This window comes from Streptomyces tanashiensis (assembly GCF_014648895.1).
GTDB classification, from domain to species: domain Bacteria; phylum Actinomycetota; class Actinomycetes; order Streptomycetales; family Streptomycetaceae; genus Streptomyces; species Streptomyces tanashiensis.
In genome coordinates, this window is record NZ_BMRZ01000008.1 from 168,908 (window position 1) to 284,250 (window position 115,343).

At 72.9% G+C, this 115,343-nt stretch carries 92 protein-coding genes, 1 tRNA gene and 2 pseudogenes (2 of these 95 running past the window's edge); 50 read left to right on the top strand and 45 right to left on the bottom strand.

The genetic code is table 11. The features are described 5' to 3' along the window. From IE237_RS23960 to IE237_RS23975, 4 genes are all read right to left on the bottom strand, one after another. Positions 1 to 1,118, bottom strand: the 5' portion of a protein-coding gene (locus tag IE237_RS23960; protein WP_370468253.1) for a family 2 encapsulin nanocompartment cargo protein terpene cyclase. Its footprint begins 451 nt before the window's first position; only the first 1,118 of its 1,569 coding nucleotides appear in the window; the start codon lies at positions 1,116 to 1,118; its stop codon lies off the left edge, out of view. 99 nt (positions 1,119 to 1,217) lie between these two features. After that, a complete protein-coding gene (locus IE237_RS23965; RefSeq protein ID WP_189804160.1) occupies positions 1,218 to 2,630 on the bottom strand; it encodes a family 2B encapsulin nanocompartment shell protein in 1,413 nt (470 codons plus the stop codon). Positions 2,631 to 2,923: 293 nt separating this feature from the next. Beyond that, a complete protein-coding gene (locus tag IE237_RS23970; RefSeq protein ID WP_189804161.1) occupies positions 2,924 to 3,271 on the bottom strand; it encodes a GNAT family N-acetyltransferase in 348 nt (115 codons plus the stop codon). Positions 3,272 to 3,321: 50 nt separating this feature from the next. Beyond that, positions 3,322 to 4,245, bottom strand: a complete 924-nt coding sequence (locus tag IE237_RS23975; protein WP_189804162.1) for a pirin family protein — start codon at positions 4,243 to 4,245, stop codon at positions 3,322 to 3,324. 117 nt (positions 4,246 to 4,362) lie between these two features. Between IE237_RS23975 and IE237_RS23980 the strand changes: the two genes are divergently transcribed. Beyond that, entirely contained in the window at positions 4,363 to 4,854 is a 492-nt protein-coding gene (locus tag IE237_RS23980; protein WP_189804163.1) for a carboxymuconolactone decarboxylase family protein, read from the top strand. Between the two features lie 72 nt (positions 4,855 to 4,926). Here the strand turns inward: IE237_RS23980 and IE237_RS23985 are convergent, their stop codons facing one another. From IE237_RS23985 to IE237_RS24000, 4 genes are all read right to left on the bottom strand, one after another. Then, a complete protein-coding gene (locus tag IE237_RS23985; RefSeq protein WP_189804164.1) occupies positions 4,927 to 5,232 on the bottom strand; it encodes a hypothetical protein in 306 nt (101 codons plus the stop codon). Positions 5,233 to 5,399: 167 nt separating this feature from the next. Further along, complete coding sequence (locus IE237_RS23990) at positions 5,400 to 7,577, bottom strand: TerD family protein (protein ID WP_189804165.1); 2,178 nt, start codon at positions 7,575 to 7,577, stop codon at positions 5,400 to 5,402. 96 nt (positions 7,578 to 7,673) lie between these two features. Next, a complete protein-coding gene (locus tag IE237_RS23995) occupies positions 7,674 to 8,468 on the bottom strand; it encodes a polysaccharide deacetylase family protein (RefSeq protein WP_189804166.1) in 795 nt (264 codons plus the stop codon). A gap of 184 nt (positions 8,469 to 8,652) precedes the next feature. Beyond that, positions 8,653 to 9,237, bottom strand: coding sequence for a type 1 glutamine amidotransferase domain-containing protein (locus IE237_RS24000; protein ID WP_229842853.1), 585 nt, complete (start codon positions 9,235 to 9,237; stop codon positions 8,653 to 8,655). A gap of 174 nt (positions 9,238 to 9,411) precedes the next feature. On the opposite strand from IE237_RS24000, the gene IE237_RS24005 reads away from it, so the two are divergent. After that, the gene (locus IE237_RS24005) at positions 9,412 to 9,567 is read left to right on the top strand and encodes a hydrophobic protein (RefSeq protein WP_189804168.1); all 156 of its coding nucleotides are present in this window, start codon (positions 9,412 to 9,414) and stop codon (positions 9,565 to 9,567) included. Between the two features lie 131 nt (positions 9,568 to 9,698). Here IE237_RS24005 and IE237_RS24010 read toward each other — a convergent pair whose 3' ends face one another. After that, positions 9,699 to 10,040, bottom strand: a complete 342-nt coding sequence (locus IE237_RS24010; protein ID WP_189804169.1) for a DUF3040 domain-containing protein — start codon at positions 10,038 to 10,040, stop codon at positions 9,699 to 9,701. 188 nt (positions 10,041 to 10,228) lie between these two features. Here IE237_RS24010 and IE237_RS24015 point away from each other — a divergent pair, with 188 nt between their 5' ends. The 7 genes from IE237_RS24015 to IE237_RS24045 all read left to right on the top strand — a co-directional run bounded on the left by IE237_RS24015 (position 10,229) and on the right by IE237_RS24045 (position 17,668). Next, positions 10,229 to 11,182, top strand: a complete 954-nt coding sequence (locus tag IE237_RS24015; protein ID WP_189804170.1) for a SigB/SigF/SigG family RNA polymerase sigma factor — start codon at positions 10,229 to 10,231, stop codon at positions 11,180 to 11,182. A gap of 5 nt (positions 11,183 to 11,187) precedes the next feature. Next, positions 11,188 to 11,577 carry an STAS domain-containing protein gene (locus IE237_RS24020; protein WP_189804276.1) on the top strand — a complete coding sequence of 130 codons (390 nt, stop codon included), beginning with the start codon at positions 11,188 to 11,190 and terminating at the stop codon, positions 11,575 to 11,577. Between the two features lie 85 nt (positions 11,578 to 11,662). After that, positions 11,663 to 12,088, top strand: coding sequence for an ATP-binding protein (locus tag IE237_RS24025; RefSeq protein ID WP_229842854.1), 426 nt, complete (start codon positions 11,663 to 11,665; stop codon positions 12,086 to 12,088). A gap of 190 nt (positions 12,089 to 12,278) precedes the next feature. Further along, positions 12,279 to 14,465, top strand: coding sequence for a catalase/peroxidase HPI (gene katG, locus IE237_RS24030; protein WP_189804171.1), 2,187 nt, complete (start codon positions 12,279 to 12,281; stop codon positions 14,463 to 14,465). Positions 14,466 to 14,596: 131 nt separating this feature from the next. Then, positions 14,597 to 15,415, top strand: a complete 819-nt coding sequence (locus IE237_RS24035) for an SDR family NAD(P)-dependent oxidoreductase (RefSeq protein WP_189804172.1) — start codon at positions 14,597 to 14,599, stop codon at positions 15,413 to 15,415. 139 nt (positions 15,416 to 15,554) lie between these two features. Then, the gene (locus IE237_RS24040) at positions 15,555 to 16,250 is read left to right on the top strand and encodes an alpha/beta hydrolase (RefSeq protein ID WP_189804173.1); all 696 of its coding nucleotides are present in this window, start codon (positions 15,555 to 15,557) and stop codon (positions 16,248 to 16,250) included. Positions 16,251 to 16,435: 185 nt separating this feature from the next. After that, complete coding sequence (locus tag IE237_RS24045) at positions 16,436 to 17,668, top strand: serine hydrolase domain-containing protein (protein ID WP_189804174.1); 1,233 nt, start codon at positions 16,436 to 16,438, stop codon at positions 17,666 to 17,668. 21 nt (positions 17,669 to 17,689) lie between these two features. Here the strand turns inward: IE237_RS24045 and IE237_RS24050 are convergent, their stop codons facing one another. Both IE237_RS24050 and IE237_RS24055 read right to left on the bottom strand, forming a co-directional pair. Further along, positions 17,690 to 18,190 (bottom strand): DUF3291 domain-containing protein, encoded by a 501-nt coding sequence (locus IE237_RS24050; RefSeq protein ID WP_189804175.1) that lies wholly within the window; start codon positions 18,188 to 18,190, stop codon positions 17,690 to 17,692. Positions 18,191 to 18,222: 32 nt separating this feature from the next. Next, positions 18,223 to 18,894 carry a helix-turn-helix transcriptional regulator gene (locus IE237_RS24055; RefSeq protein ID WP_189804176.1) on the bottom strand — a complete coding sequence of 224 codons (672 nt, stop codon included), beginning with the start codon at positions 18,892 to 18,894 and terminating at the stop codon, positions 18,223 to 18,225. A gap of 135 nt (positions 18,895 to 19,029) precedes the next feature. Here IE237_RS24055 and IE237_RS24060 point away from each other — a divergent pair, with 135 nt between their 5' ends. The 4 genes from IE237_RS24060 (at position 19,030) to IE237_RS24075 (ending at position 24,090) form a co-directional block, all read left to right on the top strand. Then, positions 19,030 to 19,689 carry a TetR/AcrR family transcriptional regulator gene (locus tag IE237_RS24060; protein WP_189804177.1) on the top strand — a complete coding sequence of 220 codons (660 nt, stop codon included), beginning with the start codon at positions 19,030 to 19,032 and terminating at the stop codon, positions 19,687 to 19,689. 83 nt (positions 19,690 to 19,772) lie between these two features. Continuing rightward, a complete protein-coding gene (locus IE237_RS24065) occupies positions 19,773 to 21,155 on the top strand; it encodes a GH1 family beta-glucosidase (RefSeq protein ID WP_189804178.1) in 1,383 nt (460 codons plus the stop codon). Positions 21,156 to 21,169: 14 nt separating this feature from the next. After that, entirely contained in the window at positions 21,170 to 22,444 is a 1,275-nt protein-coding gene (locus IE237_RS24070) for an MFS transporter (RefSeq protein ID WP_189804179.1), read from the top strand. A gap of 200 nt (positions 22,445 to 22,644) precedes the next feature. Continuing rightward, positions 22,645 to 24,090, top strand: a complete 1,446-nt coding sequence (locus IE237_RS24075; protein ID WP_189804180.1) for a purine-cytosine permease family protein — start codon at positions 22,645 to 22,647, stop codon at positions 24,088 to 24,090. Positions 24,091 to 24,097: 7 nt separating this feature from the next. Here IE237_RS24075 and IE237_RS24080 read toward each other — a convergent pair whose 3' ends face one another. Then, complete coding sequence (locus tag IE237_RS24080) at positions 24,098 to 24,664, bottom strand: HutD/Ves family protein (protein ID WP_189804181.1); 567 nt, start codon at positions 24,662 to 24,664, stop codon at positions 24,098 to 24,100. A gap of 319 nt (positions 24,665 to 24,983) precedes the next feature. Between IE237_RS24080 and IE237_RS24085 the strand changes: the two genes are divergently transcribed. Together IE237_RS24085 and IE237_RS24090 are read left to right on the top strand one after the other, a co-directional pair. Beyond that, complete coding sequence (locus IE237_RS24085; RefSeq protein WP_189804182.1) at positions 24,984 to 25,610, top strand: hypothetical protein; 627 nt, start codon at positions 24,984 to 24,986, stop codon at positions 25,608 to 25,610. A 111-nt stretch (positions 25,611 to 25,721) separates the two neighbouring features. Next, on the top strand, positions 25,722 to 26,444 hold the full coding sequence (locus tag IE237_RS24090; protein WP_370468254.1) for a class F sortase: 723 nt from the start codon (positions 25,722 to 25,724) through the stop codon (positions 26,442 to 26,444). A gap of 67 nt (positions 26,445 to 26,511) precedes the next feature. Here the strand turns inward: IE237_RS24090 and IE237_RS24095 are convergent, their stop codons facing one another. Beyond that, on the bottom strand, positions 26,512 to 26,985 hold the full coding sequence (locus IE237_RS24095; protein WP_189804279.1) for an ATP-binding protein: 474 nt from the start codon (positions 26,983 to 26,985) through the stop codon (positions 26,512 to 26,514). Positions 26,986 to 27,170: 185 nt separating this feature from the next. Here IE237_RS24095 and IE237_RS24100 point away from each other — a divergent pair, with 185 nt between their 5' ends. After that, a complete protein-coding gene (locus IE237_RS24100; RefSeq protein ID WP_229842855.1) occupies positions 27,171 to 29,843 on the top strand; it encodes a LuxR C-terminal-related transcriptional regulator in 2,673 nt (890 codons plus the stop codon). A 221-nt stretch (positions 29,844 to 30,064) separates the two neighbouring features. Continuing rightward, complete coding sequence (locus IE237_RS24105; RefSeq protein WP_189804183.1) at positions 30,065 to 31,093, top strand: 2-dehydropantoate 2-reductase; 1,029 nt, start codon at positions 30,065 to 30,067, stop codon at positions 31,091 to 31,093. A gap of 16 nt (positions 31,094 to 31,109) precedes the next feature. Here IE237_RS24105 and IE237_RS24110 read toward each other — a convergent pair whose 3' ends face one another. The 3 genes from IE237_RS24110 to IE237_RS24120 all read right to left on the bottom strand — a co-directional run bounded on the left by IE237_RS24110 (position 31,110) and on the right by IE237_RS24120 (position 33,603). Continuing rightward, the gene (locus tag IE237_RS24110) at positions 31,110 to 31,949 is read right to left on the bottom strand and encodes a dienelactone hydrolase family protein (RefSeq protein ID WP_189804184.1); all 840 of its coding nucleotides are present in this window, start codon (positions 31,947 to 31,949) and stop codon (positions 31,110 to 31,112) included. Positions 31,950 to 32,225: 276 nt separating this feature from the next. Beyond that, on the bottom strand, positions 32,226 to 32,627 hold the full coding sequence (locus tag IE237_RS24115; RefSeq protein ID WP_229842856.1) for a cupin domain-containing protein: 402 nt from the start codon (positions 32,625 to 32,627) through the stop codon (positions 32,226 to 32,228). A 193-nt stretch (positions 32,628 to 32,820) separates the two neighbouring features. Continuing rightward, positions 32,821 to 33,603: an ArsR/SmtB family transcription factor gene (locus IE237_RS24120; protein ID WP_189804186.1), complete on the bottom strand. Its 783-nt coding sequence runs from the start codon at positions 33,601 to 33,603 to the stop codon at positions 32,821 to 32,823. Between the two features lie 65 nt (positions 33,604 to 33,668). Here IE237_RS24120 and IE237_RS24125 point away from each other — a divergent pair, with 65 nt between their 5' ends. After that, positions 33,669 to 35,132 carry an MFS transporter gene (locus IE237_RS24125; protein ID WP_189804187.1) on the top strand — a complete coding sequence of 488 codons (1,464 nt, stop codon included), beginning with the start codon at positions 33,669 to 33,671 and terminating at the stop codon, positions 35,130 to 35,132. 291 nt (positions 35,133 to 35,423) lie between these two features. Then, the gene (locus tag IE237_RS24130) at positions 35,424 to 36,203 is read left to right on the top strand and encodes an IclR family transcriptional regulator (protein ID WP_189804188.1); all 780 of its coding nucleotides are present in this window, start codon (positions 35,424 to 35,426) and stop codon (positions 36,201 to 36,203) included. Positions 36,204 to 36,313: 110 nt separating this feature from the next. On the opposite strand, the gene IE237_RS24135 is transcribed toward IE237_RS24130, so the two are convergent. The 4 genes from IE237_RS24135 to leuC are packed head-to-tail and all read right to left on the bottom strand — an operon-like array spanning position 36,314 to position 39,958. Then, positions 36,314 to 37,318 (bottom strand): TauD/TfdA family dioxygenase, encoded by a 1,005-nt coding sequence (locus IE237_RS24135; RefSeq protein ID WP_189804189.1) that lies wholly within the window; start codon positions 37,316 to 37,318, stop codon positions 36,314 to 36,316. A 5-nt stretch (positions 37,319 to 37,323) separates the two neighbouring features. Further along, complete coding sequence (locus tag IE237_RS24140) at positions 37,324 to 37,944, bottom strand: cysteine hydrolase family protein (RefSeq protein WP_189804190.1); 621 nt, start codon at positions 37,942 to 37,944, stop codon at positions 37,324 to 37,326. After that, positions 37,941 to 38,540 carry a 3-isopropylmalate dehydratase small subunit gene (leuD, locus tag IE237_RS24145; RefSeq protein ID WP_189804280.1) on the bottom strand — a complete coding sequence of 200 codons (600 nt, stop codon included), beginning with the start codon at positions 38,538 to 38,540 and terminating at the stop codon, positions 37,941 to 37,943. The genes IE237_RS24140 and leuD overlap by 4 nt, the downstream gene beginning before the upstream one ends. A gap of 14 nt (positions 38,541 to 38,554) precedes the next feature. Next, entirely contained in the window at positions 38,555 to 39,958 is a 1,404-nt protein-coding gene (leuC, locus tag IE237_RS24150) for a 3-isopropylmalate dehydratase large subunit (RefSeq protein ID WP_189804191.1), read from the bottom strand. 215 nt (positions 39,959 to 40,173) lie between these two features. Between leuC and IE237_RS24155 the strand changes: the two genes are divergently transcribed. Then, the gene (locus tag IE237_RS24155; RefSeq protein ID WP_229842857.1) at positions 40,174 to 41,157 is read left to right on the top strand and encodes a 3-deoxy-7-phosphoheptulonate synthase; all 984 of its coding nucleotides are present in this window, start codon (positions 40,174 to 40,176) and stop codon (positions 41,155 to 41,157) included. A 119-nt stretch (positions 41,158 to 41,276) separates the two neighbouring features. Here the strand turns inward: IE237_RS24155 and dhaL are convergent, their stop codons facing one another. Beyond that, complete coding sequence (gene dhaL / locus IE237_RS24160; RefSeq protein WP_189804193.1) at positions 41,277 to 41,957, bottom strand: dihydroxyacetone kinase subunit DhaL; 681 nt, start codon at positions 41,955 to 41,957, stop codon at positions 41,277 to 41,279. Between the two features lie 291 nt (positions 41,958 to 42,248). On the opposite strand from dhaL, the gene IE237_RS24165 reads away from it, so the two are divergent. Continuing rightward, positions 42,249 to 42,980 (top strand): response regulator transcription factor, encoded by a 732-nt coding sequence (locus IE237_RS24165; protein ID WP_189804194.1) that lies wholly within the window; start codon positions 42,249 to 42,251, stop codon positions 42,978 to 42,980. Positions 42,981 to 43,020: 40 nt separating this feature from the next. Here IE237_RS24165 and IE237_RS24170 read toward each other — a convergent pair whose 3' ends face one another. Genes IE237_RS24170 through IE237_RS24185 form a run of 4 tightly spaced genes read right to left on the bottom strand, consistent with a single transcriptional unit; the run spans position 43,021 to position 48,183 of the window. Next, positions 43,021 to 44,205 (bottom strand): pyridoxal phosphate-dependent aminotransferase, encoded by a 1,185-nt coding sequence (locus tag IE237_RS24170; protein ID WP_189804195.1) that lies wholly within the window; start codon positions 44,203 to 44,205, stop codon positions 43,021 to 43,023. After that, entirely contained in the window at positions 44,202 to 46,136 is a 1,935-nt protein-coding gene (locus tag IE237_RS24175) for an FAD/NAD(P)-binding protein (protein WP_189804196.1), read from the bottom strand. Before IE237_RS24175 ends, IE237_RS24170 begins: the two co-directional genes overlap by 4 nt. Continuing rightward, entirely contained in the window at positions 46,133 to 46,999 is an 867-nt protein-coding gene (gene pheA / locus IE237_RS24180) for a prephenate dehydratase (protein WP_189804197.1), read from the bottom strand. Before pheA ends, IE237_RS24175 begins: the two co-directional genes overlap by 4 nt. Beyond that, the gene (locus IE237_RS24185) at positions 46,996 to 48,183 is read right to left on the bottom strand and encodes a LeuA family protein (protein WP_189804198.1); all 1,188 of its coding nucleotides are present in this window, start codon (positions 48,181 to 48,183) and stop codon (positions 46,996 to 46,998) included. Before IE237_RS24185 ends, pheA begins: the two co-directional genes overlap by 4 nt. Positions 48,184 to 48,509: 326 nt before the next feature. On the opposite strand from IE237_RS24185, the gene IE237_RS24190 reads away from it, so the two are divergent. Both IE237_RS24190 and IE237_RS24195 read left to right on the top strand, forming a co-directional pair. Beyond that, positions 48,510 to 48,812 (top strand): trypco2 family protein, encoded by a 303-nt coding sequence (locus IE237_RS24190; RefSeq protein WP_189804199.1) that lies wholly within the window; start codon positions 48,510 to 48,512, stop codon positions 48,810 to 48,812. Positions 48,813 to 48,860: 48 nt separating this feature from the next. Then, complete coding sequence (locus IE237_RS24195; protein ID WP_189804200.1) at positions 48,861 to 52,442, top strand: trypsin-like peptidase domain-containing protein; 3,582 nt, start codon at positions 48,861 to 48,863, stop codon at positions 52,440 to 52,442. Between the two features lie 57 nt (positions 52,443 to 52,499). Here the strand turns inward: IE237_RS24195 and IE237_RS24200 are convergent, their stop codons facing one another. Continuing rightward, on the bottom strand, positions 52,500 to 55,052 hold the full coding sequence (locus IE237_RS24200) for a galactose oxidase family protein (RefSeq protein ID WP_229842858.1): 2,553 nt from the start codon (positions 55,050 to 55,052) through the stop codon (positions 52,500 to 52,502). A 254-nt stretch (positions 55,053 to 55,306) separates the two neighbouring features. Beyond that, entirely contained in the window at positions 55,307 to 56,974 is a 1,668-nt protein-coding gene (locus IE237_RS24205) for a serine protease (protein WP_189804201.1), read from the bottom strand. A 359-nt stretch (positions 56,975 to 57,333) separates the two neighbouring features. Between IE237_RS24205 and IE237_RS24210 the strand changes: the two genes are divergently transcribed. The 6 genes from IE237_RS24210 (at position 57,334) to IE237_RS24235 (ending at position 63,142) form a co-directional block, all read left to right on the top strand. Further along, positions 57,334 to 57,954, top strand: coding sequence for a response regulator transcription factor (locus IE237_RS24210; RefSeq protein WP_189804202.1), 621 nt, complete (start codon positions 57,334 to 57,336; stop codon positions 57,952 to 57,954). A 101-nt stretch (positions 57,955 to 58,055) separates the two neighbouring features. Beyond that, positions 58,056 to 59,264 carry a hypothetical protein gene (locus IE237_RS24215; protein WP_189804203.1) on the top strand — a complete coding sequence of 403 codons (1,209 nt, stop codon included), beginning with the start codon at positions 58,056 to 58,058 and terminating at the stop codon, positions 59,262 to 59,264. A 45-nt stretch (positions 59,265 to 59,309) separates the two neighbouring features. Then, positions 59,310 to 59,546: a hypothetical protein gene (locus tag IE237_RS24220; RefSeq protein WP_189804204.1), complete on the top strand. Its 237-nt coding sequence runs from the start codon at positions 59,310 to 59,312 to the stop codon at positions 59,544 to 59,546. A gap of 31 nt (positions 59,547 to 59,577) precedes the next feature. Beyond that, positions 59,578 to 59,802 carry a hypothetical protein gene (locus tag IE237_RS24225; RefSeq protein WP_189804205.1) on the top strand — a complete coding sequence of 75 codons (225 nt, stop codon included), beginning with the start codon at positions 59,578 to 59,580 and terminating at the stop codon, positions 59,800 to 59,802. 47 nt (positions 59,803 to 59,849) lie between these two features. Further along, positions 59,850 to 61,136 carry a DUF6895 family protein gene (locus IE237_RS24230; RefSeq protein WP_189804206.1) on the top strand — a complete coding sequence of 429 codons (1,287 nt, stop codon included), beginning with the start codon at positions 59,850 to 59,852 and terminating at the stop codon, positions 61,134 to 61,136. A 41-nt stretch (positions 61,137 to 61,177) separates the two neighbouring features. Beyond that, positions 61,178 to 63,142, top strand: a complete 1,965-nt coding sequence (locus IE237_RS24235) for a S41 family peptidase (protein ID WP_189804207.1) — start codon at positions 61,178 to 61,180, stop codon at positions 63,140 to 63,142. Positions 63,143 to 63,286: 144 nt separating this feature from the next. Here the strand turns inward: IE237_RS24235 and IE237_RS24240 are convergent, their stop codons facing one another. The 3 genes from IE237_RS24240 to IE237_RS24250 all read right to left on the bottom strand — a co-directional run bounded on the left by IE237_RS24240 (position 63,287) and on the right by IE237_RS24250 (position 67,112). Continuing rightward, on the bottom strand, positions 63,287 to 64,546 hold the full coding sequence (locus tag IE237_RS24240) for an acyltransferase family protein (RefSeq protein ID WP_189804208.1): 1,260 nt from the start codon (positions 64,544 to 64,546) through the stop codon (positions 63,287 to 63,289). 2 nt (positions 64,547 to 64,548) lie between these two features. Continuing rightward, positions 64,549 to 66,624 carry a bifunctional polysaccharide deacetylase/glycosyltransferase family 2 protein gene (locus IE237_RS24245; RefSeq protein WP_189804282.1) on the bottom strand — a complete coding sequence of 692 codons (2,076 nt, stop codon included), beginning with the start codon at positions 66,622 to 66,624 and terminating at the stop codon, positions 64,549 to 64,551. A 233-nt stretch (positions 66,625 to 66,857) separates the two neighbouring features. Beyond that, entirely contained in the window at positions 66,858 to 67,112 is a 255-nt protein-coding gene (locus IE237_RS24250) for a hypothetical protein (protein WP_189804209.1), read from the bottom strand. Between the two features lie 330 nt (positions 67,113 to 67,442). Between IE237_RS24250 and IE237_RS24255 the strand changes: the two genes are divergently transcribed. Continuing rightward, positions 67,443 to 68,393 (top strand): glycoside hydrolase family 16 protein, encoded by a 951-nt coding sequence (locus tag IE237_RS24255; protein WP_189804210.1) that lies wholly within the window; start codon positions 67,443 to 67,445, stop codon positions 68,391 to 68,393. Between the two features lie 69 nt (positions 68,394 to 68,462). Here the strand turns inward: IE237_RS24255 and IE237_RS24260 are convergent, their stop codons facing one another. Continuing rightward, positions 68,463 to 69,122, bottom strand: coding sequence for a hypothetical protein (locus tag IE237_RS24260; protein WP_189804211.1), 660 nt, complete (start codon positions 69,120 to 69,122; stop codon positions 68,463 to 68,465). Between the two features lie 297 nt (positions 69,123 to 69,419). Here IE237_RS24260 and IE237_RS41800 point away from each other — a divergent pair, with 297 nt between their 5' ends. The 5 genes and pseudogenes from IE237_RS41800 (at position 69,420) to IE237_RS24280 (ending at position 75,131) form a co-directional block, all read left to right on the top strand. Continuing rightward, complete coding sequence (locus IE237_RS41800; RefSeq protein ID WP_440862295.1) at positions 69,420 to 69,797, top strand: hypothetical protein; 378 nt, start codon at positions 69,420 to 69,422, stop codon at positions 69,795 to 69,797. A gap of 101 nt (positions 69,798 to 69,898) precedes the next feature. Beyond that, positions 69,899 to 71,381 (top strand): annotated as a pseudogene (locus IE237_RS24265) (RHS repeat-associated core domain-containing protein); the annotation flags it as partial. Between the two features lie 96 nt (positions 71,382 to 71,477). Beyond that, entirely contained in the window at positions 71,478 to 71,774 is a 297-nt protein-coding gene (locus tag IE237_RS24270; RefSeq protein WP_189804290.1) for a hypothetical protein, read from the top strand. A 4-nt stretch (positions 71,775 to 71,778) separates the two neighbouring features. After that, entirely contained in the window at positions 71,779 to 72,042 is a 264-nt protein-coding gene (locus IE237_RS24275; protein WP_229842859.1) for a hypothetical protein, read from the top strand. A gap of 512 nt (positions 72,043 to 72,554) precedes the next feature. Continuing rightward, on the top strand, positions 72,555 to 75,131 hold the full coding sequence (locus IE237_RS24280; protein ID WP_189804213.1) for a SpoIIE family protein phosphatase: 2,577 nt from the start codon (positions 72,555 to 72,557) through the stop codon (positions 75,129 to 75,131). A gap of 262 nt (positions 75,132 to 75,393) precedes the next feature. Here the strand turns inward: IE237_RS24280 and IE237_RS24285 are convergent. Beyond that, positions 75,394 to 75,467, bottom strand: a tRNA-Pro gene (locus IE237_RS24285). 53 nt (positions 75,468 to 75,520) lie between these two features. Further along, a pseudogene (locus IE237_RS24290) lies at positions 75,521 to 78,300 on the bottom strand (AAA family ATPase). 89 nt (positions 78,301 to 78,389) lie between these two features. On the opposite strand from IE237_RS24290, the gene IE237_RS24295 reads away from it, so the two are divergent. Next, positions 78,390 to 78,953 carry a DUF309 domain-containing protein gene (locus IE237_RS24295; protein ID WP_189804214.1) on the top strand — a complete coding sequence of 188 codons (564 nt, stop codon included), beginning with the start codon at positions 78,390 to 78,392 and terminating at the stop codon, positions 78,951 to 78,953. Here the strand turns inward: IE237_RS24295 and IE237_RS24300 are convergent. Together IE237_RS24300 and IE237_RS24305 are read right to left on the bottom strand one after the other, a co-directional pair. Then, on the bottom strand, positions 78,930 to 79,304 hold the full coding sequence (locus tag IE237_RS24300) for a DUF488 domain-containing protein (RefSeq protein WP_189804215.1): 375 nt from the start codon (positions 79,302 to 79,304) through the stop codon (positions 78,930 to 78,932). The two genes, IE237_RS24295 and IE237_RS24300, sit on opposite strands and share 24 nt — an antisense overlap. A gap of 212 nt (positions 79,305 to 79,516) precedes the next feature. Further along, on the bottom strand, positions 79,517 to 80,119 hold the full coding sequence (locus IE237_RS24305; RefSeq protein WP_189804216.1) for a TetR/AcrR family transcriptional regulator: 603 nt from the start codon (positions 80,117 to 80,119) through the stop codon (positions 79,517 to 79,519). A gap of 201 nt (positions 80,120 to 80,320) precedes the next feature. Between IE237_RS24305 and IE237_RS24310 the strand changes: the two genes are divergently transcribed. The 7 genes from IE237_RS24310 to IE237_RS24340 all read left to right on the top strand — a co-directional run bounded on the left by IE237_RS24310 (position 80,321) and on the right by IE237_RS24340 (position 91,044). Continuing rightward, positions 80,321 to 81,175: a phosphatase PAP2 family protein gene (locus IE237_RS24310; protein ID WP_189804217.1), complete on the top strand. Its 855-nt coding sequence runs from the start codon at positions 80,321 to 80,323 to the stop codon at positions 81,173 to 81,175. After that, the gene (locus IE237_RS24315; protein ID WP_189804218.1) at positions 81,172 to 82,236 is read left to right on the top strand and encodes a DMT family transporter; all 1,065 of its coding nucleotides are present in this window, start codon (positions 81,172 to 81,174) and stop codon (positions 82,234 to 82,236) included. Before IE237_RS24310 ends, IE237_RS24315 begins: the two co-directional genes overlap by 4 nt. A 186-nt stretch (positions 82,237 to 82,422) precedes the next feature. Further along, a complete protein-coding gene (locus IE237_RS24320; RefSeq protein WP_189804219.1) occupies positions 82,423 to 83,433 on the top strand; it encodes an SPFH domain-containing protein in 1,011 nt (336 codons plus the stop codon). Beyond that, positions 83,430 to 84,329: an NAD(+)/NADH kinase gene (locus tag IE237_RS24325; RefSeq protein ID WP_189804220.1), complete on the top strand. Its 900-nt coding sequence runs from the start codon at positions 83,430 to 83,432 to the stop codon at positions 84,327 to 84,329. The genes IE237_RS24320 and IE237_RS24325 overlap by 4 nt, the downstream gene beginning before the upstream one ends. Before the next feature lie 270 nt (positions 84,330 to 84,599). Beyond that, positions 84,600 to 85,466: a GNAT family N-acetyltransferase gene (locus IE237_RS24330; RefSeq protein WP_189804221.1), complete on the top strand. Its 867-nt coding sequence runs from the start codon at positions 84,600 to 84,602 to the stop codon at positions 85,464 to 85,466. Between the two features lie 589 nt (positions 85,467 to 86,055). Beyond that, positions 86,056 to 87,858 carry a S8 family serine peptidase gene (locus IE237_RS24335; protein ID WP_189804222.1) on the top strand — a complete coding sequence of 601 codons (1,803 nt, stop codon included), beginning with the start codon at positions 86,056 to 86,058 and terminating at the stop codon, positions 87,856 to 87,858. A 189-nt stretch (positions 87,859 to 88,047) separates the two neighbouring features. Beyond that, complete coding sequence (locus tag IE237_RS24340) at positions 88,048 to 91,044, top strand: helix-turn-helix transcriptional regulator (RefSeq protein ID WP_229842860.1); 2,997 nt, start codon at positions 88,048 to 88,050, stop codon at positions 91,042 to 91,044. Between the two features lie 180 nt (positions 91,045 to 91,224). Here IE237_RS24340 and rox read toward each other — a convergent pair whose 3' ends face one another. Further along, positions 91,225 to 92,652, bottom strand: coding sequence for a rifampin monooxygenase (gene rox, locus IE237_RS24345; protein WP_189804224.1), 1,428 nt, complete (start codon positions 92,650 to 92,652; stop codon positions 91,225 to 91,227). A gap of 170 nt (positions 92,653 to 92,822) precedes the next feature. After that, positions 92,823 to 93,632, bottom strand: coding sequence for a caspase family protein (locus IE237_RS24350; protein WP_189804225.1), 810 nt, complete (start codon positions 93,630 to 93,632; stop codon positions 92,823 to 92,825). 74 nt (positions 93,633 to 93,706) lie between these two features. Between IE237_RS24350 and IE237_RS24355 the strand changes: the two genes are divergently transcribed. From IE237_RS24355 to IE237_RS24365, 3 genes are all read left to right on the top strand, one after another. After that, positions 93,707 to 94,600 carry a DNA/RNA non-specific endonuclease gene (locus tag IE237_RS24355; RefSeq protein ID WP_189804226.1) on the top strand — a complete coding sequence of 298 codons (894 nt, stop codon included), beginning with the start codon at positions 93,707 to 93,709 and terminating at the stop codon, positions 94,598 to 94,600. 167 nt (positions 94,601 to 94,767) lie between these two features. Next, positions 94,768 to 100,098, top strand: a complete 5,331-nt coding sequence (locus IE237_RS24360; protein ID WP_189804227.1) for a trypsin-like peptidase domain-containing protein — start codon at positions 94,768 to 94,770, stop codon at positions 100,096 to 100,098. Between the two features lie 6 nt (positions 100,099 to 100,104). After that, positions 100,105 to 101,178, top strand: a complete 1,074-nt coding sequence (locus IE237_RS24365; RefSeq protein ID WP_189804228.1) for a trypsin-like serine peptidase — start codon at positions 100,105 to 100,107, stop codon at positions 101,176 to 101,178. A 50-nt stretch (positions 101,179 to 101,228) separates the two neighbouring features. On the opposite strand, the gene IE237_RS24370 is transcribed toward IE237_RS24365, so the two are convergent. Beyond that, positions 101,229 to 101,888: a maltokinase N-terminal cap-like domain-containing protein gene (locus IE237_RS24370; protein ID WP_189804229.1), complete on the bottom strand. Its 660-nt coding sequence runs from the start codon at positions 101,886 to 101,888 to the stop codon at positions 101,229 to 101,231. Between the two features lie 132 nt (positions 101,889 to 102,020). Here IE237_RS24370 and IE237_RS24375 point away from each other — a divergent pair, with 132 nt between their 5' ends. Both IE237_RS24375 and IE237_RS24380 read left to right on the top strand, forming a co-directional pair. Then, a complete protein-coding gene (locus IE237_RS24375; protein WP_189804230.1) occupies positions 102,021 to 103,265 on the top strand; it encodes a serine hydrolase domain-containing protein in 1,245 nt (414 codons plus the stop codon). A 100-nt stretch (positions 103,266 to 103,365) separates the two neighbouring features. After that, positions 103,366 to 103,830, top strand: coding sequence for a GreA/GreB family elongation factor (locus IE237_RS24380; RefSeq protein WP_189804231.1), 465 nt, complete (start codon positions 103,366 to 103,368; stop codon positions 103,828 to 103,830). A gap of 63 nt (positions 103,831 to 103,893) precedes the next feature. On the opposite strand, the gene IE237_RS24385 is transcribed toward IE237_RS24380, so the two are convergent. Genes IE237_RS24385 through IE237_RS24395 form a run of 3 tightly spaced genes read right to left on the bottom strand, consistent with a single transcriptional unit; the run spans position 103,894 to position 106,334 of the window. Further along, the gene (locus IE237_RS24385; RefSeq protein WP_189804232.1) at positions 103,894 to 104,529 is read right to left on the bottom strand and encodes a DUF1345 domain-containing protein; all 636 of its coding nucleotides are present in this window, start codon (positions 104,527 to 104,529) and stop codon (positions 103,894 to 103,896) included. Positions 104,530 to 104,532: 3 nt separating this feature from the next. Further along, positions 104,533 to 105,348, bottom strand: coding sequence for a family 1 encapsulin nanocompartment shell protein (locus IE237_RS24390; RefSeq protein ID WP_189804233.1), 816 nt, complete (start codon positions 105,346 to 105,348; stop codon positions 104,533 to 104,535). Continuing rightward, positions 105,345 to 106,334, bottom strand: coding sequence for a Dyp-type peroxidase (locus IE237_RS24395; RefSeq protein ID WP_189804234.1), 990 nt, complete (start codon positions 106,332 to 106,334; stop codon positions 105,345 to 105,347). The genes IE237_RS24390 and IE237_RS24395 overlap by 4 nt, the downstream gene beginning before the upstream one ends. Positions 106,335 to 106,529: 195 nt before the next feature. Between IE237_RS24395 and IE237_RS24400 the strand changes: the two genes are divergently transcribed. Further along, a complete protein-coding gene (locus IE237_RS24400; protein ID WP_189804235.1) occupies positions 106,530 to 108,860 on the top strand; it encodes an FdhF/YdeP family oxidoreductase in 2,331 nt (776 codons plus the stop codon). A 7-nt stretch (positions 108,861 to 108,867) separates the two neighbouring features. Here IE237_RS24400 and IE237_RS24405 read toward each other — a convergent pair whose 3' ends face one another. From IE237_RS24405 to moaA, 4 genes are all read right to left on the bottom strand, one after another. Further along, entirely contained in the window at positions 108,868 to 110,610 is a 1,743-nt protein-coding gene (locus tag IE237_RS24405; protein WP_229842868.1) for an FUSC family protein, read from the bottom strand. 113 nt (positions 110,611 to 110,723) lie between these two features. Then, positions 110,724 to 111,167, bottom strand: a complete 444-nt coding sequence (locus IE237_RS24410; protein WP_189804236.1) for a molybdenum cofactor biosynthesis protein MoaE — start codon at positions 111,165 to 111,167, stop codon at positions 110,724 to 110,726. Between the two features lie 88 nt (positions 111,168 to 111,255). Continuing rightward, positions 111,256 to 112,500: a molybdopterin molybdotransferase MoeA gene (locus IE237_RS24415; protein WP_189804237.1), complete on the bottom strand. Its 1,245-nt coding sequence runs from the start codon at positions 112,498 to 112,500 to the stop codon at positions 111,256 to 111,258. A gap of 4 nt (positions 112,501 to 112,504) precedes the next feature. Then, positions 112,505 to 113,512: a GTP 3',8-cyclase MoaA gene (gene moaA, locus IE237_RS24420; protein WP_189804238.1), complete on the bottom strand. Its 1,008-nt coding sequence runs from the start codon at positions 113,510 to 113,512 to the stop codon at positions 112,505 to 112,507. Positions 113,513 to 113,721: 209 nt separating this feature from the next. Here moaA and IE237_RS24425 point away from each other — a divergent pair, with 209 nt between their 5' ends. Then, positions 113,722 to 115,343, top strand: partial view of an FdhF/YdeP family oxidoreductase gene (locus tag IE237_RS24425; RefSeq protein WP_189804239.1) — the 5' portion only. 715 nt of this gene lie beyond the right edge of the window; 1,622 of the gene's 2,337 nt are visible here — the first part of the coding sequence; it begins with the start codon at positions 113,722 to 113,724; its stop codon lies off the right edge, out of view.

Genomic DNA, 115,343 nt, shown 5'->3' on the forward strand with positions numbered 1-115,343 from the left:
GGCACGTGGTTCGTCTCGTCCCACGCGGCCTCGGCGAGGTAGCCCAGGTGCAGCCGGGCCATGTCGTGCCGGAACCGGTCGGCCTGGGAGGGGGTCGCCTGGCGGACGAGGTACTCCATGGCCGAGCGGTAGGCGCGGCGCGGCGCGTCCGCGTGGAGCGACTCCGCCCACGCGGGCTGGTACTCGGCCGTCGAGTACAGCGGGTCGAGGGCGGTGTGCGCGAGGAGGAGCCGTCCGCCCAGACCGACGGGCGAGCCTCCCAGGTCCTCGCAGTAGCAGTCGTCGACCGCGTTCTCGGCGACCATCAGCCGGGTGGCGACCATGAGGTGGTCGATGGTCGGGGCGTCCGGGTGACAGGCCACCATGTAGCGCCCGACCTGGAACCCGTCGAAGTCGCCCTCCCAGTCCTCGGGATAGAGCTGGACCTCGTCGAGCGCCCAGGACTTGATCCGGAGACCGACCTCCTCGACCCGCACCGGGTCGGGCTCCGGCACGGGGTGCCAGTAGAGGCCCGGGATGATCAGGGCGTCCGCCTGCGCCGCTAGTGGCTCCGCCCGGAGTGCCGGGGCTTCCGCGCGGGGGGCCAACGACAGCCCCGCCGTCCCCAGCCCCTGGGGCCCCCGCGGAACCCACCCGGGATCGGGCGCGATCCGCCGGGGCACGGCGGAGGCCGCTCCGGAGCTCCCGGCGAGGGCCTCGGCGAGGACGCCGACGGCCCCTCCGGCTCCGGCTCCGGCTCCGGCTCCGGCTCCGGCTCCGGCTCCGGCTCCGGCTCCGGCGGGAACGTCCACCGGAAGCCCGGCGGAAGGCCCTGCGGGGACGCGTACGGGAACGGTGGGCATGCCGGCGGAGGCTCCGGAGGAGATCCCGGCGGCAGGACCGGACGGGAGACCGGCGGCAGGGCCCGCCAGGAGACCGGCGGGTGGTCCGGAAGGGAGACCGGCAGGGGCCCCGGTCGGGGCTTCCGGGCCCGTCTCGGCCGGGACGGTCCGCGCTTCGGCGAGGCCCTGGGGGACGGCGTGGCCGTGGGCCGCGGCGTCGGCGAGGACGCGGGCGGCGAAAGAGGCCGCGGCGCCGGGCAGGCTGGACTGCAGAGGGGAAGGCCCGGGATCGGGCATCCGTGACTCCTTGGAGAGGTGGGTGGGCCGTCCCGGATTCCGGGCATGCCGGCCCGGCCCGGATGGTCCGGGTGGTGGTGGCCTGCGGTGGGGGAAGCCCTAGTCGCGACGGCGCGCGATCTGCACGTTCTCCAGGACGCCGAGCGCGTTCGGGACCAGGACGGCGGCGGAGTAGTACGTCGTGACGAGGTACGACATGATCGCCTGCTCGCTGATGCCCATGAACCGCACCGACAGGCCCGGCTCGTACTCCTCCGGGAGACCGGTCTGGCGCAGACCGATGACACCCTGGTTGTCCTCGCCGAGACGCATGGCGAGGATCGAGCTGGTGTTCTCCTTGCTGATGGGGATCTTGTTGCAGGGCAGGATCGGGACCCCGCGCCAGGCCGGGACCCGGTGACCGTCGAGCTCGACGGTGTCGGGGTAGAGCCCGGCCCTGTTCCATTCGCGCCCGATGGCGGCGATCGTCCTGGGGTGGGCGAGGAAGAGCTTGGTGCTGCGGCGGCGGCAGAGCAGCTCGTCGAGGTCGTCCGGGGTGGGCGGGCCGGAGTGCGGCTGGATCCGCTGCTTGAAGTCGGCGTTGGGGAGCAGCCCGAACTCCGGGTTGTTGATCAGCTCGTACTCCTGGCGCTCGCGCAGCGCCTCGATGGTGAGCCTGAGCTGCTCCTCCGTCTGGTTCATCGGCCCGTTGTAGAGGTCGGCGACCCTGGTGTGGACCTTCAGGACGGTCTGTGCGACGGAGAGTTCGTACTCGCGCGGCTTGAGCTCGTAGTCGACGAAGGCGCCGGGGATCGCGGCCTCGCCCTTGTGGCCGGCCGACATGGCGATCTCGGCCTCGCCGTGCTTGTTCTGCCGCTGGAGGGGCAGCGAGCTGAAGTCCTGGATGTGGGCCCGGAGGCTCGGCGCCGAGGCGAGGATGTTCGCGAAGTCGGCGCGGGAGAGGGTGAGCAGGGTGCCCGCGGTCTCGGCGGTCGCGGTGTAGTCCCAGCCGGCGTCGCCGTCCAGCAGGGCGTTCTCGCCGAAGCGGTCGCCGTCGGCGAGCACGGCGACGGCCACCTCGTCGCCGTACTTGCCGAGGGAGGTCTGGCTGACGCGGCCGTGGGCGATGAGGTGGATCTGCTCGGCGGGCGCGCCGCGCTGCACGAGCACCTCGCCGGCCCGGAAGTCGCGCTGGACGCACCGGTCGGCGAGCGCGTTCAGCACGCCGTCGTCCTCGAAGCCGCGCAGCAGGGCCAGTTCGCCGAGTTCGCGGGGGATGACACGGACGCGGGAGCCGTCCTGGACGAACTCGATGCGTCCGTCGCCGACGGTGTAGCTCAGCCGGCGGTTGACCCGGTAGGCGCCGCCCTTGGTCTCCACCCAGGGGAGCATCCGCAGCAGCCAGCGGGAGCTGATCTCCTGCATCTGCGGGGCGGACTTGGTGGTGGTGGCGAGGTTGCGGGCGGCCGCGGTGCTCAGACTGGACTGCCGGGGCGGGTCCAGCTGTACGTCCGGGCGGTCGTCAACGGTCATCGAGCGAGCTCTCTTTCGCAAAGGCGGCTATCGGCGCACAGGCACGCCGAAAACCGATGAAAGAAGATGAAGGGGGCGAAGATCCGGGAATCCGTCCAGATCCCGGGGAACACTAACGGCCGTCGCGCCCGCCTCGCTCGAAGAGTCCGAGGGCATTACCTCCATGCAGTGATCTTGCTCGAAACGATGTTTATCCAGGCGATCGGTGTGTTCCGGCCAACCGATCGGGTGCCGGCCAACGACGCGCGACGGGGACGCTTCCGCCTCCGCGCGCGCGTCGCACCGACCGGCCGTCAGCGCCCCAGCTGTCCGTCCAGCCACTGGCGCACCTCGGGGGTCACCGGGTCGGTGATGTCGGCGAACTCCTCGTGCTTCTTGAGGAACTTCGCGACGTAGGGGCAGACGGGGACGATGCGCATCCCGGAGGCGCGGACGTCGGTGAGGGCCGCTTCGACGAGTATCGCGGCCAGGCCCTGGCCCGCGTAGGCCTCGTCGACCTCGGTGTGGAAGAAGACGCGCCGGTCGTCCCGGTCTCGGTAGGCGGTCAGGCCCGCGCGCTCGCCGTCGACGAGGATCTCGTACCGGTGCCGGGAGTCCACCCGCCGGACGACGGGGGCGGGGGCGGTGGTCTGCTCGGTCATGGGGAGTGCCTTTCGTGTGAGAGGAGGTCGTGCACGGAGTACGCCGGGCGTCAGCGGTGTGCGGGGTTCCTGCGGGGAGCGATCCGGGCGTTGGGCAGGACGGGGGCGGGGAGGCGGTCGCCGGGGTAGCCCTCGACCGAGCCGAAGCGGTCGGAGGCCTTCTCCCATTCCTCGCGGGCCTCGGCGATCTCCTCGTGGCTGCGGCCGATGAAGTTCCACCACATGACGATCTCCTCCTCGAACGGGGTTCCGCCGAGGAGGACCGCGCGGGCGGGGGCGTCCGACTCGTTCGTCAGGGTCAGCGTCTCGGCCCCGGTGCCGGCGTAGCCCAGCTCGGCGGGGCGCAGGAGCGTGCCGGCCAGGCGGAGCTCCCCCGTGTCGACGAGCAGGCCGTGTTCGAAGGCGGGGTCCGTCCGGAGGGTGACGGTCGCGCCCGGGTCGACGAGGAGCTCGGCGCCGAGGAGCGGCGTGAAGGTCCGGACCGGGGAGGTGGAGCCGGCGAGGGAGCCGAGGAACACCCTGACGTCCGCGCCGTCGACGCGGACGGTACCGGGGGCGTAGTGCTGGAAGTCCCGGGCCGTGTCACGGTGTTCCCCGGGAAGGGCCACCCACAGCTGCACGCCGTGCAGGACGGTCGTGCGGGCGGTGGAGACCTCGGTGTGGCTGATGCCGTGGCCGCCCGTCATGAGGTTGAGCTCGCCGGGGCGTACGTACGCGTGGCTGCCCAGGCTGTCGCGGTGCTCGATCTCGCCGCTGAACAGCCAGCTCACGGTCTGCAGTCCGATGTGCGGGTGCGGCGCGACGTCCATGCCGCCGGACTCGGCGACGTCGTCGGGGCCGTAGTGGTCGGCGAAGCACCAGGCCCCGATCAGCGTCCGGGCCCGCTGCGGGAGCGTGCGCCGTACGGTCATCGCCCTCGGCCCGCCCAGCGGGACGTCCCGCGCGGTCAGTACCTCGATCTCCGTGACGCTCATCGCCGACCCCTCCATGAAAATAGTTCCATTTTCAACAATCATGGACGATGATAGCCCCTGCGACGGTGACACGCACGGTCGGCGGACGAGGTCACGGGCCTCGGGAAGGAGCGCACGGTGAGCGACACGGCAGGAGCCCCGGCGAACGGACGGGTCTACGTCGACAAGCAGAGCCCCAAGGCCTATCACGCGCTGGTCCAGACGGCCGACGCGGTGCGCGCGACGGCCGCCGAGGCGGGGCTCGACCGCCTCCTGGTGGAGCTCGTCAACCTCCGTGTGTCCCAGATCAACGGCTGCGCGTACTGCCTCGACGTGCACACCAGGGCCGCTCTGCGCGCCGGGGAGACGACCCGCCGCCTGGGCGTGCTCGCCGCCTGGCGCGACACCGGGCTCTTCACGGCGCGGGAGCGCGCCGCCCTGGCCCTCGCGGAGGCCACCACCGCCCCCGCCGACGCCCTCGCGCAGGAGCGTGCCTACGAGGCCGCGCGCGGCTCCCTGACCGACGACGAGATCTCGGCGGTCGTCTGGGTGGCGATCACGATCAACGCCTTCAACCGGGTCTCGATCCTGAGCAAGCACCCCGTACGGGAAGCGGCCCCCGTCCTCTGAGCCGGCGCCGGACACGGCGAAGGTCCGGTGCCGCCGGGGCACCGGACCTTCGCGTCGGGGTTGTCGGGTCGGTCAGGTGGAGATCTCCGGGAGCACCCCGGTGGCCGGCGCCGCCAGGTCGGTCAGCTGGCGCAGCTGCCCCAGCTCGTTCACCCGGCTCAGACCGTTCAGCTGGCCGGCGATGCCGGGGAACTGCCCGCGGGACTCCTCGGGGATGCCGGTCATGGTGAGGGCGTCGAGCTCGCTGACGGGGTTCACCTTGGGGCCGAGCGGTCCGGTGGCGTCGGCGGCGTCCGCGGCGGAGGCCGCGGACGCGCCGAGGCACGAGAAGGCGGCGGCGACGGCGAGGATCGAGGAGATGCGTCGTGTTGAGGTCACACCCTCACAACGGGCCCGCCTGCCGTGGGACACGGGCCGCCCCCGCTCTCACCGTCCGAACGGGGGTCCCGCGACCGGGCTGAGGGGCGAGGAGAGCGAAGAGACTATTTTCAAGGGGTTTTGAGAAGGAAGCCTCTCCATGGCCTCGCCCGGGACGACCGTAGCATTCAGGCGGGGATCAGGTCGCGCAGATTTTCGGGCGTGAGGACGCGCGAGCCCGGCGGCAGGTCGGCGGGCCGTTCCAGACCGATGTACGTGACGGGTCCGTCCGGCGGTGTCGAGCCGTCCCACCAGGTCGTCGTGGTGGCGTCGGAGGCCATCAGGTCGACGAGGTGGCGGACCGTCAGCGGGGTGCGGGCGAGCAGGCCGCGGAGCAGGACCGCGACCGACACCTGGTTCTCCTCGACCTGGTTCTCGGACGGGTTCCCCCTCAGGTACAGGTGCAGCCACCGCGCGCGCCAGCCGCCGTCCTCGCCGCGCTCGAACGCGAGCGGCAGCGCGACCCTGCCGGGCCCGCGCAGGTCGGACTTCATCCGGACCGTGCGCGGCTCGAAGGGGCGGCCCCGCTGCTCGGCCTCGCGCAGCATGAAGCCGAAGAACGACTCCTCGACCTCCTCGAAGTCCTCGCCGGAGTAGAGGTTCACCTGCGGCACGATGTAGCTGCCGCGGACCGCGCCGAGGCGCAGGTCGATGAATTCCGAGGCGCCGTCGGGCGCGTCGGTGATGTCGCCGGAGTGCCGGCCCTCGACGGAGGTGAGGGCCGTGTACGAGAGCCAGGTGACCGTCGCGTAGTCGGCGTCGAGGACCAGTGCCGACAGGTCGTAGTCGGTGGAGCGGGAGGTCTGCTTCCAGTAGGTGAAGAAGCGCAGCAGCTCGCCGTCGACGGGCGAGACGGAGCCGCGCGGCAGGACTCCGAGCCCCGCCGCGGTCGCCCGGCCGCTGAGCGGGAGCGCCACGTCCAGGACGGCGGGGTCCACGAGGAGGTGTCCCGGGGCGGGGAGCCGGCGCCCCGTCTCGGCGTCGAGGACGGCGCACAGCCGCTCGCGCACGGCGGGCGGCAGCGGCGGCCGGGTGTCGGCGGTGACCCAGGCGGCGCCGAACCGGTTGACGAACACCCGCCGGTCCCCCGGCTCCCCCGTGCGGTTCTGGACGTGCTCGCGCAGGGAGAGGAGCACGCGGCCGGAGACCTGGGGGACGGCGCGCTCGAACGCGGCCAGGACGGCATCGAGTTCCTTCGGCCCGTCCGCCGCGCACAGGAGCCGGTCCAGGGCGCGCAGCAGCCTGCCGGGGGCCGACGTCAGGAGTCCGGCGGCCCCGACGACGTCGTCCCGGCCGAGGAGTTCCTCGACGCGGCTGTCGAAGGAGGGGGCCTTCCGCTCGCCCCGGGCGACGGCGAACACCTCGGCGGCGTGCGGCCACCGCGGGTACTCGTGCGGGTGCAGCCGCTCGCCGAGCCGCTTCCACGCCTCGCGGTGCGCGGCGACGTCGGCGAGCTTCGCGGGGGCTTCGGCGACGACGGCGTCGAGGCCGCCGAGCAGCGCGCGGCGGACGGGCCGGGACAGCGCGCGGAACCGGGTCGGCTCGCGCAGGGTGACGTCGCCGTCGGAGAGGGCGCAGGCCAGGCGCAGGACGTCGGTGACCGTGTCCAGGAGGAGGTCCGCCCCGGCGTCGAGCCGGGCCCGGTTGACGACGGCGCGGTTCTCCCGGACCGGGATCGCCTCCGGCTGCGGCCCGTCGGCCCGGTGGGCGGCGAGCAGGGCCAGGTCGCGCAGGTGCTCGTCGCCGAGCGGGGTGGTGCTTCCGGCCAGGGACAGATAGAGGGCGGCGGTCTCCTCGTCGAGGGTGCCGCCGGGGTGCAGGACCGTCACGCGGTCACCGGCCGCGGCGATCAGTCCGTCCTGCGCGGCGAGCATCTCCTCGTACGTGTGGCGGTAGGTGCCGTACGAGGGGAGGGAGAGGAGGTCGAGCACGCCGGCGCGCAGCCGCTCGAGGACGCCGGGGCGCGCGGTGGCGTCGTCGAGGGCCTCGGCGACGCAGCGCGTCCAGAAGTCGACCGTGTCGGGCACGTTGGCCGGGAAGTCGATGAAGTAGACGTTGTGCCGGACGTGGTCGCCGACCGTCTCGCGGACGGTGTCGAGGGTGCGGGCGGCGACGGCGAGGACCGTCTCCTCCGGCAGCCGGGAGAGCTCTTCGAGCAGCCCGGCCGACAGCTTGAACCCGACCGACATCAGGGCGGCGTCGAACCGCCGCGCCGCGGCGTCTCCGCTCCCCTCGGCGGCGGAGGCCGCCGGGAGGGGAAGACGGTGGGTGTGCCGGACGACCAGACGTTCGAGAGCGTGGACCATTCCGGCATGCTGTCAGCCCCGCACGGCCCGGTGCATGCGGATTTCGGGCCGGGGGGGGCGGGCGGTCGGACGTCACGGGGAACCGGGGGACTGCGCTCAGGGGGCCGTGATGACCGGGAAGCTGAAGGCGTGTCCGTTCTCCTTGAGCCACGGCAGCACCTGCCGCAGGGCCTCGACGCTCTGGCTGCGGTCGCCGCCGCCGTCGTGGAAGAGGATCGTGGGCCCGTTGGACAGCTCGTTCTTGACGGTGTCGACGATGGCGGCCGTGCCCGGCTGCTCGAAGTCCTTCGTGTCCACGTTCCAGCCGAGGGGCCGCATCCCCGCGGCGGCGGCGATCTTGCGGCTGTCCGGGGTGAAGGCGCCGCCCGGAGCCCGGTAGTACTCGACCTTCGCTCCCCCGGCGGCCTTCTCGATCAGCCTCTTCGCGTCGAGGATCTGGCTCTTCTGGTACGCGACGGACTTCTTGTCCATCGTGGTGTCGTGGGTCATGGTGTGGTCGCAGAGCCGGTGCCCCTCCGCGACGACCCGCTTCACGAGGTCGGGGTGCTGCTCGGCCTGCGGCCCGATCATGCAGAACACGGCCTTGACGCCGTTCTGCTTGAGGATGTCGAGCATCTGCGGCGTCCATCGCGGGTCGGGCCCGTCGTCGATGGTGATGTTCACCGCCGTGCCGCCCGCCTCGGCGGCGTGCGCGATGCTCTCGGGCACCTTCCGCGGCGGTACCTTGGCCGGCGCCTGGGGCTTTCCGTCCGGCGCCTGCGAACTCGGCGCGTCCCCCATCTTCGCCGCGGCCTCACTGTCCATCAGCGCCGCGGCACCCCACACCGCCAGGCTCAGTCCGACCGCCGAAGCGACCACGGCTATGTGCGCGGTGTACTTGCCCTGCCCCATGGAATCCCCACTCCCCGTATGTTCCGACCATCTCCCTGGTGAGAGGACGGTACGAGGAGCTGCAAGGTTTCACCGAATCCCGACCAACTGCCGGAACGCACGGACGGCCGCGCGGGCCGCCACCCGCTGACTCCGGCTCAGCTCCCGGCGGGCGGCGCCGGTACGGAGCGAACGCCCCTCCCCCTCACTCCCGGTTCCCGCCGGCGCCGGCGCCGAGGGCGCGGACGATGGCCGCGGCGAAGGCGTCGAGGTCGCGCGGCCTGCGGGAGGTGATCAGGAGGTGGCCGCCGGAGGTGTCGACGACGACCTCCCGGTCCAGCCAGGTGCCTCCGGCGTTCTCCAGGTCGGGACGGATCGACGGGTACGAGGTCAGCTCGCGGTCCCTGGCGAGCCCGCTGTCGACGAGGAGCCACGGTCCGTGGCAGATCGCGGCGACCGGTTTGCCGGCCGCGGCGAAGGCCGACACGAGGCGTCGCGCGTCGGTGTCGGTCCGTAGCCGGTCGGCGTTCACGGTGCCGCCCGGCACGATCACGGCGTCGTACCCGTCCGCGGTCGCCTTCGCGAGGGTCGTGCCGGGCTGGACGACGGCGCCGGGACGGCGGTCGGAGACGAGGGTGTGCACGGCCTCGTCCTTCTGCGCGGCGATCGTGACCCGGGCCCCGTTCTCGCGCAGGGCGGCCACCGGCTTCCGCAGCTCGTCCTGCTCCGTGCCGTAGTTCGTCGTGAGGACGAGGACGCTCCGCCCGTCGAGCCTTCCGCCGGGTGACACGATGCGCTTCCTCTCGGTGTCGCGGCCCCCGTCACCTGTGCGCCTCACCCCATACGCGCGCCGCAAACCTCGTATCCCGCGCATGTTCTCCGGGGAAGGGGGCAACCGCGCTGGTACCGAGTTCCCGTGCCGACAACCGACCGGCCGGGCCCCGCAGGCAGCGGAGGTGCAGCCATGGTTCCCCTTCTCCTCGTACTCCTCGTGATTCTGGTGCTGTTCGGCGCGGGATTCGCCGTCGAAGTGCTCTGGTACGTCGCCATAGCCGTTCTCGTGCTGTGGCTGCTCGGCTTCCTGATGCGGAGCGGCAGCAGCCGCTGGTACCGGTGGTGAGCCGGGCCGCAGCCCGGCCCGTCAGAGCGCCGCACCGCCGCCCCGGACGCTGTCCGGGGCGGCGGTGCGGGGTTCCCGGGAACCGCGTTCCGGCATGTCCGGCGTATGGATCCGGGCCGGCGCCCGGTGCCTCACTCGTCCGTCCGTGATGCCTCCGCCCGGCGCCGCAGCCGACGGACGACCAGGAGCAGCATGCCGACGAGGGTCAGCACCCACACGATGCCGAACGCCCAGATCAGCCCCGGCGCCTCGGTGACGACCGCGAGGACGAGCAGGGCGAGCGTCGTGGCGCCGAGGACGGCGACACCGAGCGCGGGAAGGCGACGGCGGGCTCCGGAGACCGGGGGCGCGAACCGATGCGGGTCCGGTCGCATCGTGCGCAGCCGGCGCGCGAGCGACGCGTCCCGGTCCAGTTCTTCCTCGATCTCCGCCAGAACGCGCCGTTCGTGCGCCGAGAGCCGGGCTTCGTCCATCGCGGACACCTCCTCCCGATCACCACGGACCGACGCGAGCGCGTCGCATCCCTGCGGGTTCGCCCACCAATCGTGTCAAATTACTCCATAACGGGCATCCTCACTTCAGTACGACGTTCGACCGACGGACCGCGCCGCCGCCCCTTCAGCCGTGACGCAGGCTCCTCGCGACCGTCGAAGGAGCTCTCATGCCCACCGCCGGAAACCGCCCCGACCCCTCACCGACCACCACCGCCGCCGCCTGCCCGCGCCCCGGGACCGCCACCGTGGCGGGCACGGGTGCCTCCGGGGCCGCGACGCGCAGCAGGGCGCTGGACGGGCTTCCCGTGCCGGCCCGGCCGACCGCCGCCTCCACGGACGACGCCCGGACCCTGTCCGTGGCGCTGTTCGCACGGCTGCGGGCGCTGGAGGAGGGGACCCCGGAGTACGCGTACGTCCGCAACACGCTGGTGGAGCTCAACCTCAGCCTCGTCAAGTTCGCGGCCCGGAGGTTCAGGAACCGCGCCGAGCCCGCCGAGGACATCGTCCAGGTCGGCACGATCGGCCTGATCAAGGCGATCAACCGCTTCGACCCCGACCGCGCCGTCGACTTCTCCGCCTTCGCCCTCCCGACGATCGTCGGTGAGATGAAGCGCTTCTTCCGGGACACCAGCTGGGCCGTACGCGTTCCCCGCCGGCTGCAGGAGCTCCGTATCGACCTCGCGAAGGCGGCCGATTTCCTGGAGCAGGACCTCGGACGCCGGCCCAGCCGGGCGGAGCTGGCCGCGGAGCTGCACCTCACGGAGGAGGAGGTCGCCGAGGGCCAGCTCGCCGCCCACGGCTACGCGGCCCGGTCCCTGGACGTGCCCGCCGACGACGAGGACCCCGCCCCCGGCGTCGGTGCCCGCCACCTGGCGGACGCGGAGCCCTCGTACGAACTGATCGAGTCGCTGACGGCACTGCGGCCCCTGCTCGCCCGGCTCGACGACCGTGACCGGCGCATCCTGGAGCTCCGCTTCGGCGAGGAGCTCACGCAGGCGGACATAGGCGAACGGATCGGCCTCTCCCAGATGCACGTCTCACGGCTGCTCACGCACATCCTCGGCGAACTCAGGGACGGTCTCCTCCAGGACGACACCACGGGCGACGGCCCGGACGGGTGAGCACCATGGATGCCGGCGGCCGGACGGGCACACCGAGGGCGCCACGGGCGGACCGTCTCCGCGTGGAGATCCGCCCCGAGCGGAGCCCCGGCACCGTCGTCCTGACGCTCGACGGCGAGCTCGACCACGACACGGCCGAACCCCTCCGGAACGCGCTGGGGGAGAGTTCCGGGGCCGTCCGCGTCGTCGTGGACTGCTCGGGATTGCGGTTCTGCGACTCGACCGGGCAGAACGTCCTCCTGAAGGCACGGCTGCGGCTGCTCGCCGAGGGCGGGCGCGTGGACCTCGCCGGGCTGCGGCCGCCGGTGGACCGCATCTTCGAGGTCACCGGGGCGCTCCAGGTCTTCCGGGTGTACGAGGACGCGGACACCGCGCTCGGCGCCCCCGACCGCTAGCCGGTCGCCGGAACCGGCGCCCCGGGCGGTTCGCCGGGCCGGGGCGGGGCAGCCGCACCACATGACCAGTCCGCGGATGCGGCCCATGACCGACCGTACGCGCCGGTACGAGCTGGTGGCCGGCGACGGGGTGGTGCGGGAGTGCCGCGCGCACACGCGGCGGGCCCTGAGCGAGTGGTTCGGGCCCGCCGGCGATCCTGGAGAGGTCGCCGCCGAGGACGCGCTTCTGCTGGTGTCCGAGGTCGTCACCAACGCGCTCACGCACGGTGGCGTCCCCTACGAACTCCGGCTCGACCGCACCGACGGCCGGCTGTGGGTGCAGGTGAGCGACACGAGCGCGGTACGGCCCCGGCCCCACGGCCGGCACCACGCGGACCGCCCCTCCGGTCACGGCCTGTACCTCCTCGCGCGACTCTCGGCCGCCTGGGGGTGCCTTCCCCGGGGCGGCGGCAAGGCCGTCTGGTTCGAGGTGGAGGTGCCGGCCCGGCCCGCGCCCCGCCCCGGCCCGTGAGCGGAGAAAGGGTTCGGCCGCCCCGGCCACGTGCTCCGTTCGAGTGACCTGAATGGCTGGTCGGAGCGTGACTCTTTGTGATCATTTCCGTCCATTGGCGGGGATCTGCGTGTTCTCACGGCCGCGCGGTCCGCCGTGCGCCACCATGACGGACGCCGAAACCGTCACGATGAGCGGAAGAAGGACCCACGTGCCCGGCAGCGACAGCGAGAACCCGGCGATTCCCGCACCCACCCCCACCGAGACCCGGCCCAAGACCAACATGGACTGGTGGCCGAACCAGCTGGACCTCCAGGTCCTCCACCAGCACTCGCCCCTGTCCGACCCGATGGGCGAGGACTTCGACTACGCGGAGGAGTTCGCCGGCCTCGACGTCGACGCGCTCAAGCGGGACGTCATCGAGGTGATGACGAACTCCCAGGAGTGGTGGCCCGCCGACTACGGCCACTACGGGCCCCTCTTCATCCGGATGAGCTGGCACGCCGCGGGGACGTACCGCATCGCGGACGGCCGGGGCGGCGGCGGCCAGGGCGCCCAGCGCTTCGCCCCGCTCAACAGCTGGCCGGACAACGCGAGCCTCGACAAGGCGCGCCGGCTGCTGTGGCCGGTCAAGCAGAAGTACGGCCGGAAGATCTCCTGGGCCGATCTGCTGGTCTTCGCCGGCAACTGCGCCATGGAGTCCATGGGGTTCAGGACGTTCGGGTTCGGCTTCGGGCGCCCCGACATCTGGGAGCCCGAGGAGATCTTCTGGGGGGCCGAGGACACCTGGCTCGGGGACGAGCGCTACAGCGGCGACAGGGAGCTCACCGGTCCCTTCGGGGCCGTGCAGATGGGCCTGATCTACGTCAATCCGGAGGGCCCCAACGGCACCCCGGATCCGCTCGCCGCCGCACGGGACATCCGGGAGACGTTCGCGCGGATGGCGATGAACGACGAGGAGACCGTCGCGCTCATCGTCGGCGGCCACACCTTCGGCAAGTGCCACGGCGCGGTCGATCCGGAGTACGTCGGCCCGGAGCCCGAGGCCGCCCCCATGGAGCAGCAGGCGCTCGGCTGGCGGAACGCGTACGGCAGCGGCAAGGGCGCCGACACGATCACCAGCGGGCTCGAAGGGGCGTGGACCACCGAGCCCACGAAGTGGGACAACGGCTATCTCGACCATCTGTTCCGGTACGAGTGGGAGCTGACGACGAGCCCCGCCGGCGCCCAGCAGTGGACCCCCAAGGACGCGTCGGCCAAGGACACGGTGCCCGACGCGCACGATCCGTCGAAGCGGCACGCCCCGATGATGCTCACGACGGACCTCTCGCTGCGGCTGGACCCCGTCTACGCGCCGATCGCGAAGCGCTTCCACGAGAACCCGGACCAGCTCGCGGACGCGTTCGCCAAGGCCTGGTACAAGCTGCTGCACCGCGACATGGGCCCCCTCTCCCGCTACCTCGGCCCGTGGATCCCCGAGCCGCAGCTCTGGCAGGACCCCGTCCCCGCGGTCGACCACCCGCTGGTCGGGGAGGCGGACGTCACCGCCCTCAAGGCCAGGATCCTCGACTCGGGGCTCTCCCTCTCCCAGCTGGTCACCACCGCCTGGGCGTCGGCCGCGAGCTTCCGCGGCACCGACAAGCGCGGCGGGGCCAACGGGGCGCGGATCCGGCTCGCCCCGCAGAAGGACTGGGAGGTCAACGACCTGCCCGAGGTGGCGCGGACCGTCGCGACGCTGGAGGGGATCCGGGCGGACTTCGAGGGCTCGGCCGGCGGGGCGAGGATCTCGCTCGCCGACCTCATCGTCCTCGGCGGGTGCGCGGCCGTCGAGAAGGCCGCGAAGAACGCCGGGTACGAGCTCACGGTCCCGTTCGCTCCGGGGCGCACGGACGCCTCGCAGGAGCAGACCGACGTGGAGTCGTTCGCGGTGCTCGAACCGCGGGCGGACGGGTTCCGCAACTACCTCCGGGCGGGAGAGAAGCTGTCGCCGGAGACCCTGCTCCTCGACCGCGCCAACCTGCTGACGCTGACCGCGCCCGAGATGACGGCGCTCGTCGGCGGCATGCGGGTGCTCGGCACCGGGTTCGGGAAGGCGCCGCACGGGGTCTTCACCGCACGGCCGGAGTCGCTGACCAACGACTTCTTCGTCCAGCTCCTCGACATGGGCACGGAGTGGAAGGCGTCGACGTCCGACGAGAACGTCTTCGAGGGCCGCGACCGCGCGACGGGCGAGGTGCGGTGGACCGCCACCCCGGTCGACCTCGTCTTCGGCTCGCACTCCCAGCTGCGGGCCCTCGCCGAGGTGTACGCGTCCGCCGACGCGGGTGAGAAGTTCGCGCGTGACTTCGTGGCCGCGTGGGACAAGGTGATGAACCTCGACCGGTTCGACCTGCGCTGAGTCCGGCCCGTCGCGGGAGGCCCGGCCGGCCGGGCCTCCCGCGACGTCGCCGCGCTCCCGAGCCTGGTGGTGCCGACACCAGGTGCGGCACACACTGTCCGCGGCCGCCGACTGCTGACAGCGTGATCGCCATGACCCAGCACACCACTCTGATCACCGGCGTCACCCACGGCATGGGGCGCGCGCTCGCGCTCGACCTGGCGCCCCGCGGCGGCACCCTCCTCCTGCACGGCCGGAAGGCCGAACGGCTGGAGGCCGTGGCGGCCGAAGCCCGGGCCGCCGGCCCCGGCACCACGGTCCGTACGTATCTCGCCGACCTCTCCGACCTCGACCAGGTGCACGCGATGGCCGCGCGGATACGGGCCGCGGAGCCGCACCTCGACGGCCTCGTCCACAACGCGGTGGCCGGGGGCGGCTCTCGGCCGCTCGTCCGGGAGCTGAGCGGCCAGGGTCATGAACTCCGCTTCGCGGTCAACCACCTGGCTCCGTACGCGCTCACCCGTGCCCTGCTGCCGCTGCTCACCGCCTCGGCTCCGGCGCGGGTCGTCAACGTCGCCTCGATGGGGCAGGAGGCAGTCGATCTCGACGACGTGATGATGGAGCGCGACTACGAGGGCCTGCGCGCCTACTGCCGCAGCAAGCTGGCCATGATCATGGCGACCTTCGAGCTGGGCGCCGAACTGGCGGCCACCGGAGTCACGGTGAACGCCCTCCACCCGGCCCATCTGATGGACACGCCCGCCGTCCGCGCCTACGGCCTCACGCCCGTCACCACCACGGAGGAGGGCGTCCGCCCGACCGTGCGGCTGCTCCTGGACCCGGAGCTGGCCACGGTCACGGGCCGATACTTCGACCAGTTCACCGACGCGCGGGCCCACGACCAGGCGTACGACCGCGGGGTGCGCGAGCGCCTGATGAAGCTGACGCACGACCTGATCGGAACGGCGTGACGACCACGGTCGTACGGACGCGGGCGCGGCGCCGTCACCCCCTTGCACCGCGCACCGCGACGCGCCGCCCGCCGCACAGCAGACTCACTCTCAGTGATGCCCCTGAAGAGCCGAAGACGGATCGACACGGAAGAGAGCCATGAGCGAGAAGCCCACCATCGTCCTGGTCCACGGTTTCTGGGGCGGCGCCGCCCACTGGGCGAACGTCATCGTCGAGCTGAACAAGCGCGGCTACGACAGGATCCACGCCGTGGAGAACCCGCTCACCTCGCTCGCCGACGACGCCGAGCGCACCCGCAAGATGGTCAGGCAGGTCGACGGCCCCGTGGTCCTCGTGGGCCACTCGTACGGCGGCGCCGTCATCACCGAGGCGGGCGACCTCCCCCACGTCACCGCCCTCGTCTACATCGCGGCCTTCGCGCCCGACGCCGGGGAGAGCCCGGGCGGGATCACCGAGGAGAAGCCGCCCGCCGCCTTCGCGAACATCGCCCCCGACTCCGACGGCTACCTCTGGATCAAGCAGGACAAGTTCCACGAGAGCTTCGCCCAGGACCTCTCCCCCGACGCGGCGCTCGTCATGGCCGTCACCCAGAAGGCGCCGCTCGCCTCCGCCTTCGGCGACAAGGTCACCGCGCCGGCCTGGCGGAACAAGCCCGTCTGGTACCAGGTGTCCACCGAGGACCGCATGATCCACCCGGACAACGAGCGCCGCATGGCCGCGCGCATGAACCCGCGCAAGACCGTCGAACTCGACGCGAGCCACGCCTCCCTGGCCTCCCGCCCCGAGGACGTCGTCAACCTCATCGAGGACGCCGTGAACGGGACCGCGGACTGAACGGACCGCCCTCGCGGACCGGGCCGCCGCCGCGTTCCCGCGCGTCGGGGGCCCGGTTTGTCGCGTGGCGGCCCGGTCCGGTCGCGCGGCGGCCCGGTCCTGTCGCGCGGGCCTGACGGGTGATGTTCGCGCGGGTCGGCTCCGCGTCGGCCGCCGCGCGGGCGGCACCGGCGAATACTCCGGCCATGAGACCACCCCGTTCCACGCCCAGGGCGCGCCGTGCCGCGACCGCCGCCCTCGTCGCGCTCGTCACGCCGAGCGCCCCGGCCACGGCGGCCGGCACCCCGGCGGCCGACCCCGGTCACCGCCGGCCCTGCGTCGCCTCCCGGCTGCCCGACGGCGGCCCGGCCCGCGACATCCTGCGGATCGCCCAGCAGGCCAAGGCCGACATGGGCCTCGAGTCCGTGATCCTGCGGGTCACCGCCGACGGCCGCGAGATCGTCACCACCGCGCTCGGCGAGTCGATGACGGGCGTACCGGCGACGCCCGCCATGCATTTCCGGAACGGCAACATCGCCATCAGCTACATGGGCACCGCGCTGCTGCGCCTCGTCGACCAGGGCAGGGTCGGTCTCGACGACCCCGTCACCCGCTGGCTGCCCGGGCTCCAGGACGGCGACAGGATCACCCTGCGCATGCTGGCCGCCTCCACCACCGGTCTCGTCGACTACGTCCGCCTGCCCGAGTTCCAGCAGGCCGTCTCCGCCGACCCCTTCCGCCAGTGGACGGCCGAGGAGCTGGTGAGGCTCTCGACGAGCAAGGAGCGGTGGTACGAGCCGGGCACCAACTGGAGCTACTCGCACGCCAACTTCGTGCTGCTCGGCGCCGCTCTGGAGAAGATCACCGGGACCCGTCTGGACGTCCTGCTCCAGCGGGAGGTCCTCGGCCCGCTCCGCCTGCGCGAGACCCGGAACGGCTTCACCCCCGACATCCCCGAGCCCGTCCTGCACGCCTTCACCTCGGACCGGGGGACGTACGAGGAGTCCAGCTTCTGGAACCCCTCGTGGACCACCGCCCCCGGCGCCGTGGAGACCACCGACATCTGCGACCTGGCGAGCTCGGCCGCCGGCATCGGTTCGGGCCGGCTGCTCTCCCCGGCCGCGTACCGGGAGCTGCTGAACCCGGGGACCGTCGGCCTGGGCCACGCCACCGCGAGGTGCCCGGCGACGGTCTGCATCGCGCAGACCGAGGCCACCCACTACGGCATGGGCCTGCTCGTGCTGGGCGACTGGGTGTCCCAGCACCCGTTGTTCTTCGGGTACTCGGCGTCGCAGGCGTACCTGCCGTCGGAGCGCCTGTCCATCGCCGTCTCGACCACCAACGGCCCGGACGCCGCGGACGGCCACACGGCGCACGTGATCACCCAGCGCATCGCCGCCGCCCTGGCCCCGGGCCACCCCATCCCCGACTTCGGCTGAGCCCGGACGTCGGGGTCCGCGTCAGACCGCCGCCGGCTCCCCGTCCGGCGCGTGCCCGGCGGCCTCGGCGGCGGTGTGGGCGGACGCGAAGGTGAAGGCGCGGGGGGAGGGGCCGTGCGCCCGCAGGTGCGCGAGCCGTTCCACGGCCTCACCGACGGTCGGCACGTGCCCGGCGGGGACCCACCAGAGCACCAGGTGCGCCTCGACGTGCCGGTGGAACCAGTCACGGCGCTTCCGCATGACCTCCAGGTGCCCGCTGCGGTAGGCGAAGTCCCACAGGGCCTCCTGGGTCTCCCACACCGACAGGTTGACGATGACGTCGTCGCCCAGCGGGCGCAGGCCGGTGGCGTCGGCCTCCCCGTCCTCCACGAGCCGCCACACGAAGCCGGGGGCGGCGTCGGCGGCGTCGTTGACCGGATCGAGCATCTCGACGAACGGCGCCACGCGCGGGTCGTCGAGGGGGAAGCGGAGCTTGGCGACGTTGAGCTGCGCGAGGTGCGAAGCGGGCGTGGGTGTGGTCATGGCCTCATCCCAGCACGGGTCGCTTTTCTATGTCAATCATCGTTGTTTTTAGAAGCCTCGACGATCACGCAGCACTCCCCCGGCCGGGCGTCCAGGCGCGCACGGACGGGACCCTCCTCCCCCAGCAGCCCTTCCAGGAGGGCGAGGTTCATGCCGCAGACGAGCGGCGGGAAGCTCTCGGCGACGGCATGGAAGGGGCAGTTGCGCATCCGTACGACCGGACCGGCCCCCTCCTCGGCACCCTCCAGATACGGCTCGTAGCCCCGGGCCGCCAGCGTCTCCACGGCCTGGTCGAGGCCGCCGCAGGGCCCCGCCGAACCGCGCAGGGACTCGCCCCTGCGGCGCGCCGCCGCGCAGAGTCCCGCGTCGAGGCCGGCCAGCTCGGCGGCCTCGGCGAGCAGCTCGGCGGCGGTGCGGTAGTCGCGCGCGGGGAGCGACACCGAGCGCTCGCCCCGCGCCCGGGTGTACACCTTGGCGGGACGGCCGGCCCCGGGACCCGAGCGCCCGGAGAGCCGGCGGCTGCCGCTCTCGAGGAGTCCGGCGCCGGTCAGCTTGTCCAGATGGTGGGCGGCGAGCGTGCGCGCCACCCCGGTGGCCTCGGCGGCCTCGTTGCGGCCGACCTCGCGGCCTTGTGCCACCACATATTCGTACAGGCGGCGTCGTACAGGGTCCTGCAGCACCGCGATCGCGTCGATGTCCTCCACGCGCCCATTCTAGGAACAATGCCGATTGGCGATAGAAACGGGCGGCCCGTCCGGCAGCGGGCGTCACGCCCGACGGGGCCGGCTCCCGCGCACCCGGGTGTTACGTTCGCCCCTTCGGACGACCGGGAGCGTGTGGTGACAGAAGCGACGGAGCCGGAGCCGGGAGCGAAGCCGCGCGTGCGGAGGGAGCCTCGGCAGGCGCGCAGCCGGGCACGGGTCGAGGCCATCCTCGGCGCGGCCGACCGGCTTCTCTCCCAGGAGGGGTACGAGGCGCTGACGATGCGGCGGATCGCCGAGGACGCGGGCGTGCCGGTCGGCAGCATCTACCAGTTCTACCCGGACAAGGGCGCCGTGGTGGACGCGCTCGGCCGGCGATATCTGGAGGGTTTCGGAAGCGCCATCGACGAGCTCGTCGAGCGGGCCGTCGAGGGCGAACTGACCGATCTGGTGGGCACGATGGTCGACGTCTACTCCGAGTTGTTCCGGTCCCAGCCGGGCGGCATGGCGCTGTGGGCGGGGCGGCATCTCAGCCCCGAGCTGGCCCGGGCCGACGAGGCGAGCAACGCGCTCATCGCCGAGGGCCTGCGGCGCATCGTGGAGCACCTGACGGGCGGGCCCGGCGGTGAGCCGGTGCGCCGGGCGACGCGGATGGTGGTGTGGGCCGCCAACGCCGTGCTGCACGAGGTGTTCAAGGGCGACGGCGAGCCGGACCTGGAGACCGTGGACGAGCTCAAGCGGATGCTGGACTGCTACTGGGTGGACCTGCGCGGCCGGCTGGCCGCCGCCGAGGGGTGAATCCGCCGGGTCCGGACCGTAGAACGTGAACGAGTGTTCATGTTACGTTGCGGCCCACCTCGGACGGCGAGCAGCGAAGGCAGGTGCCCGTGACAACCAGCCCCATCGATCCCACCGCACTCCCCCGGCCTCCCCGGCTCCCGGCCGGCTTCGTCTGGGGCGCCTCGACCGCCGCGTACCAGATCGAGGGCGCGGCGGACGAGGACGGCAAGGGACCGTCGATCTGGGACACCTTCGTGCGGCGCCCCGGGGCCGTCCGGGACGGCCACACCGGCGACGTCGCCTGCGACCACTACCACCGGTTCGACGAGGACGTCGCGCTGATGCGTCGACTCGGGCTCGACGCGTACCGCTTCTCGGTCTCCTGGCCGCGCGTCCTGCCCACCGGTGCGGGCAAGGTCGAGCCGCGCGGCCTCGACTTCTACGACCGGCTGGTCGACGCGCTGCTCGGCGCCGGGATCGAGCCCACGCCCACCCTCTTCCACTGGGACCTGCCGCAGGCCCTGGAGGACGAGGGCGGGTGGCTGAACCGCGAGACCGCGCACCGGTTCGCCGAGTACGCGGCGGTGACGGCGGAGCGGCTCGGCGACCGGGTGAAGCGGTGGATCACCCTGAACGAGCCCTTCGTGCACATGTCCTTCGGCTACGCCTTCGGTGTCCACGCCCCCGGGCGCGCCCTGATGCTGGACGCGCTGCCCGTCGCACACCACCAGCTGCTCGGCCACGGCCTCGCGACCGCGGCGCTGCGGGCCGCGGTTCCGGACGGTCAGGTGCTGATCGCCAACAACTGCTCGCCCGTGCGCCTGCGCCCGGACGCCCGGTCGGAGGAGGACGCGGCGGCGGCCTCGGCCTACGACGCCCTGCACAACCGCCTCTTCAACGACCCGGTCCTCCTCGGGAGTTACCCCGACCTCTCGGCGTACGGCATGTCCGACCCGAGCTGGGGAGGCGTGGTGCGCGACGGCGATCTCGACGTCATCGCCGCGCCGCTGGACGGGCTCGGCCTCAACTACTACAACCCGACCTGGGTCACGGCCCCCGCCGATCCGGCCGCGGGGCTGCCCTTCGATCTGACCGAACCTCAGGAGGCGTACCGGCGCACCTCGTTCGACTGGCCGGTCGTCCCCGACGGGCTCACGGAGCTGCTCACCGGCCTCAAGGACCGCTACGGCGACGCCCTGCCCCCGGTGTGGATCACGGAGAGCGGCTGCTCGCAGCCCGCCGGGCCGGACGACCGGGAGCGCATCGACTACCTCGCCGGACACATCGCCGCGGTCGCGGACGCCGTCACCCGGGGCGTGGACGTGCGCGGCTACTTCACCTGGTCGCTGCTCGACAACTTCGAGTGGGCCGAGGGCTTCCACCAGCGCTTCGGCCTCGTCGAGGTCGACTTCGCCACCCGACGCCGCACCCCCCGGGCGAGCTTCGCGTGGTACCGCGACCTGATCGCCTCCCAGCAGCCCTGAGCGACGGAGTCATCATGGCCCACGCCCCCGCGGAGGACGCGGCGGCCGCGGCGGACGGCGCCGCCGTCCTCGCCGAGCCCACCGTCCCGGTCAAGGCCGGGTGGACCGCGAGCCTCTCGCTGGCCACCCTCGCCGTCTTCATGGCCTTCATGACGCCGATTCAGATCCTGCTGCCGCTCCAGCTGGAGCACATCGACCCGCAGGACAAGAACACGGCCCTGTCGCTCGTCACCGGCCTCGGCGCACTCGTCGCGGTCCTCGCCAATCCGCTCGCGGGTGCGTGGTCGGACCGGACCACGAGCCGGTTCGGCCGACGCCGGCCCTGGATCCTCGGCGGCGCCCTCGCCGGGGCGGCGGGCCTCGCGTTCACCGCGTCCCAGCACACCGTGGCGGGAGTCGCCGTCGGCTGGTGCCTCGCGCAGGCGGGGCTCAACGCGATGCTGGCCGGTGTCACCACCCCGATCGCCGACCGCGTGCCGCTCACCCAGCGCGCGGTGGTCTCCGGCTGGACAGGCCTCATGCAGTCCATCGGCCTGGTCCTCGGGGCGCTGATCACCACCCTCCTGGTCACCGGCGTCCGGTCCGGCTACGTCACGCTCGCCGTGCTCACCGTCGTCCTCGCCCTCCCCTTCGTCCTGCGCCAGACCGAGCCGGCCCTGCCCCGGGCGCTGCGCCCCGCCTTCGACGCCCGCGCCTTCGCCCGCTCGTTCTGGGTGAGTCCCCGGCGGCACCCCGACTTCGGCTGGGCCTGGCTCACCCGGTTCCTGATCAACCTCGGCAACGCCCTCGGCACCCTCTACCTGTTCTACTTCCTCGCCGACGCCGTCCACTACGGCGATCCCGGCACCGGCGTGCTGATCCTGACGGTGGTCTACACCCTCTGCGCCGCGCTCACGGCGATCCCGGTGGGGGTGCTGTCCGACCGCTCCGGACGCCGCAAGGGGTACGTCGTCCTCTGCTCGGTGGTGATGGGCGCCGCCGCGCTGCTGCTCGCGCTGCTCCACACCTGGCCGTCCGCCCTCGCCGCCGCGGCGGTCCTCGGCGCGGGCTACGGCGTCTACCTCGCCGTCGACCAGGCCCTGGTCACCCAGGTCCTGCCCGAGGCGGCCGACCGGGCCAAGGACCTCGGCGTCATCAACATCGCGAACTCCGGCCCCCAGGTCCTCGCCCCCGCCCTCGCCTCTCCGGTCATCGCCCACCTCGGCGGGTACACCGGCCTGTACGCCACCGCGGCCCTGGTCATCCTCGCCGGCGGTCTGCTCGTCCATCGCATCCGAGGTGTGGCCTGACCATCCGGGGTGCGACCCGGCCGTCCTCGGTGCCGCCCGGCGCGGACGCCCGGCACGGGAGGCGTCCCACTGACTGAAATTGTTCATTCAGAGTCTTGATCCCTGTTGGCCCCTATGCGAGATTCGGCGCACCGCAGCGCGGGCAGACGGCTGCGGTTCGTCCGGATACACAGGAATCGCTGCGGGGAGAGGTCTCCAACATGCCGGTCCAGCACACCCCCGGGGAACGACTCGCGATGGAGAGGCGCACCATCGAGGTCATTCCCGACGCCGAGCGGCACGGCACGCCGCGCAGTCAGTTCACGCTCTGGTTCGGCGCCAACATGCAGATCACCGCGATCGTCGACGGCGCGCTGTCCGTCGTCTTCGGCGCCGACGCGCTCTGGGCGATACCGGCCCTGCTGATCGGCAACGTCCTCGGCGGCATCGTAATGGCGCTGCACTCCGCGCAGGGCCCGCGGCTCGGCGTACCGCAGATGATCTCCAGCCGCGCGCAGTTCGGCGTCCACGGTGCGGTCCTGCCGCTGCTGCTCGTGATCCTCATGTACCTCGGCTTCGCCGCGACCGGCAGCGTGCTGGCCGGCCAGGCGCTGTCCGAGATGCTGCACATCGACGACGCGCGGGTCGGCATCCTCGTCTTCGGCGTACTGACCGCCGTGGTCGCCGTCACCGGCTACCGGCTCATCCACGCCGCCGGCCGCGTCGCCACCGTCGTCGGCGTGCTCGGCCTCGGCTATCTGCTGGTACGGGTGTTCACCCAGTACGACGTCGGCGCCCACGTCGGGAACAAGGGATTCGAGACGGCGACCTTCCTGCTCGCCGTGGGACTCGGCGCCGGATGGCAGCTGACCTTCGGCCCGTACGTCGCCGACTACTCGCGCTACCTGCCCCGCGACACCAGCACCCGCGCGACGTTCTGGTCCACGTTCGCCGGTTCCGTCATCGGCTCCCAGTGGGCCATGACCCTCGGGGCGCTCACGGCGGCCGTGGCGGGCAAGGCCTTCCTCACCGACCAGGTGGGCTTCCTCGGCGACCTGGCCGGACCCGCGGCCCTCGCCTTCCTCATCTACCTGGTGATCGTGGTCGGCAAGCTGACCGTCAACTGCCTCAACGCGTACGGCGGCTTCATGTCCATCCTGACGACCGTCACCGCCTTCGACGGCCGCTCACGGATCTCGGCCACCGCCCGCGCCGCCTACATCGTCGGCTTCACCGCGGTGTCGATCGGCATCGCGCTCGCCGCGAGCGCCGACTTCCTGAACAACTTCAAGAACTTCGTGCTCCTGATCCTGATGGTGTTCACCCCGTGGAGCGCGATCAACCTGGTCGACTACTACCTGGTCTCCCGCGAGCGGGTCGACATCCCCGCCCTGTACGACCCGGAGGGCCGCTACGGACGCTGGAACGTCACCGCGCTGACCTGTTACGTCGTGGGTGTCGCCGTACAGATCCCGTTCCTGGCCACCAAGCTGTACACCGGAGCGATCACCGAGAAGCTCGACGGCGCCGACATCTCGTGGATCGTCGGCCTGCTGGTCACCGCGGCCCTGTACTGGCTGTGGGTGCGGCGCACCGCCGACCCGCCCGCCGAGACCGTCCACCCGGCGGCCGGCGACGACGACCGCACGGCGGCGACGGTCGGCTGATCCGTACTCAGCTCACGGGCGGGACATCCGCCCACAGGGCGACGGCGTCGGGCGAGAGCGGTGCGAACGCTCCGCCCGGCGCCTCGTCACCCTCGTCCCACCACAGGCCCTGTCCGGCGGCCAGGGGGCTCTGCCCGGTCCCGGCCCGCCAGCGGCCGTCCAGGACGTAGAACACCCCGGCGTGGCCGCCGGGCGGCACGACGGGCCCGGTCACCCGGGCCACCCGGGCCGCCCGGCGGCCACGCCGCACCATGATGTTGAACGCCCGGCAGGCCCCGCCCCGCAGCTCGGCGGCGAGCTCCAGGTCGCCGGGGAACGCGAGGGGCTCCCCCGCGCGCGCCGTCCGGTCGAACAGCCCGGGGGCGCTCAGCCGCACACCGTCGCCCGCCACGAGGGTGAACGTCCGGTCGACCCCGGGGAACGCCGAGAACGGCCCGTCCCGGTCGATGTCGGCGACGCTCGCCCGCCACTCGAACTCCTCGCCGCCCACCGGCCACGAGACGATCTCCCTGGTGGCGCCCCCGCCGTTCCGCCACCGGCCCGCCACCAGGCTCTCGACGTCGAACTGGTGCATGCGGGCTCCCGTGCTGCGTGCGGTACGGCCGCGGATCACCCCCGACGGCGCATTCGAGGCCCCAGTGTGGCACGCCTGCGCACCTGCCGGACCGTCACCTTCCGCACGGTCGCGGTCACCCTCAGGAGTGATACATCGGGCGGTCGACGCGGCCACGAGGACGTGGGCAGAGGCGCGATACGGGGCCCGTTCGCACTGAGCCCGTATGCACCATCCCAAGTGGCAGGCGCTTCGGAGGCAGCTGACGGTGAGCCATGTCGCCGCGTATGAAGAGCCGACAGTGGGTCAGCTGACGCGGCGTACGGAAGGAAGTTCAGCGATGCGCTCTGCCCGCATTCTCTTCGCCGCGGCCGCCACCGCCGGCACCCTGGCGCTCGCCGCACCCGGCGCCTACGCGATCACCGCAGGCGACTGGGACGGCTCCTCCCAGAGCCAGGAAAGCGACCACGACAAGGGCGACAAGCCCGAGAAGGAGCACGACAAGGGCGGCTGGGAGAAGGAGCACGACAAGCCGAAGGGCGGCATGCACACCGGCTCCGGCGCCCTCTCCCTCATCGGCGGCGACGAGTGGTCGAAGGAGCAGGACAAGGGTGACAAGGGCGACAAGCCCGAGAAGGACCACGACAAGGGCGGCTGGGAGAAGGAGCACGACAAGCCCAAGGGCGGCATGCACACCGGCTCCGGCGCCCTCTCCCTCGTGAACGCCGACGACTGGACCAAGGACACGGAGAAGGACAAGCAGAAGGACTGGAGCAAGGACACCGAGAAGGACAAGTCGAAGGAAGACGGCGGCTACAAGCCGGAGAAGCCGAAGGGCGGCGTCCACACGGGCGGAGGCGGCCTCGCGAGCAGCACCACGAACGTGACCGGCGCGGCCCTGGTCGCCGGTGGAGTCGCCGGGTTCGTCCTGTACCGCCGCAGGAAGGCCGCCGGCGCGGCTGCGTGAGAAGAGCGGACGCAGGGGCCGCCTCCCGGACGGCGGCCCCCGCGTCCGGCCTCCCGCACCTCCGTACCCCACCCATCCCGGATCTTCCGCCCGAGTCCGAAGGAGCCCCTGGTGTCGACCCGACCGGATCCCGCTGAGGCGGGAGCCCCCCGGCGATTCCCGCGGTGGGTGGTCCCCGCCGTGTTCTGGACGCTGGTTCTCGCCGTGCTTCTGCTCGTCCTCCGTCCGGGGATGTCCGACCAGGACACGGAAGCGCCGGCCCGGCCCGCGGCCGCCGCCGAGTCCGGTCGCGCGGCCCCCGCCCCGTCGTCCCGCCCCGGCGCCTCGCGCCACGCCTCGCCGAGTGCCGCCCCGGCGGCCGGTCCGTCGATGCCGAGGTCGGCTCCCACCCGTCTGAGGATTCCCAGGATCGGAGTGGACGCGCCCTTCGTCGGTCTGAAGATCGGTTCGTCCGGTGCGCTCGACCCGCCCCCGGCGGACAACACGAACCTGGTGGGCTGGCAGGAGTCCGGCATCTCCCCCGGCGAACTGGGGACCTCGATCATCGCGGGCCACCTGGACACGGCCACCTCCCCCGCCGTCTTCGCCCGGCTCGACGAGCTCAAGGCCGGAGACACCTTCGAGGTGAGTCGCGCCGACGGCACCGAGGCCGTGTTCATGGTCGATTCGGTGGAGGAGTTCCAGAAGGACGACTTCCCGGATCAGCGGGTCTACGAGGACACCCCCAACGCGCTCGTCCGGCTCATCACGTGCGCGGGCCCCTACGACCGCAAGGCGAAGGACTACACCGAGAACCTCGTCGTCTTCGCCCACCTGGAGAAGCCCACCGACTGACCCGGAGCCGGTCCGGCGTCCGCGCCACGATCGCCCTCCGAGCCCAGGCCCGCCTCGGGTCCCCGGCTCAGAGGGCGATCGTGGCGCGCACCAGCGTTCCCTCTGCGGACCCCCGTACCGACGTGGCCGTGGCGTACGCCTCGACCAGCGCGAGGCCCCGGCCGAACGAGGCGTCCATGTCCACGTCCTCGCACCGCGGTGCCGTACGCGGCTGCCAGCGGCCTCCGTCACGGACCGAGACGGTCACGAAGGAGTCGTCCGCCTCGAACATCACCGCGAGATCGGGACTGCCGCTGTGCAGGACCACGTTGGTGGCCAGCTCCGTGACGATCACGGTGAGCGCTTCCTCCGCCGCCTCGGACAGCCGCCGCCGGCGGGCCACCGATCGCGCCAGACGGCGCAGGAGCGGCACGGAACACGGCGTCGCCGCCACCGCGCTCACGGCCAGCAGCCGCCTGGTGCGGGAAGGCGCCGGCGCGAGCTCGCGCCGCGGCGCCTCGACGGTTCCCCGGGGCGCACCGGCGGGGCTCGGACGGGTCATGCTTCTCACGCCGGACTCCTGCCTGCGCGGCCGATCGCGTCGGAAGCGGGCCCCGCCGACCCGACGGCCGTGGGGGCCTTACCGCACCCACGCTGCCCGCGGACCGGGGCACGCGGCAATCAGGGCAGACTGAGTACGGATACCCAAACAATTGGGCGAAGGTCCTGAAGACAGGGTGACGCGTCATGTCCGACACCGCCGGAACCGCGGACGAGGCCGAGGCCACGCTCCGCGGCAGGCTCAGGGCGGCGCTCTCGGCCGAAGCGCCCGGCCGCCCCCTGCTGGTCCTGGTCGAGGGCCCCGCGGGAACCGGCAAGAGCCGGCTGGTGGAACGGCTCCGGGAGGCGGCGCCCGACACGGCCCGCCGGGTGGCACTCGGCGAGCCCCTGCCCGCCGACCGGCCGGTTCTGCTGGTCGTCGAGGACGTGCACCGGGCGTCCGCCGAGCACGTCGCCGCGCTCCGGGCCCTGCTGGCCGACCCGCCCGCCCACCTGGTGTGCCTCCTCAGCTGCCGCCCGGAGGAGCTGCCCGTACCGGGGCTGATCCTCGGGCCGGACACGGAGTTCCCGGCGCGTCTCACGGTGGTACGGCACGTCGTCGGCCCCCTGGACCTCGCCGCCGTGCGCCGGAGGGCCGTGGACGCGCTCGGCGCGGACCGGTGTCCGGCCGGGCTCGCCGAGGCCCTGCACCACGCCTCCGGCGGTGTCGCCCAGACCGTCGCCGATCTGCTGGACCTGCTGACCGCCCGGGGCCCGGCCGCGGGCCAGCCGCGCCCCGCCGACGTGGCCGGGCTCGGCACGCCGCCCCGGCTCGCGGCCCTCACGCTGCGCCGCGTGGTCGCCGTGCCCGAGGAGCAGCGTGCGATCGTGCTCGCCGCCGCCGTCCTCGACGAGCCCGCGACCGCCGGGGAACTCGCCGCCGTCGCCGGGCTCGCCACGGCGCCGGGCCGGGACGCGCTGCTGACCGCCGTGCGGCGGGCCGCGCTCGACGTGCACGGCGAAGGCAGGTACGGCCTCTCCTCACCGCTCGCCGCCGACACCGTCCGGCGCTGGACGCCCGGCCCCGTCCTCGAACTGCTGCACCGGAGGGCCGCGCGCCTGCTGGCCACGCGCCAGCCGGTCCCCTGGGAACGACTCGCCGGTCACCGCCGTGCGTGCGGCGACGAACGCGGATGGCTCGTCGCCGTCGAGCGGGCCGCCCAGCGGTTCGAGGAGGACGGTGAGCAGCAGCGCGCCGCGCGCCTGCTCGAATCGGCGCTGGCGACCGGTCCGGTTCCCCGGCACGCCCGCCCCCGCCTCGCCACGCTCCTCGCCCGTTGCGCCGTGGTGGGTCTGCGGTCCGACCAGACGCACGACGTGCTGCGGCACATCGTGGCCGACGCCGGACTTCCGCCGGCCGTCCGGGGTGAGATCCGCCTGGACCTCGGTCTTCTGCTGTGCAACCAGATGGGCCAGGTCGTCGAGGGGAGGGCCGAGCTCGCGCGGGCGGTGGACGACCTCGCCGGCCGGCCGGTGCCGCTGGCCCGGGCGATGGCGGCACTCGCCATGCCGTACGGGCCGGACGCGCCGTTCGCCGAGAACATCGCCTGGATCGAGCGGGCCGTGAAGGTCGCCGACGCGTCGGGGGACCCCGTCATCCGGGCCGCCGTCGCCGCCAACCACGTGAGCGTCCTGCTGAACAGCGGCGACCCGGCCGCCTGGCCGCTGATCGACGGTCTTCCCCGGGACAGCGAGCTCGTCGGGTGCCGGCAGCACGCGGCCCGGGGACTGTGCAACGCCGCCGACGCGACGGTGTGGCTCGGCCACTACGAGCGGTCGCGCGACCTGCTGACCGAGGGAGTGGCCCTCGCGGCCCGCAGCGGCGCCGCGTACGCCGAGCAGACCGGACACGGCTGCACCCTCGTCCTGGACTGGGCGACCGGGCGCTGGCCGGGGCTCGCCGCCCGGGCCCGCACCTTCGTCGACGAGGCCGGCAACATGCCCTACCTCGTCGCCGACGCCCGGCTGGTCCTCGGCCTCCTGGCCCTCACCCGCGGTGAATGGGCCGACGCCGTCGACCATCTCACCGGGCCGGGCGCCGCCGACCTGGACAGCGGCCCGGTCCCCATCTCGGCGGCGGCCTCCGGCGCCCTGATCAGACTCGCGCTCGCCCACGAGGACGTCGACGCCGCCGCCTCCGAGGCCGCGGCGGCCTGGGACCGGCTGCGCACCAAGGGAATCTGGCCCTGGGCCGCCGAGCTGGCTCCCTGGGCGGTCGAGGCGACCGTACGCGCGGGAGCCACGGACACGGCCCGTGAGATGGCCGCCGAGTTCGCGGGCGGTCTGGACGGCAAGGACGCCCCGTCGGCCGCCGCCGCCCTCGCGTGGACCCACGCCGTCCTCGCCGAACGGACGGGGAGGACGGCCGAGGCCGAGGCCGCGTACGAGCGGAGCGCCGCCGCCTACACGGCCATCCGCCGGCCCTATCAGGCGGCCCTGACCCGCGTGGGCGCGGCCCGCTGCGCCCTCACGCAGGACGGCGACAGCGCCTCCGCCGTCGCGGTGCTCGCCGACTGCGCCACGGCCTTCGACACGCTCGGCGCCACCTGGGACGCCGCGCGCACCCGCTCCGAGCTGCGCCACCACCGTCCCGTCGCGGAGCCCCGCCCGCCCGGCCGTCCCCGGTACGGCGACCTGTTGTCCCCGCGTGAGGCGGAGGTCGCCGAACTCGCCGCCGCGGGGATGACCAACCGGGAGATCGCCGCCACGCTCCATCTGTCTCCGCGGACCGTCGAGCAGCACGTCGCCCGTGCCATCCAGAAGAGCGGCGCGCTCTCACGGCAGGGCCTCGGGCAGGCGCTCAAGGGGGCCGGGAATTGATTGCGTATCCGTGATGATCCCGTTCCGGACAGACCGGGAGCCCCTCTTCGCGCCATGATCGCTTCGGGCGGCGCCGCACTCACACCCCGTGCGGCGCCGCAACGGGCCTGCCACCCGCCGGGCCCCCGCAGCTGCCGCCCAAGAGGCGCGCCGTGCCCCTTGCTGCCCGCACCGATCCCGCCTACCTTCTGGTAACCCCTACGACCGGGAGCGATGCCGACATGCCTCACCCCACGGGAGACCGGAGGCTGCGGATCGCGGTGTTCGGCGCGGGCAGCATCGGCTGCTATCTCGGCGGCCACCTCGCGCAGCACGCCGACGTCACGCTGATCGGGCGGCCCTCCGTACTGGACGGGCTGCACGGAGGGGTGACGCTCAGCGGCGGAGGCCGCCCCGCGGTCCACCTCCCCCGGCAGCGGCTGACGCTCACGACGGAGCCGGACGCGGTGGCCGGCGCCGACTGCGTCCTGGTCACCGTGAAGTCCGCCGCCACGGTGACGGCCGGACGGGAACTGGCCGGACGGCTCCGCCCGGACGCCGTCGTCGTCAGCTTCCAGAACGGGCTGCACAACACCCGGCTGCTCCGGGACGAGCTCCCGGGCGTCACCGTGCTCGCGGGCATGGTGCCGTACAACGTCGCGCGGACCGCACCCGACACCTTCCACCAGGGCACGGGCGGGGCTCTGATGCTCGACGGCGGCGCCGCCTCGGCACCGCTCGTGGCCGCGCTGACCGCCGCCGGGCTGCCGGTCGAGCCGCGCGACGACATGCGCGAGGTGCAGCACGCGAAGCTGCTGATGAACCTCAACAACGCGGTGAACGCACTGTCCGGCCTGCCGCTGCGGGAACAGCTGGGCGCGCGCCCGTACCGGAGGTGTCTCGCACTGTGCCAGGAGGAGGCGCTGGCCGCCTTCGCCGCGGCGGGAGTGCGTCCGGCCCGGCTCGGCCCCGCACCGGCCCGTCTCATGCCACGGATCCTGCGCCTGCCCGACGGCCTGTTCCGCCGCGTCGCCGCCGCCGGCCTCCGGGTGGACGCCCAGGCGCGGTCCTCGATGTGGGACGACCTGGAGCAGGGGCGGGCCACGGAGGTCGACGGCCTCCAGGGCGAGGTCGTGGCCCTGGCGGAACGGCACGGTCTGACGGCACCCGTGAACGCACGGCTCGCGGCCCTGGTCCACGAGGCCGAACGCCCGGGCGGCCGCCGTTCCTGGTCCGGCCCGGAGCTGCTCGGCGCGCTGCGCCGGGCCTGAACCGACCGGCCCCGGTTCAGCCGGACGCGGGGGTCGCGGTCGGTTCGAGGAGGCGTCGCCGGAAGAGGTCGAGGACCTGGTCGAGCGCCTGGCGGGTGGGCTGGCCGGGTGCGTCGACGAGGTGCTCGGTCAGGACGGAGTGGGGCGGCAGCAGGCCGTCGGGGTTCGCCGAGTCGTCGTCGAGTTCCACGCCGACGAAGGCGTCCCCCAACTGCTCCCGGAGGTGGGCGAAGCGCGCTCCGGGGGCGAGGCGGTCGCCGCGGAAGCGCAGCCCGAGGACGGTCAGGCCCTCCTCGCAGCGCCGCCGGACGGTCCGCAGGTCGTCGGGTGAGATGTCGATCGAGCGGCGGTTGCGGTCGGTCACGGCCAGCGGGAGGGACGGCTGGCAGAGCACGGGCGCGAGGAGCCGGTCGTCCGTCGCCATGGCCAGGGCGAAACCGCCGGTCAGGCACATGCCCAGGGCCCCGACGCCCGGGCCGCCGCACCGTTCGTGCTCCTGGGCGGCCAGGGCGCGCAGCCACCCCACGACCGGGGAGGTGCGGCCGGCGGCGAGGAGGGTGAACTCCCGGCTGACGCACACCTGGGCGGCCGCGCGCAGGCCGGTCTTCGCGGCCCCCGCCCAGCCGTGCGCCTTCGGGTCGGGATCGCGCCCCGCGGTGCCGAACAGGTCGGGCAGGACGACGGTGCAGCCGATGTCCCGGACCTGACGCGCGAACCGGGCGACCTTCGGGGTGATGCCCGGGATCTCGGCCATGACGATCACGGCCGGACCGGTGCCGGAGCGCAGCACCCCGTGGGTGCGCCCCCCGTGCGTGAACCGTTCGTGGGTGAAATCCGGCAAGGCGTCGTCGGGCACGTGTCCTCCAGTTCCCGGAAGGGGATCGCCGTACGCGCGGGCATGCCGGCACCCGACACGTTACCCGCCGGTAGCTCCGCCCGCACCCCTTTCCCATGAGCGGCCGGAGGCGGCCCGGCCACCCCTGTTGATCGGAATTGTGACGTGCGTCTTGCAGTCGCATGACAGCCGCCTGCGATTGCTTCCCGTGGCGGAGACCGTGGGCCGGCAGAAGCAGCCGGGGTCCGTGCGCCCGGGCGACCGCGACGGACACCGCGGTCGCCCGGGCGGCCTCCCTCAGTTCTTCGGTACGACGGGGGCCTCGCGTATCCCGAGCAGCGTGCAGCCGGTCTCCGTGCTGATGCGGTGGACGCTGCCCGGCTCCTCGATCACCAGGTCGCCGACCCGGTAGCGGTCGCCGTTGTCGTTGAGCAGCTCTCCCTGGAGGACGAACATCAGCTCGTAGCCCAGGTGCTCGTGCAGATCCCCGTGGGCGCCCGGATCGAAGCGGATGAGCTGGGCCGTCGCGGGCCGGTCGTCGTCGGTCTCGTACAGGGCGTGGAGGGCGGTGCCGGTACGGCCCGGCTCCCGCCAGCGCCGCCATGCGGCGGAGTCCAGCGCCTCGGGGGACAGCAGGTCGCGCAGGACCGTCACGCTGCGCTGCGTACGGTTGCCGACGGGGTGCGGCGTCGTGGGCACGTCGGTGTTCTCCCTCTGCTTCTGCCGGTGCGCGCACGCGCGGACCGGTGTCGTGCGGTGGTTCCTCGGCCCGACCAGGTTCGCCGGAGGGAGGCGGCACGTCATCGCTCATCGGAGGAGACGGCGGGTCCCGCTCCTCCGGAGGAGTACGTCCATCGGCCGAGGTCCCGGCCCGCGGGCCGACGGGCCCGGGTCAGTCCGCCAGACGCAGCCCGAACGTGCCGGCCAGGCCGTCGGCGCCGTCCTCGGTCACATGGACGACCCGGGGGCTGGAGCCGTAGCGCAGCCAGCCCAGGGCGAAGAGCCGTGCGGTGAGTGCCGCGCCCACCGCGCCCGCGAGGTGGTGCCGCTGTTCGCTCCAGTCCACGCAGTAGCGGATCAGCGGCCGGCGGGCCGGCAGCCCGTCCAGGTCGAGGCCGAACCGGGCCAGCGTCTCCCGGCCGGTGTCGGTGAGGCGGTAGTCGACGTCGTGCCCGTATCCGGAGGCGCCGTCGCGCACCGACCGCCCGGGGTGGTGGGTGCCGTCGTGTCCTGCGAGCAGGCCGCCCGTGAGCAGGGACTCCAGCAGGGTCACCCCGAGTTGGCCGGCGAGGTGGTCGTAGCACGTGCGGGAACGGCGCAGGGCGCCGGCGGTGCTGCTCTCGCGCAGCGAGGTGACCGGGAGGGGCGGCGCGATGACGGCCAGCGCCTCCAGGGCGAGGCTGACGTCGGGGTTGGCCAGGCGGTAGTAGCGGCACCGGCCGACGCTCTCCATGTCGACCAGCCGCGCCTCGACGAGCTTGCCCAGATGGGCGCTCGCCGTCGCGGCGCTCACGCCCGCCTCGGCGGCGAGCACGCCGGCGGCCAGCGCGCGTCCGTCGCTGAGCGCCTTCAGCATCCGGGCGCGGGACGGATCGGCGATCAGATGCGCGGCCCTGGCGATGTCGGGCTGGTGGTGCACCTGGTCCCGGCGTCGACCGGTCGTCGTCCTTGCCATGCGGCAAGCGTACTCCGGCGACACTTCGACAGGCGACGAAGTGTTGCGCCCCGAGACTGGATCTCATGACCTCCACGGATCCCTCCCTCTCCCCGGCGCGCACCCCCGACGCGTCCGCCGCCCCGCCGCCGGGCCCCCCGCCCCTGTCGCTCCCGCCGCTCATCGCGCTGAGCCTCGGATACTTCCTGGTGATGCTCGACGTCACGGTGGTGAACGTCGCCGTGCCCGCCATCCAGGACTCGCTCGACGCCGGACCCTCGGACCTGCAGTGGATCGTCGACGGGTACAGCGCCTTCTTCGCCGGGCTGCTGCTGCTCGGCGGCGGACTCGGTGACCGCTTCGGGCACCGCACGCTGTTCCTCTCGGGTCTCGGGGTCTTCGCGGCCGCGTCGGTGGGCTGCGCGCTCGCGCCCTCGGCGGGGGTCCTGATCGCCGCCCGGCTGGCCCAGGGTGCCGGGGCCGCGCTGCTGGTGCCCGCGTCGTTCGCCCTGCTGCAGGCGGCCTATCCCGACCGGGCGCAGCGTGCCCGGGCGGTCGGCTACTGGGGTCTCGTCTCGGCCGTGGCCTTCGGTGCCGGGCCGGCGGTCGGCGGCCTGCTGGTCGCGGGGTTCGACTGGCGTGCGGTGTTCTGGGTGAACCTGCCCGTGGCCGCGGTGGCGGTGCTGCTGACCCTGCGTCACGTACCGGCCCCCGGCAGGCGGGCCCGGGCCGGCCGGATGGATCCGGCCGGTCTGGTGCTCGGCGTGCTCGGGCTGCTCGGCGTGGCCGGCGCGCTCAACGAGGCGGGGTCGGCGGGCTGGACCTCGCCGGAGGTGCTGGCCCTGTTCGCCGGGGGCGTCGTGTGCCTGGCCGCCTTCGTCGCCGTCGAACTGCGCCTGGAGAAGGGCTCGTCGGTGCGGCCCGACGGCAGGCGGCCCCTGCTGCCGCTGTCGCTCTTCCGCGAGGTGCGGCTCTCGGCGACGATCGTCATCGGCCTGCTGCTCAGCTTCGGCTACTACGGGCTGCTCTTCGTCGCCACGCTGTACTTCCAGCAGGAGCGTGAACTCAGCGCGCTGAGCACCGGGTTCGCCCTGCTGCCGTCGGTCTGCATGGGCTTCCTCGCGGCGCCGCTGTCGAGCCGGCTGACCGCGCGCACCGGTCCGTACGTCCCGATGGCCGGCGCGCTGCTGCTCGGGAGCGCCGGTTTCCTGGGCTGGCTCGCCGCCGGTCCCGACACCCCGTATGCGGTGCTGCTGTTCGCGCTCATGGCGACGGGTCTCGCGACGCCGGTCACCGTGGTGGCCTCCACCGTGGCCGTCATGGAGGCGAGTCCCACGGAGAAGGCGGGCACGGCGTCCGCGGTGTTCAACGTGTCCCGTCAGGTGGGCAGCGCGCTGGGGGTGGCCCTCTTCGGCACGCTCCTCGGCGCGACGGGCGGCCTGATCGGCGGGCTGCACACGTCGGCGGTCATCGCCGCGGTGGCGTTCCTGCTGGCCTCGGTACTGGCCGCGGTCACCGGGCGCCGGGCGGACGCCGCCCGCGCCGGGTGACACCGCGCCCGTCCCGTCGCCCCGGGCGGCGGGCCCCGACGCGTCCGGCACGGTCCGGCCGCCGACGGGCCCGCCGCCCGTTCTCGTGACCGTCCGCGCGCGCGGCCGGCGTATCGGCCCGGGCAGGGGTCCGGCGCGCGGATGATGATCTTTCCTCGGCAAGGATCTCCCCATCCGCGCCGCCAGGGCGTAGGCTGCGGCAGTCGATCGGGCAGCATCTCGGACAGGTCTCGGACGGATACCCGCGGGTATTCTGAACGGCGTTCCGCGATATCGAATGCGAGTGGAAACATGGTGCAGTCCGTTCAGCGTGCCGCACGCATCCTGAGGGAACTGTCGACACGCGGTCCCCGTCTGGGTGTCACCGAGCTCGCCGAGCGGATCGGCGTCTCCAAGCCGACCGTGCACGCACTGCTGCAGACCCTGGAGTCCGAGGGACTGGTGCGGCAGGAGAAGGGGACGAGCAAGTACCTCCTGGGCATGGCGCTCCTCAGCATGGGCAACGCCTACCTGGAGACTCAGGAGTTGCGGTCCCACTCGGTCGCCTGGGCGAACACCCTGGCCGAGCGCACCGGCGAGGCGGTGTGGGTCGCGGTGCTCGACGACGCCGGGCACATCCTCGTGGTGCACCACGCCTTCCGGCCCCAAAGCGGGGTGCAGATCCCGGACCTCGGCGCCAGCGTCCCGTGGAACACCTCCGCACTCGGGAAGGCCCTCGTGTCGTTCCTGCCCCAGCAGCGGCAGAAGGCGCTGCTGGAGGGCGGACTGGCCCGGCTGACCGGGAACAGCGTGGTCGACCCCGCCCTGCTGGCGGGCCAGTTGGAGGGGGCCCGGCAGACCGGTTACGCGCTGGAGGACCAGGAGAGCACCCTGGGCGAGGCCAGCATCGCGTCGCCGGTGTTCGACCGGTCGGGAGACGCGGCGGGCGCCATCGGCATCATCGGCCCCGTCGAGCGCCTTCTGTCCGAGCCGGACCGGCAGCGGCACGCCGTGGCCGTACGCGACGTGGCGACCCTGCTCTCCCGCGAGCTCGGGGCGGGCCGGGGCGTCGCCTGGCGCGTCACCGACTGACCCCCGGCCCCGCCCAGGGGCCGGAGGACGTCACGCAGCACGGGAAAGGGGCAGGTGCGCGGGAGCACCTCCCGCGCACCTGCCCCTCGGCCCCGGGGTCCGCCCTGCGGTCAGTCGCCGACCCGGCCGGCCACACCGTCCACCCAGCGGTCGGCGAAGCCGTCCGCGACGGCCTGGCTGCGCAGGGTGTACGTCTTCAGCAGCCAGCGCGAGCGGGACCGCTCGGGGTCGTTGACCTCGATCAGCTCGCGGCTGTGCAGCCCGTTCTGGTTGGCGAAGATCAGCAGGTCGCCCTCGAGGATGCGGTGCCGCTTCTTCTCCGCGCGGGTCAGCGCGTTCTTCAGCTCGATCAGGGCGTCCTTCGCCTCGCCCGGAGCGTCCGGCGCGACCGTGGTGTGCGTGTCCAGGTAGCGGATGCCGTAGTCGCCCTGGAAGATCGCGTGCTTCTCCGAGAGGGTCAGGCTGCTGTTGTTGTCCCGGGACACCACGTCGAAGGGGGTGACGAAGTGTGCCTCTCCCAGGATGCGCAGGGCGTCCTCGGGCAGCCCGGCGCGCAGGGTGCGGGCCTCGACGAGGCTCGTGCAGGTGTACTCCTCCACCGGGCAGCGCATCCCCAGCAGGCTGATGTAGTCGGCCCGCACCGGATGGGCGGTGCGGTCGTTGTGGTAGACGAGCTCGCCGTCGCTGTAACCGGTCTGCTTCCCGTGGTACCTGCTGATGGAGTACACGTCGGTGAAGAAGTCCCCGTTGAAGCGGGTCGCGTACGCCATCACGGGAGTACGGGTCAGCTGCGCGACGAGCTCCAGGAAGCCCTCGCCGACGAAGGTCCGCTTGCGGGCGTACTTGTCGGCCTGCGGATCGTCGTGCCCGAGCTCCGGAAGCTCCTTGTCCACCGGACAGTTGCGCAGCACGTGCGTGTCGGAGACGCCCTCCTCCCGGTCCCTCCGGATCCGTTCGGCGGCCCGGACCAGCGACTCGGGGACGTTGCCCTCCGTCGCCCTCCGTACGGCCGCGGAGAAGGCGTGGTAGTCGTCGTACGGCCGGGTCTCGACGGTCTCGAGAACCCCGTACAGTTCGTCCTTCTCCCGGTCGGTCATGAAGTGGAACGGCTGCATCGGCGTCACTCCCTCTCTTCGTTGTCGTTCTCACCGGCGGTCCCGGGCCGCCCCAACGCCGCGTCCACGGTGGTGACGTCGGCCGTGCGGCGCAGCACGGTCAGCGCCGCCTCGTGGAGTTCGGGGCTGGAGGTGGCGGTGGCGTCCTCCAGCACCTCCACGCGGAAGTCCAGGTCGTGGGCCTCGCGGGCGGTGGACAGGATGACGAGGTCCGTCGTCACGCCGGTCAGCAGCAGGGTGTCCACCCCGAGGGACCGCAGGATCAGTTCGAGGTGCGTTCCGCGGAACGGGCTGATCCGGCGCTTGGCGACGACCGGCTCACGCGGCTCGGGCTTGAGGGAGTCGTGGATCTCGGTCCCCCAGGTGCCCAGGATCAGCCGGTCGCCGTCGGCCGCCTCGGCGAACAGCGTCGACGCCGGCGACCAGTCCGCGAGCCCCGGGGAGAAGCCGACGACCACGTGGACCACCGGTATGCCGCGCTCGCGGGCGCGGTCGACGGCGCGGCGGGCGTGGCCGAGGACGCCTCTGCTCTCGATCTGGTCGAGGCAGACGTCGCTGTACTTCCCGTCGGGGTGGGCGACCTCGTTGATGAGGTCGAGCACCAGCAGGGCGGGTCGTCGGGTCATGCCGCGCTCCGTTTCGTCGTGGGCAGGAGCGGCCGGCGTCGCCGCTCGTGCGCGCTGATGTCCGCCTCGTGGCGCAGGGTGTCGCTGATGGTGTCCGCGCCGCGCAGCAGCCGGTCGCGCGCGCCCTCGTTGATCTGGAAGCTCTCGGTCCGGTCGGCGAACCGGACCTGCCGCAGCTCCAGGTCGACGGTGACCGGCGTGGTCGGATCGGCCTCGGCCAGCTCCCACAGCCGCTCCACGGCGTCCACCGGCAGGGCGACGGGCAGCAGGCCGCGCATGAGGGCGTTCTCGCGGAAGATGTCGCCGAAGCTGACGGCGATCACGGCGCGGAGGCCGGACTTCTGCAGGGCCCAGACGGCGGACTCCCGGGAGGAGCCGGTGGCGAACTCGTTGCCCGCGACGAGGATGGTGGCGCCCTGGTACTGGGGCAGGTTCGCCGGGAACGCCGGGTCGTCACGCCAGTCCCCGAACAGGCCGTTGCCGTGGCCGGTCGGGCTGAAGTAGGGGACGAAGCGGGCGGGGATGATCTGGTCGGTGTCGACGTTGCCGCGTCTGAGCGGCAGCGCCGTGCCGACGTGCACGGTGAACTGGTCCATGGCGGTGCGTGGCCTCACAGGTCGGTGGGTGCGGTGATCCGGCCGGTGACGGCACTGGCGGCGGCCACCGCCGGGGAGGCGATGTGGGTCCGCGCGCGCTTGCCCTGCCGGCCCTCGAAGTTGCGGTTGCTGGTGGACACGGCGCGCTGTCCGGGCCGCAGCCGGTCCTCGTTGAGGCCGCAGCACATGGAGCAGCCTGCGATGGGGCGGAAGTCCGCGCCGGCGCCGGTGAAGACCCGGTCGAGGCCCTCGTCCACGGCCTGCCGGTGCACGGCGGCCGAGCCGGGTACGACGAGCATGCGCACTCCGTCGGCGACCCGGCGGCCGCGCAGCACCTCGGCCGCGGCGCGCAGGTCCTCGATGCGCCCGTTGGTGCAGGAGCCCACGAAGACGGTGTCGATCCCGATGTCGGTCAGACGGCTGCCGGGCTCCAGGTCCATGTAGGCGAGGGCGCGTTCGGCCGCCGCGCGCTCGGCGGGGGTGGCGTGGTCGTCCGGGCTCGGCACGCGGGCGTCGAGGGGCAGGCTCTGCGCCGGGTTGGTTCCCCAGGAGACGTACGGCCGGACCGTCGAGGCGTCGAGGGTGACCTCCTTGTCGAACCGCGCGTCGGGGTCGGTGCGCAGGGAGGTCCAGTACGCGACCTCCGCCTCCCAGTCCGCGCCCCGGGGCATGCCGGGACGGGTGCGCAGATAGGCGAAGGTGGTGTCGTCGGGGGCGACGAGTCCCGCCTTGGAGCCGGCCTCCACCGACATGTTGCACAGGGTCATGCGTCCTTCCATCGAGAGTGCCTCGACGGCCGGACCCCGGTACTCGATGATGTGGCCCTGGCCGCCGCCCGTCCCGATGCGCGCGATCAGCGCCATCACCAGGTCCTTGGCCGTCACCCCGTCCGGGAGGGTCCCCGTGACGTCGACCGCCATGTCCTGCGGCCGGCGCGTCCACAGCGTCTGCGTGGCCAGGACGTGTTCCACCTGGCTGGTGCCGATGCCGAACGCGAGGGCGCCGAAGGCGCCCAGGGTGGTGGTGTGCGAGTCGCAGCACACGACCGTCATCCCCGGCCGGACCAGGCCCTGTTCCGGCCCGATGACGTGCACGATGCCGTGCCCCTCGTCACCGCGCCGGTGCATGGGGATCCCGAAGGCGCCGGAGTTGTCCCGGAGCAGGGCGGACTGGCGGCGGCCCGCGGGGTCGTCGAATCCGTCGAGGGGCGAGGTGGTGGGGACGTTGTGGTCCTCGGTGCCCACCGTCAGCTCGGGGCGCCGCACGGTGCGTCCGGCGGCCCGCAGGCCGTCGAACGCCGCCGGCGTGTTCACCTCGTGGAGCAGGTGGAGGTCGACGTAGAGGAGGTCGTCCCCCTCTGCCTCACCCCTGCGGACCGTGTGATCGGCCCAGACCTTCTGCGCAAGCGTTGAACCCATGGCCGCCATGCTGGTGGCGGGCGGTGCGGGCGGGCATCGGCCGATGGTGGAGGCCTCCTCCGCCGGCGCACGGCGCTCCTCCTTCGGTGCGACGGAGCCCCGGTTCCTCTGTGGGTGGATGACAGGGTCGCGCGGGGCCGATCAGGATGGGGACGCGTCTCTCACCCGCTCGGTCTGCCGGCATCGCCGGAGAAGAAGAGAACGGACACGGTGCAGTGAACGGACACGGTGAAGCGAAGCGGCCCCCCGCCGCCCGGCACCCGGGCCCGACGGGAGCATCACCCGCGTCCGCGGTCCGGCTTCCGTCCCCGGTCACCCGGGAGGAGACCGGGGAGCTGCGGCGCCTGCTGGCCCGGGCCGCCACCGGCGAGTACCAGGTGATCCAGGCCGGTGGCGACGGTACGGAGGCACCCGCGGCCGTCGCCCGTCGGACGGGGCTCCTCGACGCGCTGGCCGGGATCATACGGGCGAACACCGGCAGACCGGTGGTACGGATAGACGGCGCCGCCGTGCCGGAGTCCCGGGAACGGCCCACCGGGGCGGCGGTGTGGACGAGCCACGAGGCCCTGGTCCTCGGCCACGAACCGCCCCTGCTCCGGGACACGCCCACGGCCCGGCCCCTGCTGGCGTCCACCCATCTGCCGTGGCTCGGCGAACCCGCCGGCCGGCCCGACGGCCCGACCGCCCGGCTGCTCGCGCGGATTTCCAACCCCCTGGCCTGCGAGGTCGGCCCCCGCACCACGGCCACCGCGCTGCTGCGCCTGTGCCGTGTGCTGGATCCCGGCCGGGAGCCCGGCCGTCTCACCCTCGTCTCCCGCATGGGCGTCTCCCACGTGGGGTCGGCGCTCCCCCGTCTCGTGACGGCCGTGCGGCGGGCCGGGTATCCGGCCGCGTGGCTGTGCGACCCGATGGGCGGGAACACCTTCACCGCCCGCTCGGGCCACCGCACCCAGTTGGTGTCGATGGTGATCGAGGAGGTCGTGGCCTTCCAGCGGGCCGTCGTCGAGGCGGGCGGAGTGGCCGCGGGACTGCGTCTGGAGACCACTCCCGACGCGGTGACGGAATGCGCCTGGGGCTTCGCCGACGTGGACCGGGTGACCGAGCGCCCCGCCTCGCCGTGCGGGCCGCGGCTCAATCCCGCGCAGGCGTTCACCGTGGCCGGCGCGTGGGGGGCTCCTCCGCCGACGGCCGCGGGGTGACGAGCAATACGGGTCCGGGTCCGAGTCCGGGTCCGGGTCCGAGTCCGGGTCCGGGTCCGTCCGGGTCCGGGTCCGCGGGAGGCGGTCCCCGCCTCACGCTCCGGTGGACGCGCCGGGGTTCACACGCCGGGCAGGCACCCGATCCGCCCGTGGAAGAGCGCCGGCTCCGGGCCGTTCGTGATCTCCTCGGCGAGTGCCCTGAAGAGCATCTCGGTGGAGACGGCGCCCGGGTCCAGGTGGCCGATGCTGCGATAGCCGAGATACGAGGCACGGCCCTTGCGGGCCTGCATCGAGACCGTGGACCGGGCTCCCGCCGCGGCCGCTTCGGCGGCGGCTGCCGCGGCCTCGCCGAGGCTTCGGCCGTGCGCGCACGCCTCGCGGAACGCCGCCACGGCGGGCGTGTAGGCGTCGACCATGGTCTTGTCGCCCGGGGCCGCCGCGCCCAGACGGACGACGGCGGTGAGCCCCTCCTGCAGCGCGTCGCCGAGCCCGGTCAGTCCGGTCCGGCCGTCCGGAAGCGCGGCGCCCATCGCCTGGAAGGTGCTGCCGTACAACGCCCCGGCCGCTCCGCCCACATGGGTCCGGAGTAACCGCCCGGCCGCGTCCAGCAGTTCGCCCATGGTGCCCGACCTTCCGTCCCTCAGCAGCATGCGGTGGACGTGGGAGGTACCCCGGCGCATGTTGATGCCGTGGTCTCCGTCGCCGATCGCGGAATCGAGAGCGGTGAGCCTGTCCGCGTCCGCCTCGACCGCCCGCGCGAACCCCCGGAGCCACGCTACGGCCAGCGCGTTGTCCTGCATGCTTCCCCCTCCGCTGCAGCGGCACACGGAAGCCGACACCCGACGTCGGTGGCGGGTGGCCCCCGATGCCCGACCGTAGGTGTGGACTCTGTTGGGCGTCAACAAACGCCAGATCAAGGAAAGATCAAGCAGTCGCCTTGGAAACGGAGGGCCACGGGGAAGCCGAGCCGTGACGCTCAACCCTGCGGAACGCTCGAATTTCGCCAAAACGCTGTTCATCATTGATGAACAGCGTTCCCGAATCTAGGCTTCTACGACAGAGATCGAACAATCTGACGAAGGGCGTACCTCATGTCTCTGGAACGTGATCTCTTCGGCGAGGAACACGCCGGGGACGACACAGCCCGCGTGCTGGTCGCGGATCACGACCCCATCTCCCGTCACGTCCTGACCCGCGTCCTCGGCGCCTCGGCCCACCTCGACGTGGTGGGCGGCGTGAACAACCAGCAGCCGCTTCGGCAGTGGCCGCTCGACCGCGTCGACGTGACCGTCCTGGCGGTCACCCCCCGCGAGGACGCGACCGGCCTGATCCGCCAGCTGAGCCAGCGTCAGGTGCGGGTGCTGGTCGTCGGCACCGGGTGGACCCAGCGGCGCCTCGACGCCTGCTTCGCGGCCGGCGCCACGGGCTGTCTCGTGAAGAACATCAAGGTCGCCAAGATCGCCACGGCCATCCGTGCGGTGGCTTCCGGCCACACGGTGCTCTCGCCCGAGCTGCGCTCTCTGTACGCCCGCCGCACGGCCGCCGCGCCGGCCCCCGTCTCCGCCGCTTCCCAGGACCTCCTGCACACGCTCACCTCCCGCGAACAGGAGGTGCTGCGCAACCTCACCGAGGGGATGTCGACGGCCGAGACAGCGATCCGCCTCAGGGTGTCACCGGCCACCGTCAAGAGCCACATCTCCCACGCGCTGACCAAACTGGGCGCCCGCAACCGGCTGGAGGCCGTCCTGCTGTTCCAGCGGTCCGGTGCCGCCGAGAGCGATGCCGTGCCCGCCACCCCGCCCCGGACGGCCGAGATGGCCTGAGGGCCTCCGCAGCGGAGGAGGGCGGGGAGGCCGTCACCCGTCAGTTGCCCGCCCATTGGGCGGCCAGCCGCGACAACCGCTCCCCCGCCCCCCGCAACACCTCGCGGGAGGCGGCGAACGACAGCCGGACGTACCCCTCGCCGCCCGCCCCGAAGGCCGAGCCCGGGGCCACGGTGACCGCGGCCTCGTCGAGCAGCCGCTGCGCGAAGGCGGCCGACGACAGCCCCGTCCCCCGTACGTCCGCGAACGCGTAGAACGCGCCCTCGGGAGCGGCGCAGGTGACACCGGGCAGCGCGTCCAGAGCGGAGACCGTCATGTCCCGGCGCACGGTGTACTCCTTCAGCATCGCCGCGACATCGTCGGCCGTACCGGTCAGCGCCGCCACACCGCCGCGCTGCACGAAGGACGCGGCGCAGCTCACCGTGTGCTCCTGGACCTTGAGCGCCTGCGAGATCAGGGGTTCGGGCCCCGCCAGATAGCCGAGCCGCCAGCCCGTCATCGCGTACGCCTTGGAGAAGCCGTTGACCGTGAGCGTCCGCTCCGCCGCTCCGGGCAGGCTCGCCAGGCTGAGGTGGACGCGCCCGTCGTACACGATCTTCTCGTAGATCTCGTCCACGACGAGCACGAGGTCGTGCTCGACCGCGAACGCCACGATCTCCTCGGCCTCCTCGCGGTCCAGCACGTGTCCCGTCGGGTTGGCCGGAGTGTTGACGACCAACGCCCGGGTACGGTCCGTCACCAGGTCCTCCAGGACCCGCCGCGACAGCCGGAACCCGTCCTCGGCGCTGAGCTCGGCCGACACCGCGCGGGCGCCGAGCAGACCGGCCATCGCCGGGTAGCTGACCCATGCCGGCGTGGGCACGATGACCTCGTCGCCCGGGTCGAGCACGGTCATCAGCGCGGTGAACAAGGCCTGCTTGGCCGAGGGCGTGACGATGACGCCGGTGGCCGGATCCACGTGGACGCCGTTCTCGACGGCCAGCTTGTCCGCCACCGCCCGCAGGAGCTCGGGGACGCCCCGGCTCGGGGTGTAGTGGGTGTCGCCGCCCTCCAGCGCCGAGACGGCCTCCTCGACCACGACCCCCGGTGTCGGGAAGTCCGGCTCGCCGCCACTGAGGTCCAGCACCTCGACACCGCTGCGCCGCAGTCGCTGGACCGTCTCCAGCAGGGCCACGGTCGCGGACCGCTCCACCCGCGCGAACCTCTGTGCCACGCGCACGCTCATCCCGCCTTCCTCTCCGGCGATCGCTCGCCTCCCGCCTCCGCGCCCGAGCCGACCAGCTCGGGGGTGTGCTCCCGTGGCACGCCGGCCCGGGTCACCGGGCGCAGCGCGTGCGCCGCGATCGCGTCCGCGTCGTGGACGAAGTCGCTCCACAGACCCGGCCTGCTGCTGCCCACCTGCATGAACCACCTGGTGTGCTCGGTGGGGATGCCGAGGACGTACATGCCCTCGTCGACGCCTCCGTCACGGTCCACGGGATGGAACGGGCTGCGGGTCACGGCGACGCCGCCGGTGTCGTAGCCCGTGTCGCCGCCGCGGTTGACATAGCTCGTCCACATGCCCGACTCGCGCAGCCGCCTGGTGAGCGGGCTGAGGTCGCCGCGCAGGTCGGGGCTGGGGATCCGCGCGTCGACGAGCGTCGTGACCGGGACGGCGGAACCCGGGACCTGCGGTGACGAGACCACGTAGGTGCCCGCCTCGGGGTCGCCGTCGAAGCGGGTCCCCGGCCCGACGATGCGCAGCAGTCCGCGGTCCAGCAGGGCGAGCACCTGCCGGAGGCGCTCCTCCGGCGGTCCGGCCGCGAGGAACGAGGCCCTGGGCACGTACCGGCCGAGGAAGTCCTCCTTCTGCGAACGCCCGGTCAGCCCGGCGAAGTCGACGAGCTCGCGGATGACCCATCGGGTGTCGCGCATGACGTCCAGAGCGGCCTTGAGCGGAGAGTCGACATTGCCCTCGACGGCGTGCGCGAGGTCCCGCTCGACCTCCTCGCGCAGCGCGCGCTCGAAGTCCTCCGGCCCTGCGAACGTCCGGTGCGCGAAGGGCCGTGCGAGCGCGCCGATGTCGATCGGCGGCACGCCCCGCAGTCCCAGCCCCGCCGCGATGTCCGCGACGGCCGGCACACCCTGCTCGGACGCGCTCCGCACCCGGGTCCCGAACCGCTCCGCGCCCTCGTCGCCGAAGGCACGCCGCAGGGCCGTGCCGTAGTACACGAGCTCGATCTCGGCGGTCAGCCACGGGAGGACCTGGCTCTGGAAGTCGAGCGGGCCGTACGGGTGGTGGGACCGGATCCGTCCGGGCGTGAACAGCACCGGGCGGTAGGAGTACCGGGGAGGTTTCTGGTTGCGGCCCCGGGCCGGCAGCGGCATCCCGCTGCGGGAACCGGCCACGATCACCGGCTCGTCGCCGCTCGGGTGGTAGACGAGCCCGCCGTCCTCGCCCGGTGCGAAGCGGCCGCCCCGGCCGATGGTGAGGGCCGCCATCACGTCGTAGAAGGACAGACCGAGTCCGATCACGCCGACGCCGGAGCCCGGCGCGATCTCGTGCAGGGGCATGTCGGCCGCCGACTCGCCCTGGATGTAGCGGAGTTCCGGGTGTTGCCGGGCGAGGTCGGCGAGCTCGCCCTCCCGGCCGGTGAGCCGGTGCCTGGAGTGTCCGGTGGCGAGGACGACCCGGTCGACGTCCAGCCGTTCGCCGCCCGACAGGACGACCCGGTACCGGCCGTCGAGCCGTACGACCTCCTCGACGCGCTCCTCGATGCTCCGCAGCTGTACGCCGGGCGGCAGGGAGTCCTCCACCGCGGCGAGCACGGACCGCAGGTAGCGGCCGTACTGCCCGCGCGGCGCGTAGCTGTCCGGGCCGGGGTAGTCCCCGACGGACTCCCACCACTGGCCGAACGAGGGACCGGCCCCGGCCCGTGCCGGCCCGGCGTCGGGCTCGCCCGAGTACGCGGAGCACTGCCCCGCCACGGTGTTCATCAGGAACCAGTCGGGCTGGTCGGTCCGGTAGACCTGGCCGGCCCCCGGCTCCACCGCGTCGATCAGGAACAGGTGCACGTCCCGGGAGGCCGGCTGCTCCCCGAGGCGGGCGGCGAGCCGTTCGAGCACCATCATCCCTCTGGGCCCGCTGCCGATCACAGCGATGCGTGTCGCACTCATGCGGCCGCCCTCTCCCCCTCGACCTCGCGGTCGACGATGTACGGATAACTCCCGAGCAGGCTCAGCGAATCGACGCCCTGACGCATCGCGTCGACCGCCTCCGCCAGACCCGGGTAAGCGATGTGCTGGTCGACCTCGACCAGGAAGTGGTAGCGCCCCCGCGCGGTCTGCCGGGGCCAGGACTGGATCCAGGCGATGGACACCTGTCTCCGGCTCAACTCGCCGAGGACACCGGTGAGCACACCCGGTGCGGAACGGTCGGAGGTGATCAGCAGGGCGGTGCGGTCCCGGCCCGTGGGCGGCTCGTCTGGGCCGCTGCGGCGCAGCGACACGAAACGCGTCATGGCGTCGTGGCGTGCGCCGATGTCGTGGGCCAGCACCCTCAGCCCGTACCGCGCGGCGGCCTCCGGGGCCGCGATCGCCGCATCGGTGGCGGGCCCTCCTCCGGCCAGGGCCGCGGCGGCGGCCGCGGTCGAGTCGGCGACGACCGCGTCCGCGTGCGGCAGGTGCCGCGCCACCCACTGCCGGCACTGGCCGAGCGCGTGCGGATGGCTCACCACCCGCCGTACGTCGGCCAGTCGTGCGCCCTCGGCCGCCATCAGCGCGAAGGTGACCCCGATGGTCACCTGGGCGTCGATCCTGAGCCGGCCGGCGTGCGCGACGAGCTCCCCCAGCGTGGGCGGGACCACGCCGCTGACGGAGTTCTCCAGCGGAATCACCGCCCGGGCGAACCCGCCCGACCGCAGGGCCTCCACCGCCGCCGGGACGGTGGGGAAGGGAACGGTCTGCCGGGCGGAGGGCGCGAGCCGCCGGACCGCGGACTCGGTGAAGGTGCCCTCCGGGCCCAGATACGCGTACCTCATCGCGCGGCTGCCACCGCCAGGCGCGTGCCGAGCTCCTCGGCGAGCCGCTCCCGCACGACCGAGAGGTCCTCGCAGTCGCCCTGCTCCCGCTCGGCGATGTGGACACGGTAGAGCTCGTCGAGCTCGGCCTCGTCGACGTCCACGTCGAGCTGCTCGATGAGGTGGCGCAGCACGGTCCGCCCGGAGTGCCGGCCGATGAGCAGGGAGCGTTCGCGGCCGAACCGCGCGGGCTCGACGTACTCGTAGGTGCTCGGGTCGCTGAGCATGCCCTGCTGGTGGATGCCGGCCGCGGTGCCGAAGACGTACTTGCCGAAGAGGGGCTTGTTGCGGGGCTCCTCCAGGCGGATGATCTCGCGCAGCCGGTTGTACGCCGCGTACATGGCCTCCAGGCGGACGCCCGTGGTCATGCCGAGCAGTTCGGTCTTGTACGCGAGGACCGCGGCGACCTCCTCCAGCGAGGTGTTGCCGGCCCGCTCGCCGATGCCGCCGAGGGCGACCTGGATCTCGTCCGCGCCGGCGGCGAGTCCGGCCAGCGTGTTGGCGGTGGCGAGGCCGAAGTCGTTGTGGCAGTGGGTGGATACCTTGACGGGCGCGGGCGCCCACCGCCGGATCTTCCCGATGAGGGTGCCGAACTCCTCGGGGGTGTGGCAGCCCGTGGTGTCGGCCAGGATGATGCAGGTCGCGCCCGCGTCCACGGCCGCCTCGGTCAGCGCCCGCAGCAGGTCGTCCTCGCCGCGGCTGGCGTCCTCGATGCCCACGGCGATGTCGGTGACGCCCAGGGAGACGGCGAACTCGACCGTGTCCACGACCTCCCGCACCGCCGCGTGCCGGGTGATGCCGCGCTTGTGCGTCAGGTGGATCTGGCTGCCGGTGGCCACCATCTGCACCTGGTGGTTCTCGGTGCCGCCGGCCTCGACGGCGATCTCGACGTCCCGGCGCGTGGTGCGGGAGAACGTGGCGAACTTCGCTCCCGACACATGCCGGGCGATCAGCCGGGTCGCCTCGAAGTCGCTGGGCGAGGAGGCGGGAAAGCCCGCCTCCACGGTGTCCACGCCCAGACCCGCGATCAGCTGGGCGAGTTCGAGCTTCTGCTCGGGGTTCATCGCGTTGCCCGGCGCCTGTTCGCCGTCGCGGAGCGTGGTGTCGAAGACGGATATGCGACGGGGTGCTGCGTTCTCGTTCACTTCTCCCCCAAGGGCCTGGGATGCACTCGGACTCCTCAGCCGAACACTCACCGATCCTTGGGAACCGGCGGCCGCGCGTCATCCGCTGATGGAGGAGCACCCGGCGCCGCACCGCACACTCGGCATCACTCCCGCGCCTTTGGTGGAGCGGGGGTCCACCAAAGGCCGTAGCGCCGCGCCGCGTTGCGCGCGTCCGCGACCGCCTCCGCGACCGAGTAGATGATCTTCGAGCGACCCTCTAACATGAACACCTCATCCGGTCCGCCCGCACAGCTGTCGCCGCCCGCACGGCTGTGTCCGGGGGCCGGCAGGAACAGGGGGAGTTCATGGAGATCGGTCTGGCGGACACCATCAAGGCCCTGCGCGGTGAGCTGTCGAGGGCCATGGCGGACGGCGAGGGCCGGCCGGTCCGGCTCCGTGTGCAGTCCGTGAAGCTGGACGTGCAGGTCGCCGTGACGGCGTCGGCGGAGGCCGGCGGCGGGGTCAAGTTCTGGGTCCTGACCGCCGACGGGAAGGCGACCGAGGCCACGTCCACCACGCACACGGTCTCGTTGGAGCTGACGGCGGAGACGGCCGACGGCGGCTCGGTGCTCACGGATTCGGCGCGTGGGGCCCGGCTGGAGGACTGACGCCGTGAGTGAGTCGGCCGACTGCCGAGGATTCCGGGCGGGTCCGAGATGACCGACACGCAGCGGGGTCTGGAGCGGGTCGCCATGGTGGTCCGCCGGGACCCCGACGGCACCCCTCGTTTCGCGGCGACCGCTTTTCTGCTGGCTCCCCGGCTGGCCATCTGCGCCGGTCACGGTTTCACCCGGCCCGAAGCGGTCCACGAGGTGCGCCTCCCCGGGCAGTCCGGGCAGCGGGCCGGCGTCGAGAAGGTGCTCCGGCACCGCGACCCTGGGGTGGATCTCGCCCTGCTGGTCCTCGGCGACGGAGGCGACGCGATCCCGCCGGCCCGGTGGGGTGTCGTACCTCCGGCGGTGGGTTCCCTCCCGTTCGTCGCCGTCGGGTTCCCCGACTTCGCCTCCCGCGGGGAGGTGCCCACGACACGGCAGATGACCGGTTCGATCCTCCTGGGCTCCTTCCTCGGAAGCCACGAGATGGAGCTGTCGCTCGCCAGCCCCGCCCCCCGGCAGGCGGGCGGATCCCCCTGGCAGGGGGTGTCGGGGGCCGGTGTCCTCACCCGGGACGGCGTGCTGGTGGGCGTGTGCACGAGCCATCACGTCCCCGCCGGTGCCGCGAGCCTCACGGCGACCGGCTTCTCCCGGCTGACCGAGGACCCGGAGTTCGAGCGGCTGCTGGGCGCACACGGGGTGGAGCGGGTCCCGTCGGGCTCGATCATGCCCCCGACCGAGGGCTACGACCTCCGCCGCCGCGTACGCACCCACGCCGAGGTGGTGCGGGATCTGCGCGGACGACGCAACTACCTGGACCAGGAGCGGCTCCCCTTCGTCCACCCGGGGGCGGACCACGACTCCCATCCCGACAGGCTCTTCGCCCGGCTGGGCGCCGGCCGGCCTCGCGGGGTGCTGCTGGTCGGACCGGCCGGATCGGGCAAGACGAGGACGTGCTTCGAGGTGGCGCAGCGGGCCGACCGCGCCGGCTGGCACGTCCTGCACGTCCAGGCCGACAGCTCGGTGGACGTCGACGACGTGGCGGCGTCCGTCCTGACCGGCGGGCGCAGCCGGGTGCTGCTGGTCCTGGACTATCTGGACGCCTGCCCGCAGCTGGACCTGCAGGCCCTCGACGAGGTGCTGATTCCGGAGACCAGGAGGCGCGGCGTGACCGTGGTCTGCCTGGCGTCGGTGCGGCCGGGCTCACTGCACACGGTCCATCTCCGCGGCAGCGCGCGCGTACTCGACGACGTCTTCGTACGGGACGACTGGCCCCATCAGTCGGCGATCATCACGCAGGTCCTGCGGCACGCGGCGCCCGACGCCGTGCGCCATTGGGGGCTGGAGGAACTGTCCCGGCTGTGCGGGCGCCGTCCCGTCACCGCCCTGCTGATCGCCCGGGCGATCGAGGAGCAGGGGCTGGGGTGGCTCCCCCTCGAAGTGACGGCCTCGGTCCGCCCCGGTGAACTGCTGGCATGGCTCCGGGAAGGAATGCGGCGGGACGCGCTCGCGACGAGTCTCGACGCTCCGGCCTCCCCGCTGGACGTGGCGACTCCCGACGTCGGACAGCTCGCGTTCGCCGTGGCGGTGGCTTCCGCCCCGCAGCCCCGGCGCACCGTCGAACAGACCGTCGACTCCCTTCTGGCCGCCGCCGGGGACCAGGGCAGGCGCTACACCGGGCGCCACGTGGTCGACACGCTGATCTCCCTGGGATGGCTCGACGAGGCCGACGGACGGTTGGTGGTCGTCCACGACATCGTCACCGACGAACTGCTGCTGCAGTCGCTGATGCCCGCTCCGGGGTGGAGCGTCCATCAGCCCTCCGCCGGCCCCCTGCTCGCCGCGGTGGCGCGGAATCCCCGCACCTTCGCCGTGTTCACCGGCCATCTCCGGCGTCTCGCCGCCGACCTGACCTCTCAGGGCCCCGCCCACCGCACCGCCGCCCTGGAGCGGTTCTGCGGTGAATGGCTGGTCGCCCATGCCGACTCGTTGGGGCGGCTCCTGGAGGGCGCCGGCCAGGACGGGGAGCACGCACTGCTGGCACTGGTGACGAGCGAGCCCTGGCACCGCACCGCGCCTTCGGTGTGGAACGCGCTCGTGGCACCGTGGCTCGTCCGGGCCGAGGACGGGTTCGTGGCGCAGCCCTTCCTGAGCGCCGCCCTCCGGGGCTCGGACGAGCCCTCGGCCGCCCTGGTCGAGGCGTCCCTCGGCTGGCTCGCGCGCCGCGGCCGGCAGACCGATGCCGAACATCTCCTCCGCGCCCTGCTGGCCCTCCCGGGCCTCTCGGCGGAGGCCGAGGAGCTGATCGTCGAGAGCACGCTCCGGTGGGTGCCGTCCCGGCCCGACTGGCGCTACACGCCCACCCTGCTGAAGCGCCTGCTGTCGATGGACCACCCGCCCGCCCGGCTGGCCCGGGTGATACCCGTGGCTCTGAGGTGGCTGACGCACTTCCGCACCGGCGCGGTCGGCCCCGTGATCCGTACCCTGCTCCAGCGTGAGGACGTCGACGACTCCGTCCGCGAGGAAGCGGTCAGCCGGGGGTTCGCCTGGTTGCGCTCGGGCGTGAAGGACGGCACGGACGTGGGTCATTCCGTGTGTGCTCTGCTGGAGTCCGACCGCCTGCCGGAAGCCGCCGGCACCGCGCTGTTCCACCTCACGCTGGAATGGCTGGGGACGTCCCTCGGACACGCGAGCACGGGCCGCGTCCTGCGCACGATTCTGGCCGACGAACGCTGTCCGACGGAGCTGAGGCCCCGGGCGGCCGAGCTGGCGCGAGCGTGGCTCGCCCGGGGCTCCGCCGAGACGGAGAGCTCGAACCGTTCCCAGGTCGTGCGGGCCCTGCTCGTCCACGACGACGCGCAGGACGCGGCCCTCCCCCTGCTGAACCAGCTGGCCACACAGCCTGATGCCCCCTCCGTCCCGGCGGTACTGCACCAGCTGCTGCTGCACCGCGAGAACCTCAGCCCGGACCTGGTTCGAGCGACCGTCGAGCATGCCTTCGCCTGGCTGAGGAACCATCAGGACCCCGACGTCCTCGGCGCCCTCCTCGGCCCCCTTCTCCGCGTGCCCGAACTGACCGACCACCAACTGCGGACGGTGCTCGACCACGGGTTCGCCCATCTCCTGGCCCACCCGCACGACCATGCGGTGATGGCCCTGATGCTGAGTCAGCGCCATGGTCTGACCACCGCGCAGGCCCGGGCGGTCGCCGACGTCGGCCTGCGATGGCTGCCCTCCCACAGTGGCAAGGCGCAGCGGGCCGTACTGGCGGCGTTCCTCACCCGTCCGGAGCTGTCCGCCGCACAGGAACGCGCCGGCATCGACATCGCCCTGGAGCGCATGACCGCCGACACGTCGGCCAAGTCGCGTTCCATCCTCCGCGGCCTCCTGCGGCACCCCGCTCTCGACGCGCACCAGCGCTCCCGCGCCGTGGACTCCGCGCTGCGATGGCTCGACCTGCACCGGAGACTTGCCAAGGCATGCCCGGTCCTCGAAGACCTGCTCTCCCTTCCGTCGCTGCCCGCCGGCGAAAGGAAGCTCGTCGTCCGCATGGCCGAGGAGTGGCTGGACCAGCACGCGGACCATCCGTTCGCCGGCGGACTGCGCGGCGCCATGAGGTCGGGCACCGCCGGGTCCGAGGCCTGAAGGACGTCCGCCCCCGTGCCGGTGACCCGGCCGGGGGCGGACGCCGCTGCCGTCCCGTCAGGAGACGGTGATGAACCGCGCGGTGCTCGGCACGCCGTGGGCGTCCAGGGCGAAGAGCATGTACGTGCCCGGCAGGACCACGCCCTTGTCGGCCGGGATGGACACCGTGTACGTACCGTTCCCCGCGGCCGTGGACGCCAGCGGGACCCTCCGCTGGTCGTTGTCCGTGGAGTGGGTGGCGGCCGCGGCCCGCATCAGGACGAAGGAGGCCACCGCCCCCTGGGTGTCGACGGTGAGCGAGGTGCCGGCCGCCGCCCGGGGCGGCACGCCGCCGGTGATGGCGGGACGCGGCTTGGGCGAGCCGTCCGCGTTGAGCAGGTACGGCGGAGTGAACACCGCCCCGTCGGCATGGTTGGTGGCGCAGTCCCCGCAGAGGCCGCCGCCGCCGGAGAAGATCCTCCCGTCGGGCAGGAGGTTCGCCACGCTGTGGTAGTTGCGCGGAACGGCCATGCTGGCGAGCGGGGTGAAGCTGCCGGTCGCCGGGTCCCACAGCTCGGGGGTGAGCACGGACGTGGCGTCGCTGAACGGCACGGGGTACGACTGCCCGCCGAACACGGCGACCTTGCCGTCGGGCAGGACGACGCTGTTGCCGAAGGCGCGCGCGTGGCCCATGTCGCCCGTCCGGGCGGCCTGGACCTGGTCGCCGTCGATGCTCACGGTGTACGCGCGCCGGGTCGCGGGCGTCTTCTCGTACGCGGGCGAGCCGCCCAGGGTGAGCAGCTTGCCGATGTCGTACGCGACGGCGTTGCCGGTCATGGCGTCCTGGCTGTCGGCCCGGGTGCCGGCGGAGGTGATGCTCCCGACCCCGTCGGTGGTGATCCAGTTCATCTGCTTGCTGGGGCCGAGCTGGAGGACCTTGCCGCCCGAGGAGGCGTACAGCCACATGTGGTTGTCGGCGCGGTAGGCGCCGGCCGGGTCGGCCGTCAGGGCCGGGGCGGCGGGGACACCGGGGAGCCTGCGCCAGGTGCCGGTCTCCGGGGACCAGACCTCACCGGACTTGTCGCCGGTGGCTCCGCTCCACGAACCACCGAGGACGAACGCCTCGCCGGTGGAGATCAGGGTCATGGCCTGGTAGCCGCGGGCCATGTTCATGTTGCTGGTCGCCGACCAGGAATCGGTGGCCGGGTCGTAGATGCTCGCCTTCTCCGCGTTGCTGCCGCCGGTGACCAGGACCCGGCCGTCGGCGAGCATCGCTATGCCCGGGCAGAACATGTCGTGGCCGGTGTTGTCGATGCGGCGCTGGGTGACCTTGCCCGTCTTCAGGTCCAGGATCGCGGTCTGGGTGTAGCCGTTGCTGCCGCCGAAGCGGTCCATCGCGTACGCCGACCAGGCCAGGAGCTTGTCGCCCGGCAGGACGGCGGTGGCCACCGGCACCAGGGGGAAGCCGGTGATGCGCCCCCAGGAGCCGTGGGTGGCCGGGTCGGCCGGTCCGCTCAGGCGTATCTCGGCGGCGGAGGTCCAGGGCCCGCGGTCCCCGGCCTCGCGGGTCACGGTCAGGCGTATGTAGCGGGCGTTCGCGGTGCGGGTGAAGGTGGCGGTCTTGACGGTGTCGTCGTCGCGCCAGGTGCCCGTGGCGACCGCTGTGCCGAAGGTGGTGCCGTCGGTGCTGGTGGTGATGGTGTACGCGCCCGCGCGCCCGTTGATGCCGTCCTTGCGGGGCTGGTAGACGAGGGCGGAGACGGCCGCCGTGCGGTGCATGTCGACGGTGATGCTGTGCGGCAGCGGGGCCGCGGTCCCGGACCACCTGCTGTGCCAGAGGGTGGCGGAGTCTCCGTCGAGGACGTTGGCCGCGCGGCCGTTCTCCTTGGCCGTCTCCTCGTCGCTCGCCGCGGCCGTCCATCCGGTGCGGGGCAGGTCGACGGTGGCGGCCGGGGTCCCGGGGTCGCCGAGCAGGTTGAGCTCCGCGGCGGAGGTCCAGGGGCCGCGCCTGCCGGCTTCGGTGACGGCGGTGAGCCGGACGAACCGGGCGCCCTGAGGGGCGAATCCGAGGGTCTTGGCGCTGCCGTCGTCCGCGAGGGTGCCGGTGGCGACGGGACTGCCCCAGTTCCGGCCGTCGGTGCTCACGCTGATGCTGTACTCGCCGACGCGCCCGTTGACCCCGACGGCGCGGGGCTGGTAGACGAGCGCCGAGACCACCGTCGTGCGGTGCATGTCGAGGGTGATGCTGTGCGGCAGCGGGGCCGCGGTCCCGGACCACCTGCTGTGCCAGAGGGTGGCGGTGTCACCGTCGAGGACGTTGGCCGCGCGGCCGTTCTCCTTGGCCGTCTCCTCGTCGCTCGCCGCGACCGTCCATCCGGTCCGGTCGAGCACGGGAGCCGTCGGCTCCATGGCGTTCGCCGGGGCCACGCCGTGATGCGGCGACTGCTTGGCCGGCTGTTGGCCGAGGGACCCCGGCGTCGGCCGGGGTGTCGGACCGTGGCCGCCCGGCCCCGCGCTCGCCACTCCCAGCCAGGGGGTGAACCCGACGAGCAGCGAGCCCAGGGCGAGGGCTATGAGCAGGGGGGAGCGGCGCAATGCGCCGGCGAGGGCGCGCACGCGTCTGGGCAGCAATCGGACCTCCTGGGACAACCGTGGACCGCGGCGAACCCCTAGAACATAGGTCAGAGCGGGTCAACCCAACCGTCGAACAGACGACTTGATACCAACCCGAGCCCCCGCACGTGAAGCCGCCCCCTGCACGGGACCGGCGATGGTCGCCGAGAATGGTCCAGAGGCCGTGTCGGAGCCGTCCGACACGGCCTCTCCTGGTGCGCGCGCCCCAGGGCGTGGGGACCCTCGGCAGGACGGAGACCCCGTCGGTACCCTCAGCGCGCCCCGGTCGCGGCACGCGTGACGTACGCGTCGAGGTGGGTCTGGGTGAGGGTGTTGCCGTGCGCGTCCGTCAGCTCCGCGCGCAGCGACACCGCCTTGCCGGGCCCCGGCGTCGTCACCGTGATCCGTCCGCCGGTCACCGGCGCATGCGTCCAGGTGGCGCCCCGGTCCGTCGACACGGACACGGTCAGCGAGCGCACGCCCGACCGCCGGGCCGCGCCCTCCACCGTCACCGCCACCCGGCTCGTGGTGTGCGCCGGGGCGGTGCCGTCGAGCGCGAGGTCGGGGCCGAAGCGTACGGCGCTCAGCGGAAGGTCGGTGGCGGTGGCCGTCGCGGCGGAGGTGAAGGTCCACGCCGCCGTGACGCTCCCGCGCGACTGCGTCGCGCTCGCCGTCAGCCGGTAGGCGGCCCGCCCCGCCGGCACCGTGAACGAGGCGTGCCCCGGCTTCTCGCCACGTCGGGTCGCCACCAGCGTGCCGTTGCGGTGCAGCGTGACCGTCGACGCGGTGAACAGGGGCGAGGACGGCACGTGGCCGTCGCCGTCGGCGAGCAGCGGCACCGTCAGGTCCAGGGTGTCGCCGGTGCGCTGCGCGACGGGCCGTGCGCCGGGCGAGCAGTCCAGGGCCGGGCCGAAGACCGGGAGGTCGAAGGTGTGCACCGTGGTGGAGCCGGGCGTGAACGAGCGCCCGAGGACGAAGTAGTGGTTGGTGGGCCCCTCCTCTCCGGACGGCGAGCCGTACACGAGGTCCCAGGTGCCGCGCTCGGGCGTGAGGAGGAACGTCCCGGTGCCCCCCGGCGGCACGGCCAGCCCCAGCGCCGGGGAGGGGCCCGCCGACGGCGAGAACTCGACGAGGGCCGTTCCCGGGCCGGACGCGGGCACCCCGGGGCGCACCACCAGCGTGGCCAGCTCGGCCTGCGTCGGGTGCCGGACCAGACCGTTCAGCGCCCGCTCGCCCCGGAAGGCGTAGCCGAGGGCGCAGACGCCGCCCGGCCGGCTCCAGTACGAGTCCACCCAGGTCCGCACGGCCCCGCGCTCGGCGTCCGGCCCCAGGTGCGCCACGCGCAGGTCGAGCGACATCGTCATCAGGTTCGCCAACCCGGTGACCCCCTCGTAGGTCACCTCGGCGAACGCCCCGGCCTGCTCGAACCTGGCGTCGCCGACCGGCGGCCGGATGTCCACCGGGCGCGCGACCCGGGCGTCGAGCACGAGGGTCATGTCACGGTCGACGTCCAGCCGGGGCTGCACGAGCCAGTCGTTCCCCCAGGTCCCCTCCCCCACCGGCCTGGTGGCGAGGGCGGAGTCGAGCAGGTATCGCCCGGCGGGCACCTGGACGGTGACGGTGCTGGGCAGGTTCTTCAGCTCCCGCCCGCTGCCGGCGTCGGGCCCGGACAGCGCGGTCAGCAGGGTGCGGTAGTCGGTGGTCGGCGCGCCGTCGCGGCCCAGGTGGACGAGGGTCAGCGCGTACGTGCCGGAGACGCCGCGCGTCCGCTCCCCGACGGGCGCGGCGTGGGCCGTGGCGGCCGGGAGGCAGACCGCGGCGGTGCCGGCGGCCGTCGCGGCACCGAGCCCGCGCAGCACGGACCGGCGCGACGCCGTCCGGGCGGGGACGGACGGAACGGAAAGGAAGGACGAGAGAGAGTGCTTCGAGAAGACGTTCATGATCAGCACTGGACCGACGGGCCCCCGCGTTCCCGTGAGCCGCGTCACATCCCCTTCGCGTCACCGAGGTGGCGGTCGCCGGCCCGCCAGGGGCGCGCACCGGCAGGAGGGGCGGAAGGCGTGGCCCGGCCGGGGACGCGCACGCTCTCTCACCATTTGAATCGCCAATGCCCTTTACGGGCAGCGAACTTAGCCGTCGCCCTCACCTTCTTCGCCCTGCCCTGACCGACTTGCAGCGGTGACATCCGCGCGTAGGATGATTCAGGTCCGTGCCCCAAAGAACCTCCGCCGCCACCTGCGCGCATCCGATGGGTCGAGGCGCGGAATCCAACCGCTCTGCATTCACCTCTGAAGGTCCCATGGACACCGAACTCAGGCACGTAGCGGTTGTCGGTGACTGCCCGATGATGCGCCACGGGCTCTGTCACCTGATCGACTCGGTGGAGGATCTTTCACTCGTCGCTTCCTGCGCATCGATCAGCGATTTCGACATTTCCACGACCCCAGCCGAAATCGTGATCCTCGACCTGCGGCTCCCCATGCGGGAACTGGCCGGCATCGTGTCCGGGCGGCTCGGCAGTGACCGATGCGCGGTGGTCGTCATCTCGGACCCCGTGCAGATCGACATCGCATCGATCGTCCGAGCCGGCGTGCGCGGCTGTCTGAGCAGGCGGGCGGACGAATCCGAGACCGTGGCCGCCCTCCGCGTGATCGGCTCCGGCGGCACCTTCGTCTCCCCCGATCTGACCTCGTATCTGCTGGTGGACGCCGGTCTCCTCACAGACCGGGAACGTCAGGTCCTGGAGCTGGTGGCCAAAGGCGAGCGAGACAGGGACATCGCCCTCCTGCTGGGCGTCAGCGAGAACACCGTCCACTCGCACCTGGACCGGCTGCGCAACAAGACAGGATGCCGCCGCCGAGCCGACCTCACCCGATTCGCGCTCCAGCAGGGGTTGACGTACAGGTCCACCGTGCCGTGAGTGGGTGGAAACACCCACACAAATAGGGGAACATTTCACTCTTGTCCGCCCTGAGGCCGATCAGGACAATGAATCCGGGGACGGAAATCTTGTGAGGCACCATGTCCGGAACAGACCCGTTGAGCGGCTTTACCGCACTCGGCGACAGACTGGAAGCCGCGTGGCGTTTCCGTGACTACTCCGAGGATGCGTTTCCCGGGATCTGCGCGGAAGAACTGGACCGCACGACAGCCCTCGACGGGTTCGATCCATTCGAATTCGCGGCAGAGGCAGCGTGCACGCCGGAACTACCACGCCAGGAGGACATCCGCGCCGAATTCGGCCAGCCCCCGCTCACGGTGTACCGGACGGACCGCTTCTACATCACCCTGCTGTACTGGCAGACATCGACGACGTCCGTCCACGAGCACGGATTCCAGGGCGCCTTCCGGGTGGCGTCGGGAGCGAGCCTGCACAGCGCATGGCGATTCGATCGAACGTCCGAGGTGTCGCGCCATCTGCTCATCGGCGAGGTCGAACGTACCTCCTCGGAACTTCTGACAGTCGGGGATGTCCGCCCGATCCGCCCGGGAGCCGCGGGGGCACACGCCCTCTTCCACCTCGATCACCCGTCGGTGACGCTCGTCGCGCGTACCCATGCCGATCCGCGAGCGCAGCCCCAGTACGAGTACCACCCGCCGTCACTGGCGGTCGACCCGTTCTTCGTCGACCCGACCATGAGCCGACGCATCCAGTTGCTCCGCCTGCTCCGGCGGGACGAACAGCGATACCGGCAGTGCATGTGCGCGTCGCTGGAGACGGCAGACCTGCTCTCCGCTGTCACGCTCATGTTCGAGGCCTGCCGCACGAACGTCGACGACGCGTTCATGAGCGACCTCCTCGCCGTGGTGGCCCGTCAGTACCCGGCGGCCGGCGAGCCGCTGAGGAGCGCCTGCAGGGAAGCGGTACACGAACTCCAGCTCACCGCGCTCCGGCAACGTGTACTGGACCCGGGTGCGCGCCTCGTCCTCGCTCTTGTCCTCAACGACCTGGACCGCGAGACCTCGTTGAGGCTCTTCGGCCGACGGCGCCCGGGAGACCCTGTCGCCGCGATGGCGGACGCGATCGGCACGCTGCTGTCGGAAGGCGAGGGGATCCACGTGGTGGAGCCCATACCCGAGATCCTTCGCAGCCTGCTACGGGGAGAGGCCGCGAACGACGCGCCGGAACCGTCCGCCGGTGGCTTCGAAGCCGCATCGGTCCGGACCATATCCGCTGTACTGGCCGGTTCGCCCTTGATCAGGAAGCTGCTGAGACCGGCGACGGTCTGAGCAGCTCGGACGAGGGAGAGCGCGGCAATTCGGAGGGAGTGTCACATGCCATCGGTGCCCGGAAAGGAAGACCTGGGGAGTGTTCTCGAATCGCTCTCCCAGAGCAAACTGCTCAATCTCGAGGACTCGGTGCGGAAGGACCTGACACCCGAGGTGCTCAAGGCAGCCTCGGAGGACGGGACAGCCGTCTTCTGCGGCACCAGCTTCATGCTGGTCCTACGGCCGCAGGTACCCGGGGGTCCTCACCCCCAGGTCTTCGTCGGCGGCCTCCCGGAGAAGTGAAGGACCGACCAGCGATCAGAAGGGAAACGTCATGCCCACACCAGACGCAGGCACGCCGGCACCGGATGCACCCCAGAAGAAGGACCTGGAGAGCATCATGAACGAACTCGCCGACAGCAAACTCCTCAACCTTGAGGCCTCGGTTCGCGACACCCTCCCGTCCGACTTCCTCCGGTCTGCCTCGGACGACGACGGGGTTCTCGTGGTGAACAACAACTACTTCCTGGTGGTCAAGCCCATTCCCCCGCTCAAGTAGTGGTTCGTACCGTCATCCATGCCTCTCGTCTTCATCTGGGGACTGCCGTGACCGCCTTCTGCCAGGATCCGCCCGCAAGCGATGCCCGTCTGTTCGCAGCGGACCTGAGTGCCCGGATCCACGGAGTGCTCTCGTTCGCCACAGGGCACCTGCGCGAGCTGGATCGGTATGCGGCGTTCTGGCACGACCGGAGCGACGAGCTTGTCCGCAAGCAGGACAAGCTCGTCGCCGAGACGGTGATGCTCCTACTGGTGTCGAAGCGCGCAGGCCTCGCGGACGACGACTCCTGGCAGGAGCTCGTGACGCATTGTGCGCGGTGGTGCCGAAGCGACCGCGTCAGATACTCGCTCGCCAGACACCCCAAGGCGGTCACCAGCTTGGGCACCGGACATCTGCTGCTGTCCGCCCTCGGGTACCCGGACGAACCCCTGGACAAGATCGTTGCCGGGGCACTGGACACGGGACAGGTCGAGCCGCACGAGCGTGTTCCGTTTCGCCAGTTGGAACAGCACTGGCTGGCATGGCAGGTGCCACCCGACAAATTCGAAAGGCCCGTATGCGGTTCACTTCCCCCCTGGGACCCGAGGATGTCGATCCTCGCCGTGGACCACCTCGGCATCTATGCCGGCCGGGAGGACTGTTACGCACTCACCCACACACTGATGTACGCCACCGACTTCGGAAAGCGGCAGCTCACCGGAATCGACCCGGTCGCGGTCAGATCAGCCGTCGCGTCAGCGATCTGCTTCGCCCTGGTCATCGGCGACTTCGACGTCCTGGGCGAATTGCTGCTCGCCGACGCGGTGATCCCCGGGAACGCGTCCAGCGCGGCCCACTGCGGATGGGCACTGCGCACGTCCGTGCTGAGCGGACGGGGAACCCTGCCGGACCCTTCGTTCCGGCAGGACGAGTACGACGGCACGAGCGGCGAGGAGCGGCGGGCCTACCGGTTCCTTCACCAGTACCACGTGGAGTACGTCGATGCGCTGCTGTGCGCCGTACTCCTGGCGCGCGGGTCGACCTGGCCCGGCGGGGCGGTCGAGCCGGAGAGCGCCGGTCGTACCCTCGATGTTCAGCACGTGGTGGACATCGCCTGGCCGCCCCGGACCGCTGACACCAGCTCGGCTGTCGTCGAGCAGCTGCGCGCGCTTCCTGTCCGTCCCGATCGGCTGGCCGAAACCGTCTGGGAGACCGCTGTGGTCGCCACGGTCCTGCGCTACGACCTGCGTGCGCTGCTGCGGTTGCTGCGGGAGTTCCGGGACACGCCGGCGGAATCGTCGAAGGGCTACCGCACGGCGGCCCGGTTCCTGTCGAACCAGGCGGCACTTCTCTGAATGCGCGTGCAGGCCGATACTCGCGCGCGAAAGGAGTGATCATGACTCCTGCCAACGGGGCCGTACCTCCCGCCGTTCCCCTGCCGCCGGACGCCGGTCCCACCGTCGACGACCCGACCGGTACCGGCACCACGGGACCGGCCTCCGCGACCACCCTCGCGACGTTCCTGCGTGGCACGGGTGGGCTGACCCTGGACGAGCGGACGCTGATCGTCGGCCAAGCCCTCGTCCTCCTGGAGCAGAACTACGTGCACCTGCCCCTCAAGACCGCGATGTACGCGGTGAACCCCGTGCAGCGACTGCGTCTGTTGAGGAGACGGCTCGAACGGCAGAGGGCGGGCACCATGCCCGTGGAGTGGCTCTTTCATGCCGAACTATCCGACATCTTCCATTCCGTACGGGATCTGCACACCAACTACCTCCTTCCCGAACCCTTCTCGGGCGCCGTTGCGTTCCTGCCGTTCCTCGTCGAGGAGTGCTTCGACACCGGCGGTCCTCACTATCTGGTGACACACATCGCCGAGGGCTTCACCGCACCACAGTTCGAACCAGGCGTGGAGGTCACGCACTGGAACGGCATCCCCATCCGTACCGCCATCGACCTCAATGCCGCCCGGTTCGCCGGCAGCAACCCGGCCGCTCGCAGGAGCCGTGGGCTGGAATCGCTCACCCTGCGCCCGCTTCTGATCCATCTCCCGCCGTCCGAGGAGTGGGTGACTCTGAGCTATGTCGGTGTCGACGGCAGACCCGCGGAACTACGTCAGGACTGGCAGGTCATGGTGAATCCGCCGCCGCCCGGCGGCGCAGGCGGCACCGGCTCCGCAGCTCTGGACGACGGTGTCGATCTCGAGACGGACGAAACCGGCAGGGCGAAGATCGCCCTCTTCGCCCCGCAGGTCATCGCCCGGGAACGCGCTGCCCCGGCCCCGCCCTCACCTGCGGGCGGGACGGACAGCACGGACGAGGTCGTGTCCTCCATGCCACGGGTGTTCCGGGCGAGGACGATCAGGACACCGTCCGGCACCTTCGGGCACCTTCGCATCTTCACCTTCAGCACCGAGTCACCCGCCGCCTTGGTCGGCGAGTTCGTGCGACTGCTGGACGAGTTGCCGCAGAACGGCCTCGTGATCGACGTACGCGACAACGGAGGCGGCAGCATCGGTGCGGCCGAATCCCTCCTGCAGACCCTCACCCCGCGCCGTATCTCGCCGGAGCCCATGCAGTTCATCAACACCCCCCTCAATCTGAGGCTCTGTCGCGGCAACCCCGCCCTCGGCGTCTGGGTGCCGTCGATGGAGCAGGCGACCGAGATCGGCGCGACGTTCTCCGGAGCGTTCCCCCTCACCTCGGATTCGGATGCCAATGCCATCGGGCAGCAGTACTTCGGGCCGGTCGTCCTGGTCACCAACGCACGCTGCTATTCGGCCACGGACATCTTCTCCGCGGGCTTCCAGGACCACCGGATCGGTGCCGTGCTCGGCACGGACGAGAACACCGGCGCCGGAGGTGCCAATGTCTGGACGCACCAGCGGCTCCTCGCCCAATTCGCCGACGGCGACGGAAGCCCGTACACGACACTGCCGAGGACCGCGGGCATGCGGGTGGCGATCCGCCGGACGCTCAGGGTCGGTGCCCAGTCGGGGACGCCGGTGGAGGATCTCGGCGTCGCCCCCGATGCGCTCCACCAGATGACCCGCAGGGACCTGTTGGAGGACAACGTCGACCTTCTCGCCGAGGCCGGCAGGATCCTCGCTGCCCGCCCCCGGCACGAACTCGCCATCAGGGGAGTGTCACCGGGTGACGCCTCCCTGACCCTCTCCGTCCGGACGGAGGCCATGGACCGGCTGGACGTCTACGTGGACGACCGCCCCCGCGCGTCGGTGGATGTCGTGGACGGCGAGACCGAGCTCGGTGTGCCGGGCGTGGTGACCACGGCCTCCGTCCGCATCGACGGATTCAGCGCAGGAGAGCTCGTGGGGAGACGCAGGGTCGTCCCCTCCGCGTGAACGGATGAGGAGGCTTGAGGGGAGAGGTCGGAAGCGAACCAGCCCTGCGCCGGGGTGTCCTCCTCAACCGGGACGACAACGACCTTGCGGTGGCGCGGGTCGTTGCCGTCCGTCCCTGCCCGTCCGCGGTTCGGGCGGCACGCGTCAGGCGCCGGCCCGGCGCCTGCCCCGCACGCGGCGCGGGTACGGGAAGAGTCGCGGAGAGCGTTTCGCGGCCACGTCCTCGACCCAGCCGAAGGTCAGCACCAGCAGTCCGATCAGTGGGATCGCCACCATCAGCGGAAACCACTGGCTGGTCAGCAGCCACTGGAAGTGCGCGTAGAAGAAGCCGACGGACCAGAGGGGGTCGATCAGCGGGATGGCGGCCACCAACGCGGCCTCGTGCCAGAGGTAGACGCTGACAGCGCGTGCGTTGAGCAGGCTGATCAGGCCGTTCCAGCGTTCCAGAGGTCGGGGCCAGTGTTCCCAGGAGGGACTGACGTGGAGCAGGATGGCGACGAAGCCGAAGGACCACAGGGCCTGGGCTATCGGCCAGCTCTCGATGTCGGTGGGCACGGTCGGGTCGACCGGTCGGGTCTGGAGGTACCACCAGCCGGCCACCATGATCAGCGGCGCGACGGACGGCACGACGTACTGCGGGATCTTCTTGAGCAGGCCCTCCTGGTGAGCCATGCCGAGGATCCAGCAGGAGCCGAAGGTGGCGAAGTCGCTGCCGGTCTCCCAGACGCGGCTGTAGACGAACTCCTGGTCGGTGAAGAACGTGTTCATCACGATCGACAGCGCGAGCGGCACGGACAGCGTCACCACCGGCATCCGCCGCAGCGCCCACAGCATCAACGGTGACAGCAGGACGAACCAGAGGTACGCGCGCAGGTACCAGAGCGGGACGATGACCTGCACCGCCCAGCCCTGCCCCACAAGATGGTCGAAACCGTTCAGTGATTCGGCGTACGGCGGAGTGCTCAGCGGCACGAGCCAGAACAGCAGCTTGCCCCACCACCAGTCGGGGTGCCCCTCGGCCTCGGGCCCCCAGCCGTCGGCGATCTCGAGGGTGAGCATGACCGCGCCGAACAGCCACATCGGCGGCAGCAGTCGGCGCAGGCGGCCCCGGACGACGCCGAGGGCGGGCCGGCTGAGGGACCGGGCCATCAGCGACCCGGCCAGCGCGAACATCACGCCCATCGACGGGAAGACGACGGGCAGCCAGAACCAGCCGAAGTTGTGGTAGAGCACCACGCGCACCAGTGCCAGGGCGCGCAGCAGGTCGAGATAGCGGTCCCGGCCGCCCTTGCGCGGGGACGGTGTCGACGGCTCCGGCTCCGGCCGGATCTCCTGTCGCAGCGCGGCGGGGATCCTCAGCCGGACGGTGTCCTGGGTTCCCCCGAACTCGAAGGATGCGGTCATGGTCAGGCCTCCACCGGTGCGGCGACCTCGCCGGTGCGCCGGAGCTTCTGCCAGCGCAGTCGGCCACCGGTCAGCGCCGTGATCGTGGACTGCAACAGGACGATGTACATCAGCTGCCGATAGACCAGCTGCTGGATCGGCAGGCTGATCAGATGCAGGGGCTTCTCGCCGTCGAGCCGGAAGGCGTACCACGACAGCACGGCCTGGAGCAGGATGAAGCCGCCCCAGCTGGCGAGGGTGATCGGGGCGTCCGCGAACAGCACGCCGTACAGCAGGAACATGTCGACCAGCGGCGCGAGCAGCGGGGCGACCACGCCGAACATCACGACGAGCGGCAGCCCGAGCCGGCCGAAGCGTCCGGCCGGGCCGCGGGAGGTCACGGCGCGGCGGTGCTTCCACATCGCCTGCATGCTGCCGTAGCTCCAGCGGTACCGCTGGGACCAGAGCTGCTGGAGGCTGGCGGGGGCCTCGGTCCAGGCGCGGGCGCGCTCGGCGTAGACGATCCGCCAGCCGTCGCAGAGCACCGCCATCGTGATGTCGGTGTCCTCGGCGAGGGTGTCGTCGCTCATCCCGCCGACCCGCCGCAGGGCCTCCTTGCGGAAGGCGCCGACCGCGCCGGGGATGGTCGGGATGACGTTCAGCATGTCGTACATCCGGCGGTCCAGGTTGTGGCCGAGGACGTACTCGATGTGCTGCCAGGCGCCGATCAGGCTCTCGCGGTTGCCGACCTTGGCGTTGCCCGCGACCGCGCCGATCGTCCCGTCGCCGAACGGCTGGACCAGCTCGCGCACGGTGGACGGCTCGAAGACGGTGTCGCCGTCCATCATCACGACGATGTCGTGCGACGCGGCCGCGATACCGGTGTTGAGCGCGGTGGACTTGCCGCCGTTGGCCTGGCGGATCAGCCGGACGAACGGCATGGCCATCGCCTCGACGATGTCCGCCGTGCCGTCCGTGGAGCCGTCGTCGATGACGATGACCTCGATCGGATAGTCACTGGCGGCCAGCGAGTTGAGGGTGTTCGCGATGCACTCGCGTTCGTTGTAGGCCGGGACGAGGACGGTGACGGGCTCGGTGACGGGTGGTCCCCACGCGTTCCGCCGCCGGGAGCGTCGGGCGTGGAGCGGTGCGAGGACGAGCATCAGCGCGAACCGGCCGAAGTTGAGGAAGCCGACGACAGCCAGCAGCGCGACCAGCACCGGCAGGGTGAGCACGGCGGCCTGGCTGGCCCAGATGTACCCCTTGCCCGCCCACAGCTGGTAGCCGTGCACGGGCACGGTGGCGTCGGTGGCGCCGAGCGCCTCGGAGATGGTGCCGAAGCGGTAGCCCTCGCCCTGCAGTTTGTCGATGATCTGCTCGAGCGCGGCGATGGTCTCGGTACGGTCACCACCCGCGTCGTGCAGCAGGATCAGCTCGCCCGCGCCGGGCCTGCGCGGCATCGCCGCCTTGACGATCGCGTCCACGCCGGGACGCTTCCAGTCGTGGGTGTCGCGGTCGATGAACGCGGTGAGGTAGCCGTGGGAACCCACGTACTTGATCACCGGGTAGTTCCAGTCGTCGAGCGCCGAGGCGTCGGAGGAGTACGGCGGGCGGAACAGCGCGCTGTGGACGCCCGCGACGCCGGCCAGCGCCAGCTGCGTCTGCGCCAGCTCCCAGCTGATCCGGGCTTCGGACTGGTACACCAGATCGGGGTGGGTGAAGGTGTGCACGCCGATCTCGTGGCCGCCCGCGACGATCTGCCGGATCAACTCCGGGTGGCGCGTGGTCATCGCGCCGGTCACGAAGAAGACCGCATGGATGTCGTGGGCCGCGAGCACGTCCAGGATCTTCGGGGTCCACTCCGGCGAGGGGCCGTCGTCGAAGCTCAGGACCACGGTGCGGTCGGGGACCCGATAGCTCACCGGGTGCTCGTTCTTGTCACCGCGCGCGTCGATGATCGGGCCGCCCTTGAGCAGGTTCTCCGGCACCGTCGTCTTGTCGACCGAGGTCGCGATCCGGGTGTCGTGGAACGCCTCGTTGGTGGCGAGGCCGCGGAGGACGAGGAGCGCGAGCAGACAGGCCAGCAGGGACAGCGGCATGAAGAAGCGCAGCGGCGGCGCAGCCAGTCGGCGCGGCCTCAGCAGGGACTGCCGACGACGCTGGTGGCGGGACAAGGGCGCTCCTGGAGATGGGTGGTGCGGACGGTCAGGCCGCTCGGCCGGCCCGCAGGCGTAGCTCCGGGCGGTACGACGGTCGCGGGTATGTCATGGAATGTCGCGACATTCGGCGTGATGGCCGAACTCTTCGGGTGAGGCGTCGCAGACCGTGCCCTCTAGCGGGAGGGCGACAAGGGCCCCCAGGCGGGCAGGTACGCGGGCTTCGGCGGTATCCCCATCGCCGGGGCGTCCGACTGCATGCCGATCAGGCTGCTGCCCATGGCGGCCGCCAGGATCGCTCCGACCACGGAGACCGGCCAGCCGAACCGTCGGAACAGACGGCTGCGCAGGCCCGACTGGTCGACGAACACCGGCGCCGGAGCGGGCTCCACCTGACGTGATTCGGCCACGTCGGGCTGTGCGGAGTACACCGATCCGCGCCCGGAGGATGTGGCGACTTGGCGCATTGTTTGTGGCCTTTTTGTGCAGGGTGTGGAGACCGCTGAAGCGTAGAGCGGACCGTAGCGCATGACACGCATCGATTGGTGTGCGATGTGCGCATTTGACATGATCCGATCGGGCGTCGTAACCGGATCGGTATCTCAACGGGCACATCCCGACCCGTGAGTGGCCGGGTCGTGAACACGAGGCGGGATGGCTTGAATCCTTCGCTAGGATGACCGCTCGATTCCTGCGATCAGCGGTGGATCCGCATGCAACGGGCGTGTCCAGTCACCGCCTCTACGCCCCAAGGAGCCTGTGTGAGCCAGCCCCGCCGCACCTCTCGTCGCCGAGCGTGGACCGCGTTCACGCTGCCCGCCCTCCTGTGCGTACTCGCCGCGTGTTCCGCCGACCCCGCGACCGGCGGGGGCGCCGACGCCGCCGGGCCCGCGCGGGACGCCTCGCCGACGCCCACCGGACCGCCGGGAACCCTGTTCGACGACTTCGACTACACCGGCGCCGACGACCCTTCCCTCGCCGCGCACGGCTGGGAGATCCGAACCGGCGGGGGCGGCCCGGGGATCAAGGACACCTGGAGCGCCGACGGCGCCGCCTTCCCCTCCGACCCGACGGCCGAGGGGGGCAAGGTCCTACGGCTGCGCTCCTCCACCGACGGCACCGAGCAGGGCACCACGCAGGTCGAGGTTCAGACCACGAGCCGGAACTTCTTCCGGGGAACCTTCGCCGCCCGGGTCCACCTCAGCGACAAGCCCACGAGCGGACGCGACGGCGACCACGTCGTCCAGACCTTCTTCCCGATCTCCCCCTCGGACTCCTCGGAGAAGTACAGCGAACTCGACTTCGAGTACCTGCCGAACGGCGGCTGGGGCTCGGTGGGTCCCCAGCTCGACAACGTCAGCTGGTACAAGGCCGATCCGCCGGACCGGGTCCACCACACCCTCGAGCGGCGCCTCGAGGGCTGGCACACCATGATGATCACCGCCATGGACGGAAAGGTCGCCTACTCCCTGGACGGCAAGGAGCTCTTCACCAGCTCCGGCAAGTACGTCCCGCGCGAGCAGATGGACATCCACTTCAGCAACTGGCTCATCGACCTCCCCTTCACCGGTGGCCCGCGCACCTGGGACATGAAGGTCGACTGGGTCTACTACAAGGCCGACGAGGCCGTCTCCCGGGCGGACGTCCAGAAGACGGTGGACGGCTTCCAGGGCACCGGCACCGACTACATCGACACCGTCCCGAAGCCCTGACCCCAACCGCGCCGGCTCAGGCACGCAGCCGTACGGCGAGCGTGGCGAGCCAGGCGCCGGGGCTGAACGTCACCGGGGGTACGCGCCGGACCCGAACGGCGTCCGCCCCAGCCTCGCGGTGCAGCTTCCGGTACGCCGTCGCCGCCTCGCTGCGCCACCGCGCCTCGCCCCGGTCGACGATCGCGTCCGTCCGGCGCACCTGCCCGTCGACGTACGTCCGCATGGCGTCCAGTGCTGCTCGGCGAAGTGGGCGTGGACGGCGTCGAGCAGGTGGCGGACGCGTGCGTGGGTCACGTAAGGCATGAGGGTGGCGAAGGCCGCGTCGAACTCTGCGGGCGTGCGGAACAGGTACAGGATGCGCTGCAACTCCCCGGCGAGGTTGCCGAGTCGCTCATGGCAGTCGGGGTGCTCGCTGGTCAGGACCTCGTCCAAGGCCTCGTCCACGCTGTCGTACTCCCCCGAGACCATCGACGAGACGAAGGCCGAGGTCAGCGGGAACCGTCCGCTCGCCTCCCAGTCGGACAACGGCAGCTCTGTCATGTCCGGGTAGGAACGGAACTGGCGTTCCCGGATGAGAGCGGCCAGCGAACGCAGGAACTCCGCCGCCGGATCGTCGCCGGCGGCCCTCGCGAGTGCCTGGCGGTACTCCGCGGGCCTGGTCTCGAACGCCTCGGTGCCGACCTCGTCGGCCAGGTGGTCGAGCAGCGAGGCCAGCACCGCGGACGGCATCGCCGCTGACGTCGCCCTGGAATCCAGCAGGAAGCGGGACAGGCGCTGGAGTTCGTCCTCCAGCGGTGCGGCCCCCCGGGCTACGGGACGCGACGGCGACGCGCAGCAGGAGCCCTACCGCGCCCTGGGTGAGGAACTGGGCGTTGAAACCCGCGAGGACGGCGGAGGACCGGGCCGAGGACCGCACCGAGGCCCTCGGCGATGCCGTCGGCGGGTCAACGTGCGCTTGAGTCAGTCAAGTGCGCTGGTCCCCAGCCGGTCCTCATGCCGACATTGCTGTTTTGCCATCAGGGAAGCGTGCACGTAAGGGAGGTCGTCGCGACGACCGACCCGCTCGGCAACACCGTCCATCAGAGCTGGGACCGCCACGACAACCTGCTCAGCCGTACGGACGCCCTGGGCCACACCACCCGTCTCGACTGGGACGAGCGCGGGAACCTGACCGCCGTGCGCAACCCCGACGGGACCGCGCTCTCCTGCGTCTACAACGACCTCGATCTGCCGCTGACCACCGTGCTTCCGGACGGCACGGAGCTGCGCCAGGAGTACGACGCGCGGGGCAACCGCATCCGGTCGACCGACGAGCACGGCGCCACGACCACGTTCGAGTACGACGGGTCGAGGCCGACGGGTCGGAGCAGAGTTGGACGTACGACGGGGAGGGCAACTGCCTGACCCACACCGACGCGCTGGGCGGCGTCGCACGGTTCACGTACACGCACTTCGACCTCATGCGCTCGCGTACCGCTCCGGACGGCGTGCGCCACGAGTTCGTGCACGACACCGAGCGGCGTCTCACCCAGGTGGTCAACCCCCAGGGAATGACCTGGAACTACTCCTACGACGCGGCGGGCCGGCTGGCCGGCGAGACCGACTTCGACGGCCGCTCCGTCGGGTACACGTACGACGCGGTGGGCCGCACGACCAGCCGTACCAATGCGCTGGGTCAGCAGGTCCGTTACGAGCACGACGCTCTCGGGCGGATCCTCCGGAAGGACGCCGACGGGCAGGTCACGGCCTTCGACTACGACCTGTGCGGTCGGCTCGTCGCGGCCACCGCTCCCGGTGTCACCCTGTCCATGACCCGGGACGAGTGGGGTCGGCCGACCGCGGAGTCCGTCAACGGGCGGACGCTTACGCACGCGTACGACGCCCTGGGCCACCGTACGGGTCGCACCACGCCCGTCGGGGTGACGAGCCAGTGGGCGTTCGACGCGGCAGGCAACCGCACCCGGCTGACCACGGCTGGGCGCACGATCGACTTCGGCTACGACGCGGCCGGACGCGAGACCACCCGGGACTTCGGAGGTGCTTTCACCCTCGCGCACGCCTACGACGAGCTGGGCCGTCTGACGACCCAGTCGGTACGGGACGCGGCCGGCCGGAGTCTCCACCGCCGCGACTACGGCTACCGCGCCGACCACACCCTCACGTACACGGACGACCAGCACACCGGACGGCGTACCTTCGACCTGGATGCCGTCGGCCGGGTCACGGCGGTCCACGCGGAGGGCTGGAGCGAGCGGTACGCCTACGACGAGGCGGGCAACCAGACCGAGGCCGACTGGCCCCGTGCCCACCCCGGTCATGAGGCGACGGGCGCGCGTTCCTACACCGGCACCCGGGTCGAACACGCCGGCCGGGTGCGCTACGAGCACGACGGCCAGGGTCGGGTCACCCTGCGCCGGAAGGCGCACCTCTCCGGCAAGGTGGAGAGCTGGCGCTACACCTGGGACGCCGAGGACCGGCTCGTGGGGGCCGTCACCCCGGACGGGACGCGCTGGCGCTACCTCTACGACCCGTCCGGGCGGCGGGTCGCCAAACAGCGGCTGGACGACGCGGGCGAGGTGGTCGAGCGTACCGACTTCACCTGGGACGGCCTGCTCCTGTGCGAGCAGGTGACCACCTCGGCCGAGCTGCCCCGTCCAGTCGCCCTCACCTGGGACCACCAGGGGACACGTCCCGTCGCCCAGACCGAGCACCTCGCCGGTCAGGACGAGGTCGACCACCGCTTCTTCGCGATCGTGACCGATCTCGTGGGCACACCGAGGGAACTGCTCGACGAGAACGGCGAAACGGCCTGGCGTACCCGCACCACCCTGTGGGGCACGACGACCTGGGCGGCGGACAGCGTCGCCCCCGCTGCGATTCCCGGGCCAGTACTTCGACCCGGAGACGGGCCTCAACTACAACCACTTCCGGCACTACGACCCCGAGGTGGCGCGCTACCTCACCTCCGACCCGCTGGGCCTGGCCCCGGAGTGCCCGACCTTCCCGATCTACCGGACGCCCAAGCACAAGGACAAGGAGTACGAGAAGGAGCACGGCCCGAACCCCGCGAACCACCAGCCGGGCGTGGACATGGGCGGCGGCTACCTCACCGACGGAAAGATCTACTTCGGTGAGCGGGACGTGGCCGCCGAGTATTGGAGCCCGAACGGCGGCGTCAACTTCGCGAATGGCATGGTGCGGTACGACATGCACCCGGACTTCCTGAAGGAGTTCACAAGTTCCGAGTACATGAAGGTGTACGACACGAAGGGGAAGGACGGGGCGCCCCGCATCGAGTGGACGATTCCGGTGGACAAGTTCGACCGGTTCAACGAGCTGGTGATGAAGCGGACATGGATTCCGTATGGTGAGAAGGGGTGATGACGTGGTCAGGAACCACGATGAGTTCGACGTGGTGATCAAGGTGGTGACCATGGTGGGATCGTTCGTGACGATCGAAACCGCGGAAGGCGGGGACGGGTTCATCGACCAGGCCAAGCACCCCTCGTGGTGGTCGGAGGAGGCGCCGCCCCCGGCCGAGGGCGACCGGCTCCACGTGGTGGTCCTGGACGCTTCCAGGACCCCGCCGCGGCTGAGCGCGCTGGAGGATGACATCGAGATCGGGCGCCGGCTCCGCGGCGACGGCTGACCGGCATCCGGGAGTCAGCCGTCGGCTGCGAACCGTACCCGGACCGTGAGGCCGCCGCCCTCGTCGGCGGTGGCCTCCGCCGTCGCGCCGTGGGCGCGGGCGACTTATCGTTCTTCCCGGCCGCGGCGACCACTCGGGCCGTGTCCACCTCTCGCCCGCCGGCCGCCGGCCGCCGAGGAGGACGCACCGCCCTGCTCCGCGCCTCGAGACCCGACGTCGCCGCCTTCCTGTGCCGGACCGAAAGCATGACCCGGCGGCCGGGAGGGCGAGCGCCTCGACCTGGACGCCTTCGCCTCCCAGATCATGGATCGACGTCCATCCCCCTGCCCCACAGCGGTGGGAACCTTGTGTCGTGGCCCGGATGCGTACCGTGAACGCCAGGAGCCCTGGCCGCGGGGAGGTGCTACAACTGGGGTTGTGAGCCCGTCTCGTCTCTCGTGCCCGGCGTACCGGTGCGGTCGAACCTAGGCAGAAGATTCGGAAGCGTCGCCGGACAGGTCTTCGTCCTTCAGGTGGCGATCGTGGTGCTGCTCGCCGCCGGGGCCCTCCTGGCTCTGCTGCTGCAGTCGCGGTACGACATCGACCGTGAAGCGCGCAACCGGTCGGTTTCCGTGGCTCAGACCTTCGCGCACTCGCTGGGCCTGCAGGACGCGCTGAGTTCGCCGGACCCGTCCGCGATCCTGCAGCCCCTCGCCGAGGAGACACGCAAGGACGCGGGCGTGGACTTCATCGTGGTGATGGACACGAACGGCATCCGCTACAGCCACCCCCAGCCCGACCGCATCGGCGAGCGGTTCGTCGGCACGATCGAGCCCTCACTCGCCGGCGAGGTGTACACCGAGAGTGTGGAGGGGCCGCTCGGCAAGGAGATCCAGGCGATCGTCCCGGTCACCTCGCCCGAGGGTGAGGTGGTCGCCCTGGTCTCGGCAGGTCTGACGGTGGCGAGCGTGACCGGCATCGCCGACCGTCAGCTTCCGGTCATCCTCCTGGCCATCGCCATCGGTCTGGCTCTGGCCACCGTCGGCACGGCGCTGATCAGCCGAAGACTGCGCCGCCAGACCCACGGGCTCGGCACGCAGGAGATGACCCGCATGTACGAGCACCACGACGCGGTGCTCCACTCCGTCCGCGAAGGGGTGCTGATCACGGACGGCGAAGGACGACTACTCCTGGCGAACGACGAGGCCGGACGGCTGCTCGGCCTGTCGGACGACGCCGAAGGACGCCCCGTCGACGAGGTCGGCATGGATCGCCGAATGGCGGAACTGCTGCTGTCCGGCCGGGTGGCCACCGACGAGGTGCTGGAGGCAGGGGACCGGCTGCTCGTGGTCAATCAGCGGCCCACGCGCCCGCATGGCTCGGCTGTCACCATCCGCGACTCCACCGAGATGCAGCTCCTGAGCAGCCGGGCGGAGACGGCCCGCAAGCGGCTCAAGCTGCTGTACGACGCCGGGGGTGACATCGGCACCACCCTCGACGTGGTCCGCACCGCGAAGGAACTGGCCGACGTCGCCGTTCCCCAGTTCGCGGACTTCGTCACGGTCGACCTGGCCGACCCGGTACTGAAGGGCGACGAGCCCGGCCCGGGCGCCGACATGCGGCGCACGGCGGTCAGCGGCATCCGATCCGATCACCCGCTGTACCCGCTCGGCGCGCTGATCGACTTCCTTCCGTCCACACCGCAGGCCCGTGGCTACGGTACGGGCACGGCCGAACTCGTACCCGATCTCCATGATGCGCCGGGCTGGCACGCCCAGGACCCGCCGCGGACGTCCCGGATCGTCGACTACGGCATCCACTCGCTCATCGCGGCTCCGCTGAAGGCCAGAGGTGTCGTGCTCGGGATCGTCAACTTCTGGCGGTCGCAGAAGCCGGAACCGTTCGACGAGGACGACCTGTCCCTGGCCGAGGAGCTTGTCGGCCGCGCCGCGGTCACCATGGACAACGCCCGCCGCTACACCCGCGAACACAATCTCGCGGTGACGCTCCAGCGCAGCCTGCTGCCGCAGGATCTGCCCGAGCAGAGCGCGGTGGACGTCGCGCACTTCTACCAGCCCGCCCAGTCCGGAGTGGGCGGGGACTGGTTCGACGTGATCCCGCTGTCGGGCAGCCGCGTCGGGCTCGTCGTCGGAGACGTCGTCGGGCACGGCCTGCACGCCGCGGCCACCATGGGGCGGCTGCGCACGGCCGTGCACAACTTCTCCTCCTTGGATCTGCCGCCCGACGAACTCCTCGCCCGTCTCGACAACCTCGTCCAGCGCATGGACCAGGAAGGCGACAGCGCGCCCTCGGACGCCGGTGTCCTGGGCGCGACCTGCCTGTACGCCGTCTACGACCCGGTCTCCCAGAACTGCACCATGGCGCGGGCAGGACACATGCCACCGCTTGTGGTCGCCCCGGACGGCACGACAACGATCTCGGAACTGCCGGCCGGCCCCCCGCTGGGGCTGGGAGGCATGCCGTTCGAGACCATGGAACTGCACCTGGCGGAAGGCAGTCAGCTCGTCCTGTACACCGACGGGCTGGTCGAGGAGCGGAGCCGGGACATTTCAGTGGGCGTGGAAAAGCTGCGCACGGCGCTGAGCCACCCCGGCCGAGACCCGAAAGCCAGCCGCCGCGCCGTACTCGACGCCCTGCTCCCCGGCCGTCCGGCCGACGACATCGCCCTGCTCATCGCCCGGACACGGACTCTGGGCCCCGGCCGGGTCGCAGAGTGGGATGTACCGTTCGACCCGAGCGAGGTCGGCGCCATGCGCGGCCTCGTGGCCGAGCGACTGGAGGAGTGGGGCCTGCAGGAACTCGCCTTCACGACAGAACTGATCCTCAGCGAGCTCATCACCAACGCCATACGGTACGCCGCCCCGCCCGTTCGCGTTCGCCTGTTGCGCGATCGCACCCTGACCTGCGAGGTGTGGGACGGCAGCAGTACCGCCCCGCATCTGCGGTATGCCGCCACCACGGACGAGGGAGGCCGCGGGCTGTTCCTGGTGGCCCAGCTCAGCGAGCACTGGGGCACCCGGTACACGCAGGAAGGCAAGGTCATCTGGGCCGAACAGGTCCTGCCCGCCACTGACAGTGCCCTCTCCTAGACCGCAGTCGTCCTGCTGACCGCCGTCGCCCTCAGGACGCGCCCGTCGGACAGACGATCGGGGCGGCGTGCTGCCCGAGTGCGTTGCCGGAGTTGCAGCCGTTCTTCCCGACCGGGTCAAGGTGCGCTCAGACCGGTCGAGTGCACCAGTCTCTTGTGGAGTCGTACGCAGCCAAGCGCTGGTCCCCAACTGGTCCCCAACAACGAGTCAGAGGTCGTTTCAGATTGCTCTGAAACGACCTCTGCCCTGCGACTCTTTCGAGTCGGGACGACAGGATTTGAACCTGCGACCCCTTGACCCCCAGTCAAGTGCGCTACCAAGCTGCGCCACGTCCCGATGCGCGTCTCCGCGGGGTTTCTCCCGCGTCGCCGTGCAGGGAAAACATTACCTCACTCCGGACGGTGGGATGACGCACGGGCTGTCACCGCGTCCGAGGCGAGGAGGTCGGCGCCGCAGGTGGCGGCCAGGGCGGTGGCTTCGGCGAGGGTCGTGGCGGAGCCGGTGGCGCGGGCGAGGTCGAGGCGGGCGCGGGCTTCCTCGTAGCGGGACGGCGACGCCGCGAGGTGCTCGACGGCCCGCTCCAGGAGACGGCGGGACTCGGTCGGTTCTTCGAACAGGGCCAGGCAGCGGAGGGCTTCGCCGAGGGCGGTGTGCGTGCCGAGGCGTTCCGCGTGCGTGAGGGCCTCGCGGGCGATCCGGGCCGCGCGGTCCGGGTCGGTGGGCGCGAGGGCGCGGGCGAGGTCCAGAGGCCAGGGGGCCCACACGATGTGGTGGCGGCCCCGGACGGTCAGGGCCTCGGCCGCGCCCTCCAGGGTGGAGACGGCCTCTTCGACGCGGCCTTCGGCGAGCAGCAGCCGGCCGAGGACGCTGGGGCCGTCCGGCAGCACGATCGCGCCGGGCCAGGGCGGGCCGAAGGCGTACCGGTCGGCGACGGCCCGGGCCTCGGCGGTACGGCCCCGGGCGACGAGCGTGTCGATGAGGAGGCAGGCGGTGTCCCAGTGGACGGGCAGGCCGTCGCCGACGCGGTCGGCCAGCCGGAGGCCCTCCTCCAGGTGGTGCTGGGCGCGGGGCAGGTCGCCGCGGCGCCGGTGGACGAGGCCCAGGAGGGTGCGGCCGAAGGCGAGGTGGGCGCCGCTCCAGCCGGAGATCTCGAAGGCGCGGACCGCTTCGGTGAAGAGCGCCTCGGCCCGGTCGGGGCGGTCGGCGAAGGCGTACGCGATGCCGGTGAAGGCCGGGATCTCGAAGCCCCAGACGGGGTCGGTCCAGCCGAGGCCCCGGGCGGGTGCGCCGTCGACGAGGGAGAGGTCGCAGAGCCGTACGACCTCGGCGGCGGGTTCCCCGCGCATCGTCGCGTCGAAGCTGCGGACGGTGATGAGGGCCCGCTCGGAGTTGTCGGCTCCGGTGAGGCCGGCGGTGAGCTCGGCGAGGCGGCGGGAGCGGCCGGGGCCGTCCTCCTCGGACGCCTGGAACCCCTCGTAGATGAAGTGCGCGGCCTGCAGCCGTCGTCGGCCGGTGCCGGGTGGCGTCCGGGCGTACTCGACGGCGGCGGCCCGCGCGGCCTCCTGGAGCTCGTTGTTGTGGGCGAGTGCCTGGACGAGCCGGTAGGTCGCGTCGATGCGCAGCTCGTCGTCGAGGCCGGGCAGGTCGAGTGCGGAGCGCAGATGACGGACGGTGGCGGCGGGCGCGGTGAGCAGCGACGCGCAGCCGAGCTCGTACAGGACCCTGGCGTACGTGTCGGGGCCGGGCGGTTCGACGAGGGCCCGCTCCAGGCCGCGTCGGGGGCGCCGACGGCGAGGTGTTCGACGGCGGCGGCCCGCAGCCGGCTCACGACGTCCTGGTCGTCGTCGGGGTGCACTTCGAGGAGGTGCCGGGAGACGGCGGCCGGTCCGTGACCCGCCTGGGTGAGCGCCCAGGCCGCGCGTCCGTGCAGCGCGGTCCGTACGCCCGGGGGCACCGAGCCGTACACGGCGGTCGCGATGAGCGGGTGCGCGAACTCCAGCGGCGGGACGGGCACGAGGGCGAGTCCGTTCCGTCCGGTCGTCGGCGCCGTCACGATCCTGGCGGCCCGGAGGAGTTCGGTGTCCTCGGCGACCTGCTTCGCGCTCATGCCGGTGAGGGCCACGAGGAGCTCGGGCGTGCTGTCGGTGCCGAGGACGGCGGTCGCCCAGGCGAGGCGGGTCGGGCCGCTGCCGAGCTCCTCCAGGCGGGCGACGAGCCCGCCGCCGCGCGCCCCGGCGCCGAGGTCGCGGAGGAGGCCCGCGGAGCCGGCGACGGGTTCGAGCATGCGGTCGCGGGCGTTGGCGAGCAGTTCGACGGTCTCGTACGGGTTGCCGGAGGTCACCGTCCACAGCTCGCGGCAGAACGGCTCGTCCGCGTGCCCGCCGAGGGCGTCCCGGGCGAGTGCCGCGGTGGCCCCGGAGGTGAGGGCGTGCAGGCCGAGGGTGAGGACGGCGCGGTCCGCGAGCGCGGCGAGCGTCGCGGGCGCGCCGGGGCCCTTCGGCTCCCGTACGAAGGGGCGGTGGGCGAGCACGACGAGGACGGGCAGCCGGCGGTCGCGCCGGGTCCGGGTGAAGGTGTCGAGCCAGGACAGGGATTCGGCGTCGGCCCAGTGGACGTCGTCCACGAGCAGCACCGGAGGCCGGTCCCGCAGCCGTTCCGCGAGGCGGTCCAGGAGCCGGGCGAGGCCGAGCAGCACGCCCTGCGGGTCGGCGGGCACGTCCGAGGACGGCGGGGCGATGCCCAGCGCCGGGGCGAGCAGGTCGAAGTGGTCGCCGAAGAGCTCCCGGACCTCGTCGGCGCGGAAGCCGTCCAGGGCGGGCTGGAGCAGCTGACGGGTGAGGTGGAAGGGGACGGAGGTGAGGGTTTCGCCGCCCCGGGCGGTGAGGACGGTGCAGCGGTCCCGGGCGGTGCGATGTATCTCGGCGAGGAGCGCCGTCTTGCCGATGCCCGGCTCGCCCCGGTAGACGAGTATCCCGCCGCGTCCCGGGCCGCCCGCGGCTGCTCCGGCGACGAGTTCGTCGACGGCGTGGGCGGCCGCGGCGAGCTCCGGGTCGCGTTCGAGCAGGCCGGCCCGCTCGTCGGAGGCGCCCGGCACGAACGGCGTTGCGGGCGGCGACTGTTCGGGATCCGTCGGCACCGGTGACTCACTCCCCACACGAACTGTTGGCATGACGCGTCCGGCACCACCCGCGCGGACCGGAACAGCGCCGGACCGACGAGCCTAGCGGTCGTGATCGTCCGACGGGCGACAATGGGCGGGTGAACCGGACAACGGGTGACCACGAAGGCGTTCGCGGCGGGGCCGACGGCGGCCGCGGGGGCGGCGACGGGAGGGATCGCGACGAGGCCGGGCGCGCCCGCAGCGCCCGGCCGCGCGACGGGCTCGGCCGCCCGCTGCCCTACGGGGCGGAGGGAGTGCCCCGGCAGCCCGAGGGGGTCGTCCGCGGGCCCGAGGAGACCGTGCGCGAGGCGCAGCGGCTGCTCGACGCCGGAATGCCCTTCCACGCGCACGAGGTCTTCGAGGACGCCTGGAAGTCCGGTCCGGAGTCGGAGCGGGACCTCTGGCAGGGGCTCGCCCAGCTCGCCGTGGGTCTGACGCACGCGGCCCGCGGCAACGTGACGGGCGGGGCCAGGCTGCTGCGCCGGGGCGCCGACCGCCTGGCCGGCGGGAGCCCGGCCCCCGACACCCACGGGATCGATGTCGGCGGACTCGTGTCGTGGGCGCGCGAGTTGGCCGATCGCACGGAGGGTGGGGGCGCGGGCGGGGCCGTTCCGGACGCCGCCGCGGAGGCGCCCCGGCTACGCCCGGGTCGCCTCCAGTGAGCGCCGCAGTACGGAGGTGTGGCTCACGGACGGATCCTTCGCGGCCGTCAGGAGGGTGACGGTCCCCCGGGCGGCGAGGTCCCTGAGCCGGTCGAGGGCCGCGGCGGCCTCGGGGGCGTCGAGCTCGGCCTCGTAGCGGCGGCTGAACTCCTCGTACTCGCCCTCGGTGCCGTGGTACCAGCGGCGGAGTTCGGTGGACGGGGTGAGCGCCTTGGGCCACTCGTCGATGTGCGCGTCCGTCTTCTTGAGGCCGCGCGGCCAGAGCCGGTCGACGAGGACGCGCACCCCGTCGTCGGGTGACGGCTCCTCGTAGACGCGGCGGACGCGGACGGCGGGGTTGCTTGCGGCCATGGCTCCAGGGTGCGCGACGCAACGGGGTTCACCCCGATCGACGCGCGGCGGGGGCCGGGGTTCGCCCTCCCCGACACGCTGGCTTCCGCCTTGCGACGTACGGGCCCGGGGCCGGGGCTCGGGCCGCGGCGCTCGCGCCGGCCGGGGCTCAGGCCTCGACCAGCGCGCACCGGCCGGGGCTCAGCTCTCGACCGACGCCCGCCGGCCGGGGCTCAGCCCTCGACGCGCAGGGCCGGGAGGAGGACGGCGTCGACGAAGGTCCGCATGGTCGAGGCGTCCGCGAAGCGCTCCTCGAAGAGCCGCTCGATGCGGAGCATGCCCATGAAGCAGGGGGCGACGAAGCCGATCGCCGGGTTGTCGGCCGCGACCTCGCCCCGCTCGACCGCGCGGGCCATGACGGCGTCGATGGCCGCGACCTCGGGGGCGATGACGGTCTCGCGGAGGGCGGCGCGCAGGTCGGGGTGCTGCATGTAGGCCTGGGCGACGGCCTCCATGAGCTCGGCGTCCCGCTCGCGGTGGGAGGCGGCGATCCGGGCCGCCTCGCGCAGGTCACCGGCGAGGGTGCCGGTGTCGATGCCGGTGAAGACGGTGCAGCGGCGCTGGGCCAGGGCCGCGGTCACGAGCTGGGGTTTGGTGCCCCACTGCCGGTAGAGCGTGGCCTTGCCGCACTTGGTGCGGGCGGCGACGCCCTCCATGGTCACCGAGTCGTAGCCGCCCTCGCGGAGGAGGCAGAGGACGGCGTCGTAGAGCTCCGTCTCGCGCTCCGGCGTGATCTTGCTGCGACGGGCTGCGGCGGTCGCGGCCTGAGTGGACATCGATCCCTCCCGGACACCTCTGTCTCTGCACATACGAGAGTAGGGGGTGCACAATCGAGACGCAAACGTATCGAGACGCTTGCGTCTCGATGAAATCGGATCTAGGCTCACTCCGTTTGTTGGCGATTTGACGGATTAGAGGGCCGCGCGATGGCTGTCGGGATACGCGGGATACGAGGAACACGTCCTGCAGGACCGGGGATGCCTCCTACCCCCGGCCCCGCCGGGCTCGACGGGGCCGAGGACGCCGAGGACGCCGAAGCCTCCTCCGAACCCGAGCCGGCACCCCGCGACTCCTGGTCCGCGCCCGCCCGACCGCCGCTCCTGCGGGAGTTCCTGCTCGTCACCGCGCTCTTCCTCGTCTACAAGTTCGGCCGGCTCTTCGCCAACGGCCACGAGACCCGCGCCTTCCGGAACGCCGACCGCGTCTGGGACGCCGAGCGCGCGATCCACCTGCCGGGCGAGGGAACGGTCCAGCAGCTGCTCCTACACGGCGAACCGCTGATCAGGGCGGCCAACACGTACTACGCGGCCGTGCACTTTCCGGCCACCATCGCCTTCCTCGTCTGGCTGTACTGGCGCCGCCCCGCGCACTACCTGTGGTCGCGCCGGGTCCTCGCACTCCTCACCGGCGCCGCGCTCGCGCTGCACCTGCTGATGCCGCTCGCCCCGCCCCGGATGCTCGCCGCCTCCGGACTCGTCGACACGGCCCGCGTCTACGGCCCCTCCGTCTACGGAGCGACGCCGGAGACGGACTCGATGGCGAACCAGTTCGCGGCCATGCCGTCGCTGCACTTCGGCTGGGCCCTGATGGTCGCGATCGGCCTGATCGCCGCCACGCGCTCCCGCTGGCGGGTGCTCTGGCTGCTGCACCCGCTGCTCACCCTGCTCGTCATCGTCGGCACCGCCAACCATTACTGGTTCGACGCGCTCGCCGCCGCCGTCCTCCTCGGCCTCGCACTGCTCGCCGTCCGCGCCCCCGGCCACCGGACCGCACCCCCACCCGTCCCCCGCACGCTCGGTGCGGCGCCCCTCCCGGTCGGAGCCCTTCGATGAACCCCGCCGCAGGCACCGCGCTCGCGGTCCTCCTCTCCCTCGTCTCCGCCGCCGGGTACGCGCTCGCCGCCGTCGCCCAGTCCCGGCTCGCCGCCGCCTCCCCCGCCGCCCCCGACGGGCGCGGGGCCCTGCGCGCGCTGCTCGCGCGCGGGCAGTGGTGGTGGGCGGTCGGCCTCAACGCCGCCGGCGCCCTCGCCCATGTGGCCGCCCTGCACTACGGGCCGCTGACGCTGGTCCAGCCGCTCGGCGCGCTGACGCTGGTGGCGGCGCTGCCGCTGGGCGCCTACTGCGCGCGCCGCCGGGTGACCCGTACCGAATGGCGCGGAGCCCTCTGGACCCTGGGCGGGCTCGTCGGGCTCGTCGCCGTGACCGGACCCACCGCCCCCGGCGAGGCCCTCAGCCTGCGCGAGTCCCTGGTCGTCGCCGCGGCGACCGCGCTCCTGATCGCCGCGCTGGCCTCCGGGCGGCTGCAGGGGCGGGAGCGGCGCGGGAACGGCGGCCCGGCCGCGCGCGGCCTCGGGCACGCCACGGCGTCCGGGATCGCCTCGGGCGTCGCCTCGGCGCTCACCCAGACACTGACGGCCGCGCTCGCGCTCGACCTGCCCGGCACCGAGCCGACCTGGTGGCAGACCGCGCTGCTCGCGGTGCTGATATCCGGCTTCGCCTCCGGCGGCCTGCTGCTGTCCCAGGCCGCGTACCGGGGCGGGCTCGCGGCGCCGCTGGCCGTCGTCAACCTCTCCAACCCGGCGGCCGCCGCCGTGATCGGCGTGGCCCTGCTCGGCGAGACCTTCCGGGCGGGCGCCTGGGGCTGGCTGGTCGCGGCGGGCGCGTCGCTGGTCGCGGCGCGGGGCGTGGTCCTGCTGACGAAGGGCGGCACGCCGGAACCGACGGTGGTGGCGGTGGCGGTACCGGCCCCGACGGCGGCCCCGGCCCCGGCGGTTCCGGCCCCTGCGGCGACGGCGACGGCGATCCAGGCGGAGGCACGGCCGATGCCGATCCCCCGCATCCCCGACCTCACCGCGCCGGAGACCGAGCCGACCCCCGCGCCGGTCGGCGGCTGAACCGGAGGCCGAAGGAGCACGCGGGCAGCGCGGCACCTCGCATCAGAAGCCAAGGCGCACGCGAACGGCGCGGCACCTCGCGTCGGAGGCCGAAGGTGCACGGGGACGGCGCCGCCCTCCCGAATGCGTCACCTTGACGAAAACCGACCATGCCCCCTATCGTCAATATGACGACAAGGGGGTTCCATGGCTGACATCACCCGGCGGGCCGGCTGGCGCCATCTGCGCTCCGCGCCCACCGCCCACATCCGCCACCAGCGCCGCGGCCGGCTCGTCCACGACGGCGAGGGGCTGAGCTTCTGGTTCCGTCCGCTCAGCGCCGCCCTCTCCGAGGTGCCGGTGAACGACCGCGAGCTCGCGATGGCCTTCCACGCGCGCACCGCCGACTTCCAGGACGTGAGCGTGCAGTCCACCGTCACGTACCGGATCGGCGACCCCGGCGCGGCGGCCACCCGGCTGGACTTCTCCATCGACCCCGACACGGGGGCCTGGCGCGGCGCCCCGCTGGAGCAGCTCGCCACCCTCCTCACCGAGACCGCCCAGCAGCACGCGCTCGACGTCCTCGCCCGCACCACGCTCGCCGCCGCGCTCGTCGACGGCGTGGCGGCGGTACGGGACCGCATCGCCGCCGGACTCGCCGGCGAGCCGCGCCTTCCGGACACCGGCATCGAGGTCGTCGCGGTCCGGGTGGTCGCGATCCGCCCCGAGCCGGAGGTCGAGCGCGCCCTGCGCACCCCCGCCCGCGAGCAGATCCAGCAGGAGGCCGACCGGGCCACGTACGAGCGGCGCGCGGTCGCCGTCGAGCGGGAACGCGCCATCGCCGAGAACGAGCTCGCCAGCAAGATCGAGCTCGCCCGCCAGGAGGAGCGCCTGGTCGAGCAGCGCGGCACCAACGCGCGCCGCGAGGCCGAGGAGAACGCGGCCGCCGACGCGGTACGGGCCGAGGCCGAGGCCGTACGGAAGGTCCGGCTTGCCCGGGCCGAGGCGGAGGCGGCGCGGGAGGTCGGCGAGGCGCGCGCCGAAGCGCAGTCCGCGTGGCTGCGGGCGCACGCGGAGGCCGACCCGGCGACCCTGCACGCCCTGGCCGTGACCCGGGCGGCGGAGAACCTGCCGCGCATCGAGCACCTCACGCTCTCCCCGGACGTCCTGACCGGACTGCTCGCCAGGCTGGGCGGCGAGGGCGGGGCACGGCCGTGAGCCTCGCGCCGCGCGCGGTGCTCGTGCACCGGACCACGGAGTACGAGGAGCTGCTCGCCCGGCACGGCACGCACGGGCAGGCCGCGTTCTTCCTCTCCGCGCGCGGCCGCTCGGTCGACGCGGTGCGCGAGCGGCACGAGCGCACGCGGCGGGCGCTCGCCGAGGTGGCGGGCGCGGTTCCGCTGACGTGGCGCCAGACGCGGGTCGAGCGGGCCGACCTGGACAGGTTCCTGTTCGGGCCCGAGGACGTCGTGGTGGTGGTCGGGCAGGACGGTCTTGTCGCCAACGCGGCGAAGTACCTGACGGGGCAGCCCGTCATCGGCATCGACGCCGACCCCGGGCGCAATCCGGGCGTCCTGGTCCGGCACCGCCCGGACCGGGCACGGCGGCTGCTGCCGTACGCGGCGGGCACCGGGGCGGCGGTCGACGAGCTGACGATGGTCGAGGCCGTCACCGACGACGCGCAGCGGCTCCTCGCGCTGAACGAGATCTACGTCGGCCCGCCGGGACACCAGACCGCCCGCTACACGCTCGGGCTCGACGCCACGGACGCCCCGCCCGAGCCCCAGGCCTCCTCGGGCGTCCTGGTCGGCACCGGCACCGGCGCCACGGGCTGGCTCCGCTCCCTGTGGGAGCAGCGCTCCAGCCCGCTCGCCCTGCCGGCGCCGACGGACGCGCGGCTCGCCTGGTTCGTCCGCGAGGCCTGGCCGTCACCGACGACCGGCACCACCCGCGTCGAGGGCCTCCTGGACGCGGGCCGGGGCCTGCGGCTCACCGTCGAGTCGGACCGCCTGGTCGCCTTCGGCGACGGAGTCGAGTCGGACGCCCTCGAACTGACCTGGGGCCAGACGGTCCGCCTCACCGCCTCGGCGTCCCGCCTGCGACTGGTCCACTGAGCCGCGCCGCCCGCCCTCGTTGTGGGCATGCGTTCCTCCCCCAGACTTCGTCCGGGAGGTGCCCCCAGGGCGATGGGGGTCCCCCCTGCTCGAGCGGGACGATTGCCCACACGGGGGCGGGGCGGGCCCCACCCAGGGAGGCGGGCACCGCCCCGGCCGGAAACGATCGCCGGTGCGTCGGCGGGGCCGCGCGCGGCGTTATGCTCGGCGCGCTTCGCCCGGGTTCCCGCCCCGGCGTCCGCCCGCCTCCCGGCCGTCGAAGGACACCGCATGACCTCCGTCTCCTCCGGTTCGCTGTCCGTCTCGTCCGCCACCCCGCAGGAGTGGGCGCTCGTCCGGTCCTGGGCCGCCGAGGAGGGGTGGAACCCCGGGCTCTCCGACGTACCGGCGTTCTTCGCCCAGGACCCCGCCGGCTTCTTCCTCGGCCGGGTCGATGGGGAGCCGGTCTCCGCCATCTCGGTCGTCACGTACGACGACTCCTACGCCTTCCTCGGCTTCTACCTCGTCCGCCCCGCTTTCCGCGGCCTCGGACACGGCCTCGCCACCTGGCGCGCCGCCCTCGCCCACGCGGGCGGCCGGGCCGTCGGGCTCGACGGGGTGCCGGCGCAGCAGGACAACTACCGCCGCTCCAACTTCGCCACCGCGTACCGCACCGCGCGGTACGTGGGCGAGGTCCCTGCCCCCGACCGCCCGGTGGCCGGTGTGGTGGCCGCCGGGAAGGTCGACCGGGCCGCCCTCGCCGCGTACGACGGCGCCTGCCACCACGCCGACCGGCCCCGGTTCCTGGACGCCTGGCTGACCACTCCCGGCCATCGGGCGCTGGCCCGTGTCGTCGACGGACGTCTGACCGGGTACGGGCTGGTTCGTCCCGCGGAGGACGAGGCCCGCGTGGGGCCGCTCTTCGCGGACACCCCGGCGGACGCGGCGGCCCTGCTCGACGGGCTCGCCGCCGAGGCGCGGGAGTTCGGCGCGGCCCGGATCGCGGTCGACATGCCGGAGGCGAATCCGGCCGCGGCCGCGCTGGCCGAGGAGCGGGGCCTGGAGCCGACGTTCGAGACGGCCCGGATGTACACGGGCCCGGTCCGCCCGGTGGCCCGGGAGCGTGTCTTCGGGGTCACCACGCTCGAACTGGGCTGAGCAACCCGCCCACGCCACTTCGCCCAGATCAACCCAGATCCACCCAGATCCACCCGGGTCTAGCCCTATCTACCCCGGTTCATCCCAACTCATCACGCCCTCATCCCTCTCATCCGAATCCAGCCGCTTCGCCCGCTCCGCGCGACCCGGCCGCTCCGGCCGGAACCGCGACCCGAGGCCCCGCCGCACCCGCGCCGCTGACGCGCCCGCAGCCCTGCCAAGTCGGGGGCGGAACGCGGGAGAAGGGCCCCTCGTACGCTCCCCCTCCCCGGACCCCCACCGCCCGGTGAGGGGTGACAAGGGTTTTCCCCGTATCGGGTTCACCCCCCCGTTCCCTACTGTCCTCCGCACCGGCAGATATCATCCCCCGAGCGCACCCTGACAGGTGCATGCGGAGGGTGCTGTCCGCCGGTGACGGCCTTGACCCGGGCCGTCGCGCCGGTGGCGGCGCACGGGCCCCCCAAGCCCAGGGAACGACGGAAGCGACCCCACTTCGCCCCGCCCGTCCCGCGCCGCCGCCACTGCTCCGCAGTTACGTCGTACTCGAAAGGGCCACACCTTGAACGGTTCCAGGCGGAGAGTCATATCCGTGGTCGCGAGCGCCGCGATCCTCGGTGCCGCTGCCATGACCTCCGGGGCGTTCGCCGCCGCCCCGGTCGCTGCCACACCGAAGCCGGCTCCGGCTTCGCAGACGATGCGGGCGCTTCCCAACGCCCCCGTCGAGAAGGTGATCGTCACCTACAAGACCCGGACCGCCGAGGCCGGTTCCAACACCGCCGCGAAGAGCGACACGGCCGAGAAGGCCGCGAAGACGGGCGAGAAGCTCTCCTTCGAGCGCCGCCTCGCCGGCGGTGGCGCCCTCGTGAACCTGGGCGGCCAGGCGACCAAGCAGGACGTGACCGAGGTCATCGACGCGTTCCGCGCCGACCCGGCCGTCGCCTCGGTCGAGCCCGACATCCGCGCCTACGCGATGGCGGTCACCCCGAACGACACCGACTACGCCAAGCAGTGGGACCTCTTCGAGTCCACCGGCGGCATGAACGTTCCCGCGGCCTGGGACAAGACGACCGGCTCCGGCGTCACCGTCGCCGTCATCGACACCGGCTACGCGGCCCACACGGACCTGGCGAGCAACATCGTCTCGGGCTACGACTTCATCTCGACCTCCGCCGACGCCCGCGACGGCAACGGCCGCGACGCGGACCCGAAGGACGAGGGCGACTGGAACGCCACCGACAACGAGTGCGGCACCGGTTCCAAGGCCTCCAACTCCTCCTGGCACGGCACCCACGTGGCCGGCACCATCGCCGCGACCACGAACAACACCAAGGGCATCGCGGGCATCGCGTACAACGCGAAGATCCAGCCCGTGCGCGTGCTCGGCAAGTGCGGCGGCTCGTCCGCCGACATCGCCGACGCCATCACCTGGGCCTCCGGCGGCACCGTGCCCGGCGTCCCGGCCAACGCGAACCCGGCGAAGGTCATCAACCTGAGCCTGGGCGGCGCCAGCTCCACCTGCCCGAGCGTCTACCAGACCGCGATCAACGGCGCCGTCTCGCGCGGTACCACCGTCGTCGTCGCCGCGGGCAACAGCAACGCCAACGCCTCCGGCTTCACCCCCGCGAACTGCTCCAACGTCATCACCGTGGCGTCGACCAGCCGCGAGGGCAACCGGTCGTACTACTCCAACTACGGCACCATCGTGGACGTGGCCGCGCCCGGCGGCGAGACCCGTCGCTCGACGGACACGCCCGGTACCGTCACCACCCCCGAGAACGGCATCTACTCCACGCTGAACTCGGGCGCGACGACCCAGTCGGCCGAGACGTACAAGCCCTACCAGGGCACCTCGATGGCCGCGCCGCACATCGCCGGCCTGGCCGCGCTCCTGAAGTCGGCCAAGAGCACCCTCACCCCGGCCGAGATCGAGTCCGCGATCAAGACCAACGCCCGCCCGCTGCCCGGCACCTGCACCGGCGGCTGCGGCACCGGCATCGCCGACTCCGCGAAGTCCGTGGACGCGGTCCTCAACACCACCCCGCCGACCGGCACCGTCTTCACCAACGCGACGGACGTGCAGATCCCGGACAACACCACCGTGTCGTCCTCGATCGCCGTCACCGGCCGCGCGGGCAACGCCCCCGCCGCCCTCAAGGTCGGCGTGGACATCAAGCACACCTGGCGCGGGGACCTGGTCGTCGACCTGGTCGCCCCCGACGGCACGGTGCGCAACCTGAAGGCCTCGTCCTCCTCGGACAGCGCCGACAACGTCATCACCACGTACACGGTCGACGCGTCCAACGAGGTCGCCAACGGCACCTGGAAGCTCCAGGTCCGCGATGTCGCCTCGGGTGACACCGGCTACATCGACTCGTGGAGCCTCACCTTCTGACGCACCACCGCACCACCTCTGAACCACCCCCCACATCAGCATCATTGCTGGTCAGCGACGCGCCCGTGGTCTACACCACTGGCGCGTCCTGGCGTTGTGGGAGCACGCACCCACGACGCCCCTGTCCGTATGCCGGACACGGGGCCTGGACTGTGCCCGTGAGCTCCGTATTCTCTGCGCACGGGGTTCATGGGCCGGGCCCCGAGGGGCCGGAGGTGGTGGACAGTGACGACAGCTCCACAGAGCCCTGCGCCGGTGGGCCGGCACGAACTCCTCACCCGGCTCGAACGCGCCCTCCACACCCGGGGCCGCGCCCTGCTCACCGGCCCCGCCGGCGTCGGCAAGACCGAGGTCGCCCTCGCCGAGGCGACCCGCGCCGAGGCCCGCGGCGAGACCGTGCTGTGGCTCGCCACCCTGCCGTCCGACCGCGAGATACCCGGGGCGGCCGCCGCCGCGCTCGTGGCCTCGGTGGCGGCGACCGTGACCTGGCCGGGCCTCGGCACCGGCCGCCCCGTCCCGGAGCCCTCCCCGGCCGCGACGCCCGCGTCCGGGCCGTCCCTCGCCGGCGGACCCGCGTCCGGCGTGCTCGGCTCCGGGGTGCTCGACTCGGGGGTGCTCGCCTCCGGGGTCTTCGACCAACTGCCGGGCCCCCAGCGCACCGCCGTCGCCATGCTCTGCCGCGAGGCGCCGATCGACGCCGGCGGCTGGGACCCGATCGCGCTGCGCCTGGGCATCGCCAAGATCCTGCGCGCCCTGACCTGCCGGGGCCCCGTGCTGCTCGTCGTCGACGGCGTCCAGCACGTCGACGCGGACAGCGCGGACCTGCTCCGGTTCGCCCTCCATCTGGCCCCGCCCGCGCTGCGCGTGGTGGCGGTGGAGACCCCCGAGCCGTACGCCGAGACCCACGAGCCGTACCGCGAGGGCCACCGTGCCGAGGACCCGCACGCCGCGCACCTCTGGGTCCCCTCGGAGGCGGACGTGCTGCGCGTCCCGCCGCTGCACGCCGACGAGATCGCCGAACTCCTCATCCACCACCGGCTGCCCTCCCGGATGGCCGGCCGCATCCACCGCGCGAGCGGCGGCAATCCCCGGCTCGCGCTCGCCGTGGGCCGCTCGCTCGCCGACGCGCGGACCCCGGTGCACCACGCGGAGGCCCTGACGCTCTCCGGGCGCGCCCGCGACCTCGCCCGCCAGCTCCTGGGCGCCGCGCCCCCCGCCGTGCGCGAGACGCTGCTGCTCGCCGCGCTCGCGCTGCGCCCCTCGGCCACGCTGGTGCGCCGCGCCGGGCGGCCCACCGCGGAGGCGGACCTCGCCGCGGCCGAGCGGGCCGACCTGGTGTCGCTCTCCGAGGACGGCTCGGTGACCTTCACCGCCGGGCTGCTGCCCTCCACCCTGGTGCACGACGCGTGCTGGGCCGAGCGGAGCGCCGGGCACGCGGCACTGGCGGAGGTCGTGGACGATCCCGTCGAGGCGGTGCGGCACCGGGCGCTGGCCACCGAGCGGCCGGACGAGGAGCTGGCCGCCGAGGTCGCGGCCGCCGCCGACCTGGCCCGGCGGCGCGGGAACAGCGCGCTCGCCGCCGAACTGGCCCTGCTCGCGGCCGAGTCGACCCCCGGCCGGCACGGGACGCGGCGGATCGCGCGGCTCGTCGACGCCGCCGAGGAGGCCGCCCGCGCCGCCCGAGCCGACCTCGCGATGCGGGCCGCCACCGATCTGCTCGCCCGGGACGCGGTGCCGTCCGACCGGGTCAGGGCCCGGCTCGCCGTGCTCGACACGGCGGGCCAGGGGCTCACCGGGCTCGACGAGATGTACGTCCACGCCATGGAGGACTCCGAGGGCGACACCGCCCTGCGGGCCGCCGTGCAACTGCGCCTCGCCGTCAAGTACGTGCTCGCGGACGGCGATCCGGAGCGCTCGCGGACGGCGGCGGTCGAATCGGCGGCGCTGGCCGCCTCGATGGGCGATCCCCGGCTCGCGGCGCAGGCCCTGACCGTGCAGGCGCGGATGGAGCGGGCCCTCGGCTCGCCGGACGCCGAGACCGTGCTCGGCCAGGCGCGTGCCCTGGAGCGGGCGGAGCGCCCGCTGGGGATCCGCAACGCCGCCCAGATCCTGACGATCCGCCACGCCCTGTTCGACGACCGTCTCGACGACGCGCGGGACGAGCTGAACGCGCTGCTGCCGCTGGTCCAGCGGCGCGGTTCGGTGGAGGACACCATCGAGCTGTTCTCCACGCTGGCCGCGATCGAGTCCCGCAGGGGCGCCTGCGCGGCGGCCCTCGCGCACGCGGGCCAGTCCCTCGCGCTCACCCTGGAGGCGGGCCTCTCCCCCGGCCCCGCCTGGTACACGCTGGCGCTGGCGGAGACCGCGGGCGGCAGCTTCGCGCGCGCCGCGAGCTATGCCCGCCGCAGCGTCCAGGCCTCGGAGGAGGAGGGCGACCGGGTCTTCCTCTCGCGCAGCCGGTACGCGCTCGGCCGCGTCCAGCTGATCAACGGTGACGTCGCCGCCGCCCTGGAGACCCTGCGGCGGGTCCAGGCCGACGAGCGCGCCCAGTCGACGGTGGACCCCTCGATGCTGCGCTGGCACGAGGAGCTGGCCGAGGCGCTGCTCGCCCAGGACGCGGGCGACGAGGCCCTGGCGCTCCTCGCGGAGGTGCGGCCGGTGGCGGAGCGGCTCGGCCGGTCCACGGTCCTGCTCGGCTGCGACCGGGCGTACGCCCTGTGCCTGGCGGCGGAGGGGCGGACGGACGAGGCGTCCGAGCTGCTGACCCGCACGGCCGACAGCTTCGGCCGGGCCGGTCTGCCGCTGGAGCGTGGGCGGGCGCTGATCTCGCTGGCCCGGGTCGAGCGGCGCCGCCGGCGCCGGTCGGCGGCGCAGAGCGCCCTGCACGAGGCGGCCTCGGTGTTCGAGCGGGCCGGGGCGGCTCCGTGGCTGGCCCTGGCGAGCGAGACGCCGGCGGGCGAGACCGCGGGCCCCGGCGCCGGCGGCGAGGAGTCGGTTCCGGCGCTCTCCTCGCTGACGGAGGCGGAGCTGCGCCTGGCCCGGCTGGTGGGCCAGGGGGCGAGCAACCAGGAGGCGGCGGCGAAGCTGTACCTGAGCGTGAAGACGGTGGAGGCGCGGCTCACCCGCATCTACCAGAAGCTCGACGTCCGCTCCCGCGCCCAGCTGGCGACGGCGCTGCGCCCGTAGGTTCACGACGTACGACGCACCCGCCCCCTGCGGCCCGGCACCCGCACGACCGGCCCGGCGGCCGGGCCGCGGCGGACCACCACCACCCCGCCCCTCCGGACACGGCAGGCCCCTGCCGGAGCGCCGGACGGGCGGGGTCCGGTCTCCCGGACCCCGCCCGTGGGGTCACCGCCGCGGGGCTCAGCCCTTCGCGGTGCCGAACCACTCCGCGAGGCGGCCGTCGAGCTCCGCCTGGTCCTCGCCGGCCCAGACGACGTGGCCGTCCGGTCGCAACAGCACGGCGGGGGCGTCGAGTTCCTCGCTGACGTCGACGACATGGTCGACGCGGTCCGCCCAGCCCGCGGCCGAGAGCCGGCCGGTCTGGTCGAGCAGCAGTCCCCGGCCGTCGTGCGTCAGCTCGTAGAGCCGCCCCCGCTTCAGGGTCACGTCGCGCAGCCGCCGGCCGAGGAGTTCATGGCCCTCGCCGAGGTCGTAGCGGACGTCGACCGCGGTGATCATGCCGGTGATGTACCGGTTGACCTCCTCGAAGTCCATCAGCTTCGAGAACAGCTCCCGCAGCGCGGTCGGCCCGGCCTCGGCGCCGAGGAGCATCATCTGGGCGCGGGTGTTCTGCACCACGCGGGCGCCCACGGGGTGCCGTTCGGCCTCGTACGTGTCGAGCAGTCCCTCCGGCGCCCAGCCGTCGACCGCCGCGGCCAGCTTCCAGCCGAGGTTGAAGGCGTCCTGGATGCCGAGGTTGAGGCCCTGGCCACCGGTGGGCGGATGGATGTGCGCCGCGTCGCCGGCCAGGAACACCCGGCCGACGCGGTAGCGCTCGGCCTGCCGGGTGGCGTCGCCGAAGCGGGAGAGCCAGCGCGGCGAGTGCACGCCGAAGTCGGTGCCGGCGAAGGCCCGCAGCTGCTTCTTGAAGTCGTCGAGGGTGGCCGGGGTGGCACGGTCCTCGGCGATGCCGTCGGCGGGCGCGACGACGCGCCAGGTACCGTTCCCGAGCGGGGCGAGGCCGAAGCGCAGCTGGGTCTTGTGGACCTCGGCGACGGTGGCGGCGATCGACTCCGCGTCCGCCGTCACCTCCATGACGCCGAGGAGCGTCTCGACCGTCGCGGGCTCACCGGGGAAGGCGACGCCGAGCAGCTTGCGCACGGTGCTGCGGCCGCCGTCGCAGGCGGCGACGTAGCGGGCGCGCAGTGCGGTGCCGTCCGCGAGTTCGACGGTCACGCCGTCCTCGTCCTGGGTCAGTCCGACCACCTCGGTGCCGCACCGGATCTCCGCGCCGAGTTCCCGGGCGCGCTCGCCGAGGAGCCGCTCGGTGTCCGGCTGCGGCGTGGCGAGGCCGTACGGGTGGGCCGTGTCGAGCCGCTCGGGCCATGCCTTCATCACGCCGCCGAAGAGGCCGCCGACCTGGAACCTCTCGCTGATCGCGGCGAACCGCTCCAGGAGGCCGCGCTGGTCCATCATCTCGACGCTGCGCGCGTGCAGGCCCTGCCCGCGGGACTCCCCGGTCGGCTCGGCCAGCTTCTCGAGGACGACCACCCGCACGTCGTGCAGGCGCAGTTCGCTCGCCAGCATCAGGCCGGTCGGTCCGCCGCCTACCACAATCACATCAAACATCGTTGCGCCCCGTTTTCCGCAGTTCCTTGCTTCGAACGGAGATTCTGCGCCATGACCGGGGCCTTGCCGCAAGGCCCCCCGTGCGCTATATCTTGAGAGTGGCAAGGAGAGGTCTTCCCTCCTTGCCTTTGTGTTTTCCCGGGGCGAGCGGTTCTCCCGGAGCGCCGGCCTCAGATCGTGAAGGGGCGCTGGTCCAGGAAGTCCGGGGCCGGGGTGCCGGTCACGTAGAGGTTCGGGCTCTGGGTCGGGGGCAGCAGGCCCTGGATGTCCCGGTGGAAGGCACGGTAGCCGCCCCGGAAGGCACCCTCGTCCCACACCTGGAGCAGGGCCCCGGTGAACGCGCCGTTGACGGGGCCGTCGGCGGCGACCTGATCGTCCTGGCAGGCCGAGACGAGCAGGGCGTCGGGAGCCGTGCCGTCGGCGGGGGCGTCCTTCGCCAGGGTCGACCGGAGCTCCTCGAACCAGCTGCGGTCGCGGTCGTAGAGCTGACGCTGTCGCGGCTCCGGCATGAAACGGCCGGTGCCGTCCTCCGGCGCGCCGCCGGAGATCTCGATGGCGCTGCCGCTGTGGCAGCAGTCGAGGAAGGCGACGATCCGTACGCCCTCGACGAAGGCGCGGAAGGCGTGCTGGACCTCGTCGTCGAGGAACTGGCGGTCGTAGAGGACGAGGGTCTCGTCGAGGCGGTCGGGCTCGTCGTCGGGGCCGTCGAGGTCGGGGACCTGGCCGCCGTGGCCCGAGTAGGTGAAGAGCAGGATGTCGCCGGGGACGAGCCGGTCGGCGGCCTCGTGGAGCACGGAGGTGACGTTGGCGGCCGTGCCCTCCGCGGTGAGCAGGGTGATGACCTCGAACCCGGCGGTCCGGGCGAGCCGCGCCATGTCGTGGGCGTCGTTCTCGCAGGCGATCAGGGTGCCGGGCCAGCCCTCGTACCGGGCGGCGTCGACCTCGTTCAGTCCGACGTGCAGTGAGAGTCCGGTGGCCATGGGATGCCTCCTCTGATCGAGTGGCCTGCGGTCCGGCACCGAGCGCGGCCTTCTCCACGCGGTACCTACATCGTATGAACGCTTCCGAGTCGCCGCCCTCTCCCGGCCGGCCGTCCGCCGACGAGCGCCGTGCCGCCCTCGCCGGTCGCACCGGCTACGACGAGACCTTCCTCGGTCCCGTCGTCCCGCTGGCGCTCCCGGTCCGGGAGTCGGTCGAGACCGTGATCCTGCCGTACACCCACTTCACCGTGGTCTTCCGGCCCGACCGGCGGCTCGCGGCGTCGACGGCGGTCTGCATCGAGGGGCGGGAGCTCCTGCTGGACACGGGGCGGGAGGACGTCTGGGAGTACGACCCCCGGCTGCCGGAGGAGCGGCAGGCCGGCGACGAGATCTACCGGAACAACAGCCTGGACCGGGGTCACCTGGTCCGCCGGCTCGATCCGGTCTGGGGTGACCGGGCGACGGCGGCCCTGGCCAACACGGACACCTTCCACTTCACCAACGCGGCGCCCCAGGCGGACGTCTTCAACCAGGGCAAGGAGCTCTGGCAGGGGCTGGAGAACTACCTGCTCGACCACGCCGCCGCGTACGACCGGAAGCTGACGGTGCTCACCGGCCCGGTGCTCCAGGACTCCGATCCGCCGTACCGGGGGGTGCAGGTGCCGCTGCGGTTCTGGAAGGTGGCCGCGTTCGTCCAGGACGGGGCGCTCGCCGCCGCCGCGTACGTCCTGGACCAGAGCCCCGACCTGAGCCGGGACGCGGAGCGTGCCCTGGCGGGGGCGACGGTCGGTGCGCCGCCGCCGCTGGGCCCGTTCCGCACGTACCAGGTGCCCGTCTCGGACGTCGCGGAGATCACCGAGCTGGAGTTCGGGCCGCTGCCGGACGTGGACGTGCTGCCGCCGTTCCGCGAGCCGGAGGAGCGCTGGCGGCGTCTGGAGTCGTACGCGGACATCGTGCTGCACCCCTGACGCGGGGGCGCCCGCCGGGGAGCGATTGCGGCCGTCACCGCCCGGTGAAACGATGAGAGGGATCAGCCAGTTCGTCCGACCTCGACCGGTCACGTCCGGTCACGGCTGATCTCAGGTCCGGCGCCGGAGCGTCCGGCGCTGCGCGAAGAGCGCCGGGCAGGTGCGGTATGCCGCTCACCGAGACGGAGTGGGGGCTGGTCGCCGGCTGGGTGCGGGACCACCTCCTCGACACCCCAGAGCCGCGGGACCGGATGCTGCGCGCGGGCCTGCCCGCGGATTTCGTCGAGGACCTGCCGCTCACCCCGGACTCCGGCCGGAACGCCCTGATCGTCGTCGCCGCGGCCCGCCGGGACATCGCCCACCAGCGCCGGCTGCTCTCCGTGCTCGCCGGTCTCGACGCGCTGGCCGCGATCGACGATCCGCACGCCTTCGAGCAGGGCGCCGAGGCCCGGAACCTGCTGACCCGGCTCCGGGAGGACGAGCGGCTGCGCCGTTCCCCGCGGGACCCGTTCCGCAGCATGCTCCTGAAGCACGGCACGGAGGCGTTCCTGGACCGGCGCGAGCTGCGCGAGAAGCTCCGGGACTTCCTGGCCGACCCGGAGCAGACGGTCTTCGTCGTCGACGGGCCGCCGGACAGCGGCCGCTCCTACACCTACGAGCTGATCCGCCATCTCGGCCAGCACTGCGACTTCCGTCCGGTCCGGGTCACGCTCTCCCGCACGTCCACGGCGGCGCGCCTGATGGAGCGGCTCTCGGCCTTCGTGGCGGGTCCGGAGGCCGACCGGATCCCGTTGAATCCCACACGGTTGAACGATCCACTGCCCTGTTTCGAGGACGCCGCGCACCGGATCGTGGCCCGCGCGACCGCCGCCGAGGAGCGCTTCTGGCTGGTCCTCGACGACTGCGACCGGCTCGACCCGCACTCGGACGTGTGGGACTGCATCGGCGTCCTGGCGCGGGCGATCTACGAGCACACCCCGGTCCGCGGCGAGACCGTGCCGCGCCTGGTCCTGCTCGGCTACGCGACGACCATGCGCCAGCTCCCGTACGAGATACGGAAGAACGAGTGCCGTGACACCACCCGGCTCGCCGACGAGGACGATCTCCGGTCCTTCTTCCGGGAGTTCTTCACCGACGGGGCGCCCGCCGGGGAGGACGGGGCCGTCCGGGAGCTCACGGAGACGGCCGTGGCCGAGGTGCTGCGGGCCGTCGGCTCCCCCGACTCCACCGCGGACGGGGACAGTTACATGCGCCGGCTGTGCACGGCCGTGGAGGATGTCGTACGGCTCCACCGGACGCTTCCCCCGGCGTCACCGCCGCCGGGCGAGGCCGGTCATGTGCTGCGCGACGCCCTGCGCACCACGCTCGCCTCCCCCGACGTCGCGCTGCCCGATCTGCGCAGGTCCTATCGCGAAGCCGCCTGCCTGCTCCAGGAGTTCGACCCCGCGCTGCTACGGCTGCCCGGTGAGGAGCGTGCCACCGGGCGGGCCGTCCTGGAGCTCGTCGACGACTGCACGGCCGTGCCGTCGCCCGGGGCCACCGTGTGGACGCTCAAGCCCGAGATCCGCGACGCGGCGCTGGAGGGCCTCGCGGGCCCCGGCGCGGCCCTCCGCCTCCTGCGGGCCAACATCGGTCTGCGCCCCGAGGGCCCGGGCCCGGAGCGCACGGCGCTCGCCCTGCTGGCGGGCACGGGTCTGCCGCCGGCCGGCACGGGATCGCCTCCGGCGGGAGCGGGGCCCGCCGCTCCCCCGGCGGCCCCCGACGAGGTCGAGGCGCTCTCCGACGCGCTGCAGGCCACGCTCTGGCTGAGCCGGGTCCCGGGCGTCACCGGGCTGCCCGACGTCGACGAGGTGCACCAGAGCCTGGAGCGGGCCCGGTTGCTGGAGCCGATGCGCCGGCTCGTCCGGGGGACCTTCCACGGCCGCACGGCCGAGCTCGACGCCCTGCACGCCTATCTCGCGCTGCCCGAGGAGCCCGCCGAACCGCCCGTCCTCCTGCACGGCGTCGGCGGCATCGGCAAGAGCACCCTGCTCGCCAAGTTCCTCGTCGACGCGCTCGCCGCCGCCGGTCCCGCCGGATTCCCCTTCGCCTACATCGACTTCGCACGTCCGACGCTCTCCATCCACGAACCCGCCACGGTGATCGCGGAGATGGCCCGACAGCTCGGCGTCCACCACCCCGCCCACCGCGCCGCCTTCGAGGAGCTCGCGGACGAGTGCGAGCGGACGGCGGCGCTCCAGCGCGGCGAGCGCAACGAGCTCGACGAACTGTCCCAGCTGGCCGGCACCCGGGCGACGCTCGGCCGCGACCACTCGTCCGACTTCCACGCCCGGGCCAGCGCCCGCGAGCAGGAGCTCGCCCACCGGGCCGCCTCCCTGGTCGCCGAGGCCGTCCGTCCGGCGCCGGGCGACCCTCCCCCTCCGCTGGTCGTGGTCGTCGACGGCTTCGAGGAGGCCCAGTACCGGGGCTCTCCCGTCATCGCCCGCATGTGGGCCGTCTGGACGGCCCTGCGGGCGGCCTACTCACGCCTTCGGTTCGTCGTCTCGGGGCGCGCGCCGATCGACCACCCGGCCCGGGTCCTGACCCCGCGCACTATGGAGCTGACCGAGCTCGACCACGAGGCCTCGGTGGACCTGCTGATGTCCTCCGGGGTGGACGAGCCGCTCGCCGAGGACCTGGCCGAACGGATCGGCGGCCATCCGCTGAGCCTCAAGCTCGCCGCCAGGACGGCGGTCGCGCTGGGCACCGACTCGCCCTCGCTCGGCGGACTGCTGCGCGGACTGCCCTCCCGACGCCGCTACTTCGACCGGCAGGTCGACCAGATGCTCATCCAGGGCACGCTGTACGACCGGATCCTCAACCACATCGCGGAGGACGACGTCCGGGCGCTCGTCCAGGCGGGTCTGGCCCTCCGCTTCATCACCCCCGACCTCATCCGGGAGGTCCTCGCCGAGCCGGCGGGGCTGCGCGTCGAGAGCGCCGGGGAGGCCCGCCGGCTCTACGGGCTGCTGACCTCCCGGGTCGACCTGATGGAGTCGGCGGGCCCGGACGCCATCCGGCACCGGACCGACCTGCGGGCCATCATGCTGCGCCTGACGGACGGCGCCCGCACCGATCTGATGCGGGCCGTGGACCGGAGGGCCGTCACGTACTACGCGGCCCGCGAGGGGCCCCGGGAGCGCGCCGAGGAGATCTACCACCGGCTCCGGCTCGGCGAGAACCCCCGCACGGTGGAGGCCCGTTGGGAGCCCGGTGTCGTCCCGTACCTGGGCGGCTCGACCCACCACGAGATGGCGCACCGCTCGGCCGCGTTCCTCCTCGGCAGGATCGGCGGCCACGTGCCCGACCAGATCATGACCGCGGCCGACCAGGAGGACTGGGAGCGGATCGCGGCGCGCGAGGTCGAGGACCTCCTCACCCAGGGGTACGTGGAGGCCGCGGGCCAGCGGCTCGCGGAGCGGCGGCCGTGGACGCCGTGCAGCAGGCTGCACGCGCTGCTCGCCGAGACCCTCGCCCGCTCCGGGCGCACGGCGGAGGCCCGCGCGGGCGCCGAGCGGGCGGTGGACCGGGCGGAGGAGGCCGGCTGCGCGGAGACCCAGCTCGAACTGCTCCAGCTGTCGGCCCGGCTCGCCCAGGACACGGGCGACTTCGCGGCGGCGGACCGTGACCTCCAGGAGGCGGAGGAGATCGCCGCGGGCCTCGGACTGCGCTACGAGTCGCTGGGCGTCCTGGTGGCCCGGTCCCGGCTCGCGGCGCTCGCGGACCTCGACGCCGCGCCGGCGGAGGAGCGCCTCGCCCGGACGCTGCGCGGGATGCCGGACGCGGACCTGGCCCGGCAGCCGTACCTGGCCCGTACGGCCGCGGCCACGGCGTGCCGGGCGGACCCGGGCATCCTGGAGCACACGCTGCGGCTCGTGGGGCTCCCGGCGGACGAGGAGGCGGTGGTCACCGAGCTGGCCCTCTGGATCGACACCACCCTCACGGACGAGCCCGGCCTCCTCGTGCCGCTGACCCGCATCCTGGAGTCCGCCGCCGGCCGAGAGGGCGGGGCAGCCGCGGACGCCGGCCGTCCGGACCTGGAGCGGATCGAGCGGGACCTGCGGGAGGCCCGGCGGCGCGGGACCCTGGACGGCGTCGCCCGGGAGGCTCTGACGCTCCGGGACGGCAGCGGCGACCTGCTGCTCGGGGTGGCCTCGGCGATGGACGCGGGCCCGGCCGCGCGCGGGCCCGAGGCGGCCGGCCGGGTCGCGGAGCCGGGGCCCGGTCCGCACACCCGGCACGACGGTACGGGCCTGTGGACGCGCCCGCCGCCGAACGCGGCCGGTGCGGCCCTCCGCAAGGTGCCCTTCCTGGCGCAGGAGGAGCTGGTCCGGGTCCGCAACGCCGCCACGCAGGCCGGCCTCGCCGACCGGGCCCTGCGCCCGGCCCTGCTCAAGGGCATTCCCGGCTATTTCACGGCCACCTTCGAACCGCTGGCCGACCCCCGGGAGCAGGCGCACGCCGACCTCAACGCGATGAACCAGGTGGAGCGCCTCCTCGACGGTCTGGTGCCGCTGGAGATCTGGCTGCACAACGCGATCGAGCAGACCCACGAGCAGGGCCCCCGCGCCGTCCTGCAGGGCGCTCTGGACACGGTGGCCCGCGCGATCACCGGGGAGGCGGAGCTCCCGGCGGAGATGATGCCCGGGGAGATGAAGGAGGAGATCGTCCTCCAGGACGACACCGTGCCGTACGAGTTCCTGCACGGCGGCATCCGGGCCGGCGCCTCCGTCGCGCTGCTGCGGATCCCGCCGTACGAGTCGGGCGCGCCCCTCCTGCCCTCGTACCCGCACGGCGGCACCGGCTGGATGATCGCCCCCGGGCTGCTCGTCACCAACCACCATGTGGTGATGGCGCGTTCGTGGGAGTCGGGTGTCCGGCCGTACGTGAGCGACGAGGACCTGCGGCTCCAGGCGCTCATGTCTCGTTCGCGCTTCGACTTCGTCGAGGACGCGGCGGCCGCGCCGGAGGCGACGGCGGGCGAGCTGGCGGCCTGGGACGTGGCGCTCGACTACGCGATCGTGCGGCTCTCCGCCGACCAGGACGAGCGTCCGACGCTGCGCGTCGCGACCCGTCCGCTGCTCGTCGGGGAGCGGCAGCGCGTCCCGGTCAACATCATCCAGCACCCGGGCGGACTGCCGAAGCGGGTCGCGCTGCGCAACAACCTGGTCTACCGGGCGGACGAGCACGACATCCTGTACTTCACGGACACCCGGGGCGGCTCCTCCGGCTCCCCGGTCTGCCTCGACGACTGGACGGTCGTGGGGCTGCACCGGGGGACGCGGAAGGTGGACGAGGTCGAGTTCCAGGGCGCCCGCACGCGGTTCGTGAACGTGGGCACCCAGATGAGCGGCATCCTGGCCCATCTCAGGGAGTTCCGGCCGGAGTTGTACGAGGAGATCATGGCGGCCCAGTCGGGACGGCCGGTCCGGGGGAGAGCGAACGCGGAACCGAGGTGAGCGAGCATGCCGAACGGACCACGGAGCGTGTCGCCGGTGGAGACCGGCGCCGAGCGGATCTTCGGTGATCTGCGGGAGGTCGCCGCGCGGGTGCGCGCGGAGCTGGAGGCGGAGATCGCCGAGTCCGCGCTCGAACTGCCCGCCGCGGTGGCACCGGCGGCCGAGATCTCCCGCTTCGCCCGTGAGGAACGGGCACGCGTCCTGGAGGCGGGGGTCGGCGGCCTGGAGAAGATCGCCGGACACCGCGAGGACGAGCTCGACGAGGACGAGGCCTTCGGCGTGGAGGCGATCGTCCTCCTGGAGGGCCGGCCCGCGATCCTGGTCCAGCGCCAGGACTTCGCGCCGCAGCAGTACGAGTGGTCGGTCCTGGAGGCGCAGCGGCCCGCGATCAGGGAGTCCCTCGCGCGGGTCGGCCGGGTCGAGGTCACCGGGCACCCCAGTCTGGACTGGATCGGCACGGCGTTCCTGGTCGGCCCGCGCACGGTGATGACGAACCGTCATGTGGCGGCGGAGTTCAGCCGTTTCGAGGACGAGCGCTGGATGCTCGAGTTCGGCATGTCGGCGCGGGTCGACCCGGCGGAGGAGCTGCCCGCCGAGGGCGAGCCGCCCGGGCCCTCGGTGCCGTACGAGATCACGGACGTCATCGGCATCCACCCCGACGTCGACATGGCGCTGCTCCGCGTCGAGCCCTCGTCGGAGGACGGCCTGCCGACGCCGTTGGCGATCGCGGCGGACGCGCCGGCGAGCGTGCCGGGCCGTCCGGTGTACGTGATCGGCTACCCGGCCTGGGACGGCCGGCGCAACGAGCCCGAGTCGATGCGCCGGATCTTCATGGACGTCTACAACGTGAAGCGGCTCCAGCCGGGCGCGGCCACCGAGTTCACCCCCGGCGGCCTGGTGATGAAGCACGACTGCTCGACGCTCGGCGGCAACAGCGGCTCCCCCGTGTTCGACCTGACCGACCACCGGGTGCTCGGGCTGCACTTCGGCGGCCGGTACCGCACGGGGAACTTCGCCGTCGCGCTGTGGGAGCTGGTGGACGACCCGCTGCTGGCCAAGGCGGAGGTCAACTGGGTCTGAGGGACCGGCGGTCGGGCCGAGGCGCCGTGTGCGCCGGTTCCGGGCCGGCGCTACCGGCTCGCCTCCGCGAGGGCGACGGTGAACGCGCCGCGCGCGGTGGTCCCGTCGGAGAGGCGCCACTCGGCGGTGACCCGGCCGCGGCCCTGCCCGCCGTCCTCACCGTCGCGCAGGACGCGCCGCACCCGGAGGGTCAGCGGCTCGGCCGCGTCGGCCTCCCGCACCACCACGTCCGTGCGGTCGGCGCCCTCGGTGACCCGTACGAGCTCCGCTTCGGCACCGGCGGGGGCCAGCGAGGCGGCGACGGTGGGGTCGGTCGTGTTGTCCACGGACTGGGCCTGCGCCTCGGCGCGCCCGGCGAGCAGGGCGTACAACCGCTCGACGAGCACCGGGTCGTGGACGCCGTCGTAGATCCAGCGCGTGCCGAGGACGCCGTGCTCGGAGGTGCCGATGAGGGCGTGCTCGGCGCCCTCCAGGGGCGCGCCCCGGTAGGTCATCGGGACCAGGTAGGTGACCGCGTCGGGACCGGTGCCGTCGGTGACCGCCATGAACTCGATGCCCACCTCGCCCGCGGGGTCGTCCAGACGGAATCCGCCCGCCTTGGCCGGGCTCGGCCCGCCGGCCCCTCCGGCGTACCAGGGGCGGCCGGGCAGCCACTCGGCGAGCAGCTCCAGCTTGGTGGGCTGCATCGTGGTGTGGTGGATGACGGCCATCGTGCGCTTCTCCCTGTCGACCCGGGGCCAAGGAACCGCAACCTAACAGACGGGCAGGGTCGCGATGCGGGGGCGTCGGCGGCGACCTAGCCTGGAGATGGAGTGTTGTCCCCGGCCGGCAGGAGGCCCGCCGTGAGGTACTCGCACGCACGGAACCGGCGCGTCTGCGCGGCTCTCGCGGCCCTGGGCATCCTCGTCGCCCCCGTCGGCGCGGGTGCGGCCTTCGCGGCCGAACCCCCCGGCCCCGCCGCCCTCGTGGCGGCGGCCCCGTCGCCCTCGGCGGACGGGGACTTCCCGGAACTCACCCCCGTGGTCGCCGCCCGCCTGGACCGGGCGGTCCGGGACGTGATGAAGGAGACCGGCGTCCCGGGTGTCAGCGTCGCCCTCTCCGCTCCCGGCAAGGGCACGTACATCCGCTCCTTCGGCGTCGCCGACAAGGTCACGGACGAGCCCATGAACCCCGGGCTGTACATGCGGATCGGCAGCGAGACCAAGACCTTCACGGTGACCGCCCTGCTCGAACTGGTCGACCAGGGCAAGGTGAACCTGGACGACCCGATCTCGAAGTACGTCGACGGGGTGCCGAACGGCGACAAGATCACCCTGCGCAACCTGGCGTCGATGCGCAGCGGTCTCTTCAACTACTCTGCGGACGAGGGGTTCTACAAGGCGCTCACGTCCGATCCGTACCGGCCCTTCACCCCGCAGGAGCTGCTCGACTACTCCTTCAAGCACCCGATCCAGTTCCAGCCGGGCGCCGAGTTCGACTACTGCAACACGAATCTGATCCTGCTCGGGCTGGTCGTGGAGAAGGTCAGCGGGACCCCGCTCCACGAGTTCATCCAGAAGAACGTCGTCGAGCCGGCCGGACTGCGCCACACGGTGTTCCCGACGGACGCCGCGTTCCCGAGCCCGCACGCCCACGGCTACACCGAGCAGACCGCGTCGGGGAAGCTGGAGGACTCCACCGACTGGAATCCCTCCTGGGGCTGGGCGGCCGGTGCGATGATCTCCGACCTGGAGGACCTGCGCACCTGGGCCCGGGTGGTCGCGACCGGCACGCTGCTCACGCCGGCGACGCAGGCGGAGCGGCTGCACACGTACCCCTCGGGCGTCCCCGGCGCCGGTTACGGCCTCGGCATCTTCGACGTCCAGGGCTGGATCGGCCACAACGGCTCCCTGCCCGGCTACGAGTCGCTCACGATCTACCTCCCGGAGGCGAAGGCGACCCTGGTCGTCCTCCTCAACACGGACGTGCTGCACGACAACAACGAGCCCAGCACGCTCTTCGGTCAGGCCATCACGCGGATCGTGACCCCGGACCATGTCTTCGACATCCCGGTGACGGAGCCCAAGGCGAGTCCGAGCGGCAGCTGACGCGAGCCCCCCGCCCCTCCGGCCACGCGCCTGATAATCTCCGAATTGTCCTTAATGACCCTCGGCACACGTGGATGCCGCCGCAGTATCGGGAGCAGCAATGACCGGTGGACCCGAGCCCCTCAGCGCCGTCGCCCGCGAGGCGCTCCAGCGCGAGCTCGCCGATCTGCGCACCGAACGCGAGGCCGTCGCCGTCACCCTGCGGGGCGGCGGCGGGGACGAGGTCGGCGACCGGGCCGACCAGGCCGACGAGTTGCAGCGCGCCGACGAGCTCGACCGGCTCGACACCCGCATCACCGAGATCGAGGGGCGGCTGAAGGAGGGCGCCGTCGCGGGGGCTCCGTCCACCGACGCGGTCGGTGTGGGGAGCAGCGTGACCGTGCGGTTCGCGGACGGCACCGAGTCGACCGTCCAGATCGGCGAGCTGGCGAACGCCCTCGACGCCACCCTGGTCACCGCCGACAGCCCGCTCGGCCGGGCCCTGCTCGGCCACCGCGCCGGCGACACCGTCACGTACGACACGCCGGAGGGCCGGACGACCGCGGTCGTGGTCTCGCTCGGCTGACGGCGCGCCGGCGACCGCCGCACCCGGTCCCGGCGTCACCGGCCCTCGCCGTGCCCGCCCCGGTCAGCCGGTGACGATCCCGGTGACGAGGTTGATGGTGGTGGCCAGGATGCTGGCCCCGAAGACGTACGACAGCACGCAGTGCCGCAGGACCACCGACCTGACCGTGGGGCTGGACACGTTCGTGTCGGAGACCTGGTAGGTCATGCCGAGGTTGAAGCTGAAGTAGAGGAAGTCGCTGTACTTCGGCGGCAGCGGGGAGTTGAAGTCGATCCCGCCGCCGGGCTTCAGGGCGTAGTAGAGGTACGCGTACCGGGCGGCGTACGTGAGGTGGAGCGCCGCCCAGGCCATGAAGACGCCGCAGAGCGCGGTCGCGGCGGCCGCGTGGCTCAGGTCGGTGTTGCCGACCAGGAGCAGCACGACGATGGCGACGAGCCCGCACAGGGAGGCCGAGACGACGAGGAGTTCCTCGACGACGGGCCGGAACTCCTCGCGCCGGACGTTCCGGTGGGTCGTGGCGGCGTCCATGGGCCACAGCACGAGCCAGCCGGTGATGACGAAGAGGGTCTCGGCCGTGGCGATGCCCGCGAGGACGCCCAGGGGCACGTCGGTCGCGGCGGCGACGGCCGCGCCGGTCGCCGCGCCGACGAGCGCGGCCCCGGCGAGCCGGGGCACGGCGCCGAGGAGGCGTGGGTCCACGGCTCAGGGCTCCAGGACGACGACTGCCTCGTCGGTGTAGGTCAGGAAGGTCAGGGTCTCCTGGAGGTAGAGCTCGACGCTGGTCGCGTCGTGCGAGGTGTAGCCGACCGCCACGTCCTGGCCGATGCGCAGTTCGAAGTCGCCTCCCCGGGTGGAGAGGACGAAGCCGCCGTCGAGGGCGGGCGCCCAGATCGGGGAGCCGTCGAGCATCCGGGCGAGGTGGGCGGCGATGGGGTAGCCGTGGTCGGAGGTCTCGCTCACCGCCCGGTACTGGTCGGCGCCGAGCAGCAGCGCGTACGGACCGTCGACGCCGGCGAGCCGCAGGGAGGTGAGGGCCCTGCTGACGGCGTCGGGGTAGTCGCGGGGCTCGGCGGGCAGCCGCAGCACCGGGTTCGAGGTGCGGGCGCGCAGCCCTTCGACGCCCGCCGCCCCGTACCCGTCGAAGACCGTGCGGTCCTCGACGAAGGCCAGTGCGCGGGCCGCGTCCTTGACGGGCTGCCAGTCGGAGTCCTTCGAGCCGCGCTCGACGTCGTCGACGGCGGCCCGGTCGACGGTGAACGGCACCCGGAGTTCGACGAGGGGACGCGCCTCGCGCAGCCGCGCCGTGACGCCGGGCGAGGGCGGGGCGAGGTCGGAGAGGTGGCCGGTGCCGACGGCGGACAGCTCCGGGCCGGCCGGGCCGGGGACGTCGACGACGCGGCGGCCCGCGACGTTGCGGCGGAAGGTGCGGCGGGCCTCCTCCTCGATCTCGGCCCACGCGGCCGCGGTGATCGGGGCGAGTTCGCGGTGGAGGTTGCTGGTGGTCTCGGGGGACGTCATGGGGCGTGGACTCCTTTCAGGCTGCCGATGCCCAGGGACTCCCCCGGGACGGCGGCGGCCGAGGGGGCGGGGAGGTCGTCGAGGAGGCCGGCGCTCGGCACGAAGAACAGGCCGCCGGTCATGGCCCGGGAGAAGTCGAGGATGCGGTCCGTGTTCCCGGGCGGGTCGCCGAGGAACATGTTGCGGAGCATCCGCTCGGTCACGGCGGGCGTCCGCGCGTAGCCGGCGAAGTAGGTGCCGAACTCGCCGCTGCCGGCCTGGCCGAACGGCATGTTCGCGCGGAAGATCTGCTGCTGCACGCCGTCCTCGTCGGTGACCGTGTTCAGGGCGACGTGCGAGTCCGCGGGCTTGGCGTCGTCGGACAGTTCGATGTTGGACCCTTTGCCGCGCCCGATGACGTGCTCCTGCTGTTCGACGGTGAGCGCGTCCCAGGCCGCCATGTCGTGCACGTACTTCTGGACGATCACGTAGCTGCCGCCCCGGAAGTCCGGGTCCTCGTCGCCGATGTGGACCGCGCCGGCGGCCGTCACGCCCTCGGGGTTCTCGCTGCCGTCGACGAAACCGAGCAGGTCGCGGTCGTCGAAGTACGCGAAGCCGTGCACCTCGTCGACGACGGTCACGGCGGCACCGAGGGCGGCGACGATGTGCCGGGCCAGTTCGAAGCAGAGGTCCAGGCGCCGGGCCCGCAGATGGAGGAGGAGGTCGCCGGGGGTGGCCGGCGCGCGGTGGCGGGGGCCCCGCAGGGGCGGGAAACCGTGCAGCTCGCGGGGGCGGGGACCCCCGACGAGCCGGTCCCAGCCGTCGGAGCCGATGCCCACGACGCAGCTGAGGTGCGCGTCGGGCGCACGGAACGCCACCGAACGGGTCAGTCCCGTCACGTTCCGGAGCGCCTCCCGCACCGCGGTCTCACCGCCCGGGTTGACGGTGGCCACCAGGAAGACGGCCGCCCGGGCGGGCGGGGCGACGACGGGCTGGGGTACGGCCATGACGCTCCCACGAAAGACGACAAGTACGGAGGAAACAGACAGCGCCAGCGTAGGGGCCCATGATCCGGTACGCAGCACGGCGCGGGCGCCCGTCCGCGTTGAGTGGCAGGCCCCCAGCACCGGGCATAGCCTGCCCGAAGGGGTCCTTTTGTCCCACCATGCCCATGCGTCCGCAGGGCGAGAGGGTGAAGCGCCTTGAGCACCGACCAGGACGAGAGCATCGACCAGGACGAGCGGGAACCCCACGAACCCCGGGTGGGTCCGACCCCCGAGGGCGAGCCGGAGTTCCATCCGTACCACCACCCGGCCGCGGGCTGGGGCGCCGCGAAGAGCGTGACGAACTTCCTCGTGCGCGAGGGCGCGCTGGTCGACGGACCGCGCGCGATCATGCGGATGAACCACGAGAACACCGGTTTCGACTGTCCCGGCTGCGCCTGGCCCGACGACACCAAGGGTCTCCACCTGGACATCTGCGAGAACGGCATCAAGCACGTCACCTGGGAGATGACCCGCAAGCGGGTCGGGAGCGAGTTCTTCGCCGCCCACTCCGTGACCGAGCTCGCCGGATGGAGCGACTACGACCTGGAGAACGAGGGCCGCCTCACCGAACCGATGGTCTACGACCCGGAGTCGGACCACTACGTCCCTATCAGCTGGAAGGACGCCTTCTCGCTCGTCGGCCGCACCCTGCGCGGCCTGGCGGACCCGAACCAGGCCGCGTACTACACCTCCGGCCGGCTCGGCAACGAGGCCACCTTCCTCTACCAGCTGATGGCCCGCGAGCTGGGCACGAACAACCTGCCCGACTGCTCCAACATGTGCCACGAGGCCAGCGGCCGCGCTCTGCAGGCCTCCCTGGGCACCGGCAAGGGCACCGTCGACCTCCAGGACTGGGAGACCGCCGACGCGCTGTTCATCTTCGGCGTCAACGCCGCCTCGAACGCGCCCCGGATGCTCACGGCCCTGGCCGAGGCCTACCACCGCGGCGCACAGATCGTGCACGTCAACCCGCTCGTCGAGGCCGCCGCCACCCGCACCATCGTCCCGCACGACTTCACCGACATGGCCCTCTTCAAGACGACGAGGACCAGCACGCTCAACCTCCAGCCGCGCATCGGCGGCGACATGGCGCTGCTGCGCGGCATGGCCAAGGCGATCCTGGAGCAGTCGCCGACCGATCCGAAGGCCCTGGACCGGGAGTTCATCGAGCGGCACACCTCCGGCTTCGAGGAGTACCGCGCCCTGTGCGAGGCCACACCGTGGGAGGAACTCGAACGGCAGTCCGGGCTGAGCCGCGCGGACATCCTGAAGGCGGCCCGCGTGTACGGCGAGGCCGACCGCTCCATCGTCAGCTGGTGTCTCGGCATCACCCAGCACGAGCACGGCGTCGACACCGTACGGGAGATCGTCAACCTGCTGCTGCTCCGAGGCAACCTCGGCCGGGAGGGCGCCGGCCCCTCCCCCGTCCGCGGCCACAGCAACGTCCAGGGCAACCGCACCTGCGGCATCGACCACCGCCCGGCCGAGGAGTTCCTGGACCGGCTCGCCGAGGCCTGCGAGATCGAACCGCCCCGGGCCCACGGCAAGGACACCGTCGCGAGCATCAAGGCGATGCACGACGGCGAGATCAAGGTCTTCATCGGCATGGGCGGCAACTTCGCGCTCGCGGCCCCCGACACCCCGTACACCTACGCGGCGCTGCGCAACTGCGAGCTCACCGTCCAGGTCAGCACCAAGCTGAACCGCAGCCACCTCGTCCACGGCCGGCAGGCCCTCATCCTCCCCTGCCTCGGCCGGACCGAGAAGGACCACCAGCGCAAGGGGGTCCAGAGCACCTCCGTCGAGGACTCGATGAGCATGGTGCACCTGTCCATCGGCATGAAGAAGCCCGCCTCGCCGCACCTGCTCTCCGAGCCGGCCATCGTCGCCGGCATGGCGCGCGCCGCGCTGCCCGACAGCGCCACGCCCTGGGAGTGGTACATCGAGGACTACGACCGCATTCGGGACACCATGGCCCGGGCGCTCGACGGCTTCGAGGACTTCAACCGGCGCGTCCGGCTGCCGCTCGGCTTCCGCATCAAGCAGCCCGCCCGCGAACTGGTCTTCCTCACCCCGTCCGGGCGCGCCGAGTTCTCCAGCGCCGAGCTGCCCGACGTGGTGCCCGCCCCCGGCACCCTGGCACTGGGCACCATGCGCTCCCACGACCAGTGGAACACCACCATCTACTCCGACAACGACCGCTACCGGGGCATCAAGAACCTCCGCACGCTGGTCTTCATGAACCGGGCGGACATGCGCGAGCGCGGGATCGCCGACATGGGCGCCGTCGACATCACGAGCACCGCCAAGGACGGCAGCCGGCGGCACCTGAAGGGCTACCTCGCCGTCCCGTACGACATCCCGCGCGGCTGCGCGGCCGGCTACATGCCGGAGATGAACGTGCTGTGCGCCCTGGGCGACTACAGCACCCAGAGCGATCAGCCGATCATGAAGCACGTCAAGGTGACGATCGCGCCCGCCTCCTGACGCCCCGTCACCCCCGGCGGACCAGCCGGTCCAGGAGGAGGTACGCGCGACGCTCCGCGGCGGCGAGCTCGGTGGGGTCGATCTCCGCCGGCCACAGCTCGCCCGCCGCGGCGTCGTCCGCCTCCCGCAGCTCCACCGCGGCCGCCGCGAGGCGCGTCTGCACGAGCGGGAACGACCGCGGGTCGCCCTCCTCCAGGGCCCGCTCGGCCCGCTCCGAGGCCGCCGTGCAGGCGGCCAGCGCGCGCTCCGCCCGTACCGCCGCCCGGTCGTGGACCACCAGCAGGGCGCAGCCGAGCGCGACGGCGACGCCGAGCACGCTGCTCAGCGCCCGGTCCTGCACGAGGGACCCGGCCGGCGAGGGTGCGGCCAGGTCGGTCATGAGCAGCGCCAGCGGGGTGAGGAAGACGACGCCGAGGCCGTAGTTGCGTGCCACGACGTACTCCAGGAGGAACTCGAACAGCACGATCACGAGCACGAGTTCCACCGGCTCGGGCTCCAGGGCGAGGACGCCGAGGGCGAGCAGGAGGCCCGCGACCGTGCCGAGGGTGCGCTGGACGGCCCGCTGGGCCGCCGTCCGCACGTTGATCGAGTGGAGGACGGCGGCGGCGGAGATCGCCGCCCAGTAGCCGTGCCCGAGGCCCAGGAGGAGGGCCGCCCCGCCCGCGAGACCGGTGCCGAGGACCATGCGCAGGGCGGGCACGAGGAGCACCGCCGCCCGGCCGTGGGCCGGTCCCGTCACGAGGGCGGCGGCCCGGAGTTCGGCGGCGCGCAGGGTGGTCGGGCCGGCCCGGACGGGGCCGGGTCCTCCGGATCCTGTTCCTGTTCCTGCTCCTGCTCCTGCTCCGGGCTCGGGGCGGGCGAGCATGCCGGCCTGGGCGATCAGGACGGGGAGCGCCAGTTCGGGCAGGAGCCGCGGGGCCCGCCGGCGGCGGCTGACGAGCAGCCGCACCTGGCGGCGCAGGGTGCGGGCCAGACCGGTCGGGTCGTTCGGCGGGCGGCGGGCAGAACCGACGAGCAGCGACCAGGAGAGGTCGGTGAGGCGGACACAGGTGTCGCCCCGGCCGCGCCACTCGGCGCCCGAAGGGGGCAGGACGCCGAGCGTGCGGTACGCCTGGAGCACGGCGGCGGTCGCCCGGTGCCGTACGGGCCTGGCACCGTCGCCCGGACCACCGGCACCGCCCGGACCGGTACCACCGGGACCGGTACCGCCGGGACTCGTCCGGGTCGCGCCGCCCGGCCCCGTCCCGGTCGCGTCCCACAGGTCCGCGAGTTCGCGCAGGGCGGCGGCGACGGCGAGCCGCTGCGGACGGTCCGGGTGCACGAGCCGGCCCGCCACCGCGAGGACCCAGGCGACGGCCGCACCGCACGCGGCCAGACCGGCCTGGGGCAGGACGTCGGAGGGGGTGGAGGCGCCGTTGGCCGCCACCGCGAAGGAGAAGAGCAGCAGCACGGCGCCGAGGCCGCCGAGCCGGGCCGCGTCGCAGGCGAACTTCGCGAGGCCCGCCACCAGCGCGGTGGCCACGACCGTGAGGGCGGCGCCCGCTCCCCCGTTCCGTGGCTGGGCCCAGGCGGCGAGCGCCGCGCCGCAGCCCACGCACGCGGTCATCGCGACGGCGACGACGGCGAGCACACGGGCCCGGCGCGCGTAGGGCAGGTTGCGGCCGAACGTGGTGGTGAAGGAGCCCAGCATCGCGTAGACGGCCTGGTCGGCCCGCCCGGCGAGCGCCATCGGCAGCGCGGGCAGCGCCATGGCGAGGGCGGCGCGCAGGGCGAAGGAGAGGGCGCCGTCCACGCTCTGCAGGGCGAGCGCGCCCCTCGGGGAGAGCGCGCGCCCCAGGCGGGCGGCCGCGCGCCGCGGGCCGGTCAGCACGCGCCGACCCACTCCTCGGCACCGTCCGTGAAGACCTGGTGCTTCCAGATCGGCACCTGGTGCTTCAGGTCGTCGACGAGCCGCTCGCAGGCGGCGAAGGCCTCCGCACGGTGCGGGCAGGAGACGGCCGCGACGACGGCGACCTCGCCCACGGCGAGCAGGCCGGTGCGGTGGACGGCGGCGAGGGCGCGGACGGGGAAGTCGGCGGCGACCTTCTCGGCGACGCGGCGCAGCTCGGCCTCGGCGCCGGGGTGGGCGCTGTACCCCAGGGAGGTCACCGGCCGCCCGCCGTCGTGGTCGCGGACGGTGCCGACGAAGAGGGCGGTGCCGCCCGCGGCGTCGTCGCCCACGGCCGCGTACACCTCGTCGAGGGAGAGCGGGGTGTCGCGTACGGCGAGGAGCCGGACCGGGTCGGCGGGGTCGGGGCTGTGCGTCATGGTGCGGGTCCTGACGGGGTCGGGGCGGGATCGTGAGGGAGCAGGGGGTGGTCGGGGCGGGATCGTGAGGGAGCGGGAGGTACGGAGCTCAGCCGGCGGACAGGGGCAGGACCTCCACGGTCGCCCCGGCGTCCACGCCGCCGGGCGGGACCACGGCGAGGCCGTCGGCGCACGCGAGCCCCCGCAGCATCGCCGGTCCGTCGAACGGGAGCGGCCGCGCTCCCCGGTCCGTGCGTCGTACGGGAAGCAGCCGGGTGTCCCGCGGGTGCCCGGGCAGCGCGGCGGCCGCGGCGGTTCGGAGCGGTTCGGCGTCCGCGTGCCCGCCGAGGCGTCGCAGCAGCGGTACGGCGAGGGTGACCGTGCCGGCGACGGCGGCCAGCGGGTTGCCGGGCAGGCCCACCAGGAGGCGGGGCCTGCCGTCGGCGGCGGGCGGCAGCTCGGCGAGGAGCATCGGGTGGCCGGGCCGTACCGCGACGGAGTCGACGAGCAGCCGGGCGCCCGTCGCGGCGAGGGCGTCGTGCAGGAAGTCCACCGGTCCGGCGGCGGTGCTGCCGGTGGTGAGCACGACGTCGGCGGTGGAGTCCCGGAGGGCCGCGCGCAGCGGGGCCGGGTCGTCGGGGATCCGACGGTGGCCGACGAGCTCCGCGCCTCTGTCGCGCAGCCACGGCGCGAGCAGCGGGCCGAGGGCGTCCCTGACCCGGCCGTGCCGGGGCGGGCCGGAATCCAGCAACTCGTCGCCGAGGACGAGGAGTTCCACGGTGGGCCTGCGGTGCACGGCGAGCCGGTCGTACCCGGCCGCGGCCGCGAGGCCGAGGACCCGCGCGGTCACGGTCGTACCGGCGGGCAGCAGGACGTCGTCCGTCCGGCACTCCTGTCCCCTCGGCCGGATGTCCCGCCCGGGCACGGCCGTCCCGGCCGGGTGCTCGCTCAGGAGGCCGGTCGCCTCCTCGATCTCCCCGTGCTCCCGCCGGAGCACCGCGCTCGCCCCCGCCGGGACGGGGGCGCCGGTGGCGATGCGCACGGCGGTGCCGGCGCCGAGCGGTCCGGGCTCCTCGCCCGCACGCACGCCCCCCGCGCGCGGCCGCCACGGTCCGGGGCCCGCCACGGCCCAGCCGTCCATCGCAGAGGTGTCGAAGGGCGGCAGATCGGTGAGCGCCCTCAGCGGCGCCGCGAGGGCGTGCCCGAGGGCCTCGGCGAGGCCTCGGGTGACGGCGGGCAGCGGCGGCCCGGCGCTGTCGCGGGCCAGTTCCCCGGCCCGCTCCCAGTCGACGGCGGGAAGTGCCGGGTCGCCGCGCTCCGGGGTCGTCGTGCGGCTCATGGGCGACGTGCTCATCCGCTCAGCCTCCGATGGCCGACATGGGCCGTTCCGGGCGGCGGAACTCGGGGCCGCCGATGGCGTGGCCCGGACCCTTGCCGCGGATCGAGCTCCGCCAGGCGGCTTCGAGGGCCGCGTCGTCGGCGCCGCCGCGCAGCAGGGCCCTCAGGTCGGACTCCTCGGTGGCGAACAGGCAGTTGCGGAGCTGCCCGTCGGCGGTGAGCCGCACCCGGTCGCAGCCCCCGCAGAACGGGCGGGTGACGCTGGCGATGACGCCGACCACGGCGTCGGTGCCGGCGATCCGCCACTCCTCGGCGGGCGCGTTGTCCCGCCGGTCGGCCGGGACCAGGTCGAAGCGCTCGCCGAGGCGGCGCAGGATCTCTTCTGCGGTGACCATGCGGTCACGGTCCCAGGCACCCTGCGCGTCGAGCGGCATCGACTCGATGAACCGCGTCACGTATCCGTGCTCCGCGCCGAAGGCCGCCAGGTCGGCGATCTCGTCGTCGTTGACCCCGCGGACCGGGACCGCGTTGATCTTCACCGGGGCGAGGCCGGCGGCGCGGGCGGCGCGCAGCCCGTCCAGGACGTCGGCGAGCCGGTCGCGCCGGGTGATCTCGGCGAACCGCTCGGGGCGCAGGGTGTCGAGGCTGACGTTGACCCGGCTCAGTCCGGCCTCGCGCAGGGCGTCCGCGCTCCGCGCCAGGCCGATGCCGTTGGTGGTGAGGGACAGTTCGGGGGCGGGGTCCAGGGCGTGGAGGCGGGCGACGAGGCCGGGCAGGCCGCGGCGCAGGAGCGGTTCGCCGCCGGTCAGCCGTACGGCGGTGGTGCCCAGGCGCCGGACGGCGACGCGGACGAGGCGTACCACCTCGTCGTCGGTGAGCAGCTCGGGCCGGGGCAGCCAGTCGAGGCCCTCGGCCGGCATGCAGTACGCGCAGCGCAGGTTGCAGCGGTCGGTGAGCGAGACCCGCAGATCCGTGTGGACCCGGCCGAAGCGGTCCGCCGGCGGGGTGGGGTGCGGAAAAGAATTCATGGCCCGATCACCCTCGGAGAATTCTCCGCGCAAGTCAAAGAGGCATTTCCGATGACGCGATCGAATTCGCTTGTCCACCCCGGCGACCGAGCCATAGGCCGCACCTATCAGCTCATCGAGAACATCTCTTTGACTTTGCTCCGGAACGGGGGCGAATCTGCTCTGCGGCGAGAATCCGATATTCGCGAGGAAATGAGGCGGACCAGAGCATGAGCGGTATCGAGGACCCGGTCGACGACCTGAGGGTCACCCCGCCCAAGACCTGGGCGACGGGGCTGCCCGCCGTGACGCACGCGCTGGAGTACTCCCTGGGCCAGACGTCCCCGCGGCGCACGGCGCTGACGCTCCTGAACATCAACCAGCCCCGGGGCATCGACTGTCCGGGCTGCGCGTGGCCGGAGCCCGCGCCGGGCAAGCGGCACAGGAACGAGTACTGCGAGAACGGCGCCAAGCACATCAACGACGAGGCCACCTCCCGGCGCGTCACCCGGGACTTCTTCCGCGAGCACTCCATCGCGGAGCTCGACGGCATGTCCGACTACTGGCTCAATCAGCAGGGCCGGCTCACCGAGCCCATGGTGAAGCGGCCCGGCGCGACGCATTACGAGCCGATCGGCTGGGACGAGGCGCTCGGTCTGCTCGCCGGCGAGCTCAAGGCCCTCGACTCCCCCGACGAGGCTCTCTTCTACGTCTCCGGACGCCTGAACAACGAGGCCGCTTTCCTCCTCCAGCTCTTCGCGCGCGCCTACGGCACGAACAATCTGCCGGACTGCTCCAACATGTGTCACGAGTCCAGCGGTTCCGCGATGTCGGAGACGCTCGGCATCGGCAAGGGCAGCGTCTCCCTGGACGACATCCACCACTCCGACCTCGTCTTCGTCGTGGGGCAGAACCCGGGCACCAACCATCCCCGGATGCTGTCGGCCCTGGAGGAGACCAAGCGCAACGGCGGGCAGGTCGTGGCCGTCAACACGCTGCCCGAGGCCGGACTCATGCGGTTCAAGCACCCGCAGAAGGCGCGGGGGATCATCGGCCGGGGCACGCCGATCGCCGACCAGTTCCTGCACATCCGCGCGGGCGGCGACCTCGCCCTCTTCCAGGCCCTGAACCGGCTGCTCCTGGAGGCCGAGGACGCCGCCCCGGGCACGGTGCTCGACCGCTCCTTCATCGAGCGGAACACGACCGGTTTCGCGGAGTTCGCCGCGCACGCGCGGACGGTCTCCTGGGAGGACGTCCTGACGGCGACCGGGCTGTCCCGCGAGGAGATCCAGGAGGTCTTCGAACGGGTCCTGCGAAGCCAGCGGATCATCGTCTGCTGGGCGATGGGCCTCACCCAGCACAAGCACGGGGTCCCCACCATCCGCGAGGTCGTCAACTTCCTCCTCGCGCGCGGCAACATCGGCAGGCCCGGCGCGGGCGTGTGCCCGGTGCGCGGCCACAGCAACGTCCAGGGCGACCGCACGATGGGCGTGTGGGAGCGGATGCCGCAGGAGTTCCTCGACGCCCTGGAGCGGGAGTTCGGCTTCACCCCGCCCGCCCACCACGGTCTGGACGCGGTGAACGGCATCCGCGCCATGCACGAGGGGCGCGCGAAGGTCTTCCTGGGCGTCGCCGGGAACTTCGTACGGGCCACCCCCGACAGCGCGGTCACCGAGGAGGCGATGCGGGGGTGCCGCCTCACCGCGCACGTCTCCACCAAGCTCAACCGCTCCCACACGGTCTGCGGCGAGACCGCCCTGATCCTGCCCACACTGGGCCGCAGCGACCGGGACGTGCAGGGCGGCGTCGAGCAGTTCGTCACCGTCGAGGACTCCATGAGCGACGTCCACGC

Coding starts and splice junctions, on each gene's coding strand:
- IE237_RS23965 (WP_189804160.1), bottom strand. CDS start 2,630: ATGACCGTTGACGACCGCCCGGACGTACAGCTGGACCCGCCCCGGCAG.
- IE237_RS23970 (WP_189804161.1), bottom strand. CDS start 3,271: ATGACCGAGCAGACCACCGCCCCCGCCCCCGTCGTCCGGCGGGTGGAC.
- IE237_RS23975 (WP_189804162.1), bottom strand. CDS start 4,245: ATGAGCGTCACGGAGATCGAGGTACTGACCGCGCGGGACGTCCCGCTG.
- IE237_RS23990 (WP_189804165.1), bottom strand. CDS start 7,577: ATGGTCCACGCTCTCGAACGTCTGGTCGTCCGGCACACCCACCGTCTT.
- IE237_RS23995 (WP_189804166.1), bottom strand. CDS start 8,468: ATGGGGCAGGGCAAGTACACCGCGCACATAGCCGTGGTCGCTTCGGCG.
- IE237_RS24005 (WP_189804168.1), top strand. CDS start 9,412: ATGGTTCCCCTTCTCCTCGTACTCCTCGTGATTCTGGTGCTGTTCGGC.
- IE237_RS24010 (WP_189804169.1), bottom strand. CDS start 10,040: ATGGACGAAGCCCGGCTCTCGGCGCACGAACGGCGCGTTCTGGCGGAG.
- IE237_RS24015 (WP_189804170.1), top strand. CDS start 10,229: ATGCCCACCGCCGGAAACCGCCCCGACCCCTCACCGACCACCACCGCC.
- IE237_RS24020 (WP_189804276.1), top strand. CDS start 11,188: ATGGATGCCGGCGGCCGGACGGGCACACCGAGGGCGCCACGGGCGGAC.
- IE237_RS24025 (WP_229842854.1), top strand. CDS start 11,663: ATGACCGACCGTACGCGCCGGTACGAGCTGGTGGCCGGCGACGGGGTG.
- IE237_RS24035 (WP_189804172.1), top strand. CDS start 14,597: ATGACCCAGCACACCACTCTGATCACCGGCGTCACCCACGGCATGGGG.
- IE237_RS24040 (WP_189804173.1), top strand. CDS start 15,555: ATGAGCGAGAAGCCCACCATCGTCCTGGTCCACGGTTTCTGGGGCGGC.
- IE237_RS24045 (WP_189804174.1), top strand. CDS start 16,436: ATGAGACCACCCCGTTCCACGCCCAGGGCGCGCCGTGCCGCGACCGCC.
- IE237_RS24050 (WP_189804175.1), bottom strand. CDS start 18,190: ATGACCACACCCACGCCCGCTTCGCACCTCGCGCAGCTCAACGTCGCC.
- IE237_RS24070 (WP_189804179.1), top strand. CDS start 21,170: ATGGCCCACGCCCCCGCGGAGGACGCGGCGGCCGCGGCGGACGGCGCC.
- IE237_RS24075 (WP_189804180.1), top strand. CDS start 22,645: ATGCCGGTCCAGCACACCCCCGGGGAACGACTCGCGATGGAGAGGCGC.
- IE237_RS24080 (WP_189804181.1), bottom strand. CDS start 24,664: ATGCACCAGTTCGACGTCGAGAGCCTGGTGGCGGGCCGGTGGCGGAAC.
- IE237_RS24085 (WP_189804182.1), top strand. CDS start 24,984: ATGCGCTCTGCCCGCATTCTCTTCGCCGCGGCCGCCACCGCCGGCACC.
- IE237_RS24095 (WP_189804279.1), bottom strand. CDS start 26,985: ATGACCCGTCCGAGCCCCGCCGGTGCGCCCCGGGGAACCGTCGAGGCG.
- IE237_RS24100 (WP_229842855.1), top strand. CDS start 27,171: ATGTCCGACACCGCCGGAACCGCGGACGAGGCCGAGGCCACGCTCCGC.
- IE237_RS24105 (WP_189804183.1), top strand. CDS start 30,065: ATGCCTCACCCCACGGGAGACCGGAGGCTGCGGATCGCGGTGTTCGGC.
- IE237_RS24120 (WP_189804186.1), bottom strand. CDS start 33,603: ATGGCAAGGACGACGACCGGTCGACGCCGGGACCAGGTGCACCACCAG.
- IE237_RS24125 (WP_189804187.1), top strand. CDS start 33,669: ATGACCTCCACGGATCCCTCCCTCTCCCCGGCGCGCACCCCCGACGCG.
- IE237_RS24130 (WP_189804188.1), top strand. CDS start 35,424: ATGGTGCAGTCCGTTCAGCGTGCCGCACGCATCCTGAGGGAACTGTCG.
- IE237_RS24135 (WP_189804189.1), bottom strand. CDS start 37,318: ATGCAGCCGTTCCACTTCATGACCGACCGGGAGAAGGACGAACTGTAC.
- IE237_RS24140 (WP_189804190.1), bottom strand. CDS start 37,944: ATGACCCGACGACCCGCCCTGCTGGTGCTCGACCTCATCAACGAGGTC.
- leuD (WP_189804280.1), bottom strand. CDS start 38,540: ATGGACCAGTTCACCGTGCACGTCGGCACGGCGCTGCCGCTCAGACGC.
- leuC (WP_189804191.1), bottom strand. CDS start 39,958: ATGGGTTCAACGCTTGCGCAGAAGGTCTGGGCCGATCACACGGTCCGC.
- dhaL (WP_189804193.1), bottom strand. CDS start 41,957: ATGCAGGACAACGCGCTGGCCGTAGCGTGGCTCCGGGGGTTCGCGCGG.
- IE237_RS24165 (WP_189804194.1), top strand. CDS start 42,249: ATGTCTCTGGAACGTGATCTCTTCGGCGAGGAACACGCCGGGGACGAC.
- IE237_RS24170 (WP_189804195.1), bottom strand. CDS start 44,205: ATGAGCGTGCGCGTGGCACAGAGGTTCGCGCGGGTGGAGCGGTCCGCG.
- IE237_RS24175 (WP_189804196.1), bottom strand. CDS start 46,136: ATGAGTGCGACACGCATCGCTGTGATCGGCAGCGGGCCCAGAGGGATG.
- pheA (WP_189804197.1), bottom strand. CDS start 46,999: ATGAGGTACGCGTATCTGGGCCCGGAGGGCACCTTCACCGAGTCCGCG.
- IE237_RS24190 (WP_189804199.1), top strand. CDS start 48,510: ATGGAGATCGGTCTGGCGGACACCATCAAGGCCCTGCGCGGTGAGCTG.
- IE237_RS24195 (WP_189804200.1), top strand. CDS start 48,861: ATGACCGACACGCAGCGGGGTCTGGAGCGGGTCGCCATGGTGGTCCGC.
- IE237_RS24205 (WP_189804201.1), bottom strand. CDS start 56,974: ATGAACGTCTTCTCGAAGCACTCTCTCTCGTCCTTCCTTTCCGTTCCG.
- IE237_RS24210 (WP_189804202.1), top strand. CDS start 57,334: ATGGACACCGAACTCAGGCACGTAGCGGTTGTCGGTGACTGCCCGATG.
- IE237_RS24215 (WP_189804203.1), top strand. CDS start 58,056: ATGTCCGGAACAGACCCGTTGAGCGGCTTTACCGCACTCGGCGACAGA.
- IE237_RS24220 (WP_189804204.1), top strand. CDS start 59,310: ATGCCATCGGTGCCCGGAAAGGAAGACCTGGGGAGTGTTCTCGAATCG.
- IE237_RS24225 (WP_189804205.1), top strand. CDS start 59,578: ATGCCCACACCAGACGCAGGCACGCCGGCACCGGATGCACCCCAGAAG.
- IE237_RS24235 (WP_189804207.1), top strand. CDS start 61,178: ATGACTCCTGCCAACGGGGCCGTACCTCCCGCCGTTCCCCTGCCGCCG.
- IE237_RS24240 (WP_189804208.1), bottom strand. CDS start 64,546: ATGACCGCATCCTTCGAGTTCGGGGGAACCCAGGACACCGTCCGGCTG.
- IE237_RS24245 (WP_189804282.1), bottom strand. CDS start 66,624: ATGCCGCTGTCCCTGCTGGCCTGTCTGCTCGCGCTCCTCGTCCTCCGC.
- IE237_RS24260 (WP_189804211.1), bottom strand. CDS start 69,122: ATGCCGTCCGCGGTGCTGGCCTCGCTGCTCGACCACCTGGCCGACGAG.
- IE237_RS24300 (WP_189804215.1), bottom strand. CDS start 79,304: ATGGCCGCAAGCAACCCCGCCGTCCGCGTCCGCCGCGTCTACGAGGAG.
- IE237_RS24305 (WP_189804216.1), bottom strand. CDS start 80,119: ATGTCCACTCAGGCCGCGACCGCCGCAGCCCGTCGCAGCAAGATCACG.
- IE237_RS24310 (WP_189804217.1), top strand. CDS start 80,321: ATGCCTCCTACCCCCGGCCCCGCCGGGCTCGACGGGGCCGAGGACGCC.
- IE237_RS24315 (WP_189804218.1), top strand. CDS start 81,172: ATGAACCCCGCCGCAGGCACCGCGCTCGCGGTCCTCCTCTCCCTCGTC.
- IE237_RS24320 (WP_189804219.1), top strand. CDS start 82,423: ATGGCTGACATCACCCGGCGGGCCGGCTGGCGCCATCTGCGCTCCGCG.
- IE237_RS24330 (WP_189804221.1), top strand. CDS start 84,600: ATGACCTCCGTCTCCTCCGGTTCGCTGTCCGTCTCGTCCGCCACCCCG.
- IE237_RS24340 (WP_229842860.1), top strand. CDS start 88,048: ATGGGCCGGGCCCCGAGGGGCCGGAGGTGGTGGACAGTGACGACAGCT.
- rox (WP_189804224.1), bottom strand. CDS start 92,652: ATGTTTGATGTGATTGTGGTAGGCGGCGGACCGACCGGCCTGATGCTG.
- IE237_RS24350 (WP_189804225.1), bottom strand. CDS start 93,632: ATGGCCACCGGACTCTCACTGCACGTCGGACTGAACGAGGTCGACGCC.
- IE237_RS24355 (WP_189804226.1), top strand. CDS start 93,707: ATGAACGCTTCCGAGTCGCCGCCCTCTCCCGGCCGGCCGTCCGCCGAC.
- IE237_RS24360 (WP_189804227.1), top strand. CDS start 94,768: ATGCCGCTCACCGAGACGGAGTGGGGGCTGGTCGCCGGCTGGGTGCGG.
- IE237_RS24365 (WP_189804228.1), top strand. CDS start 100,105: ATGCCGAACGGACCACGGAGCGTGTCGCCGGTGGAGACCGGCGCCGAG.
- IE237_RS24370 (WP_189804229.1), bottom strand. CDS start 101,888: ATGGCCGTCATCCACCACACCACGATGCAGCCCACCAAGCTGGAGCTG.
- IE237_RS24380 (WP_189804231.1), top strand. CDS start 103,366: ATGACCGGTGGACCCGAGCCCCTCAGCGCCGTCGCCCGCGAGGCGCTC.
- IE237_RS24390 (WP_189804233.1), bottom strand. CDS start 105,348: ATGACGTCCCCCGAGACCACCAGCAACCTCCACCGCGAACTCGCCCCG.
- IE237_RS24395 (WP_189804234.1), bottom strand. CDS start 106,334: ATGGCCGTACCCCAGCCCGTCGTCGCCCCGCCCGCCCGGGCGGCCGTC.
- IE237_RS24405 (WP_229842868.1), bottom strand. CDS start 110,610: ATGGCGCTGCCCGCGCTGCCGATGGCGCTCGCCGGGCGGGCCGACCAG.
- IE237_RS24410 (WP_189804236.1), bottom strand. CDS start 111,167: ATGACGCACAGCCCCGACCCCGCCGACCCGGTCCGGCTCCTCGCCGTA.
- IE237_RS24415 (WP_189804237.1), bottom strand. CDS start 112,500: ATGAGCACGTCGCCCATGAGCCGCACGACGACCCCGGAGCGCGGCGAC.
- moaA (WP_189804238.1), bottom strand. CDS start 113,512: ATGAATTCTTTTCCGCACCCCACCCCGCCGGCGGACCGCTTCGGCCGG.